This window comes from Jatrophihabitans cynanchi (assembly GCF_027247405.1).
GTDB classification, from domain to species: Bacteria; Actinomycetota; Actinomycetes; order Mycobacteriales; family Jatrophihabitantaceae; genus Jatrophihabitans_B; species Jatrophihabitans_B cynanchi.
Map to the genome: position 1 here is coordinate 400,495 of NZ_CP097463.1, position 112,687 is coordinate 513,181.

The window sequence follows — 112,687 nt, forward strand, 5'->3', positions numbered from 1 at the left end:
CAGTTCCGCGAGGCGACCAGCACGTGCCGGTCGCTGCCGGCCTCGATGCGTGCCTTCGGCGGGATCGGGTACGGGCCGCGGTCGCTCTCGTCGCCGTACGCGGTGAACGTGACTTCGACCTTGGGCTGGCTCGTCGGCACCACGCTGTACGGGATCCCGTAGCTGGGGTTCGAGCCGAAGTCCGCGTGCAGGTGCCCACTCAACCCGACGCTGCGTACCCACGCCTTCGAGTGCGGGTTGACGCGCGCGTGCGAGATGTCCTTGCGCCACGCGCTGTTCGCCGGGAACAGCGGGCAGCCCGCGAGTGTCGGCACCGACTTCGCAACTGTCGTGGCATGCGCCCCGGCCACGACGACCGGCGCGGCGCCGGGTAAGGCGGCGACGACCGCGAGCGCGACCGCCGCCGCGAGCGTACCAACCTTCGCGCGACCCCGCACGTCATTCCCTTCGTAGTTCCGTCGATCGCCTACATCGGCCGGATCGTCTTCGCCGTAAGGGCCGCAGCTCGACCCAGTTGTCGGTGCCACTGCGTACTATTCGTCCATGGGAGCGAATCGTCGCTATCCGGCCGAGGAACTCGCTGAAGCCGCGAGCAGCTCTGTAAGTTTCGCCGGTGTGCTCAGGTACCTCGGACTCCGTCAGGCCGGCGGCACCCAGTCACACATCGCAAAAAGGATCCGCCATTACGGTATCGACACATCCCACTTCACCGGCCAATCTCACCAACGCGGCAAGCTGGGTACCCGCCGTCTTACTGCGCAACGAGTCCTCGTCGTGCGACCGGAGGGCAGTCTGCGCGAGAAACCTGCGGCCCTTCGGCGCGCACTTGTCGAGATTGGTCGGCCGTACATCTGCGCGCATTGCGGACTCGATCCCCGTGAGGTCCCGTTGACACTGCACGTCGATCACGTCAACGGCGACTGGCTCGACAATCGCGCCGAGAACCTACGCTTCCTGTGCCCGAACTGCCACGCGATGACGCCGACGTATTGTGTTCCCCGCAAGGGGCCGTAGTCCAACTGGCAGGAGACCCACGGCTTAGGACCGTGACAGTGCGGGTTCGAATCCCGCCGGCCCTACTGGCGCGCCCTCGGCGTGCGGCGAGACGGGGTTCGCGTGCTTTCGATTCGGCATGCGCGCGCGGCTGATTCAGCCATGTGTCGCGCTATCGCCGCGGGCCTGCCCGAGTACTTCATTGCGGACGACCTCGACGAGATCGAGCGCGCCGCCGAGACCGGCAACTGCTGGATTGCTGACCTGCAGGAGCGGCCAACCGCCTTCACAATTGTCGATCGGCGAGCGGTCACGGTGGCCGAAGTCGCGTGGATGGCGACGGACGAGAAGTTCCGCGGACAGGGCATCGGTACTGCGCTGCTCGCTCACGTCCTTGCGGAACTGTCCGGTACCGGTGTGCAACTCCTCGAGGTGAAGACACTCGACGCCTCGGCCGGTTACGAACCGTACGAGAGCACCCATGCGTTTTGGCGAAGGCACGGATTCGTCCAGATCGACACCATCGATCCGCTGCCCGGATGGCGTCCCGGCAACCCCGCTGCCATCTACATCGCCGCGCTCGCGCCGACGCGATGATCAGTAGAGCCAGGTGGCGTCGCGCATGACCGTACGGCCGCGGATCTCGTTGGCCTCGCGCCAGGCCTGGACCTGGATGGGACGCAGGACGAGGTAGGTGAACTCGCCGCCGGCCCGACGCGGGTCCCAGTCGGCCTGCGTCGCGTAGGCGTCCGCCACCTCCGGTGGAGTCTCGGCCAGCGCCGTCGCAGAGAGCAGCTCGGCGTCCACCATCACCACGTCACGCGTGCCGCCCAGGGCCATCCGAGCTCGTCCGGCGCGCTCGATGTTCACCGCCGTGGGCGAGCCGGTCACGGTCGCCAGGACGATCCGCTCGCCGGCCCAGCACAGCGACAGCGGAACGAGGTAGGGCCGCCCGTCGGCCGAGGCGGACGCCACCCAGGCGTCCGCCGCGGGCGCGGACAGCAGCGCACGCGCATGGTCGGCGCGCTCGGGCCCCGGACGTGGCGCGGCCACGGGTCAGGGCTCGAGTTCGTGCTGGCCACGCGCGTCGTGATGCTCGACGGGCGGGATCGGCTCACCGGGCACCGGCTCCCCCACCGGCGCACAGCGCAGGTCGTGACCCACCGACGTGAGGCACTTGCCGTCGGCGAGCCGCCACTTCCAGCCGTGCATCTGGCAGGTCATCACGCCGTCCTCGATGGTTCCGAAGCGCGACAGGTCGGCCTTGAGGTGCGGGCAGCGGCGCTGCATCTCCCAGCCGTCCAGCACGATCGTCTCGGCTGCCTCGGCGGCGTTCTGCTCGGCGAACCAGCCCTCGGCATAGTTCAGCCGCTCCTCGGACAGGCACTTGAAGAACACGTAGATGAACTCGTTGTACGGGCCGATGCGGTGCGCGGAGAACCGGCACGACAGGAACAGCGAGTTCACCCAGTCGATCTCGTGCTCGAAGATCAGTTGCTCCAGGTACGCGCGGCGGGTGCGGAACCGGTAGCGCACCTTCTCGCCCGCGTAGGCACGCACCTCGCGAGCCACGAAGTCGAGCAGGACGTCCACGTCGCCCCGCTCGGCGTCCTCGGCGGTGAACCGGACGCCACCGTCGATGCCCTTCGCCATGTGGTCGGCCTCGGCCAGCAACGGCGTGAACCATTCGACGAGCGCGGGCAGGATCTCGATCTCCGGATGCGCCCACCCCGCCTTGGCAGCCTCGACCTCCGGCATCCGCCTGGCCTGCATCTCGCGCAGGTAGGACTCCTTGTTCGCGAACACCTTCTCGGGCTCGTACGGGTGCTGGACGCGGCAGTCCGGCGTGTCCAGGTCGGCGACCGAGCCGGGCAGCAGCAGCCGGCCCTCGTCGTGGCCCTGGGAGGCCAGCCAGTCCAGGTACACGGTCTGGTCCGGGAAGATGTTCGACTCGTCGCCGAAGATGTCGTTGAAGCCCCAGAGTTCCTCGTCCAGGAAGCACGGCGGGCCGGCGGTGGGGAACACGAACCGGGCCCCCAGGTCGTTGATGTAGCGCAGCGTGCGGTCGAACTGCCGCTCGCGCTTGGACAGCCCGAGCGCCTGCTTCGCGCGCGCCGGCAACTCGTACACCATCGGGAACCAGATCGCGCCGGAGAACTGCACCAGGTAGCCGTCCACCGGGCCGAGTTCGGTGAAGACGTCCAGTTCGGACGGACGCGCGTCGTTCTGGTTGAGCACCCGGTGCCGGCCGTCGTACACCCAGAGCGAGGAGTCGCCGATCGGCCCGTCCGTCGGCGACGTCAGCGAGTGGATCATGACCTGCAGGCCGTCGACGTCGAGCGGTTCCCCGTTCTCCGGCTTGACGAAACTGGTGAAGCCGAGCTCGCGCAGAGCGTCCTCGAGCTCGCTGGTCGGGAAGTCCGGCAGCAGCACGGTGGTCTTCTTGGACACGTGCTTGCGCAGCTGTTCCGGGTCGAAGTGATCACGGTGCAGGTGGCTGACGAACAGGTAGTCGGCCTGCCCGATCGCGTCCCAGTCCAGCGCCGAGTTGTCCGGGAACGGAAACCACGATCCGAAGTACGCCGGGTTCACCCACGGGTCGGTCAGGATGCTGCCGTGTGCCGTCTCGATCAGCACACTGGCGTGGCCCAGGCCGGTGATACGCATGCCTCGACCCTAATGCCAGAATGGGGACGTCCTTCCCGGACCACTCGGGACGGTGCCAGCACCGGACGACCTGACAGGAGCGCGCAGCCGTGGCCCTCAACCCCCACAGCGAGCAGCCCGATCTGAGCCTGCCCGAGGACTACAAGGCCGACCATCCGAGCGAGCACCCCACCGACTGGGGCTGGCACGGCGAATGGGGCCGCGCCGCCCGGATCGGCGGCTGGGTGGTCGCGATCATCCTGCTGTTGATGATCACCGCGACGCACTACAACCACTCCGGGACGGGGTGGCTGGTCGGCTTCACCGCGGCCCTGTTCGTCATCTTGATCTGGGACGTGCAGCGCCGCCGCCACAGCTGGCGCAAGTAGCGCTCAGGCCCGCGCCGCGCGGCGCGCACGTAGCCGCTCGCGCTGCTCGACGAAACGGGTCGCCTGCTCGTCGAGCGCGCCGAGGAAGCCGGCCAGCTCCTCACGTGCCTGCTCACCAGCGGGGCCGAAGTCCTCGCGGCTGAAGACCTTCCAGTAGCGCAGCACCGGCTGCAGCACGTCGTCGTGGTGCAGCCGCAGGTCGTAGATCCCCGCCTTGGCGATGGTGACCGAGTTGCGGGTGAAGTCGGGCATGCCGGCGCCGGGCATCGCGAACCCGGTGGCCTCGTCGCAGATCGCGCGCATCGTCTCGTCCGGCGAGATGTCCAGCGCTGCCGCAACCAGGTTCCGGTAGAAGACCATGTGCAGGTTCTCATCGCTCGCGATGCGCTGCAGCAACTGCTCGGCGATCGGGCAGCCGGTGGCAGCGCCGGTGTTGCGGTGCGAGACGCGGGTCGCTAGCTCCTGGAAGGAGACGTACGCGATCGTCTGCAGCGGTGTCTTGTCGCCGGAGTCATAGCCCGCGCACATGTGCAGCATGCGCAGCCGCTCCAGTTCGACCGGGTCGACGCCGCGGGTGACCACCAGGTAGTCGCGCAGGGCGATGCCGTGCCGCGCCTCCTCCGCCGTCCACCGGCCGACCCACTCGCCCCACGCGCCGTCACGACCGAATCTGGTCGCGATCTCGCGGTGGTACGAGGGCAGGTTGTCCTCGGTGAGCAGGTTCACGGTCATCGCGGTGCGCGCGACCGGATCGAGCGGGCTGTCCTCGGGCTGCCAGTCCTCGCCGCCGAGGAACGCGAAATCGCGACCGCGGCTCCACGGGATGTAATCGTGCGGCTGCCAGTCCTTGGTCATCTTCAGATGCCGGTCCAAGTTGGCGGCGACGACGGGTTCGAGCTCGTGCAGGACCCGAACGGCGGCGCCGGTCTCGGTGCCGGCTGCCTCGAGAACACTCATGCGCACCTCCGGATGCGGTCGACGGTAACTTACGGCTACGTTACCGTAGGTTTGCCCATCGCCCGGACATCTCTCACCTACCCGCCAGCACGGGTCGGCGAATCGGGCCGGCCGTCGAGCAGCGGGCGGCGCGGGTCCCACGTCGTCCCGTCGGCCGCGTCACGGCGGCGGCGGGCGATGCCGGTGAGCGCCTCGAGCACGACCCGGTTCGCCAGGAACGAGGTGATCTCGGCGTGGTCGTACGGCGGGGACACCTCGACGACGTCCATACCGACCACGGGCAGCTCGTACCCGATGCGCCGGACGGAGTCGAGCAGTTGCCGGGCGGTCAGCCCGCCGGGTTCGGGCGTGCCGGTGCCGGGGGCGTGGCCGGGGTCGCACACGTCGATGTCGACCGACAGGAACACCCCGTCGCAGTCGTCCAGGGCGATACCGAACGCCTCGGTGAGGCACTCGTCCAGGCCGCGTGCCCCGATCTCGCTCATCTCGTAGGACCGCATCCGCTGCTCGGCCATCCAGTCCAGCGTCTCCGGCGGCGGCCAGTAGCCGCGCAGGCCGAGTTGCAGGAATCGGTCACCGCGCAGCGCGCCGGACTCGATGAGCCGCCGCATCGGCTGGCCGTGCCCGATCAGCGAACCGAACTCGATGTTGCCGGTGTCCGCGTGCGCATCGAAGTGGATCATCGAGATGCGGCCCTGACCGAGGTGCTGCGCTACGCCGGCGGCGTCCGGCCAGGCGATGGTGTGATCGCCGCCGAGCACGAGCGGGATCGCGCCCTGGGAGGTGACGGCGTACACAGCCGCCTGCAGGTCGCGCACGGATCGGGCGGCGTCGCCGGAGAACATCTCGACGTCGCCCGCGTCGTAGACCGAGAGGTCCTGCAGACCGTCGACCCGCATCGCCAGCGAGGGTCGCGAACCGTCGTGCGGCAGGTAGCAGGTCTGCCGGATGTACTGCGGCCCGAAACGCGTCCCGGCGCGGTGCGAGGTGCCTCCGTCGAAAGGCGCGCCGAGGATGACCACGTCGGCGCCGGCATAGCTGCCGGGGTCGGCCCAGTCGCAGCGATCCACGCCGAGGAAGGTGATGTCGGGACCGAACTGCGGTCCGTAGCGCGCCATGTCAGCAACCTATCTCGCCGAACGCGATCAAGAATCGAAGCCGAGCCCGAGCCGGTCGAGCGTGCGTAGCCATGGTCCGCGGCGGCCGCCGTTGCGGTCGGCCCGGGCGAGCGCGCGCCGGGTCAAGGCGATCCCGGCCGATCGCGCCGGTTCGGGCGGGAACGGCACCGGGCGGCTGCGCACCGCCTGCAGCCGGGTCGCCTCGCTCTCGCGCCCGGCGAGCAGGTCGAGCATCACCTGGGCGCCGAAGCGGCTGGCGGCGACCCCGAGGCCGGTGTACCCGAGGCTGTATGCCACCCGCCCGCCGAGTGCGGTGCGCTGGAAGGCGAAGAACCGGGTGGACGTGTCGATCGCGCCGCCCCACGCATGGCTGAAGCGCAATCCTTCCAGCTGCGGGAAGGTGGCGAAGAACTGCTTCGCCAACAGTTCGAACGTCGCTGGCCGCCGGTCGAACTCGGGCCGCATCCCGTTGCCCCAGTGGTAGATCGCGTCGTAGCCGCCCCACAGGATCCGGTTGTCGGCCGAGCGGCGGTAGTAGTGGAACTGGTTGCTGACATCGCCCAGTCCCTGCCGGTTCTGCCAGCCAAGTGCGTCCTGCTGCGCCGGCGAGAGCGGCTCGGTCATCAAGGCGTAGTCGTACACCGGGACGACGTACGGACGAACCCGGCGCAGCAGCGACGGGAACGCGTTGGTGGCCAGCGCGACGCGATCGGCGCGCACCGCAGCGTGTGAGGTGGTGATTCGTACCCCCGTGCCGTCGCGGCGCAGTCCGTGCGCCGCGGTGTGCTCGTGCAGCCGCACGCCGAGGCGCAGGCAGGCGGCGCGCAGCCCCCAGGCCAATCGCGCCGGGTCCACGAGCGCGGTGTCGTCGCGGTGCCAGCTGCCGGCCAGGTAGGTCGGCGAGTTCACCTCGGCGCGGACGGCCTGCTGGTCCAGGAACACCGCGTCGTGCCCGTACGCGCGCGCCTGTTCGACGTCGTCGTCGAGCCAGGGCACCTGGTGTGGCTCGGTCGCGACGTCCAGCGCACCGGTGCGCTCGAAGCCGCAGTCGATGTCGTACTTGCGCACGCTCGCCTCGATGGCGTCCAGGTTCGCCAGGCCGAGCCGCTCCAGGGTGTGCAGCTCGTCCGGGAATCGCGCCAGCCCGTTGTCCAGGCCGTGCGTCAGGCTGGCCGCGCAGAAGCCGCCGTTGCGCCCGGACGCCGCCCAGCCGGCGGTGCCTGCGTCGATCAGCACCACGTCACGCGACGGGTCGGCCTCCTTGGCCAGCAGGGCGGTCCACAGGCCGGTGTAGCCGGCGCCCACCACCGCGAGGTCGCAGCGCGTGTCGCCGCCGAGCGGCTCGGCGGGCTCCGGTCGATCGGGCGAGTCGAGCCAGAAGCAGGCGGGCGCCGTGTCCGCGAGTGCGGAGGAGCGGGTCAAGACTCGACAGCCCTCGCCTTCGCCTTCCTCTCGCGGTTGGCGAGGAAGCCGATCAGCGCGAGCAACACGCCGAAGCCGAAGATCAGCGTGCCCATGACGTTGACCTGGCCCGGGACGTTGCCGCCGTTGCGCTGCGCCGCGCCGTACACCCAGAGCGGGAACGTCTGGGTCGAGCCGTTGTTGAAGCTGGTGATGATGTAGTCGTCGATCGACAACGCGAACGTGAGCAGGCCGCCGGCGAGCACACCGGGCATCAGCATCGGCAGCGTGACCCGCAGGAACGTCATCACCGGGCCGGCGCCGAGATCGCGGGCCGCCTCCTCCAGCGCCGGGTCCATCCCTGCCATTCGCGCCCGGACCGTCACCGCGACGTACGCGATGCTGAACATCACGTGCGCGATCACGATCGTCCAGTAGCCGCGCGGCACGCCCAGCGTCAGGAAGAAGCTCAGCAGGGCCGCACCGAGCACGATCTCGGGCGCGGCGATGTTGGCGAACAGCAGCAGGTTGACCGAGCCCGACCCGCGGAACCGGTACTTGCCCAGGGCCATCCCGAGGAACGTGCCGAGGACGGTGGCGATCACAGTGACGATCGCAGCGATCGTCAGCGAATGCTCCAGCGCCGTGGTCAGGTCACTGATCGCGAACAGGTTCCGGTACCACTTGATGGAGAAGCCCTGCCACGTGGTGTTGAACTTCCCCTTGTAGTTGTTGAAGCCGAAGATGATCATCACGATGATCGGCGCGCACAGCCATGCGATCACCACCCAGCCCCACAGCGGCAGCACCCAGCGCGCACCGCGCCGCCGTCGCGGCTGGGGCCGCCGTTCGTGCTGCTCGGCGATCTCGAGCGCTTCCCCTGCCAGTGCCGACATCGCTTACCTCGCCGCCATATCCAGGACGTCGTCCGTGCCGAGTGCCTTCGCGTAGATGAAGATGCCGACCAGCAGGGCACCCATCAGGATGAAGGACAGCGCGGCCGCGGTCGGGTAGTCCGAGTTGGTGAAGTACTCGGTCTGGATGATGTTGCCGATCATGGTGGTCTTGGTGCCGCCCAGGATCGTGGCATTCACGAAGTCCGACGCCACCGGGACGAAGGTGAGCAACACCCCGGCGAACACTCCGGGCACCGAGAGCGGGAACACCACCCGCAGGAACGAGGCGGTCTTGGACGCGTACAGGTCCGAGGACGCCTCCAGCAGCGCCGGATCCACCCGCTCGAGCGCGACGTAGATCGGCAGCACCATGAACGGCAGGAAGTTGTAGACCAGCCCGCCGACGACGGCGGTGGAGGTCTGCAGGAGCGCGAAGTCCTTGCCGATCGGGTGCCAGCCGAACAGGCTCAGATGCTTGAGCGGCCCGAGCAGGATGCCGTTGTCGGAGAGGATGAAGTTCCACGACTGCGTCCGGATCACGAACGAGACGAAGAACGGCAGCAGCAGCAGGAACAGCAGGCTGGACTTGTGCCGGCCGCCGCGGAACGCGATCCAGTACGCCACCGGGTAGGCGATCACCAGGCAGATCACGGTGGCGACGAGCCCGTACACGATCGACCGGATGAACTGGATGTGATACCTGCTCCAGCCGTCGGAGTACGTGTGCCAGGCGAAGGTCTGCTTGAAGCCGTCCAGCAGGTTGCCGGTCATGGTGGACACCGACAGCATCACCAGCGTCGGCACCACGAAGAAGATCACCAGCCACAGCCAGGCAGGCAGGACCAGCCAGTACGGTGCCAGCCGGGCGCGGATGCTGCGCGCACTCATGCCGTGCCCCTCACGACTCGTAGATCGGTTCGAAGAGGTCGTCCCAGACCTTCTCCTCGTCGGCGTCCAGCACCCGGTAGCGGTGCAGCTTGGAGTAGTCGGCGACGCTCGGGAAGATCAGCGGGCTCGAGGCCAGTTCGTTGTAGAAGTCGCGGTCGTCGGAGTTGTCAGCGTCCTTCGCGTCCTTGCGGATGAGGGCCTGGGTCGCCGGCACCGGGGTGATGTAGTTGATGTACTCGGCCAGCATGGTCGCGACGTCCGGCTGGTACACCCAGTCCATGTAGATCATCGCGTCGCGCGGGTGCTGCGCGCGCACCGGGATGCACATGTTGTCCGTCCACAGCGGTGCCCCTTCCTTCGGCACCACGAACTTCAGGTCCGCGCCCGAGGCGTTCGCCTGGAAGATGTCGCCGGACCAGGCGAGCGAGATCCACAGATCCCCCTTGGACAGCGGGGCGATGTAGTCCTGCTGGTAGTACTTGCGCACGAGCGGCCGCTGCTTCTTCAGCCAGTCGGCCGCCTTCTTCCAGTCGTCCTGGGTGGACGTTTCCGGGTTGACGCCGATCGCGCAGAGCGCCGAGTTGGGGGTGTCCTCGATGTCGGCGAACATGCCGACCTTGCCCTTGAACGCGGGATCTTGCAGGTCCTGCCAGCTGGTGATCTCGCGGTCGACGTACTTGGGGTTGTAGGCGATGCCGGTCATGCCGGACTGCCAGGCCATCGTGTAGACGTTGCCGCGGTCGAAGCTCGGGTTGAGCACGAGCGGGCTCGCGTTGGCGTAGAAGTTCGGCATCGCGTTCTGGTCCAGCGGGATCAGATAGTCCAGCTCGACCAGCTTGTCCAAGAAGATGCCGTTGGTGATGACGATGATGTCCCAGCCGATGCTCTGCCCGGCGGCGAGTACCGGCTGGATCTTGCCGAAGTAGGAGTCGTCGTCCTGGATCCCCTCGTCGTACTTGACCTTGATGCCGGTCTGCTTGGTGAACAGTTCGAGCGACGGGTGGTTGTTCTTGTCGTCGACGTCGATGTACAGCGGCCAGTTCTCGAAGTTGAGCTGACCGGTCTTCTTCGGGTGCTGCTGCCAGAACTCCTTGATGTTCTTGCGCGCGGCGTTCAGGCTCAGGTCGTTCTTGCCGCTGCTGGCGCCGGGGATGCCGCACGCGGCCAGGCTGAGGCCGAGCGCCGACAGGCCTCCCAGTTGCAGCGCGCGCCGCCGGCTGAGCCGGGGCGAGGTCATGCCACGCACCAGGTCGGGCGGCAGCCAGCCCGGCTGCGGGACGTTCGGTGTGCTCATGCCGGTGCTCCCACGGTCTGGGGCGCGAGCTGCCCGGGCGAGTCGGCCAGCGCGAGCGAATGCTCCGGTCGCCACGACAGCCACACGTCCTGCTCGCGCTCGGCGACGTCGCTGGAGTCCGAGGAGTTCTGCACGAACACGGACAGCTCCGCCCCGGTAGGCGTGCGCACCGCGTACTGCGTGGACGAGCCGAGATAGACGACCTCGGCGATCCGTCCGCGCAGCGTGCAGCGACCGGCCGCAGGCTGCTCGAGGCTGATGACGATCTTCTCCGGGCGCACGGTCAGGTGCAGCGGTCCGCCCACGGTCGCGCCGACCGGCACCGCGTCCGGCACCACGATCGACTCGCCGCCGCCCGGTTCGAGGACGGCGGTGTCGCCGTCGACACGGGTCACCCTCCCCTCGATGAGGTTGGACGTGCCGATGAACCCGGCGACGAACCGGGTGCGCGGCCGCTCGTACACCTCGCGGGGCGCGCCGAGTTGCTCGATCCGGCCGGCATTCATGACCACCAGCCGGTCGGACATCGTCAGCGCCTCGTTCTGGTCGTGCGTGACGAACACGAAGGTGATGCCGACCTCGCGCTGGATCCGTTTGAGCTCCAGCTGCATCGCCTGGCGCAGCTTGAGGTCGAGTGCGGCGAGCGGCTCGTCGAGCAGGAGTGCGCGCGGCCGGTTCACCAGGGCGCGCGCGAGTGCGACGCGCTGCTGCTGGCCGCCGGACAACTCGCGGGGCCGCCGGTCGGACTTGCCCTGCAGTTGGACGAGGTCGAGCATCTCACCCACGCGCGTCGCGAGTTCGGCCTTGGAGACCGCCTTGCGGCGCAGCCCGAACGCGACGTTCTCGAACACCGACATGTGCGGGAACAGCGCGTACGACTGGAACACCATGTTGACGTCGCGGTGGTTGGGCGGCACGCCGACGACGTCGTGGCCGTACAGCAGGATCTGTCCTTCGGTCGGCTCCTCGAAGCCGCCGATCATCCGCAGTGTCGTGGTCTTGCCGCACCCGGACGGCCCGAGCAGCGAGAAGAACTCGCCCTCGCCGATGATCAGGTCGACGTGCTCGACCGCAGCGACGACCCCGCGTCGGCTGTGGAAGCGCTTGGCTATGCCGACCAATTCGATCGCCGGCAGTGGCTGGCTCGCGGTCGCGGGCCGCGCCGCCGCGGGCGCTCCTGCCTCAGGTGGCTTCGTCAGGTCCATCTGTCTCCCCAGCTCGTCGGACGGGCTAGCGAGGATCCTGGCATGTGACGCCGCTCGCCACAAGGGATTCCGTAGTCATTCCGGGGAAACACGACGGATTCGCTTGCTTTATCCCGCCCCGATGGGCGAAGCTGGGGCACATGGCGCGCACCGGGCCCCGCGAACTCGTCGACGACACGTCGCGAGCGATCATCGAGCAGTTGCAGGCAGATGGTCGCCGCGCGTACGCCACGATCGGCAAGGCCGTGGGGCTGTCCGAGGCCGCGGTGCGCCAGCGCGTGCAGAAGCTCGTCGACCACGGCGTCATGCAGATCGTCGCGGTCACCGACCCGATGCAGACCGGTTTCGCGCGGCAGGCGATGGTGGCCATCTCGGCCACCGGCGACGTCGAGGCGGTCGCCGAGCAGCTCAGCAAGATCGACGAGGTCGACTACCTGGTGATCACGGCCGGCTCGTTCGACATCCTCGCCGAGGTCGTGGTGGAGGACGACGCGCACCTGCTGCAACTGATCAACGAGCGGATCCGCGCGATCGAGGGCGTCATGCGCACCGAGACGTTCCTGTACCTGCGGCTGGCCAAGCAGACCTACAACTGGGGCGCGCGGTAACGCGTTCCGCAACCACTGCACCACAACTACAAGGGATATCGCATGACCACCACACCCATCCGCACCAGCGACCCGGCATTCGACGCGAGCGACCTGTCGAAGAAGGCCTACGAGCACCTGTGGATGCACTTCACCCGGCAGTCGTCCTACGCGACGGCGCCGGTGCCGACGATCGTGCGCGGCGAGGGCGCCCGCATCTTCGACGTCCACGGCAAGAGCTACCTGGACGGGCTGTCCGGGCTGTTCGTCGTGCAGGCCGGCCACGGTCGCACCGAACTGGCCGAGGCGGCCTACAAGCAGGCGTCCGAGCTGGCGTTCTTCCCGCTGTGGTCGTACGCGCACCCGGCCGCGATCGAGCTGGCCGACCGGCTTGCCGACCTGGCGCCGGGTGATCTGAACAAGGTCTTCTTCACCACCGGCGGCGGCGAGGCGGTCGAGACCGCTTGGAAGCTGGCCAAGCAGTACTTCAAGCTCGTCGGCAAGCCGATGAAGACCAAGGTGATCAGCCGCAATATCGCCTACCACGGCACGCCGCAGGGCGCGCTGTCGATCACCGGCATCCCGGACGCCAAGAAGTGGTTCGAGCCACTGGTGCCCGGGGCGCACAAGGTTCCGAACACCAACTTCTACCGGGCGCCCGAACACGGCGACGACCTCGAGGCGTTCGGCCGCTGGGCCGCGGACGCGATCGATCAGGCGATCGAGTACGAGGGACCGGACACGGTGGCGTGCGTGTTCCTCGAGCCGGTGCAGAATTCCGGCGGCTGCTTCCCCCCGCCGCCCGGCTACCTGCAGCGGGTGCGCGAGATCTGCGACCGGCACGACGTGCTGCTCGTGTCGGACGAGGTCATCTGCGCGTTCGGCCGGCTGGGCACGATGTTCGCCGCCGACAAGTTCGGCTTCGTCCCGGACATGATCACCTGCGCCAAGGGCATGACCAGCGGCTACTCCCCCATCGGCGCCTGCATCGTCAGCGACCGCATCGCGGCACCGTTCTGGAGCGGCACCGACTACTTCCCGCACGGCTACACGTTCGGCGGCCACCCGGTGTCGGCCGCCGTCGCGATGGCGAACCTGGACCTGTTCGAGCGGGAGGGGCTGAACCAGCACGTCCTGCAGAACGAGGGCGCCTTCCGCGCGACGCTGGAGAAGCTGCTCGACCTGCCGATCGTCGGCGACGTCCGTGGTGACGGCTACTTCTACGGGATCGAACTGGTCAAGGACAAGACCACCAAGGAGACGTTCGACGAGGACGAGTCGGAGCGGCTGCTGCGCGGGTTCTTGTCCAAGGCGCTGTTCGAGGCCGGGCTGTACTGCCGCGCGGACGACCGCGGAGACCCGGTCGTGCAGCTCGCGCCGCCGCTGATCATCGGGCAGAGCGAGTTCGACGAGATCGAGCAGATCCTGCGCGGTGTCCTCACCGAGGCGTGGAACCGGCTGTAGCGATACCGTCCGGTAATGACGGACGACTTCGCGGTTGCACTCTCCGCGCGTGCTCACCGGGCCACCGAGTCACTGCACTCGCTGGTGTACTTCGCGCCTGAGGCCCAGGCCCAGTACGTCGACATCGGGCTGCGGCCCGGTTCGATGCCGTACTTCGCGAGCCGGTCCGCGGCGATGGGTGCGGTGTGCGCGGGTGTCACCGCGGCGACGTTCTACAACTTCAATCCGGCGATGGTGGCCAAGCACATCCCGCGGGCGTGGACGTTGGCCTCGCCCGCGGAGGTGCTGGCGGCGCGGCTGCGGATCGCTGACAGCGTACTACGCCGGCTCCTCGGCGAGGGACTCGGTTCGGCCGAGCTGACCGAGCTAGCCCAGCTTGCCCGCGAGGCGACCGAGCCGCTCGCGCCGGAAGGACGCCCGCTGTATGCCGCGCACGCGACGCTCGACTGGCCGGACGAGCCGCACCTGGCCCTCTGGCACGCGGCCACGTTGCTGCGCGAGTACCGCGGCGACGGCCACCTCGCCGCCCTGCTGCGCGCCGGGCTGTCCGGGATAGAGGCGATCATCACCCACACGGCGACCGGCCGTGGCTTCACCGTCGAATCGGCGAAGAAGATCCGCGGGTGGTCCGACCAGCAGTGGGACGCCGCCACCGAGGCGCTGCGATCGCGCGGCTTGATGGACGCCGACGGGTTGAGCGCGGCCGGCGTGGCGTTGCGCGAATCCATCGAGGCGGACACCGACCGGCTGGACACCGCCGCGTGGCGACACCTCGGCGAGGACCGCACCGTGCGCCTGATCGAGTTGGGCAAGCGGCTCACCCGCGCCGTCGTGGCACACGGCGCGTTTCCGCCGGAGGTTTTCGCCGGCCCGCACGCCTAGGTTCAGCCGCGGACGTAGGCCGCGAGCCAGCGGTGGCTGCCGCCGCCGTCCGCTCCCGGCACGCAGTCGATGCCGGTGCTGACCAGGCCGTCGGCCGCGAACTCGTCCAGCTCGGCGCGGCTCAGCAGCCACGGCGGCCCCTCGTCCGGATCGTCCCCGTCGCCGAGGGCTCCGGACACCACCAGCAGCCGACCGGCGGGCGCGACCAGGCTGCGCACCGCTGCGATCGCCCGCATCCGCAGCGTCCGCGGCAGCGACTGCACGGTCAGGCTCTCGAACACCAGGCTGTACGCGCCGGCCCATCCGTCCGGCAGGTCGAACAGGTCGGCCACGTCGTACGAGACCGGCGAGGACGGGAAGCGGTCGCGGGCAGCGGCCACCGCCGCGGGAGCGATGTCGAAACCGGTCGTGGCGAAGCCGAGCGAGGCGAGGAACTCCGCGTCCTCACCGAGGCCGCAGCCGACGACTATCGCGTTCCGGGCCGATCCGTCCAGCGCGTGCTCGGCCGCCCACTGCACGAGCAGTGGGTGCGGCGCGTGCCGGTCCCACGGGACCTGGGCCTCGTCCCGCGCTGCCGCCGAGTACAGCGTGTCGAACCAGGCCGTCGGCTCTCCTGCTGCGATCGCGTCGGCGGCCAGTCCGTTGGCGCTGATCGGCCGGGAGCTCATCCGGCCACCCTACGGCCGGCGCTCGCGACCGGCCTGGAGCCGGGCCCGGTTGGGCTGTGAGCTAGCGCTGATCACTCGCGTCAGAAGCCTCGAAAGGCTCCGTCGGACTGGACGGTGTCCGCGAACTCGCGACGCGGACACCGTCACGATCACCCCCGCGAGCCTGGCGGCGGAACGACGCTAGTGGCTCGCCCCGGACCGGACGTGCTCGAAGATCAGGTTGGTCTCGGTGAGCGCGACGTCCGGGTCGCTGGACAGGTTGCCCACGACGAAGTCGCGCAGCGCGTCGCTTCCGGTGGTGGCGATGTGCACCAGAAAGTCGTCGGCCCCGCCGAGGAAGAAGACGTCGAGCACCTCGGGCAGCGCGGCCATCTTCTCGGCGAAGCCGGAAAGGTGCCCGCGTGCGCCGGACTGCAGCCGCACCGAGATCATCGCCTGCAGCGGACGCCCCAGCGCGGCCGGATCGATGTCCGCCCGGTAGCCGCGGATCACGCCCCGTTCGCGCAGCGCGCGCACCCGGCCGAGGCAGGTGGACGGCGCGATCCCCGCCCGTTCGGCCAGCGCGTTGTTCGGCAGCCGCGCGTCGGCCGCCAGCTCGGTCAGCAGCCGCCGGTCGACGGCGTCCAGTGCGGGACGAACATTGTTCGGCGGCGCCGCCCCACGCCGGATCGAGCTCGAAGGATGTTCAGCCACGGCCGTATCCTACAGAATCTTCGGCAGACATATAGTACGAGGGCCGGGCTTACTTCATCATTGGTCGAACCCAGTCACGGCAATGGAGGCGTGCTCAGATGAAGGTCGGCATCCCGCGCGAGGTCAAGAACCACGAGTACCGGGTGGCGATCACGCCCGCCGGCGTGCACGAGCTGGTCCAGCACGGCCACGAGGTGTTCATCGAGCGCGAGGCCGGGGTCGGCTCGGCCATCCCGGACGCCGACTACGCCGCGGCCGGCGCGCGCATCCTCGACGGCGCCGACGACGTGTGGGCGGCCGGCGAGATGGTGCTCAAGGTGAAGGAGCCCGTCGCCGAGGAGTACCACCGGATGCGCAAGGACCAGATGCTGTTCACCTACCTGCACCTGGCCGCCGACAAGGCCTGCACCGACGCGTTGCTGCAGGCCGGCACCACCGGCATCGCCTACGAGACCGTGCAGCTCGCCGACAGGTCGCTGCCGCTGCTCGCCCCGATGTCCGAGGTCGCCGGCCGGCTCGCCCCGCAGGTGGGCTCGTACCACCTGATGCGCCAGGGGGGTGGGCGCGGCACCCTGATGGGCGGCGTGCCCGGGGTCTACGCCGCGAAGGTCGTCGTCATCGGCGCGGGCGTCTCCGGGCAGAATGCCGCGGCGATCGCGCTCGGCATGCAGGCCGAGGTGCTGCTGCTGGACAAGAACGTCGCGCGGCTGCGCCAGATGGACGCGATCTACCAGGGGCACTGCCAGACGGTCACGTCGAACGCCTACGAGGTCGAGCGGGCGGTGCTGGACGCCGACCTGGTCATCGGCGCGGTGCTGATCCCCGGGGCCAAGGCGCCGACGCTGATCAGCAACGAGCTGGTCTCGCGGATGAAGCCGGGCTCGGTGCTGGTCGACATCTCGATCGATCAGGGCGGTTGCTTCGAGGATTCGCGGCCGACCACGCACGCCGACCCGACCTATCGCGTGCATAACTCGGTCTTCTACTGCGTCGCGAACATGCCGGGCGCGGTGCCGCACACGTCCACCTACGCGCTGACCAACGTGACGCTGCCGTATGCAGTCGAACTGGCGAACCGCGGCTGGCGCGACGCGCTGCGCGCGGACCCGGCGCTGGCGCTGGGCCTGAACACGCATGAGGGCCAGCTCACCAACGCCCCGGTGGCGCAGTCACACGGCTACACCGCGGTGCCGCTGGCCGACGTGCTCGCCTGAACTCCCCCGCCGAGTGGCGACCTACCGCGCCGAGTGGCGACCTACACGCCGCCACTCGGCGGCTGGAGTCGCCACTCGCGAGGAGTTGGCGGCGGGACTGAGGGGACGACCATGAGCGATTACCGCGCGCTGTCCCTCTGGTTCGACCAACTGCCCGGCCCGCTGACACCGCGCGAGCCGCTGCCCGGCACGACGGAGGCCGACGTAGCGATCGTCGGTGCCGGCTTCACCGGGCTCTGGACGGCGTACTACCTGCTCGCCGCGAACCCGACGCTGCGGGTCGTGCTGCTGGAGTCGGAGATCGCCGGCTTCGGCGCTTCCGGGCGCAACGGCGGCTGGTGCTCCGCGCTCTACCCGGTCGGCATCGCGACCCTTGCGGCTGAGGCGGGGCGGGACGCCGCGGTCGCGCAGTACCTCGCGATGCGCGCGTCGGTGACCGAGGTGGTACGGGCAGCCGCCGCCGAGGGCATCGACGCGGACGTCGCCGTCGGCGGCACCATCGTGCTCGCCCGCTCGGCGACCCAGCTGCAGCGCGCCCGGGCGGAGGTGGCCGAGTCCGACGACTTCGGCCTGGACCTGCAGCTGTTGGACGCGGACGAGGCGCGTGCCCGGCTGGCCGCGACCGGGGTGCTCGGCGCCAGCTACACGCCGCACTGCGCCGCGCTACAGCCGGCGAAGCTGGTGCGTGGACTGGCGAGTGCTGTCGAGGCGCGCGGCGGCGTGATCCACGAACGCACCCGGGTGACGACGATCGAGCCGCGCGTGGTGTACACCGACCACGGCACCGTCCGCGCACCTACCGTGGTGCGCGCCACGGAGGGCTACACCGCCCGGCTGGCCGGGCTGCGCCGGGCGCTTGCCCCGGTGTACTCGCTGATCATCGCGACCGAGCCGCTGCCCGAGCAGGTGTGGGACCAGATCGGGCTTCGCGAGCGCGAGACGTTCAGCGACCACCGCCACCTGATCATCTACGGCCAGCGCACCGCCGATGACCGATTGGTCTTCGGCGGGCGCGGCGCGCCGTATCACGTCGGCTCGCGCATCGACCCGACCTACGACCGGGTGCCACCGGTGTTCGATGCACTGCAGCGCACCCTGGTCGAGCTGTTCCCGGTGCTGCACGACGCCCGGATCACGCATCGCTGGGGCGGCCCGCTCGGCATCGCCCGCGACTGGCACGCCTCGGTCGGGCTGGACCGCGCCACCGGGACCGCGTGGGCCGGCGGGTACGTCGGCGACGGCGTCTCGACGACGAACCTGGCCGGCCGCACGCTCGCCGAGCTGATCCTCGACCGGGACACCGAACTGACCCGGCTGCCCTGGGTGGGGCACCGCTCCCGGCGCTGGGAGCCGGAACCGCTGCGCTGGCTGGGTGCGAACGCCGGGCTGCGTGCGATGTCCTGGGCCGACAACGCCGAGCGGCGAAGCGGGCGGCCCTCGCGGCTGGCCGGCCTGGTGAACGCGATGATGGGCCGATGAGCCGCACCACGGTCACCCGGTTGCGCGAGAAGCAGAGCATCGAACGTTCGGTCCTGGACGCGCTGCTGGACGCCGTGCACGTCGGCCACGTCGGCTTCGTCGACGACGCCGGCCTGCCCCGGGTGATCCCGACCGCGACGGTGCGCGACCGTGACCGCATGCTGCTGCACGGTTCGACCGGCTCGCCCTGGATGCGCCGGCTCGTCGGTGGGGCGCCGGTGAGCCTGGCCGTCACCGCGGTCGACGGCCTGGTGGTGGCGCGCTCGGCCTTCGAGTCCTCGATCCGCTACCGCAGCGCCGTCCTGTTCGGAAGCTGCGCCACGGTGCAGGGCGCGGACAAGCTCGCGGCCCTCGACCTGATCACCGACGCGATGATCCCCGGGCGGGTGGCCGAGCTGCGCCGTCCGAACGAGCGCGAGCTCGCGGCCACGCTGGTGCTCGCCCTGCCCATCGCGGAGTGGTCCCTGAAGGTGTCGGCGGGCTGGCCGGAGGACCCGGACGAGGACGTCGCGGGCGAGGCCTGGGCGGGGGTTGTCCCGGCGGTCACGCGGTACCGGACGCCGCTGGCGGCACCGGACCTGCGGCCCGGGCTCCCGGTGCCCGCGTCGGTGCGCGCGCTACCCAGCGATCAGCCCGCCTCGACCCCGTAGCGCAGGCCGTCGAGCGCGACCGAGAGCACCCGCTTCATCTGGTCCGGCGTCGCGTTGCGCACCATGGTGATGCCGCTGACCAACTGGATGACCTCGAGGAACTCGACGTCATCTCGCACGACGCCCTCGGCCTTGGCGCGCGCGAGGAGCGGTTCGCCGGCGGCGAAGATCGCGTCGTGACAGGTGCGGAACACCGGCGCGTCCTTGCTCATCGTGGTCATCATCTCTTCGGCCAGCGCCCGCTTGGTGGCCACATAATCGACGAACCGGCTCAGCCAGTCGGCGAGCGCGTCCCACGGTGCTGCCGCGGCGAAGTCCTCGGCCGAGCGACACAGCGCCATGACCTCCTCGACGTACACGGCCTCGAGCAGCGCCTGCCGGGTCGGGAAGTGCCGGTACAGCGTGCCGACGCCGACCTCGGCGCGCCGGGCGATCTCCTCCAGGGAGGCACCCGCGCCGCGGGACGCGAACTCGGCGCGGGCGGCCGCCAGCAGCCTGTCGTAGTTGCGGCGCGCGTCCGCCCGCATCGGCTTGCGAGCGGCCGTGCAGTCCAGGGCGGCAGCCGTGACCAGCTGCTCCGCGGTGTTCGCCACGACGCCTCCTCGCGAAACCCGTACCGAAATCACGTTGCAATCCGGAGGCTACCTCCGCTACTGTTTCCGGAGGGCCCTTCCGTTTCACCCGATGCTACTCCACTCAGGAGTGTTCTGTGACTGTCCAATCTCCACCAAACACTGCCGGCGCCGCACCCGCGGTCGCCCGGCGCTTCCTCCGGCCCGGCCACCCCGGGCTGGTGCTGACCGCGATCCTCACCGCCCAACTGATGGTGGTGCTGGACGCGACCATCGTGAACATCGCGCTGCAGGACATCAAGGGCGCGCTGCACTTCTCCCCCGCCGGGCTGTCCTGGGTCGTGAACGCCTACACCCTCACGTTCGGCGGACTGTTGCTCCTGGGCGCCCGGGCCGGCGACCTGCTCGGTCGCAAGCGCGTCTTCCTCGCGGGCATCGCCCTGTTCGCCCTGGCCTCACTGGCCGGCGGCTTCGCCCAGAACCCGGGCGAACTGCTCACCGCGCGCGCCATCCAGGGCATCGGCGGCGCACTCGCCTCGCCCTCCGCGCTGGCGCTGCTCATGACCATGTTCCCCGGGACCCGCGAGCGCACCCGCGCGATCGGGCTCTACACCGCGGTCTCGATCGGCGGCGCCGCTGTCGGCCTGATCGCCGGCGGGATGCTCTCGGAGTGGGCGTCCTGGCGGTGGGTGCTGTTCGTGAACGTGCCGATCGGTCTGGCACTGCTCGTGATCGCGCGCCCGGTGCTGATCGAGACGCCGCGGCGCAGCGGTCACTTCGACCTGCTCGGGGCGCTGACGTCCACGCTCGGGATGACCGCGCTGGTCTACGGCTTCGTGCACGCTGCCAGCGACGGCTGGTCGAACGCCGGGACGATCGGCTCGTTCGCCGCGGGCCTGGTGCTACTGGCCGCGTTCATCCGCACCGAGTCGCGGGCGGAGTCGCCGATCACGCCGCTTCGGCTGTTCGCCGACCGCAACCGCGCCAGCGCGTACCTGGCCCGGCTGCTGCTGGTGGCCGGGATGATGGGGATGTTCTTCTTCCTCACCCAGCTGCTGCGCGGAGTGCTCGGCTACAGCGACCTGAAGACCGGCTTCGCGTTCCTGCCGCTGACCGTGATGGTGTTCCTGGGCTCGCAGCTGAGTTCACGCGGGCTGGTCGAGCGGTTCGGCGAGAAGGTTGTGATGGTCGGCGGGATCACCCTGTCCACCACCGGCATGGCGCTGCTGACCCAGCTGAACGAGCACAGCGGCTACCTCGCCCTCGTGGTCCCGCTGCTGATCTTCGGCGCGGGCAACGGGCTAGCGTTCGTGCCGCTGACCACCGCCGCACTGGACGGGGTGGCACCGGAGGACTCCGGGGCCGCGTCGGGCCTGGTGAACGTCATGCAGCAGGTGGGCGGCTCGTTGGGCCTGTCCGTGCTGGTCACCGTGTTCGGCACGGCGAGCAGCAACGCTGCAGACAATCTGCGCCCGGGGCTGTCGGCGGCCGAGGCCGCGCGGCACGTATTCGTCGCGGGTGCGCACTCGGCGTTCTGGGCGGCCAGCGTCTTCCTGCTGGCCACCTGGCTGCTGGTCGCGTTCGCGATCCGGCGCCGCCCCGCGGCACCGGACGTGGACTACACCGACGCCGAGCTCGAAGCGGAGTTGCAGGCCGTCCTGGCCGAATAGCCCTGCCTCACAGCAACGTGCTCGGCAGACACTCGCGGCCGAGCACGTGCTGGTCGCAGAAGCCCAGGACGGTGTCGTACCAGAGCTGCGCGTTGGCCGGCGAGAGCACCCAATGGTTCTCGCCGGTCAGCTGCAGGAAGCGGTGCGGCATCGTCTCCGGCGTTCCGTCGTAACGGCTGACCAGGTCCCACCACAGCCGCAACGCCTCGCTGATCGGCACCCGGTAGTCGCGGTTGCCGTGCACGATCAGCATCGGGGTGGCGATGTTGTCGACGAAGTTGTGCGGGCTGTTCTCCGCGTACCAGTCCGGGTGCTCGGCCGGCGTACCGAAGATGCCGGTCTTCCACTGCGCACCGTCTGTGGTGGCGTGCTGCTGGTCCAGCGCCCACAGCCCGGCATGCGTGACGATCGCGCCGAACCGGTCGGTGTGCCCGGCGATCCAGTTCGTCATGTAGCCGCCGAAGGACGCACCCAGGCAGGCGACGTGATCGCGGTCGAGATCGAACCGGTCGAGGACGTCGTCGAGCAGCGTCTCCAGGTCGCGCCACACGACGCCGGCACGGTGCGGCCAGGCGCGCCGCAGGGATCCCTCTCCGTAGCCCGTCGACAGCGCCGGGTCGGGCAGCAGCACCGCGTACCCGCGGGCAACCGCGACCCACGGGTTCCAGCGCCACGACCAGGAGTTCCACGAGCTGAACGGCCCGCCGTGGATCCACAGCATCACCGGACAAGGCTGCTCACCGGCTGGGGGAAGGCAGAGCCAGCCGTGCAGCGTGCTGCCGTCCGGTGCCGTGGTGTCGAGCTCCACGAGCGTGCCGGGCAGCTGCGGGGTGGGCGCGGGGGTCGGCAGCGGGCGCGGAACCTGGGCCTCGATCCTGGTGTCCAGCCGGACCGGTGTGGGCGCGCACTCGACGGCCGAACGCAGCGCGTAGACGTATCGGCCGTCCGGGCTCGGGCACAGGCAGGAGTACGAGGCGTCCACCGCGAGCAGATGGGTCGCCGCCCCGGTGGCTGCGTCCACGGCCACCACGGCACCGCGACCGTGCAGGTCACCGGCGACGTAGAGCGTGCGCGAATCGCGGGAGAACGCCCATTCGTGCGGGAACACGTCGCCGAGGTCCGGCAGCACCGGCTCGCTCGATCCGTCCGTCCGGCGCAGCTGCACCGATTCGGCGAGCGGCCGCTCGTAGTCACCGCCGAAGTTGCGTCCGACAGCGATCATCGTGCCGTCGGGCGAGATCACCGGCGCGACGTAGTCGATCCCGTCCTCGTCGGCGAGCACGGTGTGCTCGCCGGACGCGACGTCGATTCCGACGAGAACGCGGTCGAACCGGCCGCCGCGACGGCGCGATCGCCAGTTCGTCACGACGGTCGTGCCGTCGGCGGTGATCGAGCAGGACGTCTCGTGCAGCGCCTGGCCGGCGTGCGGCGTCAGATCGCGCAGCTCCCCGCCGCCGAATGCGAGCAGACGCGGCGACTCCTCGCCCAGCTCGTGATCCCAGTGCCGGATCGGCATGCCGGTGTGCAGGATCGCGCTGACCCCGCGCTCGGCGCGGGTCTTGCGGCGGGCGCCGTCGTCGCCGTCCGGGGCGGTCCAGGCCAGCCGGCTGCCGCTGACCACGACCGTCCCCGAATCGGCGGCCACCACCGGGCTGGCCACGCCACCCGGGCTGCGGGCGATCAGCCGCGCTTCGCCGCCGGCCGGAAGGAGCCACAGCGCCGCTTCGTCGTCGGCGGTCCCGTCACCGGTGCCGTCGCTGCCTTCGCTGCCGCCCGAGCGGGCGGAGATGAACAGCAGCTCGCCGCTCGGCAGGAAGGCGGGCGACGCCTCGCCCCGCTCCGAGCGGGTGAGGCGCACCGGCTCGCCGCCCTGCAGCGGGATCTGCCAGATGCAGGAGACGTACCGCGCACCCTTGCTGTCCGGCTGCTGTACGCAGGCGACGAGCCGCGACCCGTCCGGGCTCAGCGCGAGCCCGGTCAGCCTCGGCAGCGTGGTGTAGCGGGCCGGATCGGCGAACGGGCCGGTGTCGGACGGGTGCCCTTCATGATCAGCGTCCATACCCCGACGTTAGGCCAGCTGCCTGCGCAACTCGTTCACCAGGGTGTCCAGGCTGTTGGTGATGCGGTCCGAGGCGTCGAGCAGCGCGCTCGCCGTGGCCGGGTCACTGAGGGGGTCGGCGGCGAGCACGCGTGCCAGCGACTCCTGCAGCGGGCGCAGCTTCGGTACCGATCGCGGCGGCGTGCCGCCCCGGATCGCGCGCTCGCAGCTGGTGAGGACGGCTGCGGCCGCGACCATGAACCCGTCCAGCTCGTCGATCCGGCCGGCGCGGTGCACGGTGGTGCGCACCGCGTCGACGGTGAGCATGGCGTGGATGAACCGGTGCGAGTGGGCGAGCACCGCCTCGCCCAACTCGACCTGGGCCTCGCCACGCACCGGCTCGGAGCGGGCCCGGTCGACCGAGGCCCGCGCGTTGGTGCGGGCCAGCCGGGACGCCGCCCGGGTGCGCTGGCGCCGCGCGAGGTCCGAGTCCGGATCGGACACCGCAGCGAGGTAGTTGCGGTAGGCGGCGAGCAGGTCCCCGAGCCGGCTGGGCACCAGGTCGCGCTCCCAGGTCGGGCTGAGCAGCATCGCGGCCAGCGCCAGCACACCACCGATCAGGGTGTCCTCGGCACGCAACTGCACCGTGGCATGTGGCGCGATGCCGTCGATCGCCAGCAGCACGACGACCAGCCCGGCGAGCGCGACCGCACTGAGCGCGAGATTCCCCGGCCCGGCCAGCCGCATGCCGAAGAAGAACAGGGCCACCAGCACCACCTGGTACCACTGCCCGCCGGGTATCCAATGCACCAGCGCGGTCGCGAGCAGCAGGCCGACGATCGTCCCCGCAACCCGCATCGAGGAGCGCTGGAAGGTGGAGGCGAAGTCCGGACGCAGCACCACCAGCACGGTGAGCGGCACCCAGTAGCCGCGGTCGACGCCGCCCAGTCGCACCAGCAGGTCCGAGCCGGCGACCAGCAACGCCACCCGCAGGGCGTGCCGCAGCACCGCCGAGCTGGGGGTCAGGTTGGCCCGCAGGATCGCGATCGGCGCACGCAGCCGGCGCACGCCGTAGACGTCCGGCTCCTCCCCGCTGCGGCCCTCGCTCGCACCGGCGCGGGCCGTCTCGACGGCGGCGCGCAGCTGGCCGGCCAGGCTGCGCAGCCGCGCGGCGGCGGCCCGGGCGGTCAGGTCGGCGCCGGCGGCCGCGTCCAGCACCGACAGCTGCGCGTCGATGGCGGTACGCACCGGATCCAGCACCGCGGGGTCCGTGCGGCGGCCGTCCTCCAGCGCTGCGGCCAGTTCGCCCAGCACCCGCGCGGACTCGGTGAGTCCGGTCCGGATCGCGGTCTCCGGTGCGGTGCGGCCGGCGCCGCGCAACCGCTCGGCCTGCCCCGCCAGCACGATCAGCTCGCGGCGGATCCGCTCCGCCTCGTCGAGCAGCACGCGGTAGGCCTCCACGCTCGGGCCGTGATCGTGCCCGAGCCCGTACAGGACCAGGCGGACCCCGGTGACCGTGTCACCGGCCGGCGGCCCGACGTGCGTCCCGGGCGGGCGCTGCGCCACGCCGACGAGCTCGCGGTACAGCCCGGCCAGAGCAAGCCGTTCGGGACGGTGCCGGCCGAGCGGCCACGCGGCGATCGCAAGCAGCACCTGCCCGGCGCCGCCGGCGAGCACGAGCAGTGCCACATGGGGCGCGACGGACGCCGGCTCGGGCCGGTGTCCCAGAACCAGGGCGGCCGCGGTCGCGGCGACGCCGACCTGGGTCGCGGCCGGTCCGCCGGTCAGCAGCAGGCCGGCCCCGAAGCCGAGGACGAGCAGGAGCAGAACGGACGCGGCGTCGCTGCGCGAGCACGCCACCGCGAGGCCGCTGGTGAGCGCGGCCGCGGTCGCGGTGGCGAGCATCCGCAGCAGGCGCAGCCGATACGGCCCCGGGCGGTCGGCGAACGCGGTCTGCAGCGCGCCGATCGTCGACGGCAGCCCGTACGCGACGTTGCCGGCGAGGGCTCCGATCGCGAGCGGCAGCGCGACGCCGATGGCGTTGCGGGCCGAGACGATCGGGTCGGACTGGGTGCGGTCCAGCCGCGCCGCCGTGCGCAGCAACCCGACGAGCGAGCCGCCGCGGGTCGCCATCGCGTGTGTGCCGGTCGGCCCGGTGCCGGTCAGCCCTGTGCGGCGAGCTGGCCGCAGGCGCCGTCGATCTCGCGGCCGCGGGTGTCGCGCACGGTCACCGCGACGCCGCGCGCCTCGAGCCGGCGGACGAACTCCTGCTCGACGCGCTTGGGCGAGGCGTCCCACTGCGACCCGGGCGTCGGGTTGAGCGGGATCAGGTTCACGTGCGCGAGTCGCGGGGCGAGCAGGTCACCGAGCAGGTCGGCGCGCCACGGCTGGTCGTTGACGTCCCTGATCATCGCGTACTCGATCGAGTAGCGGCGTCCCGTGCGCGCCGCGTAGGCATCGGCGGCACCGAGCACCTCGGCCACCTTCCAGCGCGTGTTCACCGGCACCAGGGTGTCGCGCAGCTCGTCGTCCGGCGCGTGCAGCGACACCGCGAGGGTGACGTCGAGGCTCTCCTCGGCCAGCCTGCCGATTGCCGGGACCAGGCCGACGGTCGAGACCGTGATGGAGCGGCGGGACAGCCCGAGCCCCCCAGGGGCCGGATCGATGAGCCGGTGCAGGGCCGCGACCAGCCGGTTGTAGTTCGCGAGCGGCTCGCCCATGCCCATGAACACCACGTTCGAGAGCCGCCCCGGGCCGCCCGCGATCTCGCCGTGCGCCACGGCGCGGGCCGCGGCCACCACCTGGTCGACGATCTCACCGGTGGACAGGTTGCGCTTCAGGCCACCCTGACCGGTCGCGCAGAAGGGGCACGCCATGCCGCAGCCGGCCTGGCTGGACACGCACACCGTGATCCGCTCGGGACGCTTCGCGGTGGCCGGGTAGCGCATCAGCACCGACTCCACGAGCGTGCCGTCGTGCAGCCGCCACAGCGACTTGCGCGTGGTGCCGCTGTCGGTCTCCTGGTGCCGCACCTCTGACAGCAGCGGGGGGAACAGCTCGTCCCGCACCCGGGCGCGCGCGGCAGCGGGCAGGTCGGTCATGGCCTCCGGGTCGTTCTCTAGCCTGGCGAAGTAGTGCCGGCTCAACTGGTCGGCCCGAAAGGCCGGCAGCCCGAGTTCGGTCACCGCCGCGCGGCGACCGGCTGCGTCGAGGTCGGCGAGATGGCGCGGCGGCAGGCCGCGCCTGGGCGCGTCGAAGACGAGTGGGAGGGACGTCATGAGGTGTCCCATTGTCCCAGAAACGGCGGCCCGCTCCGAACGGGCTTCAGCCCGTTGCGCCTTGTTCCTCCTCGGTCATCGCGAACGCGGTGAGCCAGGTCGCATCGATCCGGGCGTACAGCGCGCCGGGCGCCCACTCCTCCGGCGAGCGTCCGTAGACGTCGGTGAAGTGATCGACGACCAGCTGCCGCTCGGCGCCGTCCAGAACCGCCGCCCTGCCGTGGCAGAAGACGCCGAACCCGTCGCGTGGTGTGTACGACGCGCTGATCGCCGGCCGGGCCGCCACGTGTCGTGCCTTGGGCGAGTCAGCCGCGGTGCCCCAGTACCAGTGACCGTGCAGGAAGTGCCCGTCGACGGCCGAGATCCGGGGCTCACCCGCCTTCGTCACGGTGGCGATGTTCAGCACGGCCGGGCACGGGAGCTCGGCCACCAGTCGCTCCGCGCCGAGCCGCCGCTGCGGTTCCATGATCGACTTCAGGTGATCGGATGCCCGCTCGAAGCTGTGGTCGAGCAGCGATTGCAGTGCGTGCAGTTCGTCGGGTGTCTCGTGCATCCCAGCAGCGTGCCAGGCGGTGCCGACAGCGTTCTCAGCCCTCGCCGCTGACGAGCAGATCGACGCGCTGCTGCGGGCGTTCGCGCGCGACGTACGCATCCTCGGACGGCATCCACTGCTGCAGCCAGCGTGCCAGCATCGCCTCGCCGTCCCGCTCCAGCGCCCGGGCCAACCGCACCTCACGCGATGCCTCGACCCACACGGTGAGCGCCCAGGGCGCGTGCACCTCGCGCCGCGTCGACGACACGCCCTCGACGACGACCACCGCGCCGGGAGGCACATCGTGCCATTCAGCACCCTCGTCGCGGTCCCAGTCCCAGCGTTGGTAGTGCGCCGGACGCCCGGCGAGCAGCGGCTGGACCAACTGCGCGTCGAACCGCGCCCAGTCCCACTCGGCGATCCGGGGGCCGGCGAAGTCGTCGATGTGCACGACGGCGGCCTCCGGGACTGCTGCCGCGATCGAGGCCGCCAGGGTCGACTTGCCGGCTCCCCCGCACCCGTCGATCCCGACCCAGCGCGTCTGACCGTCACGCGTCGCGGCGATCCGGGCCACCGCCTCGATCACGCCCTCGGGCGCGGCCCTGGTCACACCGGTGCGAACGCGGACAGCAGCAGGTAGGCGACCGCGGCGCACGGCAGCAGCGAGTCGAGCCGGTCCATGATCCCGCCGTGCCCAGGTAGCACGGTCCCCATGTCCTTGATGCCGAGATCGCGCTTGAGCAGCGACTCACCGAGATCACCCAGCGTCGCGGTCACCACGATGGCCAGGCCGAACAGCAGGCCAGTCCACCACGGCTGGTGGAAGGTGAGCGTGAGGAACAAGATCCCGGACGCCGAGCAGAACAGCACCGAGCCGGCGAACCCCTCCCAGGTCTTCGCCTTGGAGACGATCGGGGCGAGCGGGTGGCGGCCGAAGAACACGCCGGTCGCGTAACCGCCCGTGTCGCTGCAGATCACCGTCGCCACGAACGCGATGATCCGCGCGGCACCGTCGTCGGCGTGTGCGGACAGCACCGCGAATCCGGCCAGGGTGGGCAGGTACAGCAGGATGAACGCAGACGCGCCGACATCGCCCAGGTAGCCGTCGGCACCGTCGCCGAGTCGCCAGATCAGCACGCCGCACAGCGTGATCAGCAGCGCCAGCACCAGCCCGTTCGGCCCGCGCAGCCAGGCGGCCGCAAGCATCGCCACCGAACCGACGGTCAGCGGTGCGAGCGCGGGCCGCAACTGCGCCGCGCCGAACGCGCGGGACAGCTCGTAGCAGCCGTAGACCACGGCCGCACCGACGATGAACGCGAAGCTCGGCCGGTACACGAACAAGCTGGCGACGATCAGCGCGACGAGCCCGACCCCGACGCCGATCGCGGCAGGCAGGTCCCGCCCGGCGCGCGACTTCTTCGGCTCGGCGTCGGTCACGGCCGTCTCCTCGATCAACGGCTCAGACCTCGAGCAGTTCGGCTTCCTTGGCCTTGACGACGTCATCGACCAGCACGGTGTACTTGCCGGTCAGCTTGTCCAGCTCCGCCTCGGCGCGGTGCACGTCGTCTTCGCCGCTCTCACCGTCGCGCACCAGCTTGTCCAGGCTGTCCTTCGCGTGCCGGCGGATCGAGCGGATCGAGACCTTCGCGTCCTCGCCCTTGGTCTTGGCCACCTTCACCAGTTCGCGCCGGCGCTCCTCGGTGAGTTGCGGGAACACCACCCGGATGACGGTGCCGTCGTCCGTCGGGTTCACGCCCAGGTCGCTGTCGCGGATTGCCCGCTCGATCGCGCCGAGCTGCGACGCGTCGTACGGCTTGATGATCGCCATGCGTGCCTCGGGAACGCTCACCGAGGCCATCTGCGGGATCGGCGTGGGCGCGCCGTAGTAGTCGACGACGAGGCGCGCGAACGCCGACGCGTTGGCCCGGCCGGTGCGCAGCCCGCCGAGTTCCTCCCGCGCGACGTGCACCGCCTTCTCCATCTTCTCCTCGGCCTCGAAGAGGGTCTCGTCAATCATGCTCGCTCCACAGCTCGTCGCTCGATGATCACGCGGTCAGGCCGATCCGGTGACCAGGGTGCCGATCTTCTCACCGCGCACGACCCTCGCGATGTTCCCATCGCTGAGCTCGAACACGACGATCGGCATGCCGTTGTCGCGGCACAGGCTGAACGCGGTCGAGTCGGCGACCTTGAGGTCACGGGTGAGGACGTCGTCGTACGTCATCGTGTCGAAGCGCACCGCGTTGGGGTTGGTCCGCGGGTCGTCGTCGTACACGCCGTCGACGCCGCGCTTGCCCATCATCAGCACGTCACAGCCGATCTCGAGCGCCCGCTGGGCCCCCGCGGTGTCGGTCGAGAAGTAGGGCATGCCCACCCCGGCGCCGAAGATGACCACCCGGCCCTTCTCCAAGTGCCGCTCGGCGCGGCGCGGGATGTACGGCTCGGCGACCTGGCCCATCGCGATCGCCGTCTGCACCCGCGTCGGAATGCCTTCCTTCTCCAGGAAGTCCTGCAGCGCCAGGCAGTTCATGACGGTACCCAGCATCGCCATGTAGTCGGCGCGGTCGCGGTCCATGCCGCGCTGGCTCAGCTCGGCGCCGCGGAAGAAGTTGCCACCGCCGACGACGACCGCGACCTGGGTGCCGGCGAGCACGACCTCGGCGATCTGCCGGGCGAGCGAGTGGACCACGTCCGGATCGACGCCCACGCGGCCGCCGCCGAACTCCTCGCCGGACAGCTTGAGCAGCACCCGCTGGTAGGCACCGGACGAGGAAGGGGCCGCCGACCCGGTTCCGGTCATCAGTCAGCGGCCCCTTCCGTCGCGGTGCGGTCTTGTCGAACCTTAGTTGACTGCTACTGGCCGACCTCGAAGTGCGCGAACTTCGTCAGCGTCACGCCGGCCTCGTCGAGCACCGCCTTGACGGTCTTCTTGGCCTCGCGGACCGACTCCTGCTCGAGCAGGACGTTGTCGGCGAAGAACGCGTTGAGCCGCCCCTCGACGATCTTCGGCAGCGCAGCGTCGGGCTTGCCCTCGGCACGCGACTTCTCCTCCAGGACCCGCTTCTCGGTGGCGACGACGTCGGCGGGGACGTCCTCGCGGGTGAGGTAGCGGGCGCGCAGCGCGGCCACCTGCATGGCGGCGCCGCGGGCGGCCTCGGCGTCGTCACCGGTGAACTGCACCAGCACGCCCACCTGCGGTGGCAGGTCGGACGACTTCTTGTGCAGGTAGGTGGCCACCTTGCCGTCGAGCTTGACGGCGCGGCGCAGTTCGAGTTTCTCGCCGATGACGGCCGCGAGCGCGTCGACGCTCTCGGCGACGGTCTTGCCGTCCTTGAGCGTCTCGGCGCGCAGCGTGTCGGCGTCGGTGGCCGACGAGCCGGCGAAGTGCGTCACGATGTCGGCCGCGAGGGTCTGGAACTGCTCGTTCTTGGCCACGAAGTCGGTCTCGGACGCCAGTTCGATCATCGCGCCCTCGGCGGCGGCGACCAGCCCGTTGGACGTGGTGCGCTCGCTACCGCGCTTCTGGGCCTTGGCCTCACCCTTGACTCGCAGCACCTCGATGGCGCGCTCGTAGTCGCCGTCGGCCTCCTCGAGCGCCTTCTTGCACTCCATCATCCCGGCGCCGGTGGCGTCGCGGAGCTTCTTCACATCGGCAGCGGAAAAGTTCGCCATATCTCGTTCTTTCGTCTCGTTCTCGCGGGGGGTCAGGAGGTCGGTGCGGGCGTCTCGGTGTTCGTCGGGCCGCCGGTCTTGAGCAGCTCCTGCTCCCACTCCGGCAGCGGCTCGTCCGCGGCGAGCTGACCGCCACTGGCACCGGCATCCGGCTTCTCGTCCCGGCCGGCGTTGGCCGCGGCGTTCGCGCGGGCCACCAGGCCCTCGGCGACCGCGTCGGCGATCACCCGGGTGAGCAACGCGGCGCTGCGGATCGCGTCGTCATTGCCCGGGATCTTGTAGTCGACCTCGTCCGGGTCGCAGTTCGTGTCCAGGATCGCGATCACCGGGATGCCCAGCTTGTGCGCCTCACCGACCGCGATGTGCTCCTTCTTGGTGTCCACGATCCAGACGGCGCTGGGCACGCGGCTCATCTCGCGGATGCCGCCCAGGGTGCGCTCCAGCTTGTCCTTCTCGCGCTGCAGGATCAGCTGTTCCTTCTTGGTGGCGGTGCCCTCCCAGTCGGCCTGCTCCATCGCCTCGAGCTCCTTGAGCCGCTGCAGGCGCTTGAAGACGGTCTGGAAGTTGGTGAGCATGCCACCGAGCCAGCGCTGGTTCACGTAGGGCATGCCGACGCGGGTGGCCTGTTCGGCGATCGAGCCCTGCGCCTGCTTCTTGGTGCCGATGAACAGCACCGTCCCGCCGTGTGCGACGGTCTCCTTCACGAACTCGAAGGCGCGGTCGATGTAGGACAGCGTCTGGTGCAGGTCGATGATGTAGAGCCCGTTGCGCTCGGTGAGGATGAAGCGCTTCATCTTCGGGTTCCAGCGCCGGGTCTGGTGCCCGAAGTGGACGCCCGATTCGAGCATTTCCTTCATGGTGACGACGGCCATGCCGGTCGTCCTCCTTGCTTTTCGTGCACGCTGACGCAGCGGCCCGCGTGCGGCCTCGGTTGTCGCGGACAGCTCGGGTGAGCGCCCGCCCTGGTGCCCGGTGTCGCGGACGGCTGCCGTCCCGTCGGGACGGACCGAGGCCGACCGCCTACTCCCGTGGGAGCGGGCACGCGAAGTCAGCCCACTCTCGCGGGCTGCGTCGCTCAGTCTAGCCGGTCTGCGGGGACGCCGCGGACCACGCCGGTGCGCCGGCTCGACAGGCCTCGCGCCGCGCCTCGCCTGGCGAACTCAGCCGAGCAGCGCAGCGTCGCGGCGGGCGACCGCGGCGGCCTCGTTGCGGCTGTGCACGCCCAGCTTGGCCAGGATGTTGGACACGTGCACGCTCACGGTCTTCTCACTGATGTACAGCCGCTGGGCGATCTGCCGGTTGGTACGGCCCTCGACGAGCAGCGCGAGCACCTCGCGCTCGCGATCGGTCAGCCCGGTGGTGCCGTGCTCGGCCGATCGGGCCGCGGTCGTGCCGAGCCGGCGGATCTCCGCCAGCAACGGTCCGGCGCCCAGGGCGCGGGCGGTCTCGCGTGCCTGGCTCGCGTGCTCGGCGGCCTCGGTGCTGCGCCCGGCCGCGCGCAGCACCGCCGCCAGCCGGGTGCGGGAGCGTACCTGTTCGACGGTGTCGCCGTAGCCGAACGCCTCGACGGCCTGCTGCCACAGCGCGATGTGCTCGTCGACCTCGGGCGGTTCGACGCCGGCCAGCCAGCGCAGCCGCGCCCACTCGGCCTCCAGCCGCGCCTGCCAGGCGATCGCCTCGATGCCCAGCCGGCGGCCACTGGGCACGCCCTTCTCGGCACTCGTGCGGCCGTCCTCGACCAGAGTCTGGGCGCGCTTGACCAGCGCGGCTCGCTCGGCCTCAGGCGCCGCCGTGACCGCCGCGGCGAAGACCGCGATCCCCAGTGCCGAGAGCCTGATCCTGGCGAGGAACCACGGGTCCTGCCACAACACCGAGAGCAGTTCGACGGCGTCGCCGATCGCCTCCAGCGCGGCGTCCACATCGCCCCGCTGCGCGGCCGACTCGAGGGCCGCCACGGTGGCGTTGAGGGCGACCCGGCTCTCGCGTCCCCACCAGGGACGCAGCTCGCCGGCCAGCGCCATCGCGTCCGGCTCGCCCCGGCCTACGCGGACCAGCAGCTCGATCGACGCATACAGTGCCTCGGCCTGCGGAGTCGGCGACTGGCCACCGACGTCCAGGGTGCGCAGCGCGCCGTCCCAGTCGCCGCGCATGTACTGGATCAGCCCGCCCATGCCGCGCGCCTCGAGCCCGAACGCCGCCCACGGCCGGCCGAGCTCGCTGGCCCGCCGCGCGGTGTGCTCATAGGCCTCTTGAGCCTCGGCGAGCGCGCCCTGCTCGGTGTAGAGCGAGCCGAGGTTGTAGCGGCTGCGCAGCTCGGCCGCGGTCTCGCCCGCCCGCTGCGCCTCGTCGGCCACGGCGCGGAGCCGCTCGGCGGCCTCCTCCGGTTGGTCGGCGCGCCGGGCGAGCAGGGCGAGTGTGGTCTCGGCGTCGGCCGCGGCGCCGGGCACCCCGGCGGCCCGAGCGGTCTCGACGGCCTCGCGGGACCAGCGCTCGGCGTCGACCTCGCGGCCGAACAGGAAGGCGAGCCGGCCGTGCATCGCCGCCAGGTTGGCGCGAAAGGGGGTGGGTGGCTCGGCCGGTACCAGGCGCAGCGCCTCGGCGGTGCCCTGGAACGTCTCCATGTCGACCTCACCCGCCGCGGCTGCGAGCGCGACCGCGTAGAGCACCCGCGCACGTGACTCGTCGGGCGCATCGGCGGGCAGGCCGGCCAGCGTCTCGCGGGCCAGCCGCAGCGCACGGTAGCCGCGGCCGGCGGCGACGCCGGCGTCGACGAGAGCGAGCAGCAGCGCGGCCGGGTCGTCGGGCGGCTCGGGCAGCTGCGCCGACAGTTCGAGTGCGGTCTGCAGGTGCTGCAGCGCCTCGCTCGGCGCGGCGACCGACATGGCGTCCTCGCCCGCGCACACGCTCGCCCGGTAGGCGGTGAGCAGGTCGTGCGAGGCGCGGGCGTGCCGCGCCAGCTCGGCGGTGTGCCGGCCCGGGGCGGCCGCGAACGCCGCCGCGTATCCCGCGTGGATGCGCACCCGCTCGCCCGGCAGCAGGTCGTCGTAGACGGCTTCGGCGAGCAGCGCGTGCCGGAACGTGTAGCCGCGACCGCTCGGGGTCGGTTCCAGGATGTTCGCGTCGACCGCCTCGCGCAGCGCGTACTCCAACGCGGTGGGCGTCAGTTCGATGACCTTGGCGAGCAGGTCGTGCCCGACCCGGCGGCCGCCCACCGCCGCGACCCGGACCACCTCACGCGCGTCCTGCCCCAGCCGGTCGAGCCGCACGAGCAGAACGTCGGCCAACTGCCAGGGCAACTGGCCCATGTCGCCGTACTGGTCGCTGGCGGCGGTCAGTTCCTCGGCGAAGAACGCGTTGCCGTCGGCGCGGCTGACGATGGTGCGGATCTCCGACTCGCGGATGGCACCGCCCCGGGCAGCCCGGACCAACGCCCGCACGTCAGCGACCGGTAGCGGGCCGAGGTGCACCCGATCGACGATGGGCAGCCGGGACCACTGCGCGAGGGTCGGGCGCAGCGGGTGCCGGCGGTGCAGGTCGTCGCTGCGGTAGCTCGCCACGATCGCGATCGGTTCGTCGCGTAGGCGGGTGAACAGGAAGCCCAGCAGATCGCGGGTCGCCTGGTCCGCCCAGTGCACATCCTCGACGAACAGGGCGACGGGCACCTCCGCGGCGAGCAGCGCGAGCGCCCCGAACACCGACTCGAACAGCTCGCCGCGATCGATGCGGTCGCCCGGTGCCACCGGCTCGGTGCCGCGCGGCAGCAGCCGGGCGATCGCGGGGAATGCCGTTCGCAGCCGCTCGGACCGGGACGGATCCTGAGCGGCCAGGCGCGCGAACGCCTCGGTGAACGGCAGGTACGGCGGTGGCGCGTCACCGAGGTCGACGCAGTGGCCGATCAGGGTGAGCACGCCGCGGTCGTGCGCCTTGCGGACCAGTTCGCTCAACAGCCGCGTCTTGCCGACGCCGGCGTCGCCGTCCAGCACGACGACGGCCGGTGCCCCACCCGTGGTGTGCTCGAGTGTGCCGACGAGCGAGGCGAGCTCGGCCTTGCGGCCGACCAGAGTCATCACGGAGCGGGGCACCCAGTCATCTTCGCGCGTTCCTACGACATCCGTCTCAGCCGGTGCGCCCGGAACTCCTGCGGGCGAGCCACGACCGGCGAAGCGTCCGGTGCAGTTCGCGCGCGTGCTGGTTGTCGCTGGTGCGGTGCCGGTAGGCGACCTCGGCGGCGACGACGTCCAGGTTCTGGTTGTCGATCATGGTCCGTCTCCTTGCTTGCTGTGGTGGTGAGGTTGACTGTGCGCGGCTAAGGGGTGCGCGGGCATCGGGATAACTCCCTATTCGCCCGGCCGGCGGCCGCCTTACCGCTCGTGACGGCCGTTCCCGCGGGTGCTACGGCGCTCCCACCACCAGTCGTTGGCGATGGGCGGCAGGTGGCGGTAGTCGCGGGTGAGCACGGCGAGCCGGTAGTCGACCGCGGTGCGGCGCCGCGCCGGATCGGTCTGCGTGTTGCGGTACATGTCGACCTCCTCAGGCCTCGGGGACGACCTCAGCGTGCGGGGCTGAGGTGCGGCGACACATCGGAAGAACTGCCTAGTTCGGTACGGGCGTTACGCCCGCTGACGCTTCCGACCGCTGCGGGCCGACTCCAGCCGGGCTTGTGGATCGACCCGCAGTGGTCGCCAGATCGCGGCTATCCACCCGCAAATCTCCACTCGCAGCGACGCTAGGTCCCGACCTGTGGACAACGCCGCGCCTGTCCACAGGCGCGTGCGGGCTGCCCGTTCGTGTCGCCCGGCGTCGCCAGGGTGGCGAGGTGATCCGCTCGCAGCTTGTCGCCGCAACAATCGCCGCCCCGGTCGCTGCCACGCTGTTGCTGGTGCTGCCCGGCGCGTCGGCAGCCCGACCCGGGGTCCATCGCCACGCGCGCGCGGCCGGCTCGCCGGCAGCGGTCTCCTATGCCCCGCCCGTGGCGCCGCTGCAGGTGGTCCGCGGCTTCGTGCCGCCGAGCACGCAGTGGGGGCCGGGGCATCGCGGGGTCGATCTGGCGACCAGCCCCGGTGAGCCGGTCCGCGCGGCCGGCGCGGGGACGGTGTCCTTCGCCGGCCGGGTCGCCGGGCGTGGCGTGGTGGTGATCGCGCACGCCGGCGGGGTGCGCACCGAGTACGAGCCGGTGACGCCGCTCGTGCGCGCGGGCGCCACGGTCCTCCGCGGCGCGGCCATCGGCCGGGTTCACGGCACGCACGGCGGCTGCGCCCCTGGCCGCTGCCTGCACTGGGGCGCGCGGCGCGGCGACGCGTACTTCGATCCGCTCGGCCTGCTGCGGCCGCTCGGGCCGGTGCGGCTATTACCGTGGGCGGATTCGCCGTGACGGGCGGGCCGTCGTGCGGCGGTGTGCTCAGGCCCGCGGGTGGGCCTGGGTATAGACGGCACGCAGTCGTTCGACGGACACGTGCGTGTAGATCTGGGTGGTGGCCAGGCTGGCATGCCCCAGCAGTTCCTGCACGGTGCGCAGGTCTGCACCACCGTCGAGCAGGTGGGTGGCGGCCGAATGGCGCAGCCCGTGCGGGCCCAGATCCGGCGCGCCGGGTACCGCGGCGATCCGGGCGTGCACCACCGCACGTGCCGCGCGCGGGTCCAGGCGGCCGCCGCGTGCGCCGAGCAGCAGCGCCGGGCCGCTGGACTCGCGCGCCAGCGCCGGTCGGGCACTACGCAGCCAGTCGGCGAGCGCGCGTTCGGCAGCCAGGCCGTACGGGACGGTGCGCTCCTTCGCACCCTTGCCCAGCACGCGCACGACGCGCCGCTCGCGGTCGACGTCGTCGAGGTCCAGACCGACCAGCTCGGACACCCGGATGCCGGTCGCGTACAGCAACTCGACGATCAGCCGGTCGCGGGTGGCGAGCGCGGACGGCTCGTCGGCACCGGCCTGCATCACCGCGGCAGCCTCGTCGACGGCGAGCACCGGCGGCAGGCTGCGGTGGGCCCGCGGACTGGCGAGCAGCTGTGCGGGGTCGTTGTCGATCAGCCCGGCGCGGTGCGCCCAGGCGCTGAACGTGCGCAGCGCCGCGGCGCGCCGGGCCAGCGTGGTGCGCGCCGCCCCGCCGTTGCGCTGGATCGCCAGCCAGCCGCGCAGCATGCCCAGATCCAGGTCGCCGACCCGCCGTCCGCCCAGCTTGGCGAGGTGATCGAGCAGCCCCACCGCATCGCCGACGTACGCCCGCACCGTGTGCCCCGAGCGGTTGCGCTCCAGGCGCAGGTACCGCTCGAACGCGTCGACGGCCGCGCCGAGTTCGCCCGGCAGCGCGGCACGGGTCGCGACGAGATCGACGCGCGCGCGGGTTGCCACGACCTGACCGTGCGCGATCGCGGGCGCATGGTCAAGGCGCCACGCGCGCGAACGCACATCGGCGCACGGCATGATCGGTTCCGTGGCCGCGCGCTGGCTGACCGAGACCGACCTGCCACCCGATGTGTTCGCGGTGGTGATGGCGACCGGGATCGTGTCGGTGGCCGCCGACGATCACCGGTACCCCCGGATCAGCGTGCCGCTCGCCGTGCTGGCCGCCGCCGCGTTCGTCGTACTGGGCATCGGTCTCGTGCTGCGTGTCCTCGCCAGGCCGCACTCGGCAGCCGGAGAGCTCACCGACCCGGACGTTGCGCTGTGCCTGTTCACCTCGGTGGCCGCGTGCACGGTGCTCGGCGTCCGGTTCGACAGCCACGGTGCGGCGGTGTGGCTGCTCGGTTCACTCGCGTTGTTCGGCTGGCTGGTTCTCACGCCGCTCGCGATCCGCGACGTGCTTTCGCGCCCGCGCACCCAGCTGCGCGATCACGCCCATGGGGCCTGGCTGCTGCCCGCCGTCGCCACCGCCGGACTGGCCATCACGGCAGCCGACCTCGCGATCCGTGCGCACGCGTCGGTGCTGCTGGTGATCGCGGCGCTGTTGTGGTTGCTCGCCCTGCTGATCTACCTGGCGGTGACCTGGCTGATCGCCTGGCGCGCGGTCGCCGGACCGATCGCCGCGGACGAGGTGACGCCCGACAGCTGGATCCTGATGGGTGCGCTGGCGATCAGCGCGCTCGCCGGGGCCCACCTGGAGGCCGGGGCGCGCGCGATGCACGTTGCCGGGTACCTGCCCTGGGTCCGACCGCTCACGATCGGCGTGTGGATCCTGGCCGGCCTGTGGATCCCGGTACTGCTGTACGCGGAGATCTGGACCGTGGAGCGGCGGCTCGGCGCGCTCCACTACACCCGGGTGTGGTGGTCGGCGGTGTTCCCGATCGGCATGTACGCGGCGGCGAACAGCGCGCTCGCCGTGCAGTTCCAGTTGCGCTCGCTGCGGACGATCTCGCTGGTGTTCTTCTGGGTCGGCTTCGTCGTCTGGCTGCTGGTTGCGGTCGGCCTGGGGCAGGCGTTCGTCCGGCAGCGCCGCTAGCTGCAGGTCGACGGCCGCGGTGAGCCGACGGACCGGTTGAGCGCGGACTCATCCGGGGCGCCGGCGAGCAGCCACCCGGTAGCCCGCGTCACTGGTCTCGATCAGGCCGGCGAGATCCAGGGTGGGCAGGGCCCGAATCACCTCCAGCGGACTGACCCCGCTGCGCGCGGCGATCTCGTCGGGGCGGGCGAACCGGCGAACGAGCAGTCCTTCGAACACCCGTCGAGCGGTGCTGTCGAGCTGGTCGAGGTCGACCCGCAGGTCACCGGCAGCCAGCTTGGGGTCGTTATCCGGGACCGGTCGAGCCCCCTCGCCGATACCGCCGACGACGCCCAGGACGTCGTCGGAGGTGCTGACGAGGATGGCGGGGGCGACGTCGCGGCCCAGCAAGGTGTGGCAACCGGAGGACATCGGCGAGGTGACCGGGCCCGGGACCGCCATCAGCGGCCGGCCCAGCCCGACACAGTGCTTGGCGGTGTTCATCGCCCCCGAACGCGCCGCGGCCTCGACCACCACCGTGCCGGTCGAGAGCGCGGCGATGAGGCGGTTGCGGGTCAGGAATCGGCGCCGTTGCGGGGCGCAGCCGGGCGGGCTCTCCGAGAGCAGGAGGCCGGACTCGGCCACCCGTTCGAACAGCGCCGCGTTGCCCGGTGGGTACGGTCGGTCCAAGCCGCCCGCCGAAACCAGGACGGTCGGCCCACCCGCGGCCAGCGCGGCTCGGTGCGCAGCCGCGTCGATGCCGTACGCGCCACCGGACACCACCGTCACGTCGCGGGTGGCGAGCCCGTAGCCGAGTTCGGCCGTGACGTGTTCGCCGTACGCGGTCGCCGCGCGGGAGCCGACGATTCCGGCCGACCGCACGCCCAGCGACGCCAGGTCCAGCCCACCCCGGGCCCACAGCGCGAGTGGCGGCATCAGCTCACCGGACTCGCTGTGCGTGCGGTCACCGTCGCGGTAGCGCGCCGCCCTGGCCAGCCCGGTGCGCTCGAGCGCGGCGAAGGCGAAGTGCGGCCAGCGCTCGGACTCGGGCACGACCAGTTCGATGCCGTACCGTTCGGCGGCCTCGAGGTCGGCGATCGGGTCGACGCTGTCCCGGCGAGCCTGTGTCGCCGCGGCCACGTCGCGATCAACGGCACCGTCTCGGATCGCCGCGGCTGCGGCCACCGGCCCGCACCGGCGCACCAGGTCCCACACCGGGATGCAGGCCGGCTCGCTGACCCGGCTCAGATAGGCCCGCGCGATCAGCAGTTGTGGGTCGACGGCGCCCCCAGTGGCTGCGCCGTCCACTGCTGCGCCGTCCACTGCTGCGCCGTCCATTGCTAGGCCGCCCATGACTCTGCCCAGCCGGTGCGGTAGTACAGCGCCTCGGCCAGGTCGCCCGCGGTGGGAGCGAGGTGCCCGGCCAGGTCGGCGACGGTCCAGGACAACCGCAGCACCCGGTCGAACCCGCGCGCGCTGAGTTGGCCGCGCTGCAGGTACCCCTCGGTGGCCCGCAGGACCTGGTGCGGCAGCGCCCACGGCGCGGCCCGCAGCACCGAGCCGGGGATCACGCTGTTGCTGCGCCAGGGCATGCCGCGCCACCGCTCCGCGGCGGCCGCCCGTGCCGTGGCGACCCGGACCGCGACCTGCGCGCTCGACTCGCGAGTGCCCACGTCGGCGAACAGTTCAGCGTGCGCGACCGGGTCGACCTGGACCCGCACATCGATGCGATCGAGCAGCGGGCCGGACAGCCGCTGCTGATAGCGACGCCTGGCCTGGGGCGCGCAGTCGCATTCGTGCGCACGGCTGCCACAAGGGCACGGGTTGGCCGCGAGAACGAGCAGGAACCGGGCCGGATAGGTGACCGCTCCCCCACCGCGGTGCAGCACCACCACCCCGCTCTCCAACGGCTGGCGCAACGCGTCGAGCGCGCGCGGAGAGAACTCCGGCGCCTCGTCCAGGAAGAGCACCCCGTTGTGTGCGAGCGAGATCGCCCCGGGCCGGGCCAGGTGCGAACCACCGCCGACCAGAGCGGCGACGGTCGCCGTGTGGTGCGGTGCCTGCAACGGCGGGCGGCGGACCAGCCTGGCCTGTTCCAGCAGCCGGCCGGCGACCGAGTGCACGGCGGTGACCTCCAGAGCCGCATCACGATCGAGCGCGGGCAACAGGCCCGGCAGCCGCTCGGCAAGCATCGTCTTGCCCGCCCCCGGTGCCCCGACGAAGTACAGATGGTGACTGCCCGCGGCCGCGACCTCCAGGGCGCGCTTGGCCTCGGTCTGGCCCGCGACGTCGGCCAGGTCACCGCCGCCGGGATCGGGATCGTCCGGGTCGGGCTCGGCGGCAGCCAGCGGCGGTGGCTCACCCTCACCGCGCAACCACGCGATCAGCTCGGTGAGGTCTCGGGCCGCGCGGACCTCGACGCCGTCGACGAGAGCCGCCTCCCTGGCGTTGCCCCGCGCCACGATCACGCGCGTGATGCCGCCCCGCTTGGCTGCGAGCACCGACGGCAGCACGCCTCGGATCGCGCGCAGCCGCCCGTTCAGCCCGAGCTCGGCCAGCCACGCCGTCCGGGCGAGCGGAGCGGGAGCGACCTCGCCGGCCGCCGCCAGCAGCGCCATCGCCATCGCCAGGTCGAAGCGCGAGCCGATCTTGTGCACGTCCGCGGGCAGCAGCGCGACGGTCACCTTGTGGTTCGGCCAGGCGACGCCGGAGTTCACCAGGGCGGCCCGCATCCGGTCCCGTGATTCGAGCACCGACTTGTCCGGCAGCCCGGTGAACGAGAGGCCCGGGATGCCCGCGGAGACGTCCGCCTCGATCTCGACGAGCTGCCCGGCCACCCCCGCGAGCGTCACCCCGAACGTGCTGGCCAGCGCCATCAGAACGCCGCCCGCAGGTGCCGCACCGCGGGCCCGCCGGGCGCGAGCCGGACCACCGACACCACGTCGAAGCGCAGCTGCAGGTGGCGCGGCAGGCCGCATTCGCGGTGTTCGTCCAGCCAGCGCAGCGCGAGCCGGTGGATGCGCGCCGCCTTCACCGCATGCACCGCCTCGGCCGGGTCGCCGTACCCGAGGGTGGAGCGGGTCTTCACCTCCACGAAGGCCAGCACCGCGCCCTCCAGCGCGACGATGTCCAGCTCACCGTCCGGGCAGCGCCAGTTGCGGTCCAGGACCGCCAGCCCCGCCTCGCCCAGATATCGCGCCGCGAGATCCTCGCCGTAGCGCCCCACCACGTCCTTGCTCCGCATGCACCGAGCGTGGCGGCAGCCGGCGACGCCGCGGGCCGCGAATCAGCCGGCTGTGGACAAGTGCGCCGATGTGGACGACGCGGACGTCGAAATTCAGCCGCCGAAGCCGGACTTGCCGCCCGGCAGCTCGAGGTCCGGCTTGTCCAGCTCCTCGATGTTGACGTCCTTGAAGGTCAGCACGCGCACGGTCTTGACGAACCGGGCCGGCCGGTACATGTCCCACACCCAGGCGTCGCGCAGGGTGAGCTCGAAGTACACCTCGCCGTCGGCATTGCGCGGCGTCAGCTGGACGTCGTTGGTGAGGTAGAACCGCCGCTCGGTCTCCACGACGTAGCTGAACTGGGCGGCGATGTCCTTGTACTCGCGGTAGAGCTGCAGCTCCATCTCGGTCTCGTAGTTCTCGAGATCCTCGGCACTCATCCGGACACCGTCTCCAGGTTCAACGCGATTTCGCCCGCCACCGTGTCGGCGGATACCTCATTGTCCCCTATCAGCGCCTCGCCGCGCAGCGCGCGGCGGACGTTGACGTAACGGCGTCGGTGCTCGGCGCACGGGCCGTGTTCGCGCAGCGCGTCCGCGTGTGCTGCTGTCACGTAGCCCTTGTGCCGGTCGAACTCGTACTGCGGCCACCGCTCGTGCAACTCGGTCATGATCCGGTCCCGGGTCACCTTGGCCAGGATGGACGCCGCCGCGATGCAGGCCACGGTGGCGTCGCCCTTCCACACCGCGGTGGCCGGCACACCCAGCCCGGACACCGGAAAGCCGTCGGTGAGCGCGTAGTCGGCCGACGGGGTCAGCGTGCACAGCGCCCGGCGCATCCCGGCCAGGTTCGCCACGTGCAGCCCGTACGCGTCGATCTCCGCCGCCGGCACGATGATCACCGAGTAGGCAACCGCCCGCGCGCGAACCTCGTCGAAGAGCCGGTCCCGCGTCGCCGGTGTCAACAGCTTGGAGTCGGTGAGCCCGTCGATCTCGCCGCGGCGACCGCGCGGCAGCACGCAGGCCGCGACCACCAGCGGCCCGGCGCAGGCACCGCGACCGGCCTCGTCCGCACCGGCGACGTGGCTGAACCCCGCTCGCCGCAGCGCCGCCTCGTAGGCGAGCAGCCCGACGTCGCGGCGCACCAGCAGGCGCGGCGGGGTGAACGCGAGCGGGTAGGGAGTACGTCGGGCCATGGCGCTGCCGACGTTACGCGCCCCGGCGCCACCGGCGGCGACGCCTGCGCAGCAGCCAGAGCGGAAGGGTGACCACCGCGGCGCCGCCGACCGGGATCGCGCCGTTCACCGCGAACGCGGCCTGCTTGAACGTCGCCGGCGTGCCCAATGTCCGCCACCGCGACGGCGGCCAGGCGATGATGAAGGCCTTGCCGATGACCTTGCCGATGGGGACGGTGCTCTCTTGCGGGTCACAGGTGGCGCCGGTATTGCTGCCGCTGCCGGAGTCGTCGCAGTGGAACCGGGAGTCGGCCGAGTCGTTGCGGTGATCGCCCATCACCCAGAGCCGGCCCTTGGGCACGGTGACCGGCCCGAACGCGGCGTGCCCGTCCGTACCGTCCTCGAACACGTACGGCTCGTCCAGCTTGCGGAACTGCCCGCCCGGACCCGTCTTGGACACGTAGACGCTGCCGTCGGCGGTGCCCTTGACCGTCTGACCGCCGGTCGCGATGACGCGTTTGACCAGCACCAGGTCATCCGGCGGGACGAAGCCGATCAGCTGTCCGAACCCGCGGACCACCTTGAGCACCGGGTTGCCGGGCACGCTCGGCCTGGGCTCGTCGTCCCAGCCCTGCGGCGCATGGAACACCACGATGTCGCCCGGATGCGGGTCACGCAGGTCGTAGATCGGCTTGTTGACCAGGATGCGGTCGCCGGAACAGCCGGGGCAGCCGTGCAGCGTCTTCTCCATCGACTGCGAGGGGATGTAGAACGGCTGCACGATGAAGGTCTTGACCAGGATCGCGACGACGATCGCGAACAGCGCCAGCGCGGGCAGCTCCCACCACGGGGCCTTCTTGCGCTTGCGCTGCTGCTTGGCAGCTCGGCGGCGTGCGCGCCGGCCGGTCGTCGGCTGCGCGTCATCGCCGACGCGTCCGGCGTGACGGGGCTGGTGCTCGCCGGGCGCGCCTGCGGACGCGTCGGCGGTCGACCCGGCGGGTGATTCGGCGGCCGGCGCGGGCGGCGGCGGTGCGCCGTCGCTGTCCGGGACGCGCGGGTCGGTGCCGTCGTGGAGCGCCAGCTCGTCGGCCAGCCGCTCGTCGAGCGCGGAGTCGGCGGACTCGGGTTCCTCGGGCCGGGCGTCGTCGCTCACGCGGTACAGGCCGGCGCGGGGCAGGTCAGCGCGGGGTGGGTCAACGCGCGGCGGTCTCGCGCTTCTCCTTGATCTTGGCCTTCTTGCCACGCAGGTCGCGCAGGTAGTAGAGCTTGGCGCGCCGCACGTCACCGCGGGTGACGACCTCGATCTTCTCGATGATCGGCGTGTGCACCGGGAAGGTGCGCTCGACCCCGACGCCGTAACTCTCCTTGCGGACCGTGAAGGTCTCCCGGATGCCGCCGCCCTGACGCCGGATCACAGCGCCCTGGAACACCTGCACGCGCGAGCGGTTGCCCTCGACGACTCGGACGTGCACCTTCAGCGTGTCGCCGGGACGGAAGTCGGGCACATCGCTGCGCAGCGACTCGGCGTCCAGGGTGTCGAGGGTGTTCATCAGTAGGTCGCTTCCTCGTAGGTCATCTCGGGCGGTGCGGGCGGCGTTCGACGCCACCGACGGGGCGTGGATTCGCGGCGCGCGACGCGCAGCGGGCAACCCCACGATGATGCCACATCGCCCGCCGCAACCCGAAACCGGCGCCGGTGCGCCGCTCAGCCGAGCAGGTCCGGCCGCCGCTCGGCGGTGCGCTCGCGGGAGCGCTCGGCACGCCAGCGGGCGATCTCGCCGTGGTGCCCGGACAGCAGCACCGGCGGGACGTCCAGCCCGCGCCAGGAAGCGGGCTTGGTGTAGGCAGGCGCCTCGAGCAGCCCGTCCGGACCGGCGGAGAAGGAGTCGTCGACGGCGGACTGCGCGTTGCCGAGGACGCCGGGCAGCAACCGGGACACCGCCTCGGCGATCACCAGGACCGCTACCTCTCCCCCGGCCAGCACGTAGTCGCCGAGGCTGACCTCGTCCACCCGCATCCGTTGCGCCGCGTACTCGGCGACCCGGGCGTCGATACCCTCGTACCGCCCGCACGCGAACAGCAGCCACGGCTCGGCCGCGAACTCCTCGGCCAGCGCCTGGGTGAACGGCCGGCCCGCGGGGCTGGGCACGATCAGCCGTGGCCGGCCCGGGCCGTCCGGCGGCGCGACAGCGTCCAGTGCGCGCCCCCACGGCTCGGGCAGCATCACCATGCCCGGTCCGCCGCCGTACGGGGTGTCGTCGACGGTCCGGTGCACGTCGTCGGTCCACTGCCGCAGGTCGTGCACGGCCACCTCGACCTGGCCGCGCTCGATCGCCTTGCCGAGCAGCGACTGCCGCAGCGGCGCGAGGTAGTCCGGGAAGATGGTGATGACGTCGATCTTCAGCTGACGTGGGCTCATAGTTCGAACAGACCCTCGGGCGGATCGATCACCACGGCCCGGCCGGGGACGTCGACCTCGGGCACCACGGCGGCGACGAACGGGACCAGCCGCTCGGCACCCTCGACGTCCAGCACCAGGTAGGTGGCGCCGCCGGCGTGCAGCACGTCGGTCACCGGGCCGAGTTCGGCGCCCCGGACCGTGCGCGCCTGCAGGCCGATCAGTTCGGTGTCGTAGAACTCGTCGGGATCGTGCAACGGCGGCCGTTCGTCGGCCCCGATGACCAGGCGGACGCCACGCAGCGCCTCGGCGGCGGCCCGGTCGTCGACACCGGCGAAGTGGATCACCGTCTTGCCACCGGACCTGGACATCGACTCAACCGTCAGCGGGCCGGCCTCGGCCGGTTCGGTGCGCAGCACCGAACCGGCCGCGAAACGCTCCTCCGGGACATCGGTCCAGGGCTGCACGAACAGCTCCCCCCGGACGCCGCGGGGCGGCCCGATGCGGCCGACGGTGATGTCCTCGCCCGGCATCGGCGAGGTGCTCAGCGGCGGTCGACGTCGACGACGTCGACGCGGATTCCCTTACCGCCGACGCCGTGGACGACCTGGCGCAGCGCCTTGGCGGTACGCCCGTTACGGCCGATCACGCGGCCCAGGTCGTCCGGGTGCACGCGTACTTCCAGGCGCTGGCCACGGCGGTTGTCGACCAGGTCGACCTGCACGTCGTCCGGGTGGTCGACGATGCCGCGCACCAGATGCTCGAGGGCTTCCTCGAGCACGTCAGCTCGCCGCCTCGTCCGCCGGGGTCTCGGCGGCAGTCTCCGCAGGCGTCTCGGCCGGTGCGTCGGCGGCCGGTGCGTCGGCAGCGGCCGGCGGCTCGGCGGCCTTCGGTGCCCGCTTCTTCGGCGTGGTCGCGGCGACCTCGGGTTCACCACCGGCCTCGGCCAGGGCGGCGTCGAACAGGGCGCGCTTGTCCGCCTTCGGGGCAGCGAGCTTCATCGGCTCGGGAGCCGGCTCGCCCTTGAACTTCTGCCAGTCACCGGTGACCTTGAAGATCGCGGTGACCGCCTCGGTCGGCTGCGCGCCGACGCCGAGCCAGTAGGCGGCGCGCTCGCCGTCGACCTTGATGACCGACGGGTCGTTCTTGGGGTGGTACTCCCCGATCGTCTCGATGGAGCGGCCGTCCCGCTTGGTGCGGGCGTCCGCGACGACGATGCGGTAGTGCGGCTCGCGCATCTTTCCCAGACGCATGAGCTTGATCTTGGTTGCCACTGGTGTGGATTCTCCAGACTGTGTTCTTGGGCGGGCGCGCCGGCGGTCCGGGTGGGGTTCTCGGGTGCCGGGCGTCCAGGTGGACTGGCCGGAGGCGGGGAGAGGGTCCGCGCACCGACCGGTACTCAGCTCGCCATTCTGCCAGATCCCCGGGCGTGCGGCGTACGGCGTCCACCGGTGCCTCCGGGCCGCCCGAGCTGGTGAGTCCGTCCGGTAACCGCCTCGCTCGCCCCGCCGCCAGGCCGGGGCTTGGTTAGACTGCGGCGACTGCTCACCGTGCCGATGGTGCGGCCGCCACGAGTGCACCCGCCGATCCGCGAAGGAGCGCAGCGCCATGGCGCCAGCCGACCGCCCGGACGCCCACGAGGGGCGGCCCACCCTGGAGGTGGTGGCCGCGCACGCCGGTGTGTCCCGGGCGACCGCCAGCCGGGTGCTGCGCGGGGCGTCCAACGTCAGCGAGCAGGCGCGCGAGGCGGTGCTGCGAGCGGCCCAGGAGCTGTCCTACACGGTGAACCGCGCGGCGCGCTCGTTGGTCACCCGGCGCAGCGATTCGCTGGCGTTCGTGGTGGCCGAGGACGAGCAGCGCCTGTTCGGTGACCCGTACTTCGCCGGCATCCTGCGCGGCGCGCACGCGGCGACTGCCGAGGCCGGGCTGCAACTGCTGTTCGTGGTCGCCTCCAACGCCGGTGACCGTGCCCAGTTCGAGACGTACGCGCGCGGCGGCCACGTGGACGGGGCGCTGCTGGTGTCGCTGCACGGCGAGGACCGGTTGCCGTCCCGGCTCGAGGCGATGGGGGTGCCGACCGTCCTGAACGGCCGGCCGTTCCGGGACGACGGGTCGCTCTACAGCGTCGACTCGGACAACGTCGGCGGCGCGCGTGCCGCCACCGAACTCCTGATCGCCCGCGGGGCGCGGCGCATCGCGACGATCACCGGCCCGCTGGACATGACGGCCGGGCAGGACCGGCTGGCGGGGTACCAGCGCGCCCTCGCCGCGGCCGGGCTCGCCGCCCCGGCCTCGCTGGTGGCCGAGGGCGACTTCAGCCACGAGGGTGGCGCCCGCGCGATGGCCCGGCTGCTCGACACCGTGCCGGAACTCGACGCCGTCTTCGCGGCGTCCGACCTGACGGCGCACGGGGCGCTGCAGGTGTTGACCGAGCGGGGCCGCCGGGTTCCGGACGACGTGGCGGTGGTCGGGTTCGACGACGTCCGGCTGGCCGAGCTGGCGATCCCGCCGCTCACCACGATCCGCCAGCCCATCGAGGAGCTCGGCCGCCGGATGGCCGAGGTGCTGGTCGCCCGCATCAACGGCGGGCATCCGGACCTGGCCACCGTGCTGCCCACCGAGGTGGTCCGGCGGCGCTCCGCGTGAGCGGGTGACGTTAGGCGCTGAAAGCGCTCTCACAGTACGATCGGTCCCCATGTCGACCGCCGCCGTCCCATTCCCGCCGGGCTTCCTGTGGGGCACCGCCACCGCCGCCTACCAGATCGAGGGCGCCGTTCACGAGGACGGCCGCCGTGACAGCATCTGGGACACCTTCAGCCACACGCCGGGCAAGGTGACCGGTGGCGACACCGGCGATGTCGCGGTCGACCACTACCACCGGGTGGCCGAGGACGTCGCCTTGATGGCCGAGCTGAACCTCGCCGCCTACCGGTTCTCGATCGCCTGGCCGCGCATCGTGCCGGCCGGGTCGGGCGCGGTGAACCGGGCCGGACTGGACTTCTACTCGCGGCTGATCGACGAGCTGCTGGCCCGCGGGATCACGCCTGCGGCAACCCTGTACCACTGGGACCTGCCGCAGCCGCTGCAGGACGCAGGCGGCTGGCTCAACCGCGACACCGCGGCCCGCTTCGCCGAGTACGCCGCGGTCGTGGCGCAGGAACTCGGCGACCGGCTGCCGATGGTGACGACCCTCAACGAGCCGTGGTGCTCGGCGTTCCTCGGCTACGGCACCGGCGTGCACGCCCCGGGCATCACCGGGCTGGCGACCGCGCTCACCGCGGCGCACCACCTGAACCTGGCACACGGGCTGGGCGCGACCGCGCTGCGCGCGCACCTGCCGGCTGGGAGCAAGGTGGCGCTCACCCTCAACCTGGCCGCCGTGCACGCCGCGTCCGATGCCGAGGCGGACCGGCGGGCGGCGCGGCACGTCCAGGACGTCAGCAACCGGATCTTCCTGGACCCGGTGCTGCGCGGCCGCTACCCCGAGGCGCTGCTCGCGGACCTGCAGCACGTCACCGACTTCTCCTTCGTCCGGGACGGCGACCTCGCCGCGATCGGCGTCGGCACCGACGTGCTCGGCGTCAACTACTACAGCCCGACGCTCGTCGCGGCAGCGACGCCCGAGCTTGCTGCCCGGGCCGAGCGCGGCTTCATCAACGACCCGCAGAGCGCGTCCGGGCCGATGCCGTACCCGGGCACCGACCTCGCCTTCGCGCTGCCTCAGGCCGGCCCGTACACCGCGATGGGCTGGCGCGTCGAGCCGGCCGCGTTCACCGAGCTGCTGCTCTGGGTGCACCACGAGTACCCGGGCCTGGAGCTCATGGTCACCGAGAACGGCGCGGCGTACGACGACCGGCTCGGATCGGACGGGCGCGTGCGTGACGCGGACCGGATCGCGTATCTGGACGGGCATCTGCGCGCGGTGCACGCCGCGATCGAGGGCGGCGCGGACGTGCGCGGTTACTTCCTGTGGTCGCTCATGGACAACTTCGAGTGGGCCTGGGGATTCTCCAAGCGATTCGGCATCGTGCACGTGGACTTCGACACCCAGGTGCGCACGCCGAAGGACTCGGCGCACTGGTACCGCGACGTGATCGCGCGCAACGCGCTGGGCTGAGAGCTGGGTGGCCGCTGCGCGTCAGCTCGGGCACGCTCGGGTAGAAAAAGGTGTGGGCCTCCTCGAAGTATGAGTTCGAGGAGGCCCACGGACGGCCCACCAATGATGGGTGAACCTGCACCGGCCCTCCCCCGAACCACCACGTCATCACCCGCGGCTTGCCACCGGGTTTCCCCGGCAACCGATCCGGCTTCAGAGCCTGTGCCCGCCCGCCTTGCGGCTGGCGTAGGCATAGTTCTACAGGCCGCCGACACCGGTGCGCAATAGGCAGTTTCACGACCTCAAGCTGAGGGTTATTCCGCCTCATCCAGCTCTGGCGACAGGTCCCACCGGCGACGCACGACCGGCACCGGGACGCTCTCGCCGGCACCCTGCCGGTCCAGCGCGAACGCACGCAGCCGCAGCAGCCACACGCTCATCCGCACCGTGCCGAACAACTGCACCGCGACCGCGACGAGCACGGCGAACCGAAGCGTGTGGGCACTGGTGGAGCCCAGCGCGTCGAGCGCCCAGCCGATGCCGAGCGCGATGATCACCGTCGCGACGAACCCGCCGACGTTCACCACGCCGCTCGCGGTGCCGAGCGTGCGCGCGTGGTTGTAGTCGCGCGCGAGCGCGAACGCGGCCATCGACGCCGGGCCGCCGAGCGCCATGACCACGAACAGCACGAGCACGTATGCCCGCGGCGGATGATCGCCGAAAGCGGCGACGAGCAGCACCCAACCGGCGATCGTCACCGAGCAGATGCCGAGTGCGAGCGGCACCCGCAGGATCGGCCGGTGCCCGATCAGCCAGCCGATCAGCGGGCTGGCCAGCGCCGCGGCGATCACGCCGTACATGAGCACCGCTCCGCCACCGGCCGCGGAGAAGCCCGCCGCCTTGATCAGGTAAGTGTTGCCCCACAGCACGCCGAACGCGGTGGCCGAGGACATGCAGGCGAAGTGCACCCAGAAGCCCAGCCGGGTGCCGGGCAACGCCCACGCGGTGCGTACCCGCACGAGCACCGAACTCACCCCGTCGCGCACCTCGCGCACGCCGTGCAGTCGACGCGGTGGTGTCGCGGCGGGAAGCAGTAACCAGACGAAGGCGCCCGCGACCAGCGAGCCGACCGCCGCGACGCCGAAGCCGACGCCCCAGCCGACGTCGTGCAGCACCACCGCGAGCGGCAGCGTGGCCAGGATGTTGCCGATCGTGCCGGCCATCGACGTCAGCGCGACCACGACCGGGTAGCGGCGCGGCGAGAAGTGCGTCGCCGAGTACCGCAGCACGCTGATGAAGGTCATCGCGTCGCCGCAGCCCAGCGCGGTGCGCGCCAGCAGCGCCACCGGATAGGACGGCACGAGCGCGAACAGCAGCTGCGCCGAGCCCATCAGCATCGCCGCGATGACGAGCAGCCGACGCGGGCCGTAGCGGTCGACCAGGACCCCGGTCGGCACCTGCATCGCCGCGTACACGCCCAACTGCAGGAAGATGAACACGCTCAGCTGCGCCGGGGTGATGCCGAAGCGTTGCTCGGCGAGCAGGCCGGCCACGCCGAGCGACGTGCGGTGCAACACCGCCAGCACGTACACGCTGACCGCGAGCAGCCAGCCGGCCACCGCCGAAGGGGTCCGCCGGCTACCGAATCGGGGCAACGCGACGGCGCTCATGTCGAGCCCTGATTCTACGGGGCTGCCGGCACCGGTCCGGTCACGTCCTCAGCTGTCGCAGCCCATCCCTGCTGTGAACGACAGGTGCTTGCTCTTGTGATCCTGGTCGGTGAGGTTCGTGCCGGTGACGGTGGCGGCGAAGGGCTGGGCCGAGGTGACGGCAAGCGTGCCACCGCCCCCGTACATCCCGACAAGCCCACTGGTGTCCTCGCCGTAGCCGTCGCCGGAGTACATCCCGCCGAAGAAGCCGGTCATCGCCTTCAGCGCGTCGAGACCCGGCTTCACCGGTAGCACGGTGATCCCCTGGCCGCTGTCTTCGTCCATCACGAGCTTGTGCGTCCCCACCGTCGCCGGTCCGTTGACCATCACGATGAACGCGCCGGACGCGCTGCGGTACATGCCGATGTAGGTCAGCACCACGTCCGTCATGCTCGTGCCGTTCAGGTCCGGCCCGACGTGGCAGTAGAAGGTGAGCGCCTTGGCGGTCCCGGACGCGGTGAGGTCGCCGGACGACGTGATCGGCTGCTCGGCGTCGACGGTGACCGTGCCCGAGCAGGACGTGCCCGAGCCCGTCATCATCAACATCGCCGCCCGCTCGCCGTAGGTCATCGTGCCTACGTACAGCTGCGATCCCTTCTGCGGCTTGGCGAACAGCGAGATGGTCCACTGTCCCGCCTGCAGCGTGCTCAGCACCGCGGCACACGTGCGCCGTTGGAAGAAACTCACCTGCGAGCCCTTGACGGCCGCGTCGAGTTGGTCCAGACCGTACGCGTCAGGCACCGTGTCAGCGACGGTCGCGCTCTTCGCCGGGGCGGTTCGCGCGGCCGCGCCGGCCAGCGACCCGGTGAGGACCACGGCCGCACACGCCGCGAGGGCGATCGTTCGACGCACTCTGCTCATCGTCATCTCCTGCCGGCTCAGTCGAACGGGTCTTGGTAGATCGCCGTGCCCGGACAGCGCAGGTCTCCGTCGGCCGCCTCGACCGGGATCTCGGTGCCGTGGCTGAACAACGAGCCGAGCATGTTGCCGAGCACCCGGACGTCCTGCCCGCCGACGAGCCAGGAGGCGACGCCCACCTGCCGGATCCGGGTGCCCTCCTTGGCGTAGTTGCCGCCGGTCTGCAGGCCCTTGTCGATGGCATCCTGATCCAGTTCGACGACGACGCCGTACTTGCCGAAGGTGAACTTCTGCGGCTGGCTCACCTTCTCGTTGAGCAGGAAGTGGACCTTGACGATGTCGGTGCCGCTTCCCTTCGCCTTGACGCCCAGTAGCTTGCCGGTGGCCTCCAGCAGCGGCCCGGAGGTCCCGGTGATGGCGATGGTGCCCTGCCACGGGCCGCGCAGGCCCTTGCACGAATAGAGATCGGCCTTGAGCCCGATGGTGCCCTCGAAGATCACGTTCATCGAGCCGTCGCCGAGGATCCGGTACACGTTCGAACCGTGATACGTGACCGGGATGGTCACCACCACGCTGGGCAGGCTGAACTTCTTGATCATGTTCAGCAGGTTGTTCCACAGCACGCCTTCGATGACGTCCGGGACGCCCTCATAGCCCTTGAACAGCAGCGGGATCAGATCGGAGATGTGCGCCTCGAGCCAGTCCTTGTCCAATGACGCCTTGACCTGTTGCAGCGCGGTGGCGACGGTCTGGTCGTCGCCCTGCTTGGGCGGGTGCAGCTCGCGGCGCGGTGTCAGCTGCACGGTCGACAGGCCGGATTCGTCCAGTGCTACCGGGTGATCGAACTGCCTGTCGCCGACCGTCGCCGGCTTGAGCGCGACCCGGCCGTTCGGCAGGGTCCAGGTGATCTCGATGTCCTTGAGGTCCTTGTTGCCGGGCAGGCCGATGCCGGCGAGCGCGAAGCAGGGCCGGTACTCCTCCGGCACGGTCGCCTTGAAGTAGGCATGCGCCTGGACCTTCACGTCGTTGGCGTGCGCCGATTCGTCGTGCAGGAAGTGCGTCGTGCCCTTGCCGAGCGGGGCGACGTCGAAGCGCAGCGAGGTGACGAAGGCGATCGTCGACAGCACGTCGGTGAGCTTGTCGTAGTTCCCCCAGCCCTTCTCGAGCTTCTCGGCGGCCTCCTTGCCGATGGTCGCCTCGATGTCCTGCTTGAGGTACTCCTGCAAGGTGGCCTTGGCGTGTCCCTTCACCGCGCCGGGGACCTCACCGTCGAAGTCACCCGCGATGTCGGCGCAGGTGCCGAAGTCGACTGCGGCGAGCGAGTGGTGGTCGGTCGGCTTCGCGCCGGAGAGCACCGACGGCACCTGCTTCACGACCGGCTTGTCGGACGCCTCGCTGTCCGCGTGCGCCGCGAGCAGCAGCAGTTGCACGGGGTCGAAGCTGACGCGATCGGGCTCGGCGATCAGTTGGTTGTACGTGTCCAGCGGGAGTGACTCGGGCTTGTCGATCAGTGCGGCCGTCGTCTTGGCGTCGAGCACCTGCGCCGGATCGAGCAGCTGCCCGTGCCGCGCGGCGAGCGCGCGCTCCGCGGCCCCGGCGTAGCGGGTCACGGCGGGGTCTTTCACGCCCTTGCCCCAGGCGGCGAGACCTGCCACCAACTGGCGATCGGTGAGGGCGGCCTCCGGCGCGCCGACCGCCTGCAGCATCCCGCGCACCTGATCGAGGTCGTACCCGATGCCGGTACGTGCGAGCTGCGCCAGCGAGGGCAACAGTTCAACGCCGACCGGGGCGTTGGTGATCGTGATGGCGTCCGGCATGGCGACGGGCGGGCCACCCTTGCCGCTGACGATCGGCAGCCCGGCGCGGCGCAGCAGTTCGCCGGTCGCGGCGACCGCCGCCTTGGCATCGTCGCCGAACATCCGGTCCACGAGCGCGCTGGCCGCCTGCGCGGGATCGGCGGGCAGCCCTGCCGCCGCCTTCGTCAGCGCCGCTGCGTCCGGGATGTTCTTCGGGTCGTCGACGGCGCGTGCCGCCCGGCTCACGCCGGGCTGGGCAGACGTCCCGCCGCCGTCACGTGTCTTGTGCGGCCCCGGTTTCGAACCGCCGCCCGTGCACCCCACCACAGTGATCGCGGTGCATACCACCACAGCGACCGCATACGCGCGCCTTCGCATAGCCATCCCTCCCGGTTGGCTACCGATCATGGGCTACACAGGTACCGCCTGTCATCCCACAACTGCGCCACGAAGCACGATGCGGCGCGGCTGGTAGATCGCGGCGAGGTCGCGGCGTGGGTCGGTGTCGAAGACGCAGAAATCTGCCGGCCCGCCCTCGTCCAAACCGGGCAGGCCGAGCCATTCCCGGCCGCGCCACGACGCCTGGGCAATCACCTCGGGCTGCGGGATCCCGGCGCCGACCAGCGCCCGGATCTCCTCGCGGACCAGCCCGTGCGGCAGCGAGCCACCCGCGTCCGTCCCGGTATAGACGGGTATTCCTGCTTCGTACGCGGCGTGGATCCGCTCGCGCGAGGTGGCGAACAGCGCGCGCATGTGCGCCGCGTAGGTCGGGTACTTGGCGGCACCGGCGAGGGCGATCGACGGGAAGTTGTCGATGTTGATCAGGGTCGGGACGACTGCCGCGCCGCTCGCCGCGGCGGCGGCGATCAGGTCGTCGTCCAGTCCGGTGCCGTGCTCGATGGAGTCGACGCCCGCCGCGATCAGCCCCGGCAGGGCGTCCTCGCCGAAGACGTGGGCGGCGACGCGCGCGCCGAGTTCGTGCGCCTTGGCTATCGCCTCTTTGAGCACGTCGTCAGGCCACACGGGCGCCAGATCGCCGACGGAGCGGTCGATCCAGTCGGCAGCGAGCTTGACCCACCCGTCGCCGGCGGCGGCCTGCGTCGCGACCTCGGCGACCAGTCGGTCCGGCTCGACCTCGATGCCCAGGTCGCGGATGTAGCGGTGCGGCCGAGCGATGTGCCGCCCGGCGCGCACCAGCCGCGGCAGGTCCTCGCGCGCCTGCACCGACGTGTTGTCGACCGGTGATCCCGCGTCACGCAGCAGCAGCGCGCCGGCCTCACGGTTGAGCAGGGCCTGCGCGGCCTGATCGTCCGGATCGGGCACGTGACCGTGCAGGCCCAGCCCGATGTGGCAGTGTGCGTCCACGAAGCCGGGCAGGATCCAGCCGCCGTCGGCGACGGTGTCGGTCGCGCCGGCCGGACGGGTGAAGGTCAACCGTCCGTCGAGCACCCAGGCGTCGCGCTCGGCCTCGTCGGGCAGGAAGATCCCGCGCACATGCAGCATGCGCGCCAGATTACGGCCCGCTCTACAGGAAGTAGCCGTAGAGGTCCACGGTCAGTCCGGTGCGTCCGTGGCTGTTGAAGACGCCGAACCGGCGACCGGACAGCCCGATCACCGCCGAGTCGTCGGTGATCCGATGCCGACTGAAGGTGAGGCCGGCGGACAGCCGGTGTGGCCGTCGCGAACCGGCGAACGGCGCGAGGTAGCCGGTCGAGGTGGCGCTGGTGTCGGTGAGGCCGACGAACATCGCCCTGGCGCGCAGCGGCACTCCGTTCAGGCCGGCCCCGTAGTACGTGCTCGAGCGGCCGGACCGAAGGGTCGCCGGAGGCCGGCCGCCGATGCCGCGGGCGGTGTCGACGATGCGCGTCGGCGTGAGCACCGGATGGAACCGGTAACCGCGGCGTGGCGCGAAGTATCCGACGACCTGCACCCGCGCGTCGGCACGCGTGCCCGCGAACCGCAGGCACATCCGGTTCGCCGGGTTGAGCCGCACGATCGCCAGGACGGTACGGGCGGCGGAGTTCGACGTCAGCTGGTAGGTCGTGTTCGAGCAGGCGTTGCTCAGCCCGAAGTAGCCGTGCCCGGTGACGCCGAGCGCGGTCAGGTTCACGACGGCCGCGGTAGCGGCGGCCGGCAGGTGCGGGTTGATCGTGACCCGCGACCGGTTGCGCAGCGCCGCGTGGTGCCCGCCGACGCGGGTGCGGGTGTCCAGCACGGTACGCGGCGACACGGGCACGAACCCGGTGCTGCTGGTGGTGCGGAAGTAGCCGATCACGCTCGCCAGCACATTGACGTGCCCGCGGGCGTTGCGGATCGACACGGTGTGCCGACTGCGGTCCAGGCTGACGGTGACGAAAGCGGTGACACTCGGATCGGCGCGGCTCAGCCTCAGGTTGGTGGTGCCCGGCCAGCCGGTGCCGCCCTGGAACACGCCCAGACTGGTCGTGGCCGTCGGCGTCAGCGCGGTGACGTTGAGCGCGACGGCGGTCGCGGTGCTCGGCAGGTGGGCGACGCGGAGCGTGAGGACGCTGCCTGGGCCGAGCTTGCGATGGTGGCCGCCGAGCCGCGTGCGGGTGTCGAGCACCTTGCGCGGACTGAGCGCCACGTAGCCCGAGCCGGGCGGCGGTGCCACGCCGGCAGTGCTGCCCAGGGTGAGCCGGCCGTAGCCGAGGGCGCGACTCGGCGGCAGCAGCGGCTTGCCCGAGTTGGCCCGTTGCTGCAGGAACGTCTCGATCTGGGTGGCGTCCATCGACGGCCGCGCCGAGCGCACCAGCACCGCCGCGCCCGCGACGTGCGGGGCCGCAGCCGAGGTTCCGCAGAACGCTGGGTTCTCCGGGCTGCTGAACGCGGGCAGGTTCGAGCGCACGCAGTCCCAGCCGGTGATGTCCGGCTTGGTGCGGCCGTCGATCGTCGGGCCGCGCGAGCTGAACGCCTCCAGTGCACTGCGCGTGACGTCGGCAGCGCCGACCGCGAAGGCGTACGGCGAGTTGGCCGGCTCGGTGACGCTGCCGGCGGCCGCCTGGCTGCTGTGCCAGGACGCGAGATAGGACGGGTCGGACACCTCGCCCCAGTACGACAGGTCGTAGGCGACCGACGGATAGGCCGCGCTGATCTTGATCGCGACGTCGACCCGCAGGAAGTAGCCCGGGTTGTCGACGGTCAGGCCGAGGGCGGGCACCCGTCCGGCCCGGTGCCGCACCGACTGGCTGGTCAGCAGCGTGCAGTCGTCGAAGTTGTCATCGGTGCAGGCGGATTCGTACGCGACCAGGGTGATACCGGTGTCCGCCGAGACCGGCCACTGGTCCCACTTCAGCACGACCTCGGCCGAGCCGTAGTTCGGTGGCATGAACATGGAGTCGACCTCGGGGCAGGTCCGGCCCGAGCAGCCGATGTCGACGTGCCCGTCGCGGTCGGAGTCGGTGAGCCGGCCGGACCAGTGTTCCCTGGCGTTGTTCCCCGCCGACTGGATCCACAGCACCCCGGCGAGCCGGGCGGAGCGAACCGCACCGCTCGCGGTCGCCGAGCCGCCGGAGCCGTCGCCACGGCCGTCGGCGGGGAAACCCAGCGAGCTCGACGCGATCATGATCTTGCGCTTGACGATGTCCCGCGCGGCCGCCACGAACGCGACGGTGTCCTGCACGCAGTACAGGTAGATGCTGGCGGCGGGCGCCATCTGGTGCACGATCTCGGCGACCGCCGTGCCGTGCTGCGAGTTCGCGCCGGAGGTACCCGCACCTGGGCAGTTGCCGGCGTTGTAGCCGGCGTAGGTGATGTGACCGGCCGCCTTCTCGGCGGCGAGGTTCGCGAACCCCGCGTCGACGATGGCGACGGCGGTGTGCGCACCCTTGTCACCGGCGGCCTGCCAGGTGCCCGCGCCGGACTTGGCCACGCCCTGGGATGTGCTGTCCTGGACGTAGGCGCGCACCGGCGGCTCGACGGCGCCGACGCCGGGCGCCGAGCCGAGCGCGCCGATCGCTGCCGGCGGCACCTCGACCGAGTTGCTCCGGCCGGCGCTGACCAGCACGCGTCCGCCCAGCTTCGCGGCCTGCGTCCGGACCGTGGCCGGGTCGCCGGTGACCGTGAGCAGCACCTGGCCGTTCGCCTCGGCGGGTACCTGGACGCTCTGGGGGTCGACGTTCGCGGGCAGCGCCCGGGACTGCGGCGTGACCGCCGGCTTCACCTGGGGCGCGACCGCGGTCGCGGCCGGCGGCCTGGCCGGCACCGAGCGCAGCGTCGCGGCGGCCGGCCCTGCGCCACGCACGGCGGCCCCCGAACCAGCCGAGGGCGCCGTGCCGGAAGGCTTCGCCGGGCTCGACGGGTTCGCCGGGGCGGCGACCGCGGGCACGCTCAGCACCGAACCGACCAGCGCCGAGCCGACCAGCGCGATGATGGCCACGATCGTGCCCGTTCGGCGCATCAATCCTCCGCGGTGGGCGCAGTCCGCGCGGACTCCGCATGCTCGGCAGCCCATGCCGCGGCGATCACGTCCCGGGTGTCCGCGAGCAGTTGCGGAAGCACCCGGGTGTGGCCGACCACGGGCATGAAGTTGGTGTCGCCACCCCATCGCGGCACCACGTGCTGGTGCAGGTGCGCCGCGATCCCGGCTCCGGCAACGGCCCCCTGGTTGAGGCCGATGTTGAAACCGTGAGGTGTCATGGCGGTGCGCAGGGCGCGCATCGACCGTTGGGTGAAATCGGCAAGTTCGGCCGATTCCTGAGCGGTCAGCCGGTCGTAATCCGCGACATGCCGGTACGGGACGGTCATCAGGTGCCCGGCGTTGTACGGGTACAGGTTGAGCACCGAGTAGACCAGCTCACCGCGCGCGATGATCAGCCCGGCCTCGTCCGAGCGGGTCGGCGCGAAGCAGAACGGGCACTCGGTCCCGGCCTGGTCGTGGCCGGGCTTGTTCTCGCCCTTGATGTAGACCAGCCGGTGTGGCGTCCAGAGCCGCCCGAACGAGTCCGCCTCGCCTGCCAGTTCGGCGGCGTCCTCGGCTCCGCCGTCCGAGGTCACGAGAAGGTGCCCGCCGTCGGCGACTCGTTGCTGCGGCTCGCCGCCGCCGCGACGATCTCCTCGATCGCCTGCTCGATCGCGATCGCGTTGCGCTGCGATCCGTCGCGGTAGCGGAACGACACGGCGCCCGCTTCGACGTCCTGCGCGCCCGCGAGCAGCATGAACGGCACCTTCGCCTTCTGCGCGGTGCGGATCTTCTTCTGCATGCGGTCATCCGACGTGTCGACCTCGACCCGGATGCCCTTCGTGCGCAGCCGTTTCTCGATGTCGCCCAGGTACTCGTCCTGCTCGGAACTGATCGGGATGGCGATCACCTGAACCGGCGAGAGCCAGGTCGGGAAGGCACCGGCGTAGTGCTCGGTGAGCACGCCGATGAACCGCTCGATCGAGCCGAACTTCGCCGAGTGGATCATCACCGGCTGCTTGCGGGTGCCGTCGGCCGCCTGGTACTCGAGCTGGAATCCCTTGGGCTGGTTGAAGTCGTACTGGATCGTGGACATCTGCCAGGTGCGCCCGATGGCGTCACGGCACTGGACGGAGATCTTCGGGCCGTAGTACGCAGCGCCGCCGGGGTCGGGAACCAGGTCCAGGCCGGAGGCGACAGCGACGTCCTCGAGCACCTTGGTGGCGACCGCCCAGTCCTCGTCGCTGCCGACGAACTTGTCCGGGTGCGAGTCGTCGCGGGTGGACAGCTCGAGGTAGTAGTCGGCCAGGCCGAAGTCGCGGAACAGGCCGAGGCAGAACTGCAGCAGGTGCTCGATCTCAGCCGGCGCCTGCTCCGGGGTCACATACGAGTGCGAGTCGTCCTGGGCGAAGCCGCGGACTCGCGTCAGCCCGTGGATCACACCGGACTTCTCGTTGCGGTACACGTGCCCGAACTCGAACAGGCGCAGCGGCAACTCGCGGTACGAGCGCCCGCGCGAGCGGAAGATCAGGTTGTGCATCGGGCAGTTCATCGCCTTGAGGTAGTAGTTCGCGCCCTCCATCTCCATGGGCGGGAACATGCCTTCGGCGTAGTACGGCAGGTGGCCGGACAGCTCGAACACGTGCTGCTTGGTGATGTGTGGCGTGCCGACGTACTCGAAACCCTCCTCCATGTGCCGCTGGCGGACGTAGTCCTCCATCACCCGCTTGATGACGCCGCCCTTGGGATGAAAGACCGGAAGCCCCGAGCCGATCTCGTCCGGGAAGCTGAACAGGTCCAGTTCGGCGCCGAGCTTGCGGTGATCGCGCTTGGCCGCCTCCTCCAGCCGGTGCAGGTGGGCCTTGAGGTCGTCCCGAGTGGCCCACGCGGTGCCGTAGATGCGCTGCAACTGCGGGTTCTTCTCGCTGCCGCGCCAGTACGCGGCGGCCGAGCGCATCAGCTTGAACGCCGGGATGCGCCGGGTGGTCGGCAGGTGCGGCCCGCGGCACAGGTCGGTCCAGACCCGCTCACCGGTCTTGGCGTCCAGGTTGTCGTACATGGTGAGGCCTCCGGCGCCCACCTCGACCGACGCGCCCTCGGCCGCACCGTCGAGGTCGCCGCTCGCGGTGGACTTCAGGCCGATCAGCTCGATCTTGAACTTCTCGTACCTGAGCTCCTCGCGCGCCTCGTCGTCGTCGATCGGACGGCGCGCGAACCGCTGGCCGGCCTTGATGATCTCGCTCATCTTCTTCTCGATGGCGGCCAGGTCGTCCGGGGTGAACGGGCGCGAGGGCAGGAAGTCGTAGTAGAAGCCGTCCTGGATCGGCGGGCCGATGCCGAGCAGGGTGCCGGGAAACAGGTCCTGCACCGCCTGGGCGAGCACGTGCGCGGTGGAGTGCCGCAGCACGGCGAGGCCGTCCGGGGACGCGGCGGTGACGACCTCGACGTCGGCGTCGGTCTCCGGTGCCCACGCCAGGTCCTTCAGGGTGCCGTCGGAGGCGCGGACGACGAGCGCACCGGCGGGGCCGTTGACGTCGATCCCGGCCGCGCGCAGCGCGTCGTCGGCCGTCGTGCCGGCCGCGACCCGGACGGTGGCGGCGGACGGTTGCGGCGCGGCGCTGGCGGACACGGAATGCTCCTTCGCTGGCTCGGCCGCGCGAGGATGAACCGGTCCGGGCGGGGTGCTCGAGCCGACGCGGCTGATGCAAGGAATGCTAGTGCGGTGCCCGTACCCGCCCGACCGCATATCCGCCGGCGCCTGGCTGCGGTGATCATTGCGGTGCTCGTCGCCGGGCCGGCCGCGGTGGCAGGGTGCACCACCGGAGCCGACGCGCAGCACGCCGCGACCCGGCCGCCATCGTCCCGAGCCGTGCAGCCGACGCATGCGCCGGCTCCCCTTGCGACCGCGACTTCGCCTGCCACCGCGGCCGCGCCAGCTCCGGGGCCGTTCACGATCTCCTTCGCCGGTGACGTCAACTTCGCCGAGCGGACGGCCGACCGGCTGCGCGCGGACCCGGCGACCGTGTTCGGCCAGGCCGCCGCCGGGTTGCGCGCCGCGGACCTGACGATGGTCAACCTGGAGACGGCCGTCACCACCGGCGGCCAGGCACAGAACAAGGCGTTCACCTTCCGCGCGCCGCCGTCGGCGCTCATCGCGTTGCGGGACGCCGGGATCGACGTCGCGACGATGGCGAACAACCACGGCGCCGACTACGGCGCCGCCGGGCTGCGTGACTCGCTCGCGGCGATCAGGGCCACCGGCTTCCCCGTCATCGGGATCGGCCGGAACGACGCCGCGGCGTTCGCCCCGTACCGCATCACGCTCAACGGCACCAAGGTCGCGATCTTCGCCGCCGACCAGGTGCAGGACGAGACGACGCTGCGCCTGTTCAGTGCCGGCCCGACCAGCGCGGGGGTCGCGAACGCGTGGAGCGACCGGCTGGTGCGCAATGTGCGTGCCGCGCACCGGGCCGGGTACGTGGTCGTCGTGTACCTGCACTGGGGCACGGAGTTCCACACCTGCCCGAACGGGGACCAGACCGGGCTCGCCGGTGCGCTGGCGGCGGCGGGTGCAGCGGCCGTCATCGGCACGCACGCGCACGTGCTGCAGGGGGCCGGCTGGCGCGCTGACGGCACGTACGTCGCATACGGCCTGGGCAACTACCTGTGGTGGCGCTCGTTCCGCAACAACCAGGACGACAACGGCGTGCTGACGCTGACCTTCCGCGGCGGCAAGGTCGTCGCCGATCGATTCGCCCCGTCCCGGCTCGACGACCGCGGCGTGCCGGTCCCGGCGACCGGAGCCGAACGAGCCCGCATCACGGCCGAGTGGACGGCCGACCGCGCCTGCACCGACCTGACCGCAACCCCGCCGAAGTAGAGCGAAGGAGACAGCACAGTGGCGTTCCTGTACGAGTTCGAGGGCGTCAGCCCGACCATCGCCGCCGACGCCTTCGTCGCGCCGACCGCGACCGTGATCGGTGACGTGACGATCGAGGCCGGGGCATCGATCTGGTACGGCGCCGTGCTGCGCGGCGACGACGGACCGATCGTGATCCGGGCCAACGCCAACGTGCAGGACGGCTCGGTGCTGCACTGCCCGCCGGGGGTCACCACCGAGATCGGGCCGGGTGCGACGGTCGCGCACCAGTGCATCGTCCACGGCGCGGTGCTCGAGGAGGAGGCGCTGGTCGGGAACGGGTCGGTGATCCTGGACGGGGCCCGGATCGGTACTCGTTCGCTGGTCGCTGCCCTCTCGCTCGTGCAGCCCGGGGTGAGCATCCCGCCCGGCGTCCTCGCGGCAGGAGTCCCTGCGGTCGTCAAGCGGGAGCTGGCCGGCACCCCGGCCGAGATGTGGATCAAGCTGAACCCCAAGCACTACCCCGCACTCGCCAAGCGGCACATCGCGGGCATCAAGGCCATCACCGAGTAGCCGCCCAGGCTCTAAGCTGTCGCGCATGACCGGGCCCACGACTCCCCCAGCTCCCGCCAACTGGTACGCCGACCCGCTCGGCCGGCACGAGTTGCGCTACTTCGACGGCACGAACTGGACCGAGCACGTCTCCTCGCACGGTCGCACCTCGGTCGACCCGCCGGTCGGCGGCGGCCACGTGCCGACGGTGCAGCGCGACACGAGCAAGGTCGTCGGGGACGTCGGCCGCGCGGGCACCGCCGGGGTCGCCGCGTTCCAGGGCACCGGCTCGATCTTCACCGAGCCGATCCTGGTGGTGAACCAGAAGGCCAAGCTGATCGAGGTCAACAACGAGTACGCGGTGTACGACCAGCAGGGCCAGCAGCTCGCTGCCGTGCGCGAGGTGGGGCAGAGCAACGTCAAGAAGGCCATGCGGGTGCTGACCTCGCTGGACCAGTACATGACGCATTCGCTGCAGGTCGTCGACATGCAGGGCAACGTGCTGCTCGGCCTGACCCGCCCGGCGAAGCTGGTGAAGTCCCGGGTGATCATCGCCGACCCCACCGGCCGGGAGATCGGCCAGATCGTGCAGCAGAACGCGATCGGCAAGATCCGTTTCGCGATCGAGGCCGGCGGTTACACGCTGGGCTCGATCAACGGCGAGAACTGGCGGGCCTGGAACTTCAACATCCGCGACCACACCGACACCGAGGTCGCCCGGATCACCAAGACGTGGGAGGGCCTGGCCAAGACCATGTTCACCACGGCCGACAACTACGTCGTGCAGATCCACCGGCCGCTGCAGGACCCGCTGCGGCTGATGGTGGTCGCCGCGGCGCTATGCGTCGACACCGCCCTGAAGCAGGACTCGCGCGGCTTCGGCTGAGCCGGCTGTCATCAATGGACGCCGTTCGGCGCGGCTGCCCAGGGCGGCCGGCCGGCCGCGGCCTGCCTCAGTCGGCGAGCAGCCGTTCGGTCGCCGTGTCGGGTTGCCCCGCGAAGTAGCGCTCCAGCACCTGCTGGAACACCGGCTCGTCCGGGTCGGCGCGGTGGAACAGCGTCATCGACGAGCGCAGCTTCACCGCGTCGATGCCGCCGAAGATCTGCTCGGCACTGCCCGCCCCGGCGGCCAGCACGGCCGCGGCGCACTCGCGCAGCCGCGGACCGAGGACCTCGTGCGTGAGGTAGGCCCGCGCCTCGGCGAGCGAGCCGATCGCGTAGTGCTGCGACGTCGCGCTCGAGCCCAGGCCCGCGTACTGCGGGAACACGAACCACATCCAGTGACTGCTCTTGCGGCCGCGGCGCAGTTCGGCCAGCGCGCGCTCGTAGGTACCGCCGGCATCCTGTGCCGCGACGAACCGGTTCAGATCGAACGGATCGCTCACGCTTCCACCGCTGTCCCACCGCTCTCCCACCGGGCGACGTCCTCGGGGGTGTCCAGATCGTCCGCGCGCCCGGGTACGGCGGTCTCGTCGACGAGGTCCGGGCGCGCGGCCAGCAGCGCCCGCGCGCCCTCGTCCGGCGCCGCGAGCGTCAGCGCCTCGCGCCACAGTTCGGCAGACATGACGGTCGGGTGCCCGCGCCGGCCGGCGTAGCAGCCCACCGCGATTCGCCCCGGCGTCCAGGCGCGCACCACCGCACGCACCGCGTCGGCGCCGATACCGGGCGTGTCGACGAGCAGCACGGCGACCGCATCGGCCGCGCCGGCCGCGTCCACCCCGAGTTCCAGCGAGGACCGCATCCCCCGTTCCGGCTCGGGGTTGACCACGCCCCGCGCCGGCTCGGGAACTCGTGCCCCGGCGCGCACCACGGCCACGATCGGCGCGCAGCCGCCGTCGGCCAGGGCCCGGACGGCACGCTCGAGCAGCGCAGCCCCGCCGACCACCAGCGCCGCCTTGGGAACGCCCATCCGGCTGCCCGACCCGGCGGCCAGCACGACACCCGCGACGCGCGACATGGCCCGAGACTATGCGCGGCGCGCGGAAAACAGCCATGCTCGGGGTATGCAGCCACGCACCTTCACCGGACCGTCCGACGTAGCAGACGCCCTCGACGCCGCCGGTTACCTGCCGGACACCGGCGTGGCCACCGCGGCCTACCTGGCGATCGCGATGGGCCGGCCGCTGTTCCTCGAGGGCGACCCGGGGGTCGGCAAGACGGCGCTGGCGCAGGCACTCGCCGAGATCACCGACGCCCGGCTCGTCCGGCTGCAGTGCTACGAGGGCATCGACGCCAGCCAGGCCCTCTACGACTGGGACTTCCCGCGGCAGATCCTGCACCTGCGGGCCGTGGAGGCGGCGAACACCAGCGACCTCGAGGCCAGCCTGTACCAGCGCCGCTTCCTGATCGCCCGGCCGATCCTGCAGGCGCTCGAGCACAGCCCGTCCGTGCTGCTCATCGACGAGATCGACCGCGCCGACGACGAGTTCGAGGCGTTCCTGCTGGAGGTGCTGGCCGAGAACGCGGTGAGCATCCCCGAGCTCGGGACGATCCGCGCCGAGACTCCCCCGCTCGTCGTGCTCACCTCGAACCGCACCCGCGAGGTGCACGACGCGCTCAAGCGGCGCTGCCTCTACCACTGGGTCGATCACCCGGACTTCGCCCGGGAGGTCGAGATCGTCCAGCGGCACGTTCCGGACGCCGCCGACAAGCTGACCCGCGATGTCGCTGCCGTGGTCGGCCGGCTGCGCGAGGCGGACCTGCTCAAGCCGCCCGGCATCGCCGAGTCGATCGACTGGACGCGGGCGCTGCACGTCCTCGGCGCGCGCGCCCTCACCCGTGACATCGCCGCCGCCAGCCTCGGTGCCGCGATCAAGTACCGCGAGGACCAGGTGCGCGTGGAGCGCGACCTGCTGCCTGACCTGCTGGAACGGCTCGGCTGAGCGGTGAGCGCGCCCGTCGACGTCCTCACCGGCTTTGCCCGCGCGTTGCGCGCGGCCGGGGTCGCGGCCGACCGCACCCGGCTCACGACCAGCGTCGCCGCGCTCGCGCGGGTGGATCCGCGCGACCGCGACCAGGTCTACTGGGCGACCCGGCTCACGCTCTGCTCCGAGCCGGACGACCTGCCGAAGTTCGACGCCCTGTTCGACGCCTGGTTCGGGCTGCACCGGCCGCCGTTGCCGGTGCCCTCGATGGATCGCCCGCTGCCGCAGGTCGCCGCCGTCCGCACCCTTGCCGCGGACGTGTCGGGCGAACCGGACGACACCGACGAGGACCTGTTGTGCACCGCCGCCGCCGACACCGAGCTGCTGCGCACGCACGACATCGCCGCGCTCTCGGCCGAGGAGCGTGCCGAGGTGCACCGCATGATCGCGCTGCTCGCACCGCGGGTCGGCACCCGGCGCACGCTGCGTCTCACCCGCGGCGGGCGCAAGCGCCTGGACGTGCCGCGCACCGTCCGGCAGATGCTGCGCGACGGCGGCGAGCCCGGGGCGCTGCGCTACCAGCGGCGCCGCGACCGGCCGCGCCGCCTGGTCCTGTTGCTGGACGTCAGCGGGTCGATGGCGCCGTACGCGGACGTGCTGCTGCGGTTCGCGCACGCCGCGGTCCGGGTCGCGCCGGCGAGCACCGAGGCGTTCACCGTCGGCACCCGGTTGACCCGCGTGACCCGCCAGCTGCGGCTGCGTGACCCCGAGCTCGCGCTGCGGGCCGCGGGCGCCGCGGTACCCGACTGGAGCGGCGGGACGCGACTGGGCGAGGCGCTGCGCGCGTTCCTCGACCGGTGGGGGCAGCGCGGCACCGCACGCGGCGCGGTGGTCGTGATCGCGTCCGACGGCTGGGAGCGCGGCGACGCCGCGCTGCTCGGCGAGCAGATGGCCCGCCTCGCCCGGCTAGCGCACACCGTCGTCTGGGTGAACCCGCACAAGGGCAAGAGCGGCTTCGCTCCCCTCACGGCGGGCATGATGGCAGCACTGCCCCATCTGGACGACCTCGTCTCGGGGCACAGCTTCGACGCGCTGCGTAACGTTGCGGAGGTGATCGCGCATGCGTGACGTGCTGGACGACCTGCTCAGCTGGTGGCAGGCCGGCGAACCGGTGGGCGTGGGAACCGTCGTCGGCACCTGGAAGTCGGCACCGCGCCAGCCCGGCGCGTCGATGGCGGTCGGGCCGGACGGCACCGCCGTGGGCAGCGTGTCCGGCGGGTGTGTCGAGGGCGCCGTGTACGAACTCGCCGAGGCCGCCCGAGCCGACGGCCGGCCGGTGCTGCAGCGCTACGGCGTCAGCGACGACGACGCGTACTCGGTGGGGCTGACCTGCGGCGGCATCATCGACGTGTTCGTCGAGCGGGTCGACCGCACCGGTTTCCCGGAGTTCGGCGAGCTCGTGCAGGACGTCCGCGCCGGGAACCCGGTCGCCGTGGCCACGCTCATCAGCGGCGATGAGGCGCGCATCGGGCAACGCATGATCGTCCGACCGGATTCGGCCGGCGGCACGCTCGGCAGCACCCGGATGGACGACGCGGTGCGCGACGACGTGCAGGGCATGCTCGAACAGGGACGCACCGGCATCGTGCACTACGGCCCGGACGGCGAACGCCGGGGGGACGAGATCGCGGTGTTCGTCGCGTCGTACGCCCCGCCGCCCCGCATGATCGTGTTCGGTGCGATCGACTTCGCGGCTGCCGTCGCGCGCATCGGCGCGTTCCTCGGCTACCGGGTGACGGTCTGCGACGCCCGGCCGACCTTCGCCACCAAGAAGCGTTTCCCCGACGCTGACGAGGTGATCGTGGCCTGGCCGCACAAGTATCTGGCCAAGACCGAGGTGGACGGTCGCACCGTGGTCTGCGTGCTCACGCACGACCCGAAGTTCGACGTCCCGCTGCTGGAGATCGCGCTGCGGTTGCCGCTCGCGTACGTCGGCGCGATGGGTTCGCGGCGCACCAACGAGGACCGGCTCACCCAGCTGCGCGAACGCGGCCTGAGCGATGCGGAACTGACCCGGCTGCACGCCCCGATCGGGCTGGACGTCGGGGCTCGCACGCCGGAGGAGACGGCAGTGTCGGTCGCCGCCGAGCTGATCGCCGCGCGCTGGGGTGGCACCGGCTCACAGCTGCGCGCCACCGCCGGGCCGATACACCACGAGGTCAGCGCGGCAGCTGCGCGCTGACCAGTCGCCGGGCGGGGGCGTTGCTCAGCCGCCGGTCGCGGCGTTGGTGGACACCTCGGCCACCGCGCCCTCGGACACGTTCCACTCGCGCAGCACCGCCGCGTAGGTGCCGCTGGAGATCAGCACCGACAGCGCGGCCGACACGGTCTCGCGCAGTGCCGTGTTCCCCTTGGCGATGCCGATGCCGTACAGCCCCGGCTCGTACTGCGTGGTGGTCGCCAGCTGGTAGTGCGCGCGCGTGCTCGGGTCGGTGGTCAGCGCCTCCGCGGGTGGGTAGTCCATCAGCATCGCCGCGGCCCGACCGGTGCGCAGCAGCATCAGCGCGTCGTCGTTCGTGTCGGTCGCCGTGACCTTGATGAGCTTTGCGCCGCATCGGCTCTGCTCACGCTTGAGCAGGTCCTGCTGGACGGTGCCGGCCTGGACCGCGACCCGTTGGCCGCACAGGCTCTCCAGGTCGCTGATGCCGTGCGGGTTGCCGCGCGAGACGACCACCGAGGTGCCGGCTGCGAAGTAGTTGACGAAGTCGAGGTCCTTCTCCCGCTCGGCGGTGTCGGTCATCGCGCTGATGATCAGGTCGGCGCGCCCGGAGTTGACCAGGGCCGGCAACGTCGCGAAGTCGGCGTTGCGGAACACCACCCTGATCCCCAGCACCCGGCCGAGCGCGGCGCCGAGATCGGGCTCGAAGCCGATGTTCGTCCGGCCGTCCGCCGCGAAGCTGGACGCGGGGGCGTAGCTCGCGTCGGTGACCACGCGCAGTTCCCCGCGCGAGCGGATGTCATCGGGCAGGTCGGCGTTGAGCTGGTGACTGACCCGCAGCGAAGCGCCCGGGTCGTCCGGTGTCCCGTGTTTGGAACTGCTCGCGCAGCCGGCGGCCAGCAGCAGCGTGGCGGACAGGGCGATGGCCGCGCCCCGGCGCGGCAGGGAATGCAGCTTCACGTTCTGACTACCTCTACGGTCTGGCGCGTTGCCGGTTCAGCCACCGCGGATCGGTGGGACGGCAGCGGGGCGAAGCGTTCGGCCAGTTCCGGCCATGGCGCCGGGCGCTGGAAGTAGTAGCCCTGGGCGGCATCGCAGCCCGCGGCGATCAGCCAGTCGCGCGAGCTCTGGTCCTCGACGCCCTCGGCAACCACCCGGACGCCGATCCCGTGCGCCAGCTCGAGCATGGCCTGCACCATCGTGCGGTCACCGGAGTTGGCCCCGAGTTCGCGCACGAAGACGGCGTCGATCTTGATCTCCTGCACCGGCATGCTGCGCAGCTGGAGCAGCCCCGTGGTGCCGGTGCCGAAGTCGTCCAGGCTGACCTGCACGCCCGCCTCGCGCAGCGCCACGATGCTGGCTTCGGTGGTCGCGTTGTCCGCTGCCAGGGCCGTCTCGGTGAGCTCGAGCAGCAGGTCCTGCGGGCGCGCCCCGAACGCGCCGACGATCCCGAGCACCTGGGCGACGAAGCCTGGTGCCTCGAGGTTGTGCGCCGAGACGTTGACGGCCACCGGCCAGTCGAGCCCGTACCGCTGCCAGGCGCGCTGGTGCCCGAGCGCGCGGCGCAGCACCCACTCGGTGAGCGGGTGGATCAGCGTCGAGCTCTCGGCCACCGGGATGAACTCCGACGGCGGCAGGAAGCCACGCTCGGGGTGGTCCCAGCGCACCAGGGCCTCGACGCCGCAGACCTGACCGGTGCCGAGGTCGATCTTCGGCTGGTAGTTCAGCACCAGTTCGTCGCGAGACAGTGCGTGCTGCAGCTCGGTCAGCAACACGTGCCACTGCGTGTGGGGGGTCGCGCTTTCCGGCTGCCAGACGACGGTGCGCTCGCTGCCGCGTTTGCCCTGGTACATGGCGGCGTCGGCGTGACGCATCAGCAGCGAGACGTCGGTGCCGTGTTTCGGGTACAGCGCCAGGCCGACGCTCGCCTCGACGGTGAGCTTGGCGCCGTCGATCTCCATCGGCTCGCTGAGTTGACGCTGCACCTCGCGCAACAGGTTTCGCGCGACCTCGGCCGAGGCGACCCCGGGAAGCAGCAGGCCGAACTCGTCACCGCCGAGGCGGGCGACCAGATCGTCGGTGCGCACGGCCGCGCTGAGCCGCTGGGCCACGCACTGCAGCAGTTCGTCGCCGGCGTGGTGGCCGAGGGTGTCGTTGACCTCCTTGAACCGGTCCAGGTCGACGAGTGCGATGGCGCCGCCCTGGCCGCCCTGTTCGGCGGCCTCGACGGCCGCGGCCGCCTGCTCGCGGAAGCGTGACCGGTTCGGCAGCTCGGTGAGCGGGTCGTGCCGCGCCTGATGCGCCTGGTTCGCCGCATAGTGGCGCAGCCGGCGCGTGGTCGACCAGGAGATCAGGGCGAGCACGACATACAGCGCGCCGAGTCCTTCGGCGAGGCGCAGGTAGGTCTGGTGCTCTTCGGCCTGCACCACCTCGGCGATCGGCGCGTACGGCAGGTACAGCTCGAGCACGCCGGTCGCCTGACCGGTCGCGTTGGGCACGACCGGCTCGAGCACCCGGATCGCCTTGCCCGGGGCGCCGTCCGGGGACGCCACGACAGCGACGGTGGTGCCGCCGTGGTCGGCAACCGTCCGGAACGCCGGGTCCGAGCTCGGCACCGAGGCGGCGGCTGCGTCATCGGAGTAGGCGATGCTGCCGTCGAAGGTGCGCAGCCGGATGCCGGTGAGCGATCCCTTGTACAGCGCCAGGTCGATCGCCTGGTGCAGCCGCTGATTGACCGAGGCGCTGACCGGTCCCTGCAGGTCGCGCCGGTCCAGTGCCGGGGCGATCGCCATCTGGGTGATCACGTCGGCCTGGGCGCGGCCCTGCGCGAGGCCGCGCTCGGTGCCCGAGTGCTGCTCGTTGCGCACCAGGACGGCGCCCAGCGCCGCCACCGGGACCAGGCTGGCCGCGGCGTACACAAAGAACAGGCGCGGGCCCCCGTGGGAGGCCTGGCGCCGCCGACTCTTCACGCTCGCCCCTATCGGCAGGTGATCCAATCGAGTGAAGCCGAACCAGGAATCGGATGTGAGCGGCCTCGCCATGTGAGGGTGCTCACGCTAGGTTGATTGATCCGGGACGCTCGATTCAGGAGGCGCGATGACCAAGATCAACGTGACTGTCGACGGGGTCAGCTACCACGACGACGTCGAGCCCCGAACGCTCCTGGTGCACTACCTGCGCGAGCAGGTCGGCAAGGTCGGGACGGTCGTCGGTTGCGACACGAGCAACTGCGGAGCGTGCACCGTCGATTTGGACGGCCTGAGCGTGAAGAGCTGCACCGTGCTGGCCGTGCAGGCCGACGGCAGCGAGGTCACCACGGTCGAAGGCCTGGCCGGCACCGACGGGCTGGACCCGATGCAGCAGGCCTTCCACGACAACCACGCGCTGCAGTGCGGCTTCTGCACGCCGGGCATGATCATGGCCGCCCGCGACCTGCTCAGGCACAACCCGCACCCGAGCGAGGAGGAGATCCGCGAGGGCATCGAGGGCAACCTGTGCCGCTGTACCGGCTACCAGAACATCGTCCGCGCGGTGCAGGCCGCGGCGGGCGCGGCGGCAGGCGCGGCAGCCGGCGCCGGAGCAGCGTCATGACCGCCGTCAGCGACCGCCCCGAAGCCGAGATCGGCAAGGCGCGCCGGCGCAAGGAGGACCAGCACCTGATCACCGGGCGCACCACGTGGACCGACAACATGGTGCTCCCCGGGATGCTGCACCTGGCCATCCTGCGCAGCCCGATGGCGCACGCCAGGATCACCTCGATCGACGTGTCCGCCGCGCGGACGCGACCGGGCGTCGTCGCCGCGTTCAGCGGGCAGGACTTCGCCGAGACGCAGGGCAGCCTCCCCTGCGCGTGGCCGGTGACCAAGGACATGGTCAACCCCGGTCACCCGAGCATCGCGGTCACCCAGGTGAACCACGTCGGCGAGGCGGTGGCCGTGGTCGCCGCCCGCACCAAGGCCGAGGCGCAGGACGCCCTGGAGGCCATCGAGATCGACTACGAGCCGCTGCCCGTGGTGCTGGACATGGAGGCGGCCCTGGCCGACGGTGCCGACCTCGTCCACCCGGACAACACCTCGTCGAACAAGTCGTACACCTGGGTCTTCGACTCCGGCGAGGCCGGCACCGGCGGCAAGATGGAGGACGCGCTGTCCGGTGCCGAGGTCACGCTCACCCGCCGGTTCATCCAGCAGCGGCTGATCCCCTCGTTCATGGAGCCGCGGTCGGTGGTCGTGCAGCCGCAGGGCGACGGTGTGCTGGTCCACTCGGCCACGCAGATCCCGCACATCCTGCGCACCATGCTGGCGCTCACCGTGGGCATCCCGGAACACGCCGTGCGCGTCGTCGCGCCGGACGTCGGCGGCGGGTTCGGCGGCAAGATCCCGGTCACGCCGGAAGAGGTGCTCACCACGCTCATGGCGCGCCGGCTCGGCAAACCGTGCAAGTTCACCGAGTCGCGCTCGGAGTCGTTGATGACCGCGCACCACGGGCGCGACCAGATCCAGGACATCACCATCACCGCCAAGCGCGACGGCACGGTCACCGGCCTGGACGTGCACCTGCTGGCCGACATGGGCGCCTACCTGCGGCTGGTCGGTCCGGGCGTACCGATCCTCGGCGCATTCATGTACAACTCGATCTACAAGTTCCCCGCCTACCGTTTCGTCTGCGACGGGGTCTTCACCACCAAGACGCCGACCGACGCCTACCGCGGGGCGGGGCGGCCCGAGGCCACCTTCGCCATCGAGCGGATCATGGACGAGCTCGCGGCCGAATTGGGCATGGACCCGATGGAACTGCGCCGCAAGAACTGGATCCGGCACGAGGAGTTCCCGTTCACCACGGTGTGCGGCCTGACGTACGACAGCGGCAACTACGAGGCGGCGACCGACCGCGCGCTCGAACTCATCGGGTGGGACGCACTCCGGCGCGAGCAGGCCGAGCGTCGAGAGCGCAAGGACCCGGTGCAGCTGGGCCTGGGCATCTCCACGTTCACCGAGATGTGCGGGCTGGCCCCGTCCCGCGTGCTCGGCTCGCTGGACTACGGCGCCGGCGGCTGGGAGGCCGCGTCGGTGCGCGTGCTGGCCACCGGCAAGGTCGAGGTGGTCACCGGCGCGAGCGCGCACGGGCAGGGCCACGAGACCGCGTTCAGCCAGATCGTCGCCGACCGGCTCGGCGTGCCGTTCGAGGACGTCCAGATCATCCACGGCGACACGCAGTCCTCGCCCAAGGGCCTGGACACCTACGGGTCGCGCTCGCTGTCCGTGGGCGGCATCGCCATCGTCAAGGCGGCCGACAAGGTGATCGAGAAGGCCCGCAGGGTGGCCGCTCACCTGCTCGAGGCGAGCGAGGACGACCTGGAGTTCGAGGCCGGTTCGTTCAGCGTGAAGGGCTCGCCCGGCTCGTCGGTCGCTCTCGGTGAGATCGCGTTCGCGGCCTTCACGGCGCACAACCTGCCGGACGGGATGGAACCGAGCCTGGACTCGGACGCCGTGTACGACCCGGTGAACTTCTCCTTCCCGCACGGCACGCACCTGTGCGCGATCGATGTCGACACCGAGACCGGCATGGCCAAGATCCGCAAGTACGTGTGCGTCGACGACGTCGGCAACCCGATCAACCCGATGATCATCGAGGGCCAGGTCCACGGCGGGCTGGCGCAGGGCATCGCGCAGGCGATGTTCGAGGAGGCGGTGTTCGACGACGCGGGCAACCTGACCACCGGGACCTTCGTCGACTACACGCTGCCGTCGGCCAGCGACCTGCCGTCGTTCACGACCGACCGGACCGTCAGCCCGTCGACCGACAACCCGCTGGGCGTCAAGGGTGTCGGCGAGGCCGGGACGATCGCCTCGACCCCGGCGGTCGTCAACGCGGTGGTCGACGCGCTGCGTCCCTTCGGCGTCACCGACGTGCGAATGCCGATGACGCCGGAGCGAATCTGGCGCGCGGTCCAGGGAGGTGCGCAATGATCCCGGCACAGTTCGAGTACGCGCGACCCGAGTCGCTCGCCGAGGCGCTGGACTGCCTGGCCGAGGCCGGCGACGAAGGCAAGGTGCTCGCCGGTGGCCAGTCGCTGATCCCGGTGCTGCGGCTGCGGATGGCCTACCCGTCGACTGTCGTCGACGTGGGCCGGGTGCCCGAACTCAAGGGCGTCCGCGACGAGGGCGACGCGATCGTGATCGGTGCCATGACCACACACCACGAGGTGCTGCACGACGACCTGGTGCGCGAGCACGCGCCGCTGATCGCGCAGGCGACCGCGACCGTCGCCGACCCCCAGGTGCGGCACCGCGGCACGTTCGGCGGCGCGCTCGCGCACGCCGATCCGGCCGGTGACCTGGGCGCCGTCGCGCTCGCGCTGGACTGCGAGCTCGTCGCGTCCGGTCCGGGCGGTGAGCGGCGGATCGCGGCGGCCGACTTCTTCCGGGACTACCTCACCACCGCGCTGGCCGCGGACGAGCTGCTCACCGCTGTGCGCGTCCCGAAGCTGGGCAACGGCTGGACGTCGCACTACGAGAAGTTCAACCGGGTCGCACAGGCCTGGTCGATCGTCGGCGTGGCCGCCCTGGTGAACCGGGCCGGTGACGGCACCATCGCCGAGGCGCGGATCGGGCTGACGAACATGGGCTCGACCCCGCTGCGCGCGTCCGCCACCGAACAAGCCCTCACTGGAGCGAACACCTCGGCCGACGCGATCGGCGCGGCCGCCGAGCATGCCGCCGAGGGCAGCAACGCGCCGAGCGACCTGTCTGGTAGATCTGATTACCGCGAGCACCTGGCCCGGGTGCTCACCCGCAGGGCCGTCCTGGCCGCGGTCGGCACCACTTAGGAGTCTGATCCGTGCAACTCGAGCATTCGTTCACGGTCCCGGTCGGCATCGACGAGGCCTGGCGCGTCCTGCTGGACATCGAACGCATCGCGCCGTGCATGCCCGGTGCCGCGATCGACTCCGTCGACGGCGACGACTTCACCGGCACCGTCAAGGTCAAGCTCGGCCCGATCGGCCTGACCTACAAGGGCAAGGCCAGCTTCGTGGAGAAGGACGAGACCGTCCACCGCGCAGTGATCGACGCGCGCGGCCGCGACGCCCGCGGCAACGGAACCGCGGCCGCCAAGATCACCGCGAACCTTGCCGAGGCTGGTGCCGGCACCGAGGTCAAGGTCGTCACCGAGCTGGACATCACCGGCAAGCCGGCGCAGTTCGGCCGCGGTGTGATGGTCGACGTCGGGAACAAGCTGATCGGCCAGTTCGCCGACTGCCTGGCCGGCCAGCTCAGCGGCGATGCGCCGGTGGCGGCGGCGAAGAAGGCTCCCGCCAAGAAGGTGCCGGCCAAGAAGGCTGCAGCCGGTGCGGCGGCAGCGAAGAAGGCACCGGCCACGACGGCTGCCGGTGAGACGCCGCCGGCCGAGCCGGTGGCCGCCGCGCCTGCGCGACCGGCCGCCGAGCCGGAGCCGATCAACCTGCTCGAGTCTGCCGGGCCTGCCGTCGCCAAGCGGCTCGCTCCGCTGGTCCTCGTGCTGCTGGTCCTGCTGATCATCGTGCGGCGCCGCAAGGCCCGCTGATCAGCGGACGGCCCAGCCGCTGAGGGTGCGCACCAGCTCCTCCCCGGCGAGTGCGCCGCGGGCCGCCGTGCGCGCTACCCGTGGTGCGGACCAGCCGCGCTCGAACAGCTCGCCGTGCGCGGGATGGACGGCACGGTCGGCGGCGAGCAGCATGTCCACGTCCAGCAGCGAATCGCCCGCCGCGAGCACGCTGGTGGCACCGGCCCGAGCGGCCACCTCGGCGACCGCGGCGCTCTTGGTCAGCTGCTCGGGCACCCAGTAGAGCTTGCGCCCCTGCAACGACGTACGCCAGCCGCGCTCGGCCGCCCAGCCCGCGACGTCGTCGGCGAACCCGGTCGGCAGCCGGTGCGGGTGCACGATCGCGTAGCAGAACAACTCGTCGGCGTTGCGCAGCTTGACGGTGAACTCGGCCCGGCACACCTGGGCCACGTAGGCCCACACCGACGACAGCGGGAACCGTTCCTTCAGCAGCCGCCGGACCTGGCCGGACCACGACGGATCGGGCACGCCGTCGACGTAGATCACCCCGCCGTTCGCGGCGACCGCGAACCGCGCCGGCGGGCCGGGAAGCCGCACCCGCTGGTACTGGCCCGGCACTCTCGTGGTCACCGGCACGAGGACGGACCGCCGGGCCAGCTCCTCGAGCAGCTTCGCGCACTGCTCGGTCATGAAGGAGGCCTGCTTGCCGTCGCGCAACTCGACGCAGACGACGGCCGGTGGAAGCTCGCCGAGCGCCATCGCCTTGCGCGAGTAGATCAGGGTGCGATCCAGGTCGGTTGCCACCAGCACGCTCACCGGGTGAACCCCGGCTGGATGAGCCCGACGCAGCTGTAGGCGAGGTCGTCGACGTACTCGACCGGGACGCCGCGTTCCTCGGCCAGGAGCAGCACGTGGCCGAGTTCGGCGACGCGGTCCGCACGGGCGAGAACCTTCCACGGCACCCGGCGCAGCAGTACCCGGGTGGTCTCGCCGACGCCGGGTTTGACCAGGTTCACGTCGCCGATGCGATGGGTGCGGCTGAGCTGCTCGACCGCCCGCCAGCCGGACCAGCTGGGCGCGCGGTCACCGCGTTGCACAGCCGGCCAGGCGCGCGCGACCGTGCCGGCCACCTCGGCGAATCGCTCGCTGATCGCGTCCAGGAACAGGCCGGAGACGTCGCTGCCGGCCAGCTCGGCGTAGAACTTCGCGCCGTGGAACTGCTCCGGTCCGATCAGCGCGTCGTTGAGCACGGTGCGCGACACCAGCCCGGACACCGTCGAGTTGAGGCAGGCCGACGGGATCAGGAAGTCGGCGCGGGTGCCGAAGCTGCGCACGCACGAACCCGGGTCGGCGAGCACGGCGAGGTCGCTGCCGAACACGGTGTCCAGCTCGGCGTTCGCCCGGTGCACAGCCGCGGCCAGCTCACGCGCGATGGCGCCCTTGCCCGTCCAGCCGTCGACGAACACGACCGTGGCCGGGTCGTGGTGCACGGCCAGGTAGCGCAGCGCGAGCGTGTCGATGCCCCGCCCGCGCACGATGCTCACCGCGTAATGCGGCAGGTCGGCCCGGTGCGCGAAGCGGGCCCACCGGCGCATCAGGATGCCGATCGGCGTCCCGGCGCGGGCCAGCGACACGAGCACCGGTGCCGGGCCGCGCTCGGCGAGCACCAGTTCGGTGACCACGCCGACGGCCACGGCGATCCGCGCGGCCGACTCGGCGAGCGCCGCACGGAACAGCGCCTGATAGCGCGGTGTCGGCCGGTACTCCACCGGTAGCGATTCGGCGTAGTGCGCGCCGCCGGACTGAATCGCCTCCTCGCGCTCCTCGGTCGGTGCCTCCAGCTCGACGTCGGAGAGGTCGGTGAGCAGCCACGCGACCTCGTCCGGACGATAGCTGCCGAAGCCCGGACCGCGGAGCGGATCGGGCAGCATCACGCCGTCGGCCGGAAGCTCGGCAGCACCTGGACGAACAGCCGTTCGCACACCCCGGCGAGCTGCTCGAGCAGACCGCCCGGCGCGTACAACGCAGGCGTGTCGGCCACGTCGTCGAGCAGCAGCACGATGTCGCTGTAGGGCTCGGCGCCGGCCTCCGGGGCGACGTTGTAGGCATAGCGCAGGCCGGGGCCGTCAGCTGGGTCGTCGTGGGCCGGGAAGGTGAGCGCGGTGCGGATCGGGTAGCCGGGTTCGTCGATGGCGAGCACCGGCGAGCGCGTGGTCGACGAGACGCGCACGATGCGCCCCTCGTCGGCCCAGTCCGCCAGGCTTATCGCGACCAGGATCGGCGCGTGCATCAGCTCCTCGTACCCCAGGACCAGTACCCGGTCCCCCTCGATCAGCTCCGCCAGCCGCGCGGCCACGGCACGGGCGGCGATCGAGGCCTGCCGCCGGTCCTCGTAGCGGAACCCGTGCCGGGCGCCGTCGCGAACGCCGGCCGGCCACATCGACTCGACCAGCCGCACCTTCGCCCGCGGCGGCGCGGGCGGTGCCGGGTCGGGCTGCGCGGCGATCAGCGCGTCGGCACGCGCCACGACGTCCGGGGGAAGGTGCACCGTGCCGCCGGCCATGCGGACGGCCTGCAGTTCGATGCCGAGCGTGTCCGCGAAGGCGTGCATGGTGGCGATGTTGACGAACCCGCGCATGTCGAGGAAGCAGCCGATGACGTAGTGCCGCCGGGGCGCGATTCGCTGCAGGGCGTGGATCATGTTCATGGCGGTTTGCCCGGTGCTCAGCTCGTCGTCGATCAGGACCAGCGCGCGGTCGGGGTCGAACAGCCTGCGGTCGTCCGGGTACAGCAGATGGCTGGTGGCGTGGCTGTGCTCCTCCAAGAAGTTACCGAACGGCGTGAGCTCACCAACGTGGCGGCGGGTGGTGTGCAGGTAGTCGACATCGAGCTCATCGGACACCGCGGCACCGAGCGCCGTCGCCGTCTCGGCGAACCCGATCACCAGCGCCGCTTCGTCGCGCAGTACCGCTCGCACGCTGGTGCCCAGCTTCAGCGAGAGCCCGTACACGGTCCGCGGGTCGGCCGGGATGTGCTTGCCGAGAAAGTGGGACACCAGCAGGTGCGCCCGCTTCGGGTTGCGCCGCAGCGCCAGCCCGACCCACTCGGTGACGTCGACGCCCTCGATGCTGTCCAGCCGGATCCCGAGCCGATCGGCCAGCCACTGGCCGTCCCACACCGGGCTCATTGCTGCAGGCTCGCACCGAGCAGGTCGACGAAGGAGACCTCTTCCCGCGCGACGCCGAACGCGCGGGCGCGCACCATGGTGCGGCGCGCCCAGGCGGTGTGCGGCTTGCTCTCGTTCATCTTGTTCCGGTAGGCGGACGAGGCGACTCCCCCGCCGGCGGACGTCCCGAGCACGTCGGTCGCGTCCTGGAACTCCTCGTGGGTGACCACGGACAGCGCGTGTACCGCTGCGACGTGGCTCGGGTGGATGACGGTCTTGCCGGTGAGCCCGTTCGCCCGGTCGAGCGCGACCTCGCGGATCAGGCCGTCCAGGTCCTCGGCGATCAGCCGGGCGCGCAGGCGGCGCTCGTCGTGCTCGACGAAGGGCGACTCGCGCAGCTGCGGCTTGAACATCCGCTCCGAGCCGGTGAAGTACTCCCACACCGGGCCGGTGACGACGTACCCGCCGCGCGCGCGACCGAACACGTTGACGATGTCGGCGATGACGTCGGCCACCACGCGAACGTCGTAGATCGTCAGGTCGCGGCTTCGGCGCAGCCCGTACGCGGCGGACAGGTCGGTGGCGCCGAGCCGGACCGCCAGGATGCGCTCGCGGTGCTTGTCGAGCAGTTGCCGCACCGCGTGCAGGGTCTGCGCCCGCGTCTCGGCGTGGATGATCGCGGCGGATTCCAGCACCGGCATCGCGAGCAGCCGGTGCCCGCAGCGCAGTTCGGCGTCGGCAAGGGCGTCGAGGAAGGCAGGCCCGGTCTCGTCGGAGAACTTCGGCAGCACGAACCCGGACAGCACTCCGACCGCGGGACCCAGCCCGTCGACGATCATCGCGATCTGTTCCTGCCGGCGCACCCGGACGAACACCAGCGGGATCGCGCTGCCGTTCTCGGCCACCTGCCGCAGCTGCGTCAGGACGTTCCGCTCGGCCGCGGGCACGTCGGCGTCAGGGACGGCGTCCTCCAGGCACGCGACCACACTGACGACGCCCTCGCCGGCGCGGCGGGCGATGTCACGTGCCAGCGCCGGCCGGCTGGCCGGGCTGTACAGCGTGGCACCGAGCGCGACCGAGAGCAGCTCCAGGTCGGCGGAGGCGCTGAACGTCTCCGGCTCACGCAGGAACAACCGCTGCCGGTCGGCGGCGTCAAGAAAGTCGAAATGTCGCATCGGGCCTCATGCTTCCACGCCTGCGTGACAGGTTGTCGTTCTGGCAGGATCCGTCCATGACGCAATGAGCATGGGCGCGAACGTCACGATCGATGCCTCCGCCCTTCGTGTCACGCTTAACTTCTCCGTCGGGCCGCAGGTTCCCGACGTCGACGCCTCCGCGCTGCTGCTCGGCCCGGACTGGCGGGTGGGAGGTGGACCTGCCCCAGGTGCCGCCGACGGTGGACCGGATCGTACTGGCAGCCTCGGCAACTGCGGGAACATTCGGCCAGGTCTCCGGGCTGCGACTCGTCCTGGTGGATCGGGTGTCCGGTGCTGAGCTGGCCGGGTTGGCCGCCGACTTCGGCATCGACGTGGACGGCTCGGACCCGCAGACACCGGTATCGGCCGCCGTCCCGGACGCTCCGGCGCCGGTAGTCACGCCGCCACCGGCACCCGGTCCGGCCGCCGTGCCCTGCACAGGCGAACCGCTCGCGTTGCGGCATCGGGAGCGGCGTCCGCTGGCCGCGCCGAACGGCGCGCCGCTGGCACGGCTGGTGGCCGTCGACCTGGACGCGTCGGTGGTCGCCTTCGACTCCGCGGGTAACGAGTTGGGCATCGTCTGGCAGCGGCACCTGAACGAGTTCTACGGTGCCTTGCAGCACACCGGCGACAGCCGCGAGGCACCGTCCAGGGCGACGCCGAGCGGATCCTGGTCGAGCTGCACCGGCTGCCCGAGCAGGTCGCCGCCCTGATGTTCACGCTGACCTCGTTCTCCGGGCAGTCGTTCACCGATCTGCGCAGCGCCTACTGCCGGTTCGTCGACGGCGACACGAACCTCGAGCTCGCCCGCTTCGAGCTGACCGACACCCAGCCCAGCACGGCGGTGCTGCTGAGCATGCTCAAACGCCACGGGCCGCAGTGGTGGGAGGTGCGGACGATCGGCGAGTTCCACGACTTCCACGCGCCGAAGAAGCTGGTCCCCGCGGCAGCGCGCCACGTGCAGATGCCCTGACCGCCGCAGAGTCCGTCTGACAGGATCGGGCCATGACCCAGATGAGCAAGGGGAGCAACCTGCCGGTCACGCAGCGCGCTGTCCGGGCCACGCTGCAGTGGTCCGCCGGGCCGGGCGTGCCGGACGTCGATGCGTCCGCGCTGCTGCTGCAGGAGAACGGGAAGGTGGCCTCGGACGCCGATTTCGTCTTCTACAACCAGCCGCAGCACGCCAGTGGATCTGTCCGGCACGCCGGCAAGAGCCTCGGCGCGCAGGCCGCTGATGCGATCGACATCGAGCTGGACCGGGTGCCGGCGTCCGTCGATCGGATCGTCCTCGCGGCGTCCGCCGACGGCGGCACCTTCGGCCAGGTGCCCGCGCTGCAACTGGTGCTCGCCGACGGGTCCGGTGCCGAGATCGCGAGCTTCGCGATGAGCGCGGCGAACGAGGCCGCGTTCGTCGGCGGGGAGTTGTACCGCCGCGGCGGCAGCTGGAAGTTCCGCGCCGTCGGGCAGGGTTTCGACGCCGGATTGGCCGGTCTGGCGACCGAGTTCGGCATCACCGTCGACGATGCTCCGCCGGCCGCGACACCTCCACCACCTCCTCCACTTCCTCCACCACCGCCTCCTCCGGCTCCCGGCTTCGTCCCGCCGCCGCCACCACCGGGCTACGTCCCGCCGCCACCGCCGCCTCCCCCACCTGGTTATGCACCGCCTGGTTACGCACCGCCTGGTTACGCACCGCCTGGTTACGCACCGCCGGCAGCATCTGCGGCCGGAACAGGCAACCTCGACGCCGGCCGGGTGAGTCTGGTCAAGGCGCAGCGGGTCAGCCTGGTGAAGACCGGCGCCCCGCCGCTGGCGAAGGTGATCATGGGGCTCGGCTGGGATCCGGCGAAGGGCCGGCGCAACATCGACCTGGACGCGTCGTGCATCGCGTTCGACCAGCAGGGCAGCAAGCTGGAGATCGTCTGGTTCATGCACCTGCGCGACTTCGGCGGGGCGCTGCAGCACACCGGCGACAACCTGACCGGCCAGGGCGAGGGCGACGACGAGCAGATCCGGGTCGACCTGCTCGCCATGCCGCAGCAGGTGCACTCGCTGGTGTTCACGATCAACTCCTTCAGCGGGCAGAAGTTCACCGAGGTCGCTCGGGCGTTCTGCCGTCTTGTCGACGAAGCGACCGGCCAGGAGCTGGTGCGCTTCGACCTGTCCGAGTCGCAGCCGAAGACCGGCGTGCTGATGGCGATGCTGCGCCGGACCGGGCCGGCCACCTGGGAGATGCGGGCGATCGGCGAGTACCACGACGGGCGGACCGTGAAGAAGCTGGTGGATCCGGCCGCCGGGCATGCGGCTGCGCCGTGACGGATCTGCTTGCCGGGCCGCGCGGGCGCCGGTTGTGTTGGGCGGTGCTGGGTCTACCGGAAATCGGTCTGTTCGACGTGCCGCACGCCGACATCGAAGCCGCCGTGGACACGACGGTTCAGCGGTTGTCGGCCGCGGACGCCGCGATGGATGCGCGGTTGTTCGACGCACTGGGCCGAAGCGTGGACTTCGCGCGCTACTGGCAGGAGCCGGACGAGTGCGACGAGGCAATCGCCGCTGAAACGGTACGCGAACTGCTGCGGCCGGTCGCTGACGCCGTGCTCGGCTGCCCGTTGACCGCGTGGTGGGCGACGCCGTTGTCCGGTCCGCAGCTGCACGTCGGGTTCGTCCTGGACGACCGGCCAACTGACCCGCCGCTCACCGGCGCGTCAGAGTCACTTCGCGACTGGCACGCTGAACAGACCCGGCTGAACACGCGCTTCGGCAACCTGGATGCGGCGCACTGGGAGCGGACCAGCGGGACATGGTGGTCGGCGCCGTCGCATCCCGCGCGGTTGGTGATCACGACGCGCATCCTTGAGCGCGGACCGGTGCGGTTGTCTCTCGTCGAGGACTCGCTCGGCTGGACGCGCGCGGTGTGCTCGCCGGTTTCGCCAGTGCGTGGGCCGAGGGCGTTCGAGATCGGTGGACCGGCCGACTGGGCCGACCTCGTCATGCGCTTTCCGCTCGACGTCAGCGAGTCGCGCGGACCGGACTGGTGGCGCGCGACCGGTCGGCGTGGCCGGTGGTCGATTCCGGACTGGCCGTCCGTGGCGGGTTCCTACGACGCGGTGCACCTGTCCGTGCTCGGTTACCTGACGACGGCGGGGGCCGCGGTGCCGGTCGGCGACGCCGCGTCGGTGCTGGCCGGATGGTCCCCGGACGAGACGTACTGGCTCGCAGACGTATTGCAGCTCACCGGCTCGCCCGAGACCTGGTCCCGCGGTACCTCGGACACCCGCTGGCACCGAGTGGACTAGGCCGTGCGCGCTGAGGCGGACCTGTCCGGCGGCCGCTGGCGTCGGGTTACGCGGCGCGCTCGCCTGCCGTCCCGCTGTCGCCATCCTCCGGCTCGGCGTTGCCGTCTGGAACGCACCTGTCGAGGGTGTGGTCAACGGGGTAGGTGGCCGGTGGGACGAGGTGGTGGTGTCCGGTGGGGTCGGTCCAGTCCATGGTGCCGTCGCGGCGCCTGTGCGCGTGCCAGCCGGCTTCGTGTTTGCAGTGGTGGTTACGAACGCAGAGCGGGGTCAGGTTCTCTTTGCTGGTGGTTCCGCCGTCGACCCACGCGGTGACATGATCCAGTTCGCAGGTGTCGGCGCGGCGGGTACAGCCCGGGAAGCGGCAGGTGCGGTCGCGGGCGATCACATAGTCGCGCAGCGCGACGGGTGGCCGGTAGGTGGTACGGCCGTAGTCGATCAGGTGGCCGAGGTCGTCGGTGACCAGGCGGCGCCAGGTGCCGCTGTGGTCGAACGCCAGGTGCAACGCCAAGCTGGCCGGGATGGGCCCGTAGCCGGTCAGTTCGGCGGGTTCGTGGTCGATGCCGAGCAGCGTGGACAGGGCGACGGTGACCTGTACCGCGGGACGTAGTGGGGCGGGCGTTCCGGTGCAGTGGGCGCATCGGCCGGCCAGGACGTCCCGCGCTAGCTGTCCGAGGGCGTCTGCCCGGCGTTGCGCCTTCGTCCGGTCATCGTCCGGCTGGGCGGCCTTTGCCTGCGCGGCGAGCTGATCGAGTGCAGCGTCCAGAGCCAATCCGTCGGGCGCCGGCAGCGTGCCGCCGACCCAGGTCATGCCGTCCTCGACCGGTTTGACCGCGACCCGACGCTCGGCCATCGCCGTCGCGCGGCGTTCTTCGCTGCCGCGGGAATCGTGCTTGAGGACCTCCCGTTTCACCTTCCGGCAGAAGCCGCTGTGCTCGCGGCGGGTCTGCATGTATTCCAGTACCGCCTCCTCAACTCTCCCGGCAGCAGCATCGCTGAGGGGCCGGAGTTGGTCGGTGAGTCGCCATGCCTGCCGCGAGCTGATCACCCCTGCCTCCAGTGCCGCCAGGCTGTCCGGCAGCCGGTGCACCAGCTCGGTGGCCATGGCGACGCGGCCGCGCACCGCGCCCATCGACTCGCCGAGGGTGGCGCGGAGTTGCTCGAGGAAGTACTGCTTGTCCAACCCCGGCGTCAACTCTCCGGCAAAGGGGTCGTCGCTGATCGCGGTGATGATCCGCTGCTGCCGTGCCGAGAGCCGGGCCAGTTCACGTTCGGAGGCGATCAACGCATCCACCCGCTGCTCGGGTGTGAGCGAGCCCGGATCCAGGTCGTAGAGGGGAACAGGAGTAGCTGGCATGCCGGGCACGTTACGGCGAGGGTCTGACAGTTTTGCGAACGCGAATCGCCTTGTGCACAAAGGTGGTTCGCCCAGTCTGAGCGCGACTCGGCCGGTCGCCGTGACGCCCGGGCGGATGTGCGTTCGGAACGACAACTCCGACTCCCGGACGAGGCCGGGCGGGATAATAGCGAGCCGACCGACCGCAATGTGGGTTACGAACGACAACGCCAATACCCGAGCGGTAGACGGCTGGCGTGGCACCGTCTGTCACCGTGTGCATTCGGAACGACAACGCCGAGTGGCGCGTCTCAGTCGACGGGCGTTCGATCGTCTAGCCAGGTGATCCGGTCGTAACCGTAGGCACGACAAGCTTCGCGCACCCCACCGTTGAGCGCCTGCATCTCGGCACGCAGCACGAACTCGCCACGCACGTTGTACAGCGACATCAGCATGGCCACGTCGCCACCCTGCAGCGATTCCAGCGGCAACTCGATGCGCGCTTTGCCGAACGTCTCGACAATCAGGCTGCCACCCCAGTTCAGCGCGGTCCGTGACTCGGAGAACGCGTAGATCGCCAGCCGCTCCAGTTCGCGGGACTGGCGCAAGTCGACCGAGATCGTCCCGAACCGCTCGTGGGCGCTGATCAGGATCGGTCGCCGTGAGCGCGGTGGCGCGAGCCGGTTGCCGCCGGTCAACTGCACGGTCGACGACTGGCCCGAGCGCAACTGATAAGCGGCACCGATCCGAAGATCACCCACCTCGTCCGAGCAGGCAGCCTCAAAGTGCAGCGTCCCGATCGCGCTCTGCAACCGGGTGAGCGTCACGGTCGGCTCGGCGACCGTCAGGATCGTCCGCGAGCCCGCACGGACGCGTGCGTCGGCTCGGATCCGCCGGGGCGGCTCGCCGGGCGGCGTGAGCAACGGGCCGGCGGCAGCGGGAGAAGGTGCGGGAGCGGGCACAGCAGGTCGACCGGCCGCAGCTGCTCCGGCATCCAGATCGAGCGAGGTCGACGGCACAGCCGGCGGGACTGCCGCGGCGGGCGGCTGCGATGCAGCCGGTGCGGCCGGCGCGACCGGGGCGTCCGGCGCGGCCGGCGCGTCCGGCGCGTCCAGGTCGAGCGAGGACGACACCGACGGCACCGGTGCCGGCGGCACCACAGGCGGTGGCGGTGGCGGCGGCGAGGCAGGCTGTGCTGCCGTCCTGCGCCGGTCCGGGCGGTCGAAGGAGATCTTCGGTGCCGGACCGGCCGGCGCGCGGCGCGCCGGCGGCGTGGACGTGGTCGGTACAGCGCCCGTCGGCGCAGCTGCCTTCGGTGGTGGCGAGGCAGACGGCTCGGTACGCCGGCGCTCGGGACGATCGAAGGAGATCGGCCCGCTCGGAGCCGACGAACCAGCCACAGACGAAGCAGCCACAGACGAACCAGCCGCAGACGAAGCAGCCACCGAACCCGAGGGACCGGCCGTCGCCGCCTTGGGACGCCGCCGCCGGCGCAGATACGGCAGGTCGCCGCGCCGCGGTGCGAACTTCGGATCGGTGATCACGGCTCAGACCGTGAGCCCGTAGTCGGCAAGGATCCCGCCCACCCCGCGCGAGTAGCCCTGCCCGAGCACCTTGAACTTCCAGCCGCCCTCGTGCCGGTACACCTCGCCCAGCGCGATCGCGGTCTCGCTCGACAGCGCCGGCGCCAGATCCTCGGAGCGGACCAGCTCGCCGTTGTCGGCCAGGTTCAGCACCCGCACCACGCACGACTTCAACTGCCCCAGGGTGCGCCGCTGAGCCGGTCCGTCATTGACGTACAGCACCACGACGATCCGATCGACGTTCGCGGGCACGGCGTTCAGGTCGATCTCGATCTGGTCCTGATCCTCCCCCACCGCCCGTTCCAGGTCGGTGACCGAGAGGTCCGGGGAGGCGAGCTGGTTGAAGAACACGAAGTGCTTCTCCGACAGCGCCCGGTTGCTCGCGTCGCACAGCAGCGCGGCGGAAACCAGGTTGTCGGACAGTGCCGTCTCCGCCCCCGCGTTCCAGGCCATCCCGATCACGACGCCGGTCAGTCCGGGCACCTCGCGGGTCAGGGCGACGTTCGCCCCGCGCTTCATGACAGCCATCTACAGATCCAGGTCCGAACCGGTGAACTTCGTGCGCAGGAAGTTACCCTGCGACAGCAGCGAGTCCGCATCGTGTGCCTGCGCCGCCACATGCAGGTCGGTTGCCGAGGACCACAGCGCGTCCAGTTGTTCGAGCAGCGAGGCCGATGGGGTACGGCCGGACGGACGGGGAACGTCGACGATCCCCGGGTCGAGCGCCAGGTAGGTCCGCAGCGTGGTCGGCAGGTAGTCGTCCAGGATGCCCCTGATCGAGACCACCGCGTAGATGTCCAGACCGTGCTGCGGATCGGCGCCGTCGACAACCTCGCGCACCGTGTCGGTGATCCGCCGCGCGATGACCACGGCCTCGCCCGGCAGCTTGCCCGCGTTCTGGTTGACGAAGCCGATCAGCTCGAAGATCCGCGCCCGCAGCGCGTCAGGGCTGTCGGACTCATCGGGCGCGGCCTCGGACTGTGCCTCCTCCCGAAGGCGCCGGAACCAGGTCATCCCGCTACGTCAGGAACCGATCTGAGTCTGGTCGGCACCCTCACCGCGCCGGGTGCGCTCCAGGTACGGCTTGGCGCGCTCGATCTGACCCTCCAGCGCGGTGACCGTCTGCGCCATCGAGTCGACCGCCTGGGCCCGGAAGGTGTCCAGGGCGTCCATCGTCTGGAACACGTTGTCGAACGCGGCCTGCAGCTTGGCGATCTCGATCGTGCTGCTCGAGGCCTGCTGGTTGATCTCCGCCCCCTGGATGCGCAGCTGGTTCGACGTCGACTCGATCAGGTTGGACGTGGTCGCGTTCAGCGCGCTGATCTGGTCGAGCACCAGCTTCTGCCGCGCCAGCGCCTGCGACACGATCACGGCAGTGCGCAACGCCGCGACCGTGGTGGTCTGGGCACGGTCGACGCCCTTGATCAGCTCGACGTTGTTCTTGCGCACCAGGTCGAGTGCCATGTAGCCCTGCACGGACACGGCCATCTGGGTCATGATGTCCTGCCGCCGCTGGCGGATCGCGAACAGCGCGTCCGACTTGAGCGTGTTGGCGTCGTCGGTCTTGCCGGCTGCCTCGAGCTCGGCGACCTTCTGCGTGATGGCCTCGTCGAGCGCGCTCGCGAGCTGGTTGTACTCGCTCAGCTTGCCCATCAGGGTCCACATGTTGGCCTTCTCGGTCTCGATGGCCGCGTTGTCCTTGCGCAGGTCGTCCTGGCCCGAGTCGAGCGACTTGATGATCGCGTTGAGGTGCGTCTGCGCCGACTCGTACTTGGCGAAGTAGCGCTGGATCTTGTCACCGCCGGGCAGCCACTTGAGGACCTTCTTGACACCGGACAGGTCCGCGCGGTTCGGGTCCAGCTCGGTGACCGTCGCGCGCAGGTCGACGAGCGTGTTCGCGACGCGTGTCTGCGCGTCGCCCCCGCCGCCGCCCTTGCTCGCCTTGACCACCGCCGCCGGGCGGTCGAGCATCCGGTTGGACACGCTGGCGACCGCGCGCATGTCCTTGTCACCCATCGAGGTGATCGCGGTGACCTTCTGCGCGAACTGCGGCGAGCGGGTGTCCAGCGAGGCGAGCTCGTTCGCGAACGCCGCGGCCTTGGCCGCCAGCTCGGTCTTCTTCGCGTCGTCGACCGGAATCGCGCCGGCGGCCTGCTCCTCCTGCACCACGGCCACCGGGGCCGGCGGCGCGAGCACCAGCGCGTTGCCGGTCGCCGCGGGTGCTGGTGCTGCGGCGGCCGGGGTGGCCACCGTACCGAGGTCCAGTTCGGACATGATCAGCTCTCCTCGTTCCTGCACAGTGCGTTAGCGCGCACCTCGACGGTACCGGGTGTGCGGGCCGGCTACTTGCGCCCCGCCGTCCAGTTCATGCCCCACCCGTAGGCCTCGTCCAGCAGCCGCTGGCCGCCGTTGATGTAGTTCACCTCGCGGCGCACGGCCAGGTCGCCGCCGGTGCTCTCCAGCATCGCCACCCCGCAGATGCGCGCGCCGTCGCGCGGATCGTCCAGGCGCACCTCGATCTGCGGGCCGGTTGCCGGGAAGAGGGTGACCACGCCGTCGGCGGCGGCCCAGTTGGCGGCGCCCTCGTAGATCAGCGCGAACACCAGGATCCGCTTGATCTGGCCGGCGAACGCCAGGTCGACGAACAGGTTCTCGCCGCCCTCGCTACGGCCGGACCGGTCGTCGGCGTCCAGCCAGATGACCCGCTGGTTCACCCCGCGCGGTGCGGCCGTGAACGCATTGCCGAGCGCCTGCACGACACCCTTGGTCCCGTCGGCGAACTCGTACAGGCAGCCCAGGTCCAGGTCGAGCGGCTTGGCCTTGCGGAACAGGCCACCACCGCCTTCGGGGCGGGCGTTCCAGTTCAGGTTCACCCGCAGCGTGCCGCCGGCCGAACCCTGCTTGGTCAGCGACACCGACGGCGCGGCCTTGGTCAGCGTCACCTTGGACAGGGACACCGGGGCGGCGGCTGGTGCGGATTCGGGCGCGGCGGGCTGCGCCGGGCGCTTGGTGTAGTCGATTCCCATACCTATCCAACTCCGATCAGACGGCTGCTGGTTCCCGCTCGCTGTCCTCGCTCTGCTCCGAACGCTTGTTCCGCACGATCGAGGACAGGAACGCGGCGGCGATGAAGCCCACCCCGATCAGTCCGGTGACCACCTCGGGCACCTCGTACTCGATGGTCACGAGCAGGATCACCGCGAGCGCGCCGATGGCCCACAGCGCGCCGTGCTCGAGGTACTCGTACTCGCTGAGCGTCCCCTTGCGCACCAGGAACACGGTCAGCGACCGGATGAACATCGCGCCCACACCGAGGCCGATCGCGATGATGATCGGGTCGGACGTGATGGCGAAAGCGCCGACGACGCCGTCGAAGCTGAACGAGGCGTCCAGCACCTCCAGGTACAGGAACAGGAAGAAGGCCGCCTTGCCGACCGCCTGCACGACGCGCTTCCCGCCGGCCGCTATGTGGACGTGGCCGCCCTCCTCCTCCAGCGCGTCCTCGTCGGTGTGGAACAGCTCACCCAGGCCGTTCACCAGCAGGTAGGTGCAGATCCCGAGCACGCCGGCGACCAGCACGGTCGAGATCCGGTGGTGGTTCGCGGTGTCAGCGGTGTCACCGAGCGTGTACGCGGCGAGCGCGAGCGCGCCGAGGGCGATCACCACGGACAACTGGTCGAGCTTGCCGATGCGCGCCAGCGGCCGCTCGATCCAGCTCAGCCAGGTGAGCTCGCGCTCCTCGAGCACGAAGTCCAGGAACAGCATCAGCAAGAACATGCCGCCGAACGCCGCGATGGACGGGTGCGCCTGGTGCAGCAGGTACCCGTAGGTCCCCTTGTCGTTCGGGTCGCCCTTCTCCAGCGCGAGCCGGATCGCCTCGACCGGGTTGAGCTTGGCGGTGATCGCGACGATGACCAGCGGGAAGACCAGGCGCATGCCGAAGACCGCGATGGCGACGCCGACGGTCAGGAAGATCTTCTGCCAGAACGGGCTCATCCGCACCAAGATGGTGGCGTTCACGACCGCGTTGTCGAACGACAGCGACACCTCGAGGATCGCCAGGATCGCGGTCAGGGCCAGGCCGGTGCCGCCGCCGTAGAGCCAGCCGAGGACGAGGCCGACGACCGCAACCCCGATGGACGCCCCGAAGGTGCGTACGAACATCCGTGCCCCGTCCCGCTAGATTCTCGCGTCAGCCGACGTTGACGCCGAAGTCGCGCGCGATGCCGGACAGGCCACTGGTGTAGCCCTGGCCGACCGCGCGGAACTTCCACTCGGCGCCGTTGCGGTACACCTCGCCGAACAGCATCGCGGTCTCGGTGGACGCGTCCTCGGACAGGTCGTAGCGCGCGATCTCGGCGCCGCCGGCCTGGTTGACGATGCGGATGTAGGCGTTGCGCACCTGACCGAAGGACTGACCGCGCGCCTCGGCGTCATAGATCGACACCGTGAACACGAGCTTGTCACACTCGGCGGGGACCGCCGCCAGGTTCACCTTGATGACCTCGTCGTCGCCCTCGCCCTCACCGGTCAGGTTGTCGCCGGTGTGCTCGACCGACCCGTCCGGGCTGGTCAGGTTGTTGAAGAAGACGAAGTGCGAGTCGGAGAGGATCTTTCCCGAAGTCCCGATCATCAGCGCGCTCGCGTCCAGATCGAAGTCCTGGCCGGACGTGGTGCGCGCATCCCATCCGAGGCCGACCAGGACCGCGGTCAGGCCAGGGGCCTCCTTGGTCAGCGAAACGTTTCCGCCCTTGCTGAGGCTGACGCCCATGGCTTCCTCCTGCGTTACGAGTTCCTGGCTGTGGAGCGTGGACCATCGACCCTAGCCCACCGGGCCGGAGGAATCGCCGAGTCGCGGCAGCGCTCTCAGACGTTCAGCCCGAAGTCGCGCGCGATGCCGGCCAGACCCGAGCTGTAGCCCTGCCCCACCGCGCGGAACTTCCAGTCCGCCCCGTTGCGGTACAACTCGCCGAAGATCATCGCGGTCTCGGTGGAGGCGTCCTCGGACAGGTCGTAGCGGGCCAGCTCGGTGCTGTCCGCGGCGTTCATCACCCGGATGAAGGCGTTGCGCACCTGGCCGAAGCTCTGCCCGGCGGTGTCCGCGTCGTAGATCGAGACGGGGAACACCACCTTGTCCGCCTCGGCGGGCAGGCCGGCCAGGTTCACCTGGACCTGCTCGTCGTCGCCGGCCCCCTCGCCGGTCAGGTTGTCACCGGTGTGCCGCACGGCGCCGTCCGGGCTGGTCAGGTTGTTGAAGAAGACGAAGTGCCCGGGCGAGAGCGCGGTGCCGGCGGCGTTGCAGACGATCGCGCTGGCGTCCAGGTCGAACTGCTGCCCGTCGGTCGTGCGCGCGTCCCACCCCAGGCCGACCACCACGGCCTGCAGGCCGGGCGCCTCCTTGGTCAGCGAGATGTTGCCGCCCTTGACGAGACTGATGCTCACGCGCTTCTCCAGAGTCGAGGAATGAGTGTGTGCGTCCCGACTCTATCGAGTACCGGGCCCGCACAGGACTCTCACGGCAGCGCGACGAGCGCCGCCACGGTGGTGAACCCGGCGCCGAACCGTGGACGCAACGGCTCGACGTCCTCGCCGAGGGCGAGCCGGACCGCGGCCCAGGGCAGGTTCACCCCGGCGAGCGCGGTCTGGAACAGCCCGCCGGAGATCCGGGTGTTCAGCTCGAGCAGGTATGCACGCGGCGCAGGGTCGTCCGGCCCCTGCCAGTAGCGCACCTGGGTGTTGGACAGGTAGCTGACCCGGTGCGTGCGGGTCAACTGCTGCGCGATCTCGCGGGCGGGGACGTCGTCGACGATCAGCCGCCGGCGCCGCGAGCGGCCGCGACCGATCGCTGCCAGCGGCTCACCCTCGGCGGTGGCCGCGACGTCGACGCTGATCTCCGGCCCGTCCAGGTACGGCATCACCATCAGCTCGTGGCACGGGTTGGCGTCGGCTTCGGCCGTGTCGAGGGCGCGGCACACGTCCTCGAGCTGGACCCGCGAGCTGACCTCGCCGGCGAAGTCGGCCAGCGACGGCGGCGCCGTGGTGAGCCGCCGGTAGCCGTTGCCGCCCACGCCGCTCGTCGGCTTCATGCACACCCAGTCGGCGATCTTCGCGAACTCGGCGTGCGCGGCGCGCAACCCGGCCGAGTCGCGCACGACCCGATACGGCGGCACGGGCAGCCCGTCGCCGGCCGCCGCCCGGTAGGCGGCCACCTTGTCCGCGAACAGCCGGACGGCCGGCGCGTCCGCGCACAGCAGCCGGGTGCCCGCCGCGGCGAACTCGGCGCGTGCTTCGGCGAGTTCGGCCATGTGCAGCCGCGGGATCAGCAGATCGACGCCGTGCTCGCGGGCGAACTGCAGCGCCCAGCCCACGTACTCACCTGCCGCGAGTTCCGGCTCGATCGCCCACTGGTCACAGGCCGCCAGCACCGGCGAATCCGGGTCGGGATGGGTGCCGATCACGTGCACCGCGCGGCCGCCGGGATTGGCGCGCAGCATCGCGATCACGTGGCTGTTCGTCGCATAGGTGCGGTTGAACCAGATGCGCAGCAACGCGATGACTTTCGGCGTGGGCTCGGGCGAGCGGGGACGGGCATCGGCGGACGCGTCAATCTACCGCCTCAGTCGGTGCGCGGCCGGGCTTGTGGCCGCCCAGGCTGCATCGCGCGCACGATGGCGACAACGCGCGAAGGCCCGGGCCGAGCGGCCCGGGCCTTCGCTTCGTGGGTTGGTCAGCTGATCGGCAGTGCCTCGTGGCTGCCGTCGAAGACCTTCTTGTCCTCACGCACGCGGTGGCTGTGCCACAGCCCGAGCGCGGAGAGCACCAGCAGTATTCCCGCGCCGCCGAAGGCAACGATCGCGGCGATGCCGGCGATGGTGCCCATGGTGCCGAATGCGTAGGCGTTCAGGAGCAGGCCGCGCAGCGTCTCGCCCTTGAACATCGTGGCCACCTTGCCCGCGAGGGCAGTGTCGTTAGGGCTCTTCTGCGCCTGCGCGCTCAACTGCGCGTAGGTCTGCCCGCCGCCGATCGCCTTGAGGTGGTTGGCGATGAAGTGGTCGGCGTACACCTCGGCCTGCGCACCAGTCGTCAACTGCTGACCGGCGTACTGGCGAACGGCAGCGAACTCGGGCTGCTTCAGCTCCGGGTCGGCGGTCGTCGGGAAGTAGATCTTCTGCGAGGACAGCTGGTCGTGAACCTCGTTGCCGACGAAGTTGTGTGCCCAGGTGAGCAGGGAGCCGGCAACCAGCAGCAGCGCTGCCAGGGTCACGCCGACCCAACTTACGACCTTGTCGAATCTGCGCCGTTGCATGTCTGTCTCCTTGATCGATGTCCTGATCGCCTCGTTCGGGCGTCAGATGAATCATCGATGGAAGGAGGGGGTCGGCGCCGGGGCCGAACGTCCCGTGCGAACGCAGTAAAGGTCCCGCGCTCAGCTCACGGGTGCCGCAGGTCCGCGCCGTAGACGGCGGCCTGGGTGCGGCGCTGCATGCCGAGCTTGGCGAGCAGCCCGGAAACGTAGTTCTTCACCGTCTTCTCGGCCAGGAACAGCCGCTCACCGATCTGCCGGTTGGTCAGGCCCTCGGCGATCAGGTCGAGGATCTCGCGCTCGCGCTCGGTGAGCGAGGCCAGCCGCTCGTCGACCGGCGCGCCCTTGCGGATGCGGGCGAGCAGCCGCTCGGTGACGTTCGGGTCCAGCAGCGACCTGCCCCCGGCGATCTGGCGCACCGCGTCGACCAGCGAGGAGCCCCGGATCTCCTTCAGCAGGTAGCCGGACGCGCCGGCCATCACCGCCGCGAAGATCGCGTCGTCGTCGTCGTACGAGGTGAGGATCAGGCAGCGGACGTCCGGCATCGCCGAGCGGATGTCGCGACACACGTCGATGCCGCTGCCGTCGGGCAGCCGGGCGTCGAGGATCGCGACGTCCGGTCGCACCGCGGGGATGCGCGCCATCGCCTCGGCGTAGCTACCCGCCTCGCCGACAACCGTGATGTCACCCTCGGCCTGCAACAGGTCGCCGATACCACGCCGGACGACCTCGTGATCGTCGAGCAGGAATACGCGAATCGATTCGGTCATGGCAGCGGCACCTTCCATTGCAGTTTCGTTCCCCTACGGCCGGTATCGCTCTCCGGCTGCGTCGCGTCGGTGACGCTCATCGTTCCGTGCAGTCGTTCGGCACGCAGTTTCATGTTGGCCAGCCCGCTGCGCCGCGTGCTCTCGCCGAGGCCGACGCCGTTGTCGACGACCTCCAGCGTCAGGTCGGCACCGGCGGTGACGGTGACGGTGACGTTCGAGGCGTCCGCGTGCCTCGCCACGTTGGTCAGCGACTCCCGCGCCACCGCGAGCAGTTCGCTGATCACGTTGTCCGGCACGGTGGAGTCGACCGGACCGTCGAAATGCAGCACCGGATCGAAGCCGAGCATGTTCTTCAGGTCCTCGGCGATCTCGAGAATCCGCGCGCGGACCCCTCCGGAGTTCGGTACCAGGCTGCCGCGCAATTGGAAGATACTGGTGCGAATCTGCCGGATGGTCTCGTCGATGTCGCCGACCGCGGCGCTGAGCCGGCCGGCGTCCTGCTCCGAAGGCGCCCCCGCGGCCAGGCTCTGGATGGTCAGCCCGGTGGCGAAGAGCCGCTGGATCACGTGGTCGTGCAGGTCACGGGCGATGCGCTCCCGATCCTCCAGCAGCACCATCCGCTGACGGGTGTCGCGGGCGTCGGCCAGTTCGAGGGCGAGGGCAGCGTGGTTGGCGAAGCTTGTCGCCATGTCCAGGTCGGCCTCGTCGAAGCGGGCCCGGCCGCGCAGCCGGCCCACCACGAGGGCGCCGCGCACCCCCTGCGAGGCAAGCAACGGCAGCACGATGACGGGCCCGACCGGTGCCGCCGCGATGAGGTGCACGTACCGCTCGGGGTCGGCCTGTACATCGGCGACGAGGATCGGCTGGCCGGTGTCGAACGCGATCGCGGCGAGCGTGTTCTCCCGGTCGTACGTCATGCCGACGAGCGAGTCCGCGCCCGTCCCGGAGGCGACCTCGACCATCAGCCGTTCGCCGTCCGGTGTCGTCAGGACGACGCTGACCAGGTCGGCGTCGGCGACTTCACGCGCACGGCGCGCAATCAGGTGGAGCGGGTCCTCGCCGATGACCGACAGCAACTGGCGGGTGATCTGCGCGGACGCCTCCAGCCAGTCCTGCCGGCGGCGCGCCTCGCCGTAGAGCCGCGCGTTCTCGATCGCGACACCGGCGGTGGCAGCGAGTGCGGTGACCAGCTCCTCGTCCTCGAGGGTGAACTCGCCGTCGATCCGCTCGGTGAGGTAGATGTTGCCGAAGATCTCGTTGCGTACCCGGATCGGCACGCCCAGGAAGGAGCTCATCGGCGGGTGGTTGGGCGGGAAGCCGACCGAGCGCGGATCGTCGGCGATCGTGCGCAACCGGATCGGCTGCGGATCGTCGATGAGCGCGCCGAGCAGCCCCTTGCCCTCGGGCAGGTGCCCGATCGCACGCGCCAGGTCTTCGTCGATGCCGACGTTGATGAACTCGGCCAGGCCGCCCGCGGGCGACAGCACCCCCAACGCTCCGTAGCGCGCGTTGACCAGTTGGCAGGCCGCCTCGACGATGCGCCGCAGCACGACGGGCAGGGCCAGGTCGCCGATGATCATCCGGTTGGCGTTCAACAGCCCGCCGAGCCGGTCCTGGGCCGCGATCACCTCCTCGGCGCGCGCAACCAGCTGGGCGAGCAGTTCGTCCAGGCGCAGTTTCGGGCCGTCCGAGGGCCCGGCGACCTCGTGACGGCCGCGCGGCGGCTCGTCGTCTGCCATAGGCATCAACGCTATTGGTTGCGCGTCGGGCGCGCCACGATCAGGCATCCGACTCGCTCAGCACCTCCACCAGGCGCCGCCGCCGCACCGCCGGCGTCTCGGGCGCTCTGCCCACCCGCAGCAGGATGTGCGGGTGCATCCGCAAGCCGAGCTCGATGCGCAGCATCTCGTGGGTTCGGGCCACCTCGATCACCTGGGTGAACGGGCTGACCGCGTAACCACGCCGGGTGATCTCCAGCAGCACTCGTTCCAGGCCCTCGCCGCCGCGCAGCCAGCTGGCCGCGTTGTCGGCGTCGGTGCCGAGCAGGATCAGGCACTGGCTCGCGCTCGAGTGGGTCTCGGTCGGCAACCAGCCCGATCCGTGCGTGTCGAAGTCGCGGATCGGCACCTCGTCGCCCGAGTGCCCGGTCACGTGCGGGACGGCGGCCGCCGGCACGCCGTCGAGCCGGGTGGGGTTGTCGCTGGTCCAGGCGCGCAACTCGGCGCGGTAGGCGGGGTCGGCGTTCTCGATCCGGTCGGCGAGCTGACTCAACCGGGCGATGGTCCGGCGATGCTCCAGCCGCTCGATCGGGAACGCCTGTGTCCCCTCCGCGGCCGCAGCCGCGACCAGGGCCTGCACGACGGGGACGGGCACCGGTGTCTGGTCGAACCGGCGGCGGTTCGTGCGGCGCTTGTCGATCGCGACGTCCAGGTCGGAGATCGGGTCCCACGCCTCGGTCGTGCCCAGGATGCGCAGCCGCGCGATCAGGTCCGGCTCGGCGGGATCGGGGAAGCGCTCCACCTCGACGTCCAGGCCGGCCGCCGCGAGCGAGACCCGGGCGTTGAACAGGGCGCAACCGCAGCTGATCATCTGCTGGCGGCCGAACGGATCGAGCACCCGCAGCCGGCGCTGCTCCTCGACCCGGATCTCGATCGTGTCCGCGCCCAGCCGCAACCGCCAGGGCTGCGTGTTGTGCACTGAGGGGGCAAGGGTCGCCCGCACAGCCGCCCGGCGCAGCGCGTGGGTCAGCTTGGTCGCGGTCATGCTCGACATAGATTCGTCCGGATTCTCGTGAGGCGGCTCTTCCACCATGCCAGCGCCGTCCGGCCGCTCGCAGGGACTTTGGTCCCGTCCGTTGCCCGCCAAGGTCATTCGGCCCGCTCGCACGCCGCTCCTGCAGCCGGACGAAGGGACGAACGTCATCGCCGCTTCGGGACGCAGGACGGTGTCCGGGACCACAGACCCGGAGAACTGTCGAGGGTGCTGATCCCGCGCCACCTCGGAGGACATCGTGCGTCCCAACAGCGAAGTCGTCGTCGGAGTCGACGGTTCGGCCGGCAGTGCCGCCGCGGTGCGATGGGCCGCCCATCTTGCCGAATCCAACCGGGACCTGCTTGCCATCGTGCACTCCAGCGACGCCTGTGACAGCGTGCTGGCGCAGTCGAGCGCCGTGCGCGCCGAACTGCGCGCGGCCGTACGCCCGCTGGTGGACGCGGCACGCGAGATCGCCGCGCTCGCCGAGCCGGCGCTCCCTGTTCGCAGCGAGATACTGCTCGGCACCCCCTGGCGGCAGCTCGCCGACCTGTCCCGGCGTGCCGGTCTGCTCGTCGTCGGCCGGAGCGGGCAGAACCGCGCGCGCACGGTGCTGCTGGGCTCGACGCCCACCAGGTTGGCCGCGCGCACCCCGTGCCCGCTCGCCGTCGTCCCGGCCGGCGCGATGTGGCCGCCCGAACGCGTCGTCGTCGCGGTGGGCGCGCAGCCCGAGGACGTCGAGTTGCTCCGCTACGCCGAACTCACTGCCGCCTCGATCCGCGTTCCGCTGACGGCGGTGCACGTCACGCCGGACGGCACGGCGCCGGCAGGCATCGAGCCGCCCGGCACGCAGTTGCTGACCGGCCAGCCGACGGCCGAGCTGACGCGCTTCTGCCGGCCGCGGGATCTGCTCGTCATCGGCCGCCGCGCCCGCCGCTCGGCCATCACCCAGGAGCCCCGGTACCGGCAACTGCTCGATACCGCCGCGTGTCCGGTGGTGCTGGTTCCCCTCGCGCGTCCCACCGAAGTGCGGGACGAGCTCAGCCGCGCGGTCACCGATCGCGCCGACACTCAACCGGAAGGAGCACTGCTATGAAGGCACTCGTCTACAACGGGCCCGGGCGGCACGCCTGGACCGACGTCCCGGATCCGCAACTGCAGGACCCGGGCGACGCCATCGTCCGGATCGACGCCGTGACGATCTGCGGCACCGATCTGCACATCCTCAAGGGCGATGTGCCCGAGACGACGGCCGGCCGGATCCTCGGCCACGAGGCCGTCGGCACCGTCGAGAGCGTCGGCGCCGGCGTGCAGTCGGTGCGGGCGGGTGACCGCGTGCTCGTCTCGTGCATCTCCCCGTGCGGGCGGTGCGCGTACTGCCGGGTCGGCGTCTACGGCCAATGCCGTAACGGTGGCGGCTGGATCCTCGGTCACCTGGTCGACGGAACGCAGGCGCAGTACGTGCGGGCGCCGTTCGCGGACACCTCGCTCTACCCGTTGCCGGCGAACGTCACGGACGAGTCGGCGCTGCTGCTCGCGGACATCCTGCCCACCTCGTACGAGGTCGGCGTGCTCAACGGCAAGGTCAGTCCCGGCGACACCGTCGTCGTCGTGGGTGCCGGCCCGATCGGGCTGGCCGCGATCACGACGGCACGGCTGTTCAGCCCGTCCCGCATCATCGCCGTGGACAAGGCGAAGACGCGGCTGGACGCGGCGCTGGAGTTCGGTGCCACGCAGGCGATCCTGGTCGACGACGACCCGGTTGCGACGCTTCGGGGGATCGGCGACGGCCTCGGCGCTGACACCGTGATCGAGGCGGTAGGGGTGCCCGAGACCTTCGAGCTGTCGACCGAACTCGTGCGGCCCGGCGGCCGGGTGGCGAACATCGGCGTGCACGGCAAGCCGGCGACGCTGCACCTGGAGTCGCTGTGGATCCGCAACGTCACGATCACGACGGGGCTGGTCGACGCGTACTCGACGCCGCGGCTGCTCACCATGCTGGCGGCCGGGCAACTCGACACCAGCAAGTTCGTGACACACCGGTTCGGGTTGGACGAGATGATGGACGCCTACGACGTGTTCGCCGATGCCGCGGACACCGGAGCGCTCAAGGTCGCGCTGTTCCGGACCTGATCGCGTGGGCACCGACGGTGGGGCGGACCGAGCGGTCCGCCCCACCGCTGTCGGCTCCTTGTTCGGCAGGTCAGGCTGCGGCGGGCGGGGCGGGGCGCCGAGTATGGGTGTCTCCAGGTTCGCACTACAGATGTCTACGGCGCCGGCCGGCTGATTCGAGCGCGAGCGAGTCGGGTCTGCCCTGAACAATGCCTCAGCCCGTGCCGCGGTGCCATGCGCGCCACGAGAAGCAAGCGCCAGCGGCCCCCGCCGGCACCGCGCTGCCACGCCGATCGACACGTGCGTCGGGCGACAACCAGTGGCCCGGCGCTACGGCGTCGGACGCACGATCGCGGCGACCGGCCCGACCTCGAGATTGTCGTTCAGGACGCACACGGACGAGCGCGGGGTCACGGCCAAGTCGGTGGAGGATTCGCCCTGGACGCCGCGCTCTATCAGTTCGCCGCACAGGCGAACCCGCAGAGTTGACCGGCTACGGACCCATGCCGGCCAGCCTGGCGCTGAACCTCGCCTCCGACCACACCGGCACATGGCGCCGCGACGGCACCCTGAAGGTTCCCCGGCCGCACCCGCCGAGCCGTCGAACAACGCAGCCGAAGCGGGCGACGGCTACCTGTCGCGCGACAGTCGATCGGCGCCGCGGAACCAGACGTCCACAACAACGAGAACGACAGCACACCGGACATGCGCGTGGGGACAGACCGCCGCGGTCCGTCCCCACGCCCCGTCCGGCCGCCCCCTTCCGTGCCGGCCGGACGTCAGATCAACACGCGTTCCCCTTCTCGCGGCACGACCGCGGTCCAGCCGAGTTCGGCGTGCAGCCGGGCAGCGAGCGCCTCGGACGAGTGCTGCTCGCCGTGGACCACGTAACCGGTGCGCGGTGCCGGAGCACCGCCGGCCCAGGCGAGCAGTTCGGTGCTGTCGGCGTGCGCGCTGAACCCGTCGAGGACGACCACCTCGGCGCGAACCGGCACGTACTCGCCGTGGATCTTCACGTGCGGGGCACCGTCGGCGAGCTGGCGTGCCCTCGTGCCTGCGGCAGCGAAGCCGACGACCGCGACGGTGTGCCGGCGGTCGGGCAGCATGTGCTTGAGATGGTGCAGCACCCGTCCACCGGTGGCCATCCCGGACGCCGAGATGACGATCGACGGCATCCGCGGATCGTTCCAGCGCATCGACTCCTGCGCGGTGTGCGCCTCCAACACGTGTTCGGTGGACAACACGTCGAGCGACAGATCCGGCCGGATCTCCGGCCAACCGGCGCTGATCGCCTCGCGGTAGACCCGCAGGCAGGCCAGGGCCATCGGGCTGTCGACCACCACGGGAGGTCGGGGATCCCGCCGGACTCGCGCAGCGACTTCAGTGCCGCCAGCAGCACCTCGGTGCGGTCGACCGCGAAGGCGGGAACCAGGATGCTGCCGCCCCGCTCGGCGGTGCGCGTGATGCAGTCGGCGAGGGCCTGCAGCGTGTCCACGTCGCTGCGCAGCCGATCGCCGTACGTCGACTCGATCAGCAGCACGTCGCTGTCCGGGCGCTGTTGCGGGGCACTCAACAGCGGGTGGCCGTCGCGCCCGAGGTCACCGCTGATCACGACGCTGCGCGGTCCGGGCCGTGCCGAGACGGTGAGCTGGGCCCAGGACGAGCCCAGGATGTGTCCGGCGCGCCCGAACGTCAGGGTGACGTCGTCCGTGATCGGCACCGCGTCGCCGTGCCGCACCGGCGTGAACAGGTCGCACGCGCGCGAGGCATCGCGCGCGTCGTACAGCGGCAGCGCGGGCCGGTGCTTGCTCCAGCCGCCCGCGTCCGCGAAGCGGGCGTCCTCTTCCTGCAGGTGGGCGCTGTCTGCCAGCACGATCTCGGCCAGCCGCGCGGTCCCGTCCGTGACGAAAACCGGTCCGGACCAGCCGTGCTTGGCGAGCACCGGCAGGTACCCGCAGTGGTCCAGGTGCGCGTGAGTGATCACCACCGCGTCGACGGTGTGCCAGTCGACCGGTGGCGCCGCCCAGTTGCGTCGCCGCAGCGACGAGAGCCCCTGAAACAGGCCGCAGTCGAGCAGCACCCGGGAGCGTCCGGTGTCCAGCAGGTGCTTGCTGCCGGTGACCGTCCCCACGCCGCCGAGGAAGGTGAGCGCGGGCCGGTCGGCACCACTCACCGGTCGGCCATCTGACGCAGGACCGGATCGGGAACCCGCGGTGCGGGCGCGACCCGGATCCGAGCGTCGACCACGGTCAGCGTGCTGCCGTGGCAGATGATCGGGTTCAGGTCCAGCTCGGCGATCTCCGGGACGTCGTCGACGAGCTGCGCGATGCGCGCGATCACGTCGGCAACAGCTGCCCGGGGCACCACCGGCCGGCCGCGGTAGCCGTCCAGCAGCGGGGCGGTCCGCAGCCGTCCGACCAGCCGCGCGGCGGCCGCCTCGTCCAGCGGCGCGAGGGCGAACTGCCGATCGGCCAACAGGTCGCTCAGGACACCACCGGCCCCGATCATGACGACCGGACCGAAGCGCTGGTCCTGCAGGGCACCGACGATGAGCTCGGTGCCGGGGGCGAGCATCGGCTGCAGCAGGATGTCGGTGCCGGGGACCGCCGCGGCGATCTCGGCGACGTTCGTGCGCAGCTCCCGCTCGTCGGCTATCCCGACGCGCACCGCACCGAGCTCGCTCTTGTGCAGCCCGCCGCCGGCAGCCTTGACCACCAGCGGATAGCCGAGCTCGATCGCTGCCGCCGCCGCGGCGTCCGCGTCGCCGACGACGCGCTGCGGGCAGACGGTGATGCCGTAGTGGATCAGCAACCGCGCGGTCTGGTCGGCGTCCAGCCAGTCCGTGCCGTCGTCGCGAGCCGCCGCCACGAGTTCGCGCGCGGCGGCCCGGTCGACGCCGCCGAGCGGGACGGCCGGGGCGGGTATCGCGGCGCGGATCTGCCCGTAGCGTGCCGCCACTGCGATCGCCCTCGCCGCCGGCTCCGGGAAGGCGAACACCGGGACGGGCGCGGAGTCGTCGCGCGCGGGCGTCACACCCACAGCTCCGCCGACCTGCGTCGCGACCACCGGCTTCGTGCTGCCGAGCGCAACCTGCGCGATCCGGGCCAGCACCGCGACGGGATCGCCCACCGCGGTCTCGGTGAACACGGTGAGGACGGCGTCGACCTCGGGCGCCTCGAGCAGCACCTGAACGGCGCGCCCCACCTGGCCGGCATCGGCCGCCGCACTGAGATCGACCGGGTTGTGGTGCGAGGCCGCCCGGGGTGCCACCTCCAGCAGCCGCGCGATCGTCTCGTCGGACAGCGTGACGACGTCCAGCCCGGCACCCGCTGCGGCGTCCGCGGCCAGGATCTGCGGCCCGCCGGAGTTACCGACGATCGCCACCCGAGTGCCGCTGGGCACCGGCTGGCTGCCGAGCACGCGTGCGGCGTCCAGCAGCTCCTCGATGGTGTCCACCCGCAGCACGCCGGCATCGGTGAACAGCGCGTCGACGACGACATCCGAACTCGCCGCCGCCGCGGTGTGCGAGCGGCCGGCCAGCTCACCGGCCGGGGTGCGGCCGCCCTTGATCGCGATGATCGGCTTGGTCGCGGCGATGCGGCGCGCGATCCGGGCGAACTTGCGCGGGTTGCCGAACGACTCCAGGTACAGCGCGATGACCTTCACCCGCCGGTCCCGTTCCCAGCTCATCAGCAGGTCGTTGCTGCTGACGTCGACCTTGTTGCCCATCGACACGAACTGGGCGATGCCGACGCCGGAGCGCGCGGCGACCGCGGCAACGGCGATGCCGAGGGCGCCGGACTGCGAGGCGAGCGCCACGCCGCCGTCCTGCATCGGCAGCGCCGCGAAGGTCGCGTTGAGCCGGACAGCCGGATCGGTGTTGAGCACGCCCAGGCAGTTCGGGCCGATGAGCCGCATGCCGTAGTGCCGCGCGGCGCGCACGATCTCGCGCTCCTGCGCTCGGCCCGCCTCCCCCAGCTCGCCGAACCCGGACGTCAACAGCACCACGCCCCGGGTCCCGCGGGCGCCACAGGCACGCACCACCCCGAGGACGCTCGCGGCCGGCACCGCGATGACCGCAAGGTCCGGGGCGACCGGTAGGTCGGCAGGCGAGGCCACCGACTGCACACCCAGGATCGAGTCGCAGTGCGGGTTCACCGCGTAGACGAGCCCGGTGTAGCCGCAGTCGACGATGTTGCGCAGCACCTGGTGTCCGATGCTTCCCGGCCGGGCGCTCGCGCCGATCACCGCGACCGAGTGCGGCGCCAGGATCGGGGCGAGGCTCGCCGCGTCGGCTACCGCCTCGCGCCGGTCGGACGCCGCGATCGCTCCGGGCCCGATCTGCAGCTGGATCCGGACCTGCACCGAGCCGTCCTCGAACTTGTGCTCGATCGGCAGCCCGAGGTCGGTGAACAGCCGCAGCACGGTGAGGTTCTCGGCCAGCGTCTCGGCGACGAAGCAGCGGTAGCCGGCGTCCCTGGCCGCCTCGGCGAGGTGCTCGATCAGCAGCGTCCCGATTCCCTCCCGCTGCTGCTCGTCGTCGATCAGCAACGCGACCTCGGCGTCCTCGGGCGAGACCCGCTCGAACTCGGCAACGCCGACGACCCGGTCGCCCATGAGCGCCAGCAAGGTGTGGTGATCGCCGTCGGCGGGCCGGACGAGCGACGGCAGGTACCGCTGGGCGCACTCGCGGCCGGCGCTGAAGAAGCGCAGGTAGAGCGAGCGGTCCGAAGCGCGATCGTGCAGCTCGGTGAGCCCTTCGAGATCCTCGGGCATCGCCGTCCGGATGTGCACCAGCGCGCCGTCGGCGCGTACCGCGTCGACACCGTCCGCATAAGCCGTTGTCATGAATCGAGTACCTCCTCCACCGGCCTGCGGTGGGTCGATGGGGCGACGTCGGCGCGTCCGACTCGCATGAGCAGATGTGGATGCACCTCGAGACGCAGCGTCGTGCGCAGTTCCTCGCGCACCGCCCCGACCTCGATGGGCTGGGTGAACAGGCTGGCCGAGTAGCCGGCGTCGGTGAGCACCAGCCAGACGTGCTCGAGCGCCTCGCCGGCGCGCAACCACGCTGCCGGGTTCTCCGCCCTCGTGCCGAGCAGGATCAGGCACTGGTCCAGGCTCGAATGGGTCTGCGCGGGCAGCCAACCGGTGCCCGAGGTGTCGAAGTCGCGGATCGGGACGTCATCGCCGGACGTGCCGTCGACGTGCGGCACGACCATCGCCCGGACCCCGTCCAGCCGGCTCGGGTCGGACGTGGTCCAGCGCCGCAGCTCGGCGCGGTAGGCGGCGTCGGTGATCTGCGCGGAATCGGCGCGCTGGCTCAGCCGGGCGACGGCGGCCCGGTCCTCGGCGCCGTGCACCGGGTGGGCGACGGCGCCCTCGGCCGCCGCGACGGCGATGAGCTCGTCCAGCAGCTCCGGCGGCACCGCGACGTCTGTGAAGTGCCGGCGGTTCGTCTGCCGGTTGCGCATCGCGTGGTCCAGCCGCGCCAGCTCTGGGTCGGCCGGCAGGTCCGGACGGAGCTGCACGACGGCGACCACGTCCGGGCGGGCAGGATCGGGGAACCGGCGCACCGCGCAGCCCGCGCCGGAGGTGGCGAGCGAGACGCGCGCGTTGAGAACGGCGCAGCCCAGGCTCAGGAACATCTGCCGTCCTGTCGGGTCCAGCACCCCCAGCTGCCGCGAGCGGTCCGCCCTGATCTCCAGGGAGTCCGCCGAGATCGCGAAGCGCCAGGGCTGGGTGTTGTGCACCGATGGAGCGAGCGTCGCGGCCGAAACTGCGCGCCGCAGCAGGGTGATCCTCGACGTCGTGGTGACCATGCGTCCAGCACACCGGAACGGCGGTGGCGCGGGCAGATTCGATGGTCCCGCCGAGGGTGCCATTGGTCCCGATTCGGACACCTGATCCGGCGACCGCTCAGGTCGCGATCGCCGGCGCGCGGGACCGAACGTGGACAGCGCTCGGGACCAACGCCACTGTCCGGGCACGCCGGCACGGGGTTGACTGCGAGCCATGAAGGCGAACGAGCTCATGACCACCGAGGTGCTGACGGTCGGCCCGGACACGTCGGTGCGCGCGGCCGCCGCCACGATGGCCGCCAACCGGGTCACCTCGTTGCCGGTGGTCGACGACGACGGCCGGTTGATCGGGATCGTCAGCGAGATCGATCTGATCCGCGACCGGCTGCCCCGTGACCCACGCAGCCACCTGGCCGTGAACACGCAACCACAGCCCGATCCCGCGCAGGTGGTCTCGCAGGTGATGACCGAGGTGGTCGAGTGTCTCGGCGGCGGCGCCGACACCGCCGACGTGGCGGCGCTCATGGTCGACAACGACATTCGCGCCGTGCCCATCGTCGACGGCGGGACGTTGATCGGTATCGTCAGCCGCCGCGACCTGCTGCGCACCCTGCTGCGGGACGATGCGGTGCTCGCCGCCGAGGTCCGGGCGCGACTGGACGAGCTCGCCGGGAGCGAGCGCTGGCGGGCGTCCGTCCGCGACGGCGTCGCCACCATCCACGGGCCGTTCGACGACGCACGCCTGCGTGATGCCGCCGTCCGGCTGGTGAGCACCGTCCCGGGCATCATCCGGGTGCATGCGGACGGGCTGGGAAGATGAGCAGCAGCACCGACCCCGGCTCGAGCGCCGGCCGGATCGTCGTCGGCGTCGACGGATCGGAGCAGTCCGAGCAGGCACTGCGCTGGGCAACCCGGATGTCGCTGGCGACCGGGGCTCAGATCGACGCGGTCATCGCCTGGCACGTGCCGGTGGGCTACGGCGGCGCGTACCTGCCCGAATCGTGGAGCCCGAAGGACGACGCGCGGGCCACGCTGACCCGCACGGTCGATGCGGTGTTCGCCGCGGGCCGGCCGACCGGAATGCGGCTGCTGGTGCGCCAGGGTCCGGCGACGCAGGCCCTGCTGGACGCCGGTAGGGGCGCCGAAATGCTGATCGTGGGCAGCCGCGGGCGCGGCGGCTTCGCCGGTTTGCTGCTCGGTTCGGTCAGTGCGGCCTGCGCGCAGCACGCCGGCTGCCCGGTGCTCATCGTCCGCTGACCTCGGCAGGAAGTGTTGGTGATTGGTGGGTAACGAGGACGGCCCGGCGCTCTGCCGATGACTGTTGGCGAACACCAGCCGATGAGAGTGGTCACTTGACGGCAGGTGTTCGGTGTCGTGGCTGACGCGTGCCTTCCGTGTCGTGTCCGACCGGCTGCACATGACAGAGGGAGTCGTCGCGCTGCGGGGCGTGCGGGTGGCGAACAGCGAAGCCGAGGCAGCACTGCCGCTGCGTTCTATGGCGAGAACGCCGAGGCAACGATTTGTGGCACTCGCTCACTCCGCTGCCGCCGCGTGAGCACGTCCACGACGACGCATCGAGCGTGCCGCGAGTGCGGCGAACTGCGCGGCGTGCACCACAGTGACGTCGCTGAGATCGCTCCACGGACGTTGGTCGCAGGTAGCGATTCGGGCAGCACATCGCCTCCGGCCAGTTATGCCGGGAGGTGGTGCCGGGCCATCGCACCCGGCCGCTACGGAGCGCGCTTCGGAACGATGACGAGCATGTCGATCCCGTTCCCCGCGCTGTCCTTGTACTGCTGGTGAACGGCACGCACCGTATCACCGACGTGCAGTGCCTGACCCTCCTCATTCAGGATGTCACTGCACACCCGCTGGTGCGCCCCCTGGACGCAGCCAGCGCTGTGTGTGGTGTTGAGAATGTCGATCTTGCCGGTGAACGAGTTGCCGAGCACGCTCACGTCCCGATGCGTCTGCGTGTGCAGCGCCCAGCCGACCCATCCAGCCAGGAATAGCGCGACGGCAGCCCCGACGATGGACACCGCCACCTGAACCTTCCGTGACCGTGGAGGTAGGGCTGCCACCCGAGGTCGGGCCTTCGTAGTCTCCATGACGACCCCGCTCCTCAGGAGGTGGTGTACCACCAGGTAGCGGACACCGTCGGCGGATAGCTGCACGAACCGCAGTTGTACACCCCGTCAACAGCGTTCGTGGACCGCGATCCGTCGCTCGGGCCGTTGCCCTTGCCGTCCCACTTTGTGGAGTAGCTGGTGGAATTGATGCTGTACAGCCCATACGTCTCCGGGCAGTTGGTGGCAGTGTCGGACACACCGACTCCCTTGTACGCAAGAGAGAACGTCGTCTGGTGACAGGAGCCGATGCTGGCGGTGCTGGATGGGTTCCAGTCCTGGATCACGTTGCCGCTGCCGTACTTGTTGCCGAACTTCAAACCGGTGATGTGGTCACAGAACGTGCAGCCGGTGTCATGCATCGACCCGCTGGCCCTGCGTGTCAGGGTGAGTTGAGGCCAGCGGCTCTTAGCAAGTCCGCTCCGGCAGGGCGAGATTCAGGATGATGACCATGTCGAGTTCCGTGCTTTCTGCCCCTGTCGTCGATGATGGGTTCATGAGTGGTTCCCAGCCGCGGGCCGGTGGTCCGTCTCGGCGGAGATCCTTTGCCCCAGCGGAGAAGTTGCAGCATCTGGCCGCCTATGACGAGGCGTGCCGGGTTGGTCAGGGCGGGGCGTATCTGCGGGAGCAGGGGCTGTACTCGTCTCAGGTCACCGAGTGGCGCAAGCTGCGTGACGCCGGTGTGCTCGAGGGCCGTGCGGCCGGCGCGAAGGTGGGCCGGTTGAGCGCGGAGCAGGCGGAGATCGCCCGGCTGCGGGGCCAGCTGGACAAGGCGCAGCGGCGTCTGGTGCGGACCGAGGTGGCGTTGGACATCATGGGAAAAGCGCACGCGCTCTTGGAGGAGATCTCCGAGAGCGCGCAGGACGATCCGCCGTCCACGCGGCGTTGATGGCCGCCTACCGGGCGCTGACCCTGGCTGGGATGACAACCCGCGACGCGGCTGGTCTGACCGGTGTCGCCCGAGCCACCGCCGGGCGCCCTGAGGCCCGGCCGGCCTCGACGACGTCGCGGCCGTCGCCACGCACCGCGCCGGCGAACCGGCTCAGCGTCGCTGAGCGGATCGAGGTGCTGGCCGTGCTCAACAGTGCGGAGTTCGTGGACCGCACGCCGCTGCAGATCTATGCGGTGCTGCTCGACCGCGGCCGGTATCTGTGTTCGGTGTCGAGCATGTATCGGGTGTTGGCCGCCAACGCCCAGGTCAAGGACCGGCGCCGGCTGGCCCGTCATCCGGCGCGGGTGCGCCCAGAACTGGTTGCGACCGGACCCGGTGAGGTGTTCACCTGGGACATCACCAAACTGCGGGGCCCGGTCAAGGGCTCCTACTTCGACGCCTACGTGATGATCGACATCTACTCCCGTTACATCGTCGGCGCCTGCGTGCACGTCACCGAATCCGCTGTCCTGGCTGAGGAAATGATGCAGGAGGTCTTCACCATCCACGGCACCCCGAGGGTGGTGCACGCCGATCGGGGCACCTCGATGACGTCGAAGACCGTGGCTGCGTTGCTCACCGACCTGAACGTGACCCGCTCACATTCACGGCCGCGGGTGTCGAATGACAACCCGTTCTCCGAGGCCTGGTTCAAGACGCTGAAGTACGCGCCGGTGTTCCCCGACAGGTTCGGCTCGCTGCAGCACGCCAGGTCGTTCCTCGACGAGTTCGTCCAGCATTACAACCACGAACACCACCACAGCGGCATCGGGCTGCACACGCCCGCTGACGTCCACTACGGCCTCACCGAAGCCATCGCCGAGCGACGAGCAAGCGCTCTGGCCGCGGCCCGCACGGCGACACCGCACCGGTTCAGCAGCGACACCGACCCGAAGATCCTCGACCTACCCGTCGCCGCCTGGATCAACCCACCAATCACCCAGACCGAAGATCAAGAACAGGAGCCCGTCACCGCAGCCGCATAACTCCCGCTGGCCTCAACCGCCTTGACAAATTCCGTGGACGCGATCGCGTCGGTGAGATACCAGATCGAACCACTGGTCGCGACCCGTCGGGTGACATCGCAGCCGTAGACGTGGCCGTGCCCGCCGTCGAACGACTGGTCCACGCATGCGGGCGGATTGCTGACCTGGGTGCCGCCGCCGGTGTTGCTGTACGGCGAGGCCGTCCCCGACTTCTTCTTCGCAGTCTCGGTGGCTGAGTAAGTGGTGCCTACATCCTGAAACCCCGCGATGTCGGCCGGGTCGGCACCGAGGGCGAGCAGCTCGTCGTAGGCCGACATCGGCTGGATCGCCGCGAGTTGAGCGCTGAGTTGGGCCTTGTTCAGTGGGCGGTTTCTAGCGATCGTTGCAACACCGGAGGTTTCCGGGAGCTGCTATGGCGGGTCGTGGTCGGCGTGGTCGCGAGCCAGATGTTGACAAGCGTGAGCGGTTTGCTGAGCTGATCGCGCAGGGGGTGAGTAACCGGCGGGCGTGCCAGCTCGTGGGCATCGCGCGCAAGACGGGGACACGCTGGCGGTTGGGGCGCACAGTCACGCTTCCCGACGGTCGCAAGCGCCACTATTCGCCCGTGGTCAACGCGCCGAGTCGAGAGATCTCGCCACGCTACCTGTACGAGGACGAGCGGGTCCGTATCGCCGACCTGCGCCGGTCCGGGCTGAGCATGCGCGCGATCGCGGCCGAGTTGGGCAGGCCGGCGTCCACGGTCAGCCGCGAGCTGCGTCGTAACCGAGACCTGGACAGTGGGCGGTATCTGCCGTTCGCCGCGCAGCGGATGGCCGAGGCTCGCCGTACCCGGCCGGGCCGCAGCAAGCTGGTCAACGACGCCGAGCTGCGTGCGTTCGTGCAGGATCGGCTGGAGAAGCGGTGGAGTCCGGAGCAGATCGCCCACGCGCTGCGGGAGGAGTTCCCGAACCGGCCGGACCGGCACCTGGTGCCGGAAACGATCTATCAGGCGATCTACCGACCCGGTTGTGGTGGGCTGCGCCGGGACCTGCCGCCGGTGCTGCGCACTCGTCGACGGCGCCGTAAGCCGCATCGGCGCCCTGACCAGCGCCGGCCGACGAAGCTGGTGGATATGACGATGATCGACCAGCGGCCCGCGGAGGCGGCCGACCGGTCCGTTGCTGGGCACTGGGAAGGCGATTTGATCACCGGTGCGCAGAACCGGTCGGCGATCGGCACGCTGGTCGAACGGTGTTCCCGGTTCACGATCTTGCTGCATCTACCCGAACGACACACCGCCGAGGCGGTTCGTGACGCGATCATCGCCGCGTTCGCGCCGCTGCCGCCGCAGCTGCGTCGGTCGTTGACGTGGGATCAGGGCAGTGAGCTGGCGTTGCACGCTGAGATCGCTGCTGCGTTGGGTATGCCGGTGTTCTTCTGCGATCCTCACTCGCCGTGGCAGCGGCCGAGCAACGAGAACACCAACGGCCTGTTGCGTCAGTACTTCCCGAAGGGCAGCGACCTGCGCGTCCACGACGCCGTCCGGCTCGAGGAGGTCGCTGCCGAGCTGAATGACCGTCCCCGTAAGACCCTGGACTGGCACACCCCGGCCCGGCTGTTCATCGCGCCCGCAGGCGGTGTCCTAGCCTGAACCATGTGATCGAGGAGGCCGCCGCCGATGCGGAGGAGGTCCGCCTGTCGGCCGACGACGCCGCAGAGCTGGCCGACCTGCTGCGGATCTGGCACGGCTGGCTTACCGGCGAGGACACCGACCTGCTGGCCGCCTCACTGGAGCGCATGCCCGAGGGCCCGGACAGCGTCCCTGCGCTGCAAGTGATGCTGACCCGCCTGGCGGCGCGGCTCGATCCTCGCCGCGCGGTGGACTTCTGACCCGACGACGACGAGGGCGAACCGGTGCCGGACATGCGACGACGTACCCCAGAGCCACCACCGACGGGCATGCCCATCGTGGAGCACAAACCCGGGCTGGCGAAGGAGATGCTGCGCGAGTTGGCGCCTCTGCTGGCCGAGGAGGGTATCGACGTCGATGACATCGACGCGCCTGACCTGGAAACGTTGCAGGCGGCGATGAACCGTGCGGTCGAACGGCGCAACATGCAACTGTTCAGCCCGGTCGGTGAAGCTCGCGGGTACGCGATCACCACGCTGCGGCTGGCCATCGAAGCGATCGTCGATGACGACACTCGCAGCGCCGCCGCGGTAATCGACTCCGTCCCACCCGAGTCCCCGAACAACGACAGCGCCACTGTGGCCGGCTGCATCGGCGTCGCCCTCGGGCTACTCGACACCTGGCTGTCCGGCCACGACCTCGACGCTCCGACCGGGCTCGCCAGCCACGCTCGGCTGCCGGCCGGGCACTGGACCGGGGAACGTGCAGCCACCGACATCCTCACCCTCGCCGGCAAAGGCAGGGCGTTCCGCTCCCTCGACACACTGATCACCCGCCAAGGCGGGCAGCAGCTCCTCTATGGCTCAGTGCTCGCCCTCACCGCCGCAGCGCAGGCCTGGGCCCGCAACACCGACACGTCGCTGCTCGAACTCATCCACACCATCGTCCGCTGACCAAGCACTACCATCCCGCCATCAAGTCGTCGTGTTGCGACGATGACTGGAACCCGCCGTGCCGTGGTTGGGACCATGGAGACACCGCCCGAATGCTGGGTGGCGCTCACGCCGCTCGCCGTGATCTTTGCTGAGGTCGGGGCGTCGGGAATGATCGTCATCGGCGTGGCCGCGAACACCTTGGTGACGTCACCGTTCGCGGCGGTGTAGGTGGTGATGTACCCACCTGGCTGGGCCAAGACCGTCGTGGTCGCGACCGCCGCGGCCGACGCCGAGGTCGACGTCGGCACGACAACCGCCGCCCAGTGCCAGCGCCGCAGACCCGATGATGGACATGCGAGATCTCTTCTGCACTTGTGCCACCCTCCACTGTGATCGCGGAACGCGATCATTTGCGCAGAGTGTCCCGCCGGGGGTAACCCGGGTCAAGGGTAGACAGGCACGGACATTCGCGGCACGGAACAAGAAACATCAAACTGTGATAAATGCCTGCGCCGCCTGCTTTCCGGGTGGGGGAAACGGGGTCGTGGCCACACCCGCCGCCTCGGACGGCACCGCCGCTTGCCCACCCCAGAACCAACACTTCCTGCCGAGCTCATCGTCCGCTGAGCTCGACAGGAAGCGTGAAGAAATCCCGCGTGTCCGTCACTTGGTCTGCGCCGCTGGCACTGGGCGCGGCGGTCCGGTCGCGGTCGACAGATCGCAGACGACGGGATGCGTACCGCTGTCGGCAAGTGCGCTCGACACTGTGTGGGCACAGCCAGCGCGGCCGTGCCCGTCAGTTCCAGATCCATGACACCCCTTCCCGACGCGGTCTGTTGCCCACTACCGAGACCACCGGGGCGCGCGGCTTGTGACATCTAGCGGCGGCCCCGTCATGTCACATCAGGCGACTCTGTCGTGTCTCGTGTAACAAGCAGCGAATACGAGGAGAGGTACGGATCATGCGAGTGTTTGTGGCAGGCGGCAGCGGCGTTCTGGGTCGGCGACTGGTACCGCAGCTGGTGGCCAACGGGCACGAGGTGACGGCGACGACGACCACCGAGGCCAAGTTGGGTCTGCTGGCGCAGTTGGGCGCCGACGGCGTGATGATGGACGGGCTGGACGCTACATCGGTCGGTGAGGCGGTGGCCGCGTCCCGGCCGGACGTGATCGTGCACCAGATGACGGCGATTTCGATGACGCACGCCGGTAAGCCTGATATCAAGCACCCGGACCGGTGGTTCGCCCAAACGAACCGGTTGCGGGCCGAGGGGACGGACCATCTCCTGGCGGCAGCCGAGACGACCGGCGTCCCGCATGTCGTTGCGCAGGGCTACGCCAGCTGGAACGGCACACCGCACGGAGGATGGGTCAAGACGGAAGAGGACCCGCTGAACCTGATGGAGGGGACGGCGTCGCATGCCGGACTCGCGGTGCTGCAGCGAGTCGAGGACAAGGTGCTCGCGATCGGCGGCGCGGTGCTG

General features: G+C 71.0%; 109 protein-coding genes, 1 tRNA gene and 3 pseudogenes (2 of these 113 running past the window's edge). 39 read left to right on the forward strand and 74 right to left on the reverse strand.

Features of this window, described 5'->3' with window-relative positions; translation table 11 throughout:
- Positions 1–350, reverse strand: partial view of a hypothetical protein gene (locus M6B22_RS01925; RefSeq protein ID WP_407935621.1) — the 5' portion only. 514 nt of this gene lie to the left of the window's left edge; 350 of the gene's 864 nt are visible here — the first part of the coding sequence; it begins with the start codon at positions 348–350; its stop codon lies beyond the left edge, outside the window.
- Between the two features lie 193 nt (positions 351–543).
- Between M6B22_RS01925 and M6B22_RS01930 the strand changes: the two genes are divergently transcribed.
- The 3 genes from M6B22_RS01930 to M6B22_RS01940 all read left to right on the forward strand — a co-directional run bounded on the left by M6B22_RS01930 (position 544) and on the right by M6B22_RS01940 (position 1,590).
- Entirely contained in the window at positions 544–1,014 is a 471-nt protein-coding gene (locus M6B22_RS01930; protein WP_269444085.1) for an HNH endonuclease signature motif containing protein, read from the forward strand.
- Positions 1,005–1,079 (forward strand) — tRNA-Leu (locus M6B22_RS01935). The genes M6B22_RS01930 and M6B22_RS01935 overlap by 10 nt, the downstream gene beginning before the upstream one ends.
- A 16-nt stretch (positions 1,080–1,095) precedes the next feature.
- Positions 1,096–1,590 carry a GNAT family N-acetyltransferase gene (locus M6B22_RS01940; protein WP_269444086.1) on the forward strand — a complete coding sequence of 165 codons (495 nt, stop codon included), beginning with the start codon at positions 1,096–1,098 and terminating at the stop codon, positions 1,588–1,590.
- Here M6B22_RS01940 and M6B22_RS01945 read toward each other — a convergent pair whose 3' ends face one another.
- The gene (locus M6B22_RS01945; protein ID WP_269444087.1) at positions 1,591–2,046 is read right to left on the reverse strand and encodes a pyridoxamine 5'-phosphate oxidase family protein; all 456 of its coding nucleotides are present in this window, start codon (positions 2,044–2,046) and stop codon (positions 1,591–1,593) included.
- A gap of 3 nt (positions 2,047–2,049) precedes the next feature.
- Positions 2,050–3,660, reverse strand: coding sequence for a Rieske 2Fe-2S domain-containing protein (locus tag M6B22_RS01950; RefSeq protein ID WP_269444088.1), 1,611 nt, complete (start codon positions 3,658–3,660; stop codon positions 2,050–2,052).
- 89 nt (positions 3,661–3,749) lie between these two features.
- On the opposite strand from M6B22_RS01950, the gene M6B22_RS01955 reads away from it, so the two are divergent.
- The gene (locus tag M6B22_RS01955) at positions 3,750–4,028 is read left to right on the forward strand and encodes a DUF2631 domain-containing protein (RefSeq protein ID WP_269444089.1); all 279 of its coding nucleotides are present in this window, start codon (positions 3,750–3,752) and stop codon (positions 4,026–4,028) included.
- Positions 4,029–4,031: 3 nt separating this feature from the next.
- On the opposite strand, the gene M6B22_RS01960 is transcribed toward M6B22_RS01955, so the two are convergent.
- From M6B22_RS01960 to M6B22_RS01990, 7 genes are all read right to left on the reverse strand, one after another.
- Entirely contained in the window at positions 4,032–4,985 is a 954-nt protein-coding gene (locus tag M6B22_RS01960) for an acyl-ACP desaturase (protein WP_269444090.1), read from the reverse strand.
- A gap of 77 nt (positions 4,986–5,062) precedes the next feature.
- Positions 5,063–6,103, reverse strand: coding sequence for an agmatinase (gene speB, locus M6B22_RS01965; RefSeq protein ID WP_269444091.1), 1,041 nt, complete (start codon positions 6,101–6,103; stop codon positions 5,063–5,065).
- 27 nt (positions 6,104–6,130) lie between these two features.
- The gene (locus M6B22_RS01970) at positions 6,131–7,525 is read right to left on the reverse strand and encodes an NAD(P)/FAD-dependent oxidoreductase (protein ID WP_269444092.1); all 1,395 of its coding nucleotides are present in this window, start codon (positions 7,523–7,525) and stop codon (positions 6,131–6,133) included.
- Complete coding sequence (locus M6B22_RS01975; RefSeq protein ID WP_269444093.1) at positions 7,522–8,400, reverse strand: ABC transporter permease; 879 nt, start codon at positions 8,398–8,400, stop codon at positions 7,522–7,524. The genes M6B22_RS01970 and M6B22_RS01975 overlap by 4 nt, the downstream gene beginning before the upstream one ends.
- Before the next feature lie 3 nt (positions 8,401–8,403).
- The gene (locus M6B22_RS01980; protein WP_269444094.1) at positions 8,404–9,288 is read right to left on the reverse strand and encodes an ABC transporter permease; all 885 of its coding nucleotides are present in this window, start codon (positions 9,286–9,288) and stop codon (positions 8,404–8,406) included.
- A 10-nt stretch (positions 9,289–9,298) separates the two neighbouring features.
- On the reverse strand, positions 9,299–10,582 hold the full coding sequence (locus tag M6B22_RS01985; protein ID WP_269444095.1) for an ABC transporter substrate-binding protein: 1,284 nt from the start codon (positions 10,580–10,582) through the stop codon (positions 9,299–9,301).
- On the reverse strand, positions 10,579–11,787 hold the full coding sequence (locus tag M6B22_RS01990; protein WP_269444096.1) for an ABC transporter ATP-binding protein: 1,209 nt from the start codon (positions 11,785–11,787) through the stop codon (positions 10,579–10,581). Before M6B22_RS01990 ends, M6B22_RS01985 begins: the two co-directional genes overlap by 4 nt.
- Positions 11,788–11,927: 140 nt before the next feature.
- Here M6B22_RS01990 and M6B22_RS01995 point away from each other — a divergent pair, with 140 nt between their 5' ends.
- From M6B22_RS01995 to M6B22_RS02005, 3 genes are read left to right on the forward strand one after another with little or no spacing between them, the layout of a single operon-like run.
- On the forward strand, positions 11,928–12,395 hold the full coding sequence (locus M6B22_RS01995; RefSeq protein WP_269444097.1) for an Lrp/AsnC family transcriptional regulator: 468 nt from the start codon (positions 11,928–11,930) through the stop codon (positions 12,393–12,395).
- Between the two features lie 42 nt (positions 12,396–12,437).
- A complete protein-coding gene (locus M6B22_RS02000) occupies positions 12,438–13,838 on the forward strand; it encodes an aspartate aminotransferase family protein (RefSeq protein ID WP_269444098.1) in 1,401 nt (466 codons plus the stop codon).
- Between the two features lie 15 nt (positions 13,839–13,853).
- Positions 13,854–14,720, forward strand: a complete 867-nt coding sequence (locus M6B22_RS02005; RefSeq protein ID WP_269444099.1) for an SCO6745 family protein — start codon at positions 13,854–13,856, stop codon at positions 14,718–14,720.
- 2 nt (positions 14,721–14,722) lie between these two features.
- Here the strand turns inward: M6B22_RS02005 and M6B22_RS02010 are convergent, their stop codons facing one another.
- Together M6B22_RS02010 and M6B22_RS02015 are read right to left on the reverse strand one after the other, a co-directional pair.
- Positions 14,723–15,388, reverse strand: a complete 666-nt coding sequence (locus M6B22_RS02010) for a class I SAM-dependent methyltransferase (RefSeq protein WP_269444100.1) — start codon at positions 15,386–15,388, stop codon at positions 14,723–14,725.
- 180 nt (positions 15,389–15,568) lie between these two features.
- Positions 15,569–16,081, reverse strand: a complete 513-nt coding sequence (locus tag M6B22_RS02015; RefSeq protein WP_269444101.1) for an Lrp/AsnC family transcriptional regulator — start codon at positions 16,079–16,081, stop codon at positions 15,569–15,571.
- Positions 16,082–16,179: 98 nt separating this feature from the next.
- On the opposite strand from M6B22_RS02015, the gene ald reads away from it, so the two are divergent.
- The 3 genes from ald (at position 16,180) to M6B22_RS02030 (ending at position 19,424) form a co-directional block, all read left to right on the forward strand.
- On the forward strand, positions 16,180–17,295 hold the full coding sequence (gene ald, locus M6B22_RS02020) for an alanine dehydrogenase (protein ID WP_269444102.1): 1,116 nt from the start codon (positions 16,180–16,182) through the stop codon (positions 17,293–17,295).
- A gap of 111 nt (positions 17,296–17,406) precedes the next feature.
- Positions 17,407–18,774, forward strand: a complete 1,368-nt coding sequence (locus M6B22_RS02025; protein ID WP_269444103.1) for an NAD(P)/FAD-dependent oxidoreductase — start codon at positions 17,407–17,409, stop codon at positions 18,772–18,774.
- Positions 18,771–19,424, forward strand: coding sequence for a pyridoxamine 5'-phosphate oxidase family protein (locus M6B22_RS02030; RefSeq protein WP_269444104.1), 654 nt, complete (start codon positions 18,771–18,773; stop codon positions 19,422–19,424). The genes M6B22_RS02025 and M6B22_RS02030 overlap by 4 nt, the downstream gene beginning before the upstream one ends.
- Here the strand turns inward: M6B22_RS02030 and M6B22_RS02035 are convergent.
- Complete coding sequence (locus M6B22_RS02035) at positions 19,403–20,017, reverse strand: TetR/AcrR family transcriptional regulator (RefSeq protein WP_269444105.1); 615 nt, start codon at positions 20,015–20,017, stop codon at positions 19,403–19,405. The two genes, M6B22_RS02030 and M6B22_RS02035, sit on opposite strands and share 22 nt — an antisense overlap.
- A gap of 230 nt (positions 20,018–20,247) precedes the next feature.
- On the opposite strand from M6B22_RS02035, the gene M6B22_RS02040 reads away from it, so the two are divergent.
- The gene (locus tag M6B22_RS02040) at positions 20,248–21,666 is read left to right on the forward strand and encodes an MFS transporter (protein ID WP_407935622.1); all 1,419 of its coding nucleotides are present in this window, start codon (positions 20,248–20,250) and stop codon (positions 21,664–21,666) included.
- Between the two features lie 7 nt (positions 21,667–21,673).
- On the opposite strand, the gene M6B22_RS02045 is transcribed toward M6B22_RS02040, so the two are convergent.
- The 13 genes from M6B22_RS02045 to M6B22_RS02105 all read right to left on the reverse strand — a co-directional run bounded on the left by M6B22_RS02045 (position 21,674) and on the right by M6B22_RS02105 (position 35,706).
- Entirely contained in the window at positions 21,674–23,725 is a 2,052-nt protein-coding gene (locus M6B22_RS02045) for a S9 family peptidase (protein ID WP_269444107.1), read from the reverse strand.
- A gap of 9 nt (positions 23,726–23,734) precedes the next feature.
- On the reverse strand, positions 23,735–25,837 hold the full coding sequence (locus M6B22_RS02050; protein WP_269444108.1) for an FUSC family protein: 2,103 nt from the start codon (positions 25,835–25,837) through the stop codon (positions 23,735–23,737).
- A gap of 29 nt (positions 25,838–25,866) precedes the next feature.
- Positions 25,867–26,994, reverse strand: coding sequence for a 23S rRNA (adenine(2503)-C(2))-methyltransferase RlmN (gene rlmN, locus M6B22_RS02055; RefSeq protein WP_407935586.1), 1,128 nt, complete (start codon positions 26,992–26,994; stop codon positions 25,867–25,869).
- A 34-nt stretch (positions 26,995–27,028) separates the two neighbouring features.
- Entirely contained in the window at positions 27,029–27,535 is a 507-nt protein-coding gene (locus tag M6B22_RS02060) for a pyridoxamine 5'-phosphate oxidase family protein (protein ID WP_269444110.1), read from the reverse strand.
- Positions 27,536–27,569: 34 nt separating this feature from the next.
- Positions 27,570–28,124 carry a uridine kinase family protein gene (locus M6B22_RS02065; protein ID WP_269444111.1) on the reverse strand — a complete coding sequence of 185 codons (555 nt, stop codon included), beginning with the start codon at positions 28,122–28,124 and terminating at the stop codon, positions 27,570–27,572.
- A complete protein-coding gene (locus M6B22_RS02070) occupies positions 28,121–28,951 on the reverse strand; it encodes a phosphatidate cytidylyltransferase (protein ID WP_269444112.1) in 831 nt (276 codons plus the stop codon). Before M6B22_RS02070 ends, M6B22_RS02065 begins: the two co-directional genes overlap by 4 nt.
- 22 nt (positions 28,952–28,973) lie before the next feature.
- Entirely contained in the window at positions 28,974–29,531 is a 558-nt protein-coding gene (gene frr, locus M6B22_RS02075; RefSeq protein ID WP_269444113.1) for a ribosome recycling factor, read from the reverse strand.
- Positions 29,532–29,567: 36 nt separating this feature from the next.
- The gene (gene pyrH, locus M6B22_RS02080; protein WP_269444114.1) at positions 29,568–30,314 is read right to left on the reverse strand and encodes a UMP kinase; all 747 of its coding nucleotides are present in this window, start codon (positions 30,312–30,314) and stop codon (positions 29,568–29,570) included.
- A gap of 53 nt (positions 30,315–30,367) precedes the next feature.
- On the reverse strand, positions 30,368–31,186 hold the full coding sequence (tsf, locus tag M6B22_RS02085; protein ID WP_269444115.1) for a translation elongation factor Ts: 819 nt from the start codon (positions 31,184–31,186) through the stop codon (positions 30,368–30,370).
- A gap of 32 nt (positions 31,187–31,218) precedes the next feature.
- Complete coding sequence (rpsB, locus tag M6B22_RS02090) at positions 31,219–32,058, reverse strand: 30S ribosomal protein S2 (protein ID WP_269444116.1); 840 nt, start codon at positions 32,056–32,058, stop codon at positions 31,219–31,221.
- Positions 32,059–32,346: 288 nt separating this feature from the next.
- Positions 32,347–35,268, reverse strand: a complete 2,922-nt coding sequence (locus M6B22_RS02095; protein ID WP_269444117.1) for a helix-turn-helix transcriptional regulator — start codon at positions 35,266–35,268, stop codon at positions 32,347–32,349.
- A 34-nt stretch (positions 35,269–35,302) separates the two neighbouring features.
- Positions 35,303–35,446, reverse strand: a complete 144-nt coding sequence (locus tag M6B22_RS02100; protein WP_269444118.1) for a hypothetical protein — start codon at positions 35,444–35,446, stop codon at positions 35,303–35,305.
- Positions 35,447–35,547: 101 nt separating this feature from the next.
- Positions 35,548–35,706: a hypothetical protein gene (locus M6B22_RS02105; protein WP_269444119.1), complete on the reverse strand. Its 159-nt coding sequence runs from the start codon at positions 35,704–35,706 to the stop codon at positions 35,548–35,550.
- A gap of 296 nt (positions 35,707–36,002) precedes the next feature.
- Between M6B22_RS02105 and M6B22_RS02110 the strand changes: the two genes are divergently transcribed.
- Positions 36,003–36,557 (forward strand): murein hydrolase activator EnvC family protein, encoded by a 555-nt coding sequence (locus tag M6B22_RS02110; protein ID WP_269444120.1) that lies wholly within the window; start codon positions 36,003–36,005, stop codon positions 36,555–36,557.
- A gap of 27 nt (positions 36,558–36,584) precedes the next feature.
- Here the strand turns inward: M6B22_RS02110 and M6B22_RS02115 are convergent, their stop codons facing one another.
- Positions 36,585–37,532 (reverse strand): tyrosine recombinase XerC, encoded by a 948-nt coding sequence (locus M6B22_RS02115; RefSeq protein WP_331459780.1) that lies wholly within the window; start codon positions 37,530–37,532, stop codon positions 36,585–36,587.
- Positions 37,533–37,602: 70 nt separating this feature from the next.
- Here M6B22_RS02115 and M6B22_RS02120 point away from each other — a divergent pair, with 70 nt between their 5' ends.
- The gene (locus M6B22_RS02120) at positions 37,603–38,619 is read left to right on the forward strand and encodes a tellurite resistance/C4-dicarboxylate transporter family protein (protein ID WP_269444122.1); all 1,017 of its coding nucleotides are present in this window, start codon (positions 37,603–37,605) and stop codon (positions 38,617–38,619) included.
- Positions 38,620–38,667: 48 nt separating this feature from the next.
- Here M6B22_RS02120 and dprA read toward each other — a convergent pair whose 3' ends face one another.
- From dprA to rpsP, 11 genes are all read right to left on the reverse strand, one after another.
- On the reverse strand, positions 38,668–39,936 hold the full coding sequence (dprA, locus tag M6B22_RS02125; protein WP_269444123.1) for a DNA-processing protein DprA: 1,269 nt from the start codon (positions 39,934–39,936) through the stop codon (positions 38,668–38,670).
- Positions 39,937–39,938: 2 nt separating this feature from the next.
- The gene (locus M6B22_RS02130) at positions 39,939–41,474 is read right to left on the reverse strand and encodes a YifB family Mg chelatase-like AAA ATPase (RefSeq protein WP_269444124.1); all 1,536 of its coding nucleotides are present in this window, start codon (positions 41,472–41,474) and stop codon (positions 39,939–39,941) included.
- Positions 41,474–41,842, reverse strand: a complete 369-nt coding sequence (locus tag M6B22_RS02135) for a YraN family protein (RefSeq protein WP_269444125.1) — start codon at positions 41,840–41,842, stop codon at positions 41,474–41,476. Before M6B22_RS02135 ends, M6B22_RS02130 begins: the two co-directional genes overlap by 1 nt.
- Before the next feature lie 93 nt (positions 41,843–41,935).
- A complete protein-coding gene (locus M6B22_RS02140) occupies positions 41,936–42,262 on the reverse strand; it encodes a DUF2469 domain-containing protein (protein ID WP_269444126.1) in 327 nt (108 codons plus the stop codon).
- Positions 42,259–43,017, reverse strand: a complete 759-nt coding sequence (locus M6B22_RS02145; protein ID WP_269444127.1) for a ribonuclease HII — start codon at positions 43,015–43,017, stop codon at positions 42,259–42,261. The genes M6B22_RS02140 and M6B22_RS02145 overlap by 4 nt, the downstream gene beginning before the upstream one ends.
- Before the next feature lie 13 nt (positions 43,018–43,030).
- Positions 43,031–44,149 carry a signal peptidase I gene (gene lepB / locus M6B22_RS02150; RefSeq protein WP_269444128.1) on the reverse strand — a complete coding sequence of 373 codons (1,119 nt, stop codon included), beginning with the start codon at positions 44,147–44,149 and terminating at the stop codon, positions 43,031–43,033.
- A 40-nt stretch (positions 44,150–44,189) separates the two neighbouring features.
- Positions 44,190–44,546: a 50S ribosomal protein L19 gene (rplS, locus tag M6B22_RS02155; protein WP_269444129.1), complete on the reverse strand. Its 357-nt coding sequence runs from the start codon at positions 44,544–44,546 to the stop codon at positions 44,190–44,192.
- Positions 44,547–44,701: 155 nt separating this feature from the next.
- Complete coding sequence (gene trmD, locus M6B22_RS02160) at positions 44,702–45,415, reverse strand: tRNA (guanosine(37)-N1)-methyltransferase TrmD (protein ID WP_269444130.1); 714 nt, start codon at positions 45,413–45,415, stop codon at positions 44,702–44,704.
- Positions 45,412–45,927, reverse strand: coding sequence for a ribosome maturation factor RimM (gene rimM, locus M6B22_RS02165; protein ID WP_269444131.1), 516 nt, complete (start codon positions 45,925–45,927; stop codon positions 45,412–45,414). The genes trmD and rimM overlap by 4 nt, the downstream gene beginning before the upstream one ends.
- Before the next feature lie 11 nt (positions 45,928–45,938).
- On the reverse strand, positions 45,939–46,175 hold the full coding sequence (locus tag M6B22_RS02170) for an RNA-binding protein (protein WP_269444132.1): 237 nt from the start codon (positions 46,173–46,175) through the stop codon (positions 45,939–45,941).
- A gap of 1 nt (position 46,176) precedes the next feature.
- The gene (rpsP, locus tag M6B22_RS02175; RefSeq protein WP_269444133.1) at positions 46,177–46,668 is read right to left on the reverse strand and encodes a 30S ribosomal protein S16; all 492 of its coding nucleotides are present in this window, start codon (positions 46,666–46,668) and stop codon (positions 46,177–46,179) included.
- Positions 46,669–47,002: 334 nt separating this feature from the next.
- Between rpsP and M6B22_RS02180 the strand changes: the two genes are divergently transcribed.
- Together M6B22_RS02180 and M6B22_RS02185 are read left to right on the forward strand one after the other, a co-directional pair.
- Positions 47,003–48,040 (forward strand): LacI family DNA-binding transcriptional regulator, encoded by a 1,038-nt coding sequence (locus tag M6B22_RS02180; RefSeq protein WP_269444134.1) that lies wholly within the window; start codon positions 47,003–47,005, stop codon positions 48,038–48,040.
- Positions 48,041–48,089: 49 nt separating this feature from the next.
- Positions 48,090–49,511, forward strand: coding sequence for a glycoside hydrolase family 1 protein (locus M6B22_RS02185; RefSeq protein ID WP_269444135.1), 1,422 nt, complete (start codon positions 48,090–48,092; stop codon positions 49,509–49,511).
- Between the two features lie 293 nt (positions 49,512–49,804).
- Here the strand turns inward: M6B22_RS02185 and M6B22_RS02190 are convergent, their stop codons facing one another.
- The 7 genes from M6B22_RS02190 to thrS form a co-directional block, all read right to left on the reverse strand.
- Positions 49,805–51,160 (reverse strand): MFS transporter, encoded by a 1,356-nt coding sequence (locus M6B22_RS02190; protein WP_269444136.1) that lies wholly within the window; start codon positions 51,158–51,160, stop codon positions 49,805–49,807.
- Positions 51,161–51,208: 48 nt separating this feature from the next.
- Entirely contained in the window at positions 51,209–52,060 is an 852-nt protein-coding gene (locus M6B22_RS02195) for a hypothetical protein (protein ID WP_269444137.1), read from the reverse strand.
- 17 nt (positions 52,061–52,077) lie between these two features.
- Positions 52,078–54,099: a hypothetical protein gene (locus M6B22_RS02200; RefSeq protein WP_269444138.1), complete on the reverse strand. Its 2,022-nt coding sequence runs from the start codon at positions 54,097–54,099 to the stop codon at positions 52,078–52,080.
- Positions 54,100–54,282: 183 nt separating this feature from the next.
- A complete protein-coding gene (locus M6B22_RS02205; RefSeq protein ID WP_269444139.1) occupies positions 54,283–55,356 on the reverse strand; it encodes an amidohydrolase family protein in 1,074 nt (357 codons plus the stop codon).
- A gap of 22 nt (positions 55,357–55,378) precedes the next feature.
- Positions 55,379–58,270: a S8 family serine peptidase gene (locus M6B22_RS02210; RefSeq protein ID WP_269444140.1), complete on the reverse strand. Its 2,892-nt coding sequence runs from the start codon at positions 58,268–58,270 to the stop codon at positions 55,379–55,381.
- Positions 58,270–58,866: an HIT family protein gene (locus M6B22_RS02215; RefSeq protein WP_269444141.1), complete on the reverse strand. Its 597-nt coding sequence runs from the start codon at positions 58,864–58,866 to the stop codon at positions 58,270–58,272. The genes M6B22_RS02210 and M6B22_RS02215 overlap by 1 nt, the downstream gene beginning before the upstream one ends.
- Positions 58,863–61,016, reverse strand: coding sequence for a threonine--tRNA ligase (gene thrS, locus M6B22_RS02220; RefSeq protein ID WP_407935587.1), 2,154 nt, complete (start codon positions 61,014–61,016; stop codon positions 58,863–58,865). Before thrS ends, M6B22_RS02215 begins: the two co-directional genes overlap by 4 nt.
- Before the next feature lie 21 nt (positions 61,017–61,037).
- Between thrS and M6B22_RS02225 the strand changes: the two genes are divergently transcribed.
- The 3 genes from M6B22_RS02225 to M6B22_RS02235 are packed head-to-tail and all read left to right on the forward strand — an operon-like array spanning position 61,038 to position 63,567.
- Positions 61,038–62,150, forward strand: coding sequence for a CapA family protein (locus M6B22_RS02225; RefSeq protein ID WP_269444143.1), 1,113 nt, complete (start codon positions 61,038–61,040; stop codon positions 62,148–62,150).
- An 18-nt stretch (positions 62,151–62,168) separates the two neighbouring features.
- Entirely contained in the window at positions 62,169–62,702 is a 534-nt protein-coding gene (locus M6B22_RS02230; protein WP_269444144.1) for a gamma carbonic anhydrase family protein, read from the forward strand.
- A 25-nt stretch (positions 62,703–62,727) separates the two neighbouring features.
- Positions 62,728–63,567, forward strand: a complete 840-nt coding sequence (locus tag M6B22_RS02235) for a phospholipid scramblase-related protein (RefSeq protein WP_269444145.1) — start codon at positions 62,728–62,730, stop codon at positions 63,565–63,567.
- A gap of 67 nt (positions 63,568–63,634) precedes the next feature.
- On the opposite strand, the gene M6B22_RS02240 is transcribed toward M6B22_RS02235, so the two are convergent.
- Complete coding sequence (locus M6B22_RS02240) at positions 63,635–64,066, reverse strand: DUF1810 domain-containing protein (protein WP_269444146.1); 432 nt, start codon at positions 64,064–64,066, stop codon at positions 63,635–63,637.
- Positions 64,063–64,638, reverse strand: coding sequence for a nucleotidyltransferase family protein (locus M6B22_RS02245; protein ID WP_269444147.1), 576 nt, complete (start codon positions 64,636–64,638; stop codon positions 64,063–64,065). Before M6B22_RS02245 ends, M6B22_RS02240 begins: the two co-directional genes overlap by 4 nt.
- A gap of 46 nt (positions 64,639–64,684) precedes the next feature.
- Here M6B22_RS02245 and M6B22_RS02250 point away from each other — a divergent pair, with 46 nt between their 5' ends.
- From M6B22_RS02250 to M6B22_RS02260, 3 genes are read left to right on the forward strand one after another with little or no spacing between them, the layout of a single operon-like run.
- The gene (locus M6B22_RS02250) at positions 64,685–65,563 is read left to right on the forward strand and encodes an AAA family ATPase (RefSeq protein ID WP_269444148.1); all 879 of its coding nucleotides are present in this window, start codon (positions 64,685–64,687) and stop codon (positions 65,561–65,563) included.
- Positions 65,564–65,566: 3 nt separating this feature from the next.
- The gene (locus M6B22_RS02255; protein ID WP_269444149.1) at positions 65,567–66,673 is read left to right on the forward strand and encodes a vWA domain-containing protein; all 1,107 of its coding nucleotides are present in this window, start codon (positions 65,567–65,569) and stop codon (positions 66,671–66,673) included.
- A complete protein-coding gene (locus M6B22_RS02260) occupies positions 66,666–67,787 on the forward strand; it encodes an XdhC family protein (RefSeq protein ID WP_269444150.1) in 1,122 nt (373 codons plus the stop codon). Before M6B22_RS02255 ends, M6B22_RS02260 begins: the two co-directional genes overlap by 8 nt.
- Positions 67,788–67,811: 24 nt before the next feature.
- Here the strand turns inward: M6B22_RS02260 and M6B22_RS02265 are convergent, their stop codons facing one another.
- Positions 67,812–68,723 carry an ABC transporter substrate-binding protein gene (locus tag M6B22_RS02265; protein ID WP_269444151.1) on the reverse strand — a complete coding sequence of 304 codons (912 nt, stop codon included), beginning with the start codon at positions 68,721–68,723 and terminating at the stop codon, positions 67,812–67,814.
- The gene (locus tag M6B22_RS02270; protein WP_269444152.1) at positions 68,720–70,654 is read right to left on the reverse strand and encodes a putative bifunctional diguanylate cyclase/phosphodiesterase; all 1,935 of its coding nucleotides are present in this window, start codon (positions 70,652–70,654) and stop codon (positions 68,720–68,722) included. Before M6B22_RS02270 ends, M6B22_RS02265 begins: the two co-directional genes overlap by 4 nt.
- 205 nt (positions 70,655–70,859) lie before the next feature.
- On the opposite strand from M6B22_RS02270, the gene M6B22_RS02275 reads away from it, so the two are divergent.
- The 4 genes from M6B22_RS02275 to M6B22_RS02290 are packed head-to-tail and all read left to right on the forward strand — an operon-like array spanning position 70,860 to position 75,326.
- Positions 70,860–71,354 (forward strand): (2Fe-2S)-binding protein, encoded by a 495-nt coding sequence (locus M6B22_RS02275; protein ID WP_269444153.1) that lies wholly within the window; start codon positions 70,860–70,862, stop codon positions 71,352–71,354.
- Complete coding sequence (locus tag M6B22_RS02280; protein WP_269444154.1) at positions 71,351–73,732, forward strand: xanthine dehydrogenase family protein molybdopterin-binding subunit; 2,382 nt, start codon at positions 71,351–71,353, stop codon at positions 73,730–73,732. Before M6B22_RS02275 ends, M6B22_RS02280 begins: the two co-directional genes overlap by 4 nt.
- Complete coding sequence (locus M6B22_RS02285) at positions 73,729–74,592, forward strand: FAD binding domain-containing protein (RefSeq protein ID WP_269444155.1); 864 nt, start codon at positions 73,729–73,731, stop codon at positions 74,590–74,592. Before M6B22_RS02280 ends, M6B22_RS02285 begins: the two co-directional genes overlap by 4 nt.
- Positions 74,593–74,603: 11 nt before the next feature.
- Positions 74,604–75,326 (forward strand): SRPBCC family protein, encoded by a 723-nt coding sequence (locus tag M6B22_RS02290; protein WP_269444156.1) that lies wholly within the window; start codon positions 74,604–74,606, stop codon positions 75,324–75,326.
- Here the strand turns inward: M6B22_RS02290 and M6B22_RS02295 are convergent, their stop codons facing one another.
- The 3 genes and pseudogenes from M6B22_RS02295 to M6B22_RS02310 all read right to left on the reverse strand — a co-directional run bounded on the left by M6B22_RS02295 (position 75,327) and on the right by M6B22_RS02310 (position 79,646).
- Positions 75,327–76,121, reverse strand: coding sequence for an HAD family hydrolase (locus tag M6B22_RS02295; RefSeq protein WP_269444157.1), 795 nt, complete (start codon positions 76,119–76,121; stop codon positions 75,327–75,329).
- Positions 76,118–78,492, reverse strand: a pseudogene (locus tag M6B22_RS22055) (phosphoribosyltransferase). The gene M6B22_RS02295 and the pseudogene M6B22_RS22055 overlap by 4 nt, the downstream one beginning before the upstream one ends.
- Entirely contained in the window at positions 78,489–79,646 is a 1,158-nt protein-coding gene (locus M6B22_RS02310) for an HpcH/HpaI aldolase/citrate lyase family protein (RefSeq protein WP_269444160.1), read from the reverse strand. Before M6B22_RS02310 ends, M6B22_RS22055 begins: the two are co-directional and overlap by 4 nt.
- A gap of 221 nt (positions 79,647–79,867) precedes the next feature.
- On the opposite strand from M6B22_RS02310, the gene M6B22_RS02315 reads away from it, so the two are divergent.
- The 4 genes from M6B22_RS02315 to M6B22_RS02330 are packed head-to-tail and all read left to right on the forward strand — an operon-like array spanning position 79,868 to position 82,963.
- Positions 79,868–80,380: a TerD family protein gene (locus M6B22_RS02315; protein WP_269444161.1), complete on the forward strand. Its 513-nt coding sequence runs from the start codon at positions 79,868–79,870 to the stop codon at positions 80,378–80,380.
- On the forward strand, positions 80,356–80,640 hold the full coding sequence (locus M6B22_RS02320) for a TerD family protein (RefSeq protein WP_269445803.1): 285 nt from the start codon (positions 80,356–80,358) through the stop codon (positions 80,638–80,640). The genes M6B22_RS02315 and M6B22_RS02320 overlap by 25 nt, the downstream gene beginning before the upstream one ends.
- A 41-nt stretch (positions 80,641–80,681) precedes the next feature.
- Positions 80,682–81,983 (forward strand): TerD family protein, encoded by a 1,302-nt coding sequence (locus M6B22_RS02325; RefSeq protein WP_407935623.1) that lies wholly within the window; start codon positions 80,682–80,684, stop codon positions 81,981–81,983.
- Positions 81,980–82,963, forward strand: a complete 984-nt coding sequence (locus M6B22_RS02330) for a hypothetical protein (RefSeq protein WP_269444163.1) — start codon at positions 81,980–81,982, stop codon at positions 82,961–82,963. The genes M6B22_RS02325 and M6B22_RS02330 overlap by 4 nt, the downstream gene beginning before the upstream one ends.
- A gap of 46 nt (positions 82,964–83,009) precedes the next feature.
- Here the strand turns inward: M6B22_RS02330 and M6B22_RS02335 are convergent, their stop codons facing one another.
- From M6B22_RS02335 to M6B22_RS02400, 14 genes are all read right to left on the reverse strand, one after another.
- A complete protein-coding gene (locus M6B22_RS02335; protein WP_269444164.1) occupies positions 83,010–84,317 on the reverse strand; it encodes an HNH endonuclease signature motif containing protein in 1,308 nt (435 codons plus the stop codon).
- Between the two features lie 290 nt (positions 84,318–84,607).
- Entirely contained in the window at positions 84,608–85,429 is an 822-nt protein-coding gene (locus M6B22_RS02340) for a TerD family protein (protein ID WP_269444165.1), read from the reverse strand.
- Positions 85,430–85,843: 414 nt separating this feature from the next.
- Positions 85,844–86,407, reverse strand: coding sequence for a TerD family protein (locus M6B22_RS02345; protein ID WP_269444166.1), 564 nt, complete (start codon positions 86,405–86,407; stop codon positions 85,844–85,846).
- Positions 86,408–86,893, reverse strand: coding sequence for a hypothetical protein (locus M6B22_RS02350; protein WP_269444167.1), 486 nt, complete (start codon positions 86,891–86,893; stop codon positions 86,408–86,410).
- A gap of 9 nt (positions 86,894–86,902) precedes the next feature.
- Entirely contained in the window at positions 86,903–88,153 is a 1,251-nt protein-coding gene (locus tag M6B22_RS02355) for a toxic anion resistance protein (RefSeq protein WP_269444168.1), read from the reverse strand.
- 68 nt (positions 88,154–88,221) lie between these two features.
- The gene (locus tag M6B22_RS02360; RefSeq protein ID WP_269444169.1) at positions 88,222–88,905 is read right to left on the reverse strand and encodes a TerD family protein; all 684 of its coding nucleotides are present in this window, start codon (positions 88,903–88,905) and stop codon (positions 88,222–88,224) included.
- A gap of 16 nt (positions 88,906–88,921) precedes the next feature.
- Complete coding sequence (locus tag M6B22_RS02365) at positions 88,922–90,043, reverse strand: DUF475 domain-containing protein (protein ID WP_269444170.1); 1,122 nt, start codon at positions 90,041–90,043, stop codon at positions 88,922–88,924.
- A gap of 28 nt (positions 90,044–90,071) precedes the next feature.
- The gene (locus M6B22_RS02370; RefSeq protein WP_269444171.1) at positions 90,072–90,650 is read right to left on the reverse strand and encodes a TerD family protein; all 579 of its coding nucleotides are present in this window, start codon (positions 90,648–90,650) and stop codon (positions 90,072–90,074) included.
- 95 nt (positions 90,651–90,745) lie between these two features.
- Positions 90,746–91,321, reverse strand: coding sequence for a TerD family protein (locus tag M6B22_RS02375; RefSeq protein WP_269444172.1), 576 nt, complete (start codon positions 91,319–91,321; stop codon positions 90,746–90,748).
- 71 nt (positions 91,322–91,392) lie between these two features.
- Positions 91,393–92,427, reverse strand: coding sequence for an ATP-grasp domain-containing protein (locus M6B22_RS02380; protein WP_269444173.1), 1,035 nt, complete (start codon positions 92,425–92,427; stop codon positions 91,393–91,395).
- Between the two features lie 179 nt (positions 92,428–92,606).
- Positions 92,607–93,185 (reverse strand): hypothetical protein, encoded by a 579-nt coding sequence (locus tag M6B22_RS02385; RefSeq protein WP_269444174.1) that lies wholly within the window; start codon positions 93,183–93,185, stop codon positions 92,607–92,609.
- Between the two features lie 125 nt (positions 93,186–93,310).
- Positions 93,311–93,952 (reverse strand): response regulator, encoded by a 642-nt coding sequence (locus M6B22_RS02390; protein ID WP_269444175.1) that lies wholly within the window; start codon positions 93,950–93,952, stop codon positions 93,311–93,313.
- Positions 93,949–95,739, reverse strand: coding sequence for a sensor histidine kinase (locus M6B22_RS02395; protein WP_269444176.1), 1,791 nt, complete (start codon positions 95,737–95,739; stop codon positions 93,949–93,951). Before M6B22_RS02395 ends, M6B22_RS02390 begins: the two co-directional genes overlap by 4 nt.
- Complete coding sequence (locus M6B22_RS02400) at positions 95,732–96,715, reverse strand: Acg family FMN-binding oxidoreductase (protein WP_269444177.1); 984 nt, start codon at positions 96,713–96,715, stop codon at positions 95,732–95,734. The genes M6B22_RS02395 and M6B22_RS02400 overlap by 8 nt, the downstream gene beginning before the upstream one ends.
- Positions 96,716–96,962: 247 nt before the next feature.
- Here M6B22_RS02400 and M6B22_RS02405 point away from each other — a divergent pair, with 247 nt between their 5' ends.
- Together M6B22_RS02405 and M6B22_RS02410 are read left to right on the forward strand one after the other, a co-directional pair.
- Positions 96,963–97,799 (forward strand): universal stress protein, encoded by an 837-nt coding sequence (locus M6B22_RS02405; protein ID WP_269444178.1) that lies wholly within the window; start codon positions 96,963–96,965, stop codon positions 97,797–97,799.
- Complete coding sequence (locus M6B22_RS02410) at positions 97,796–98,836, forward strand: zinc-dependent alcohol dehydrogenase family protein (RefSeq protein ID WP_269444179.1); 1,041 nt, start codon at positions 97,796–97,798, stop codon at positions 98,834–98,836. The genes M6B22_RS02405 and M6B22_RS02410 overlap by 4 nt, the downstream gene beginning before the upstream one ends.
- Positions 98,837–99,594: 758 nt before the next feature.
- Here M6B22_RS02410 and M6B22_RS02415 read toward each other — a convergent pair.
- The 5 genes and pseudogenes from M6B22_RS02415 to M6B22_RS02430 all read right to left on the reverse strand — a co-directional run bounded on the left by M6B22_RS02415 (position 99,595) and on the right by M6B22_RS02430 (position 104,637).
- Positions 99,595–99,831, reverse strand: coding sequence for an MBL fold metallo-hydrolase RNA specificity domain-containing protein (locus M6B22_RS02415; RefSeq protein ID WP_269444180.1), 237 nt, complete (start codon positions 99,829–99,831; stop codon positions 99,595–99,597).
- A gap of 78 nt (positions 99,832–99,909) precedes the next feature.
- Positions 99,910–100,140: pseudogene (locus M6B22_RS22060) on the reverse strand (MBL fold metallo-hydrolase); the annotation flags it as partial.
- 389 nt (positions 100,141–100,529) lie between these two features.
- Positions 100,530–100,988: pseudogene (locus tag M6B22_RS22065) on the reverse strand (MBL fold metallo-hydrolase); the annotation flags it as partial.
- Entirely contained in the window at positions 100,985–103,663 is a 2,679-nt protein-coding gene (locus M6B22_RS02425) for a bifunctional acetate--CoA ligase family protein/GNAT family N-acetyltransferase (RefSeq protein ID WP_269444182.1), read from the reverse strand. The gene M6B22_RS02425 and the pseudogene M6B22_RS22065, both read right to left, overlap by 4 nt.
- Positions 103,660–104,637, reverse strand: coding sequence for an Acg family FMN-binding oxidoreductase (locus M6B22_RS02430; RefSeq protein ID WP_269444183.1), 978 nt, complete (start codon positions 104,635–104,637; stop codon positions 103,660–103,662). Before M6B22_RS02430 ends, M6B22_RS02425 begins: the two co-directional genes overlap by 4 nt.
- A gap of 193 nt (positions 104,638–104,830) precedes the next feature.
- Here M6B22_RS02430 and M6B22_RS02435 point away from each other — a divergent pair, with 193 nt between their 5' ends.
- The gene (locus M6B22_RS02435; RefSeq protein WP_269444184.1) at positions 104,831–105,436 is read left to right on the forward strand and encodes a CBS domain-containing protein; all 606 of its coding nucleotides are present in this window, start codon (positions 104,831–104,833) and stop codon (positions 105,434–105,436) included.
- A complete protein-coding gene (locus tag M6B22_RS02440; RefSeq protein ID WP_269444185.1) occupies positions 105,433–105,873 on the forward strand; it encodes a universal stress protein in 441 nt (146 codons plus the stop codon). Before M6B22_RS02435 ends, M6B22_RS02440 begins: the two co-directional genes overlap by 4 nt.
- A gap of 473 nt (positions 105,874–106,346) precedes the next feature.
- On the opposite strand, the gene M6B22_RS02445 is transcribed toward M6B22_RS02440, so the two are convergent.
- Positions 106,347–106,655, reverse strand: coding sequence for a hypothetical protein (locus tag M6B22_RS02445; RefSeq protein ID WP_269444186.1), 309 nt, complete (start codon positions 106,653–106,655; stop codon positions 106,347–106,349).
- An 83-nt stretch (positions 106,656–106,738) separates the two neighbouring features.
- Positions 106,739–107,104, reverse strand: coding sequence for a hypothetical protein (locus tag M6B22_RS02450; protein WP_269444187.1), 366 nt, complete (start codon positions 107,102–107,104; stop codon positions 106,739–106,741).
- Positions 107,105–107,238: 134 nt separating this feature from the next.
- On the opposite strand from M6B22_RS02450, the gene M6B22_RS02455 reads away from it, so the two are divergent.
- A protein-coding gene (locus tag M6B22_RS02455; RefSeq protein ID WP_269444188.1) for an IS3 family transposase occupies positions 107,239–108,659 on the forward strand; the annotation gives its coding sequence in 2 pieces (ribosomal slippage) (positions 107,239–107,599 and positions 107,599–108,659; 1,422 coding nt in all).
- Here the strand turns inward: M6B22_RS02455 and M6B22_RS02460 are convergent.
- Positions 108,626–108,976, reverse strand: a complete 351-nt coding sequence (locus M6B22_RS02460; RefSeq protein ID WP_269444189.1) for a hypothetical protein — start codon at positions 108,974–108,976, stop codon at positions 108,626–108,628. The two genes, M6B22_RS02455 and M6B22_RS02460, sit on opposite strands and share 34 nt — an antisense overlap.
- Positions 108,977–109,071: 95 nt before the next feature.
- Between M6B22_RS02460 and M6B22_RS02465 the strand changes: the two genes are divergently transcribed.
- The 5 genes from M6B22_RS02465 to M6B22_RS02485 form a co-directional block, all read left to right on the forward strand.
- The gene (locus M6B22_RS02465) at positions 109,072–110,289 is read left to right on the forward strand and encodes an IS30 family transposase (protein WP_407935588.1); all 1,218 of its coding nucleotides are present in this window, start codon (positions 109,072–109,074) and stop codon (positions 110,287–110,289) included.
- Positions 110,290–110,294: 5 nt separating this feature from the next.
- Complete coding sequence (locus tag M6B22_RS02470; protein ID WP_269444191.1) at positions 110,295–110,528, forward strand: hypothetical protein; 234 nt, start codon at positions 110,295–110,297, stop codon at positions 110,526–110,528.
- A gap of 69 nt (positions 110,529–110,597) precedes the next feature.
- Complete coding sequence (locus M6B22_RS02475; RefSeq protein ID WP_269444192.1) at positions 110,598–111,221, forward strand: hypothetical protein; 624 nt, start codon at positions 110,598–110,600, stop codon at positions 111,219–111,221.
- Positions 111,222–111,296: 75 nt separating this feature from the next.
- Complete coding sequence (locus M6B22_RS02480) at positions 111,297–111,431, forward strand: hypothetical protein (RefSeq protein WP_269444193.1); 135 nt, start codon at positions 111,297–111,299, stop codon at positions 111,429–111,431.
- Positions 111,432–112,165: 734 nt separating this feature from the next.
- Positions 112,166–112,687, forward strand: the 5' portion of a protein-coding gene (locus M6B22_RS02485; protein WP_269444194.1) for an NAD-dependent epimerase/dehydratase family protein. It continues 411 nt past the right edge of the window; only the first 522 of its 933 coding nucleotides appear in the window; it begins with the start codon at positions 112,166–112,168; its stop codon lies beyond the right edge, outside the window.

What these genes read in the sequence shown, in the direction of transcription:
- M6B22_RS02430 (WP_269444183.1), bottom strand. Translation starts at nt 104,637, where the DNA reads ATGGTCACCACGACGTCGAGGATCACCCTGCTGCGGCGCGCAGTTTCG.
- M6B22_RS01950 (WP_269444088.1), bottom strand. Translation starts at nt 3,660, where the DNA reads ATGCGTATCACCGGCCTGGGCCACGCCAGTGTGCTGATCGAGACGGCA.
- M6B22_RS02195 (WP_269444137.1), bottom strand. Translation starts at nt 52,060, where the DNA reads ATGAGCAGAGTGCGTCGAACGATCGCCCTCGCGGCGTGTGCGGCCGTG.
- M6B22_RS02245 (WP_269444147.1), bottom strand. Translation starts at nt 64,638, where the DNA reads ATGTCGCGCGTCGCGGGTGTCGTGCTGGCCGCCGGGTCGGGCAGCCGG.
- M6B22_RS02060 (WP_269444110.1), bottom strand. Translation starts at nt 27,535, where the DNA reads ATGCACGAGACACCCGACGAACTGCACGCACTGCAATCGCTGCTCGAC.
- dprA (WP_269444123.1), bottom strand. Translation starts at nt 39,936, where the DNA reads ATGGACGGCGCAGCAGTGGACGGCGCAGCAGTGGACGGCGCAGCCACT.
- M6B22_RS02140 (WP_269444126.1), bottom strand. Translation starts at nt 42,262, where the DNA reads ATGAGTGCCGAGGATCTCGAGAACTACGAGACCGAGATGGAGCTGCAG.
- M6B22_RS02370 (WP_269444171.1), bottom strand. Translation starts at nt 90,650, where the DNA reads ATGGGCGTCAGCCTCAGCAAGGGCGGAAACGTTTCGCTGACCAAGGAG.
- M6B22_RS01985 (WP_269444095.1), bottom strand. Translation starts at nt 10,582, where the DNA reads ATGAGCACACCGAACGTCCCGCAGCCGGGCTGGCTGCCGCCCGACCTG.
- M6B22_RS02310 (WP_269444160.1), bottom strand. Translation starts at nt 79,646, where the DNA reads ATGCGACATTTCGACTTTCTTGACGCCGCCGACCGGCAGCGGTTGTTC.
- M6B22_RS02450 (WP_269444187.1), bottom strand. Translation starts at nt 107,104, where the DNA reads ATGCATGACACCGGCTGCACGTTCTGTGACCACATCACCGGTTTGAAG.
- M6B22_RS02395 (WP_269444176.1), bottom strand. Translation starts at nt 95,739, where the DNA reads ATGCCTGATCGTGGCGCGCCCGACGCGCAACCAATAGCGTTGATGCCT.
- M6B22_RS02260 (WP_269444150.1), top strand. Translation starts at nt 66,666, where the DNA reads ATGCGTGACGTGCTGGACGACCTGCTCAGCTGGTGGCAGGCCGGCGAA.
- M6B22_RS02425 (WP_269444182.1), bottom strand. Translation starts at nt 103,663, where the DNA reads ATGACAACGGCTTATGCGGACGGTGTCGACGCGGTACGCGCCGACGGC.
- trmD (WP_269444130.1), bottom strand. Translation starts at nt 45,415, where the DNA reads ATGAGCCCACGTCAGCTGAAGATCGACGTCATCACCATCTTCCCGGAC.
- M6B22_RS01930 (WP_269444085.1), top strand. Translation starts at nt 544, where the DNA reads ATGGGAGCGAATCGTCGCTATCCGGCCGAGGAACTCGCTGAAGCCGCG.
- M6B22_RS01960 (WP_269444090.1), bottom strand. Translation starts at nt 4,985, where the DNA reads ATGAGTGTTCTCGAGGCAGCCGGCACCGAGACCGGCGCCGCCGTTCGG.
- M6B22_RS02345 (WP_269444166.1), bottom strand. Translation starts at nt 86,407, where the DNA reads ATGGCTGTCATGAAGCGCGGGGCGAACGTCGCCCTGACCCGCGAGGTG.
- rpsB (WP_269444116.1), bottom strand. Translation starts at nt 32,058, where the DNA reads ATGGCCGTCGTCACCATGAAGGAAATGCTCGAATCGGGCGTCCACTTC.
- M6B22_RS02275 (WP_269444153.1), top strand. Translation starts at nt 70,860, where the DNA reads ATGACCAAGATCAACGTGACTGTCGACGGGGTCAGCTACCACGACGAC.
- tsf (WP_269444115.1), bottom strand. Translation starts at nt 31,186, where the DNA reads ATGGCGAACTTTTCCGCTGCCGATGTGAAGAAGCTCCGCGACGCCACC.
- M6B22_RS02250 (WP_269444148.1), top strand. Translation starts at nt 64,685, where the DNA reads ATGCAGCCACGCACCTTCACCGGACCGTCCGACGTAGCAGACGCCCTC.
- M6B22_RS01995 (WP_269444097.1), top strand. Translation starts at nt 11,928, where the DNA reads ATGGCGCGCACCGGGCCCCGCGAACTCGTCGACGACACGTCGCGAGCG.
- M6B22_RS02475 (WP_269444192.1), top strand. Translation starts at nt 110,598, where the DNA reads ATGCCCATCGTGGAGCACAAACCCGGGCTGGCGAAGGAGATGCTGCGC.
- rlmN (WP_407935586.1), bottom strand. Translation starts at nt 26,994, where the DNA reads ATGGGACACCTCATGACGTCCCTCCCACTCGTCTTCGACGCGCCCAGG.
- frr (WP_269444113.1), bottom strand. Translation starts at nt 29,531, where the DNA reads ATGATTGACGAGACCCTCTTCGAGGCCGAGGAGAAGATGGAGAAGGCG.
- M6B22_RS02025 (WP_269444103.1), top strand. Translation starts at nt 17,407, where the DNA reads ATGAGCGATTACCGCGCGCTGTCCCTCTGGTTCGACCAACTGCCCGGC.
- M6B22_RS02185 (WP_269444135.1), top strand. Translation starts at nt 48,090, where the DNA reads ATGTCGACCGCCGCCGTCCCATTCCCGCCGGGCTTCCTGTGGGGCACC.
- pyrH (WP_269444114.1), bottom strand. Translation starts at nt 30,314, where the DNA reads ATGACCGGAACCGGGTCGGCGGCCCCTTCCTCGTCCGGTGCCTACCAG.
- M6B22_RS02360 (WP_269444169.1), bottom strand. Translation starts at nt 88,905, where the DNA reads ATGGGAATCGACTACACCAAGCGCCCGGCGCAGCCCGCCGCGCCCGAA.
- M6B22_RS02010 (WP_269444100.1), bottom strand. Translation starts at nt 15,388, where the DNA reads ATGAGCTCCCGGCCGATCAGCGCCAACGGACTGGCCGCCGACGCGATC.
- M6B22_RS02120 (WP_269444122.1), top strand. Translation starts at nt 37,603, where the DNA reads ATGATCGGTTCCGTGGCCGCGCGCTGGCTGACCGAGACCGACCTGCCA.
- M6B22_RS02435 (WP_269444184.1), top strand. Translation starts at nt 104,831, where the DNA reads ATGAAGGCGAACGAGCTCATGACCACCGAGGTGCTGACGGTCGGCCCG.
- M6B22_RS02365 (WP_269444170.1), bottom strand. Translation starts at nt 90,043, where the DNA reads ATGTTCGTACGCACCTTCGGGGCGTCCATCGGGGTTGCGGTCGTCGGC.
- M6B22_RS02285 (WP_269444155.1), top strand. Translation starts at nt 73,729, where the DNA reads ATGATCCCGGCACAGTTCGAGTACGCGCGACCCGAGTCGCTCGCCGAG.
- M6B22_RS01975 (WP_269444093.1), bottom strand. Translation starts at nt 8,400, where the DNA reads ATGTCGGCACTGGCAGGGGAAGCGCTCGAGATCGCCGAGCAGCACGAA.
- M6B22_RS02335 (WP_269444164.1), bottom strand. Translation starts at nt 84,317, where the DNA reads ATGCCAGCTACTCCTGTTCCCCTCTACGACCTGGATCCGGGCTCGCTC.
- rplS (WP_269444129.1), bottom strand. Translation starts at nt 44,546, where the DNA reads ATGAACACCCTCGACACCCTGGACGCCGAGTCGCTGCGCAGCGATGTG.
- M6B22_RS02050 (WP_269444108.1), bottom strand. Translation starts at nt 25,837, where the DNA reads ATGGCGACCCGCGGCGGCTCGCTCGTCGGGTTGCTGCGCACGGCGGCG.
- M6B22_RS02105 (WP_269444119.1), bottom strand. Translation starts at nt 35,706, where the DNA reads ATGTACCGCAACACGCAGACCGATCCGGCGCGGCGCCGCACCGCGGTC.
- M6B22_RS02390 (WP_269444175.1), bottom strand. Translation starts at nt 93,952, where the DNA reads ATGACCGAATCGATTCGCGTATTCCTGCTCGACGATCACGAGGTCGTC.
- M6B22_RS02350 (WP_269444167.1), bottom strand. Translation starts at nt 86,893, where the DNA reads ATGACCTGGTTCCGGCGCCTTCGGGAGGAGGCACAGTCCGAGGCCGCG.
- M6B22_RS02045 (WP_269444107.1), bottom strand. Translation starts at nt 23,725, where the DNA reads ATGGACGCTGATCATGAAGGGCACCCGTCCGACACCGGCCCGTTCGCC.
- M6B22_RS02210 (WP_269444140.1), bottom strand. Translation starts at nt 58,270, where the DNA reads ATGCGCCGAACGGGCACGATCGTGGCCATCATCGCGCTGGTCGGCTCG.
- M6B22_RS02460 (WP_269444189.1), bottom strand. Translation starts at nt 108,976, where the DNA reads ATGTCGGCCTACGACGAGCTGCTCGCCCTCGGTGCCGACCCGGCCGAC.
- M6B22_RS02005 (WP_269444099.1), top strand. Translation starts at nt 13,854, where the DNA reads ATGACGGACGACTTCGCGGTTGCACTCTCCGCGCGTGCTCACCGGGCC.
- thrS (WP_407935587.1), bottom strand. Translation starts at nt 61,016, where the DNA reads ATGCGGTCGGGCGGGTACGGGCACCGCACTAGCATTCCTTGCATCAGC.
- M6B22_RS02235 (WP_269444145.1), top strand. Translation starts at nt 62,728, where the DNA reads ATGACCGGGCCCACGACTCCCCCAGCTCCCGCCAACTGGTACGCCGAC.
- M6B22_RS02440 (WP_269444185.1), top strand. Translation starts at nt 105,433, where the DNA reads ATGAGCAGCAGCACCGACCCCGGCTCGAGCGCCGGCCGGATCGTCGTC.
- M6B22_RS02180 (WP_269444134.1), top strand. Translation starts at nt 47,003, where the DNA reads ATGGCGCCAGCCGACCGCCCGGACGCCCACGAGGGGCGGCCCACCCTG.
- M6B22_RS02355 (WP_269444168.1), bottom strand. Translation starts at nt 88,153, where the DNA reads ATGTCCGAACTGGACCTCGGTACGGTGGCCACCCCGGCCGCCGCAGCA.
- M6B22_RS02205 (WP_269444139.1), bottom strand. Translation starts at nt 55,356, where the DNA reads ATGCTGCATGTGCGCGGGATCTTCCTGCCCGACGAGGCCGAGCGCGAC.
- speB (WP_269444091.1), bottom strand. Translation starts at nt 6,103, where the DNA reads ATGGCGCGCTACGGACCGCAGTTCGGTCCCGACATCACCTTCCTCGGC.
- M6B22_RS02400 (WP_269444177.1), bottom strand. Translation starts at nt 96,715, where the DNA reads ATGACCGCGACCAAGCTGACCCACGCGCTGCGCCGGGCGGCTGTGCGG.
- M6B22_RS02130 (WP_269444124.1), bottom strand. Translation starts at nt 41,474, where the DNA reads ATGGCGCTGGCCAGCACGTTCGGGGTGACGCTCGCGGGGGTGGCCGGG.
- M6B22_RS02385 (WP_269444174.1), bottom strand. Translation starts at nt 93,185, where the DNA reads ATGCAACGGCGCAGATTCGACAAGGTCGTAAGTTGGGTCGGCGTGACC.
- M6B22_RS02145 (WP_269444127.1), bottom strand. Translation starts at nt 43,017, where the DNA reads ATGGCCCGACGTACTCCCTACCCGCTCGCGTTCACCCCGCCGCGCCTG.
- M6B22_RS01990 (WP_269444096.1), bottom strand. Translation starts at nt 11,787, where the DNA reads ATGGACCTGACGAAGCCACCTGAGGCAGGAGCGCCCGCGGCGGCGCGG.
- M6B22_RS02280 (WP_269444154.1), top strand. Translation starts at nt 71,351, where the DNA reads ATGACCGCCGTCAGCGACCGCCCCGAAGCCGAGATCGGCAAGGCGCGC.
- M6B22_RS02100 (WP_269444118.1), bottom strand. Translation starts at nt 35,446, where the DNA reads ATGATCGACAACCAGAACCTGGACGTCGTCGCCGCCGAGGTCGCCTAC.
- M6B22_RS02410 (WP_269444179.1), top strand. Translation starts at nt 97,796, where the DNA reads ATGAAGGCACTCGTCTACAACGGGCCCGGGCGGCACGCCTGGACCGAC.
- M6B22_RS02000 (WP_269444098.1), top strand. Translation starts at nt 12,438, where the DNA reads ATGACCACCACACCCATCCGCACCAGCGACCCGGCATTCGACGCGAGC.
- ald (WP_269444102.1), top strand. Translation starts at nt 16,180, where the DNA reads ATGAAGGTCGGCATCCCGCGCGAGGTCAAGAACCACGAGTACCGGGTG.
- M6B22_RS02040 (WP_407935622.1), top strand. Translation starts at nt 20,248, where the DNA reads ATGGTGGTGCTGGACGCGACCATCGTGAACATCGCGCTGCAGGACATC.
- rimM (WP_269444131.1), bottom strand. Translation starts at nt 45,927, where the DNA reads ATGCCGGGCGAGGACATCACCGTCGGCCGCATCGGGCCGCCCCGCGGC.
- M6B22_RS02135 (WP_269444125.1), bottom strand. Translation starts at nt 41,842, where the DNA reads ATGCGGAGCAAGGACGTGGTGGGGCGCTACGGCGAGGATCTCGCGGCG.
- M6B22_RS02480 (WP_269444193.1), top strand. Translation starts at nt 111,297, where the DNA reads ATGGAGACACCGCCCGAATGCTGGGTGGCGCTCACGCCGCTCGCCGTG.
- M6B22_RS02465 (WP_407935588.1), top strand. Translation starts at nt 109,072, where the DNA reads ATGGCGGGTCGTGGTCGGCGTGGTCGCGAGCCAGATGTTGACAAGCGT.
- M6B22_RS02190 (WP_269444136.1), bottom strand. Translation starts at nt 51,160, where the DNA reads ATGAGCGCCGTCGCGTTGCCCCGATTCGGTAGCCGGCGGACCCCTTCG.
- M6B22_RS01980 (WP_269444094.1), bottom strand. Translation starts at nt 9,288, where the DNA reads ATGAGTGCGCGCAGCATCCGCGCCCGGCTGGCACCGTACTGGCTGGTC.
- M6B22_RS02030 (WP_269444104.1), top strand. Translation starts at nt 18,771, where the DNA reads ATGAGCCGCACCACGGTCACCCGGTTGCGCGAGAAGCAGAGCATCGAA.
- M6B22_RS02325 (WP_407935623.1), top strand. Translation starts at nt 80,682, where the DNA reads ATGAGCAAGGGGAGCAACCTGCCGGTCACGCAGCGCGCTGTCCGGGCC.